Annotated in this window: 102 protein-coding genes and 2 pseudogenes (1 of these 104 only partly in view); 69 read left to right on the top strand and 35 right to left on the bottom strand. The window is 40.8% G+C overall.

Annotated features, from left to right (window positions below; genetic code table 11):
• Nucleotides 1–5 precede the first annotated feature (5 nt).
• The 3 genes from folB to BW976_RS10345 all read left to right on the top strand — a co-directional run bounded on the left by folB (nt 6) and on the right by BW976_RS10345 (nt 3,233).
• A complete protein-coding gene (folB, locus tag BW976_RS10355) occupies nt 6–365 on the top strand; it encodes a dihydroneopterin aldolase (RefSeq protein WP_076373135.1) in 360 nt (119 codons plus the stop codon).
• On the top strand, nt 362–1,759 hold the full coding sequence (locus BW976_RS10350) for an FAD-binding oxidoreductase (protein ID WP_076373133.1): 1,398 nt from the start codon (nt 362–364) through the stop codon (nt 1,757–1,759). Before folB ends, BW976_RS10350 begins: the two co-directional genes overlap by 4 nt.
• 487 nt (nt 1,760–2,246) lie before the next feature.
• Nucleotides 2,247–3,233 (top strand): PA5033 family protein, encoded by a 987-nt coding sequence (locus BW976_RS10345; protein WP_139332271.1) that lies wholly within the window; start codon nt 2,247–2,249, stop codon nt 3,231–3,233.
• A 43-nt stretch (nt 3,234–3,276) separates the two neighbouring features.
• Here the strand turns inward: BW976_RS10345 and BW976_RS10340 are convergent, their stop codons facing one another.
• Entirely contained in the window at nt 3,277–3,723 is a 447-nt protein-coding gene (locus BW976_RS10340) for an acyl-CoA thioesterase (protein ID WP_076373129.1), read from the bottom strand.
• A 136-nt stretch (nt 3,724–3,859) separates the two neighbouring features.
• Between BW976_RS10340 and BW976_RS10335 the strand changes: the two genes are divergently transcribed.
• The 8 genes from BW976_RS10335 (at nt 3,860) to BW976_RS10300 (ending at nt 11,555) form a co-directional block, all read left to right on the top strand.
• The gene (locus BW976_RS10335; protein WP_076373127.1) at nt 3,860–4,300 is read left to right on the top strand and encodes an Hsp20/alpha crystallin family protein; all 441 of its coding nucleotides are present in this window, start codon (nt 3,860–3,862) and stop codon (nt 4,298–4,300) included.
• Between the two features lie 176 nt (nt 4,301–4,476).
• Nucleotides 4,477–5,733, top strand: a complete 1,257-nt coding sequence (locus BW976_RS10330; protein WP_076373125.1) for a putative DNA modification/repair radical SAM protein — start codon at nt 4,477–4,479, stop codon at nt 5,731–5,733.
• Between the two features lie 2 nt (nt 5,734–5,735).
• Entirely contained in the window at nt 5,736–6,494 is a 759-nt protein-coding gene (locus BW976_RS10325) for a TIGR03915 family putative DNA repair protein (protein ID WP_076373123.1), read from the top strand.
• 760 nt (nt 6,495–7,254) lie between these two features.
• Nucleotides 7,255–8,607, top strand: a complete 1,353-nt coding sequence (locus BW976_RS10320; RefSeq protein WP_076373121.1) for a PhoH family protein — start codon at nt 7,255–7,257, stop codon at nt 8,605–8,607.
• Nucleotides 8,608–8,704: 97 nt separating this feature from the next.
• Nucleotides 8,705–9,364 (top strand): MBL fold metallo-hydrolase, encoded by a 660-nt coding sequence (locus BW976_RS10315; protein ID WP_076373119.1) that lies wholly within the window; start codon nt 8,705–8,707, stop codon nt 9,362–9,364.
• Between the two features lie 266 nt (nt 9,365–9,630).
• On the top strand, nt 9,631–10,263 hold the full coding sequence (locus BW976_RS10310) for an HAD family hydrolase (protein ID WP_076373117.1): 633 nt from the start codon (nt 9,631–9,633) through the stop codon (nt 10,261–10,263).
• Between the two features lie 49 nt (nt 10,264–10,312).
• Nucleotides 10,313–11,092, top strand: coding sequence for a DUF6438 domain-containing protein (locus BW976_RS10305; RefSeq protein WP_076373115.1), 780 nt, complete (start codon nt 10,313–10,315; stop codon nt 11,090–11,092).
• Between the two features lie 76 nt (nt 11,093–11,168).
• Nucleotides 11,169–11,555, top strand: a complete 387-nt coding sequence (locus BW976_RS10300; RefSeq protein WP_076373113.1) for a hypothetical protein — start codon at nt 11,169–11,171, stop codon at nt 11,553–11,555.
• 42 nt (nt 11,556–11,597) lie between these two features.
• Here BW976_RS10300 and BW976_RS10295 read toward each other — a convergent pair whose 3' ends face one another.
• Entirely contained in the window at nt 11,598–12,071 is a 474-nt protein-coding gene (locus BW976_RS10295) for a ferritin-like domain-containing protein (protein ID WP_076373111.1), read from the bottom strand.
• A gap of 268 nt (nt 12,072–12,339) precedes the next feature.
• Here BW976_RS10295 and kaiC point away from each other — a divergent pair, with 268 nt between their 5' ends.
• The 7 genes and pseudogenes from kaiC to BW976_RS10270 all read left to right on the top strand — a co-directional run bounded on the left by kaiC (nt 12,340) and on the right by BW976_RS10270 (nt 17,271).
• Nucleotides 12,340–14,106 (top strand): circadian clock protein KaiC, encoded by a 1,767-nt coding sequence (kaiC, locus tag BW976_RS10290; protein ID WP_076373110.1) that lies wholly within the window; start codon nt 12,340–12,342, stop codon nt 14,104–14,106.
• Nucleotides 14,081–14,368 (top strand): circadian clock KaiB family protein, encoded by a 288-nt coding sequence (locus tag BW976_RS10285; RefSeq protein WP_076373108.1) that lies wholly within the window; start codon nt 14,081–14,083, stop codon nt 14,366–14,368. Before kaiC ends, BW976_RS10285 begins: the two co-directional genes overlap by 26 nt.
• A gap of 10 nt (nt 14,369–14,378) precedes the next feature.
• Complete coding sequence (locus BW976_RS10280) at nt 14,379–14,714, top strand: circadian clock KaiB family protein (RefSeq protein ID WP_076373106.1); 336 nt, start codon at nt 14,379–14,381, stop codon at nt 14,712–14,714.
• Nucleotides 14,714–15,688, top strand: a pseudogene (locus BW976_RS30030) (PAS domain-containing protein); the annotation flags it as partial. The gene BW976_RS10280 and the pseudogene BW976_RS30030, both read left to right, overlap by 1 nt.
• A gap of 81 nt (nt 15,689–15,769) precedes the next feature.
• Nucleotides 15,770–15,853, top strand: a pseudogene (locus BW976_RS30025) (hypothetical protein); the annotation flags it as partial.
• Nucleotides 15,854–15,928: 75 nt separating this feature from the next.
• Complete coding sequence (locus BW976_RS30020) at nt 15,929–16,378, top strand: sensor histidine kinase (RefSeq protein ID WP_394333015.1); 450 nt, start codon at nt 15,929–15,931, stop codon at nt 16,376–16,378.
• Nucleotides 16,379–16,494: 116 nt separating this feature from the next.
• Nucleotides 16,495–17,271 carry an enoyl-CoA hydratase/isomerase family protein gene (locus BW976_RS10270; RefSeq protein WP_076373101.1) on the top strand — a complete coding sequence of 259 codons (777 nt, stop codon included), beginning with the start codon at nt 16,495–16,497 and terminating at the stop codon, nt 17,269–17,271.
• A 79-nt stretch (nt 17,272–17,350) separates the two neighbouring features.
• Here the strand turns inward: BW976_RS10270 and BW976_RS29705 are convergent, their stop codons facing one another.
• Nucleotides 17,351–17,629, bottom strand: a complete 279-nt coding sequence (locus BW976_RS29705; protein WP_076373099.1) for a hypothetical protein — start codon at nt 17,627–17,629, stop codon at nt 17,351–17,353.
• 92 nt (nt 17,630–17,721) lie between these two features.
• On the opposite strand from BW976_RS29705, the gene BW976_RS10260 reads away from it, so the two are divergent.
• Nucleotides 17,722–19,404 (top strand): MutS-related protein, encoded by a 1,683-nt coding sequence (locus tag BW976_RS10260; protein ID WP_076373097.1) that lies wholly within the window; start codon nt 17,722–17,724, stop codon nt 19,402–19,404.
• A 13-nt stretch (nt 19,405–19,417) separates the two neighbouring features.
• Here BW976_RS10260 and BW976_RS10255 read toward each other — a convergent pair whose 3' ends face one another.
• The gene (locus BW976_RS10255) at nt 19,418–19,711 is read right to left on the bottom strand and encodes a chaperone modulator CbpM (protein WP_076373095.1); all 294 of its coding nucleotides are present in this window, start codon (nt 19,709–19,711) and stop codon (nt 19,418–19,420) included.
• Between the two features lie 15 nt (nt 19,712–19,726).
• Nucleotides 19,727–20,611 (bottom strand): DnaJ C-terminal domain-containing protein, encoded by an 885-nt coding sequence (locus tag BW976_RS10250; protein ID WP_076373093.1) that lies wholly within the window; start codon nt 20,609–20,611, stop codon nt 19,727–19,729.
• Between the two features lie 222 nt (nt 20,612–20,833).
• On the opposite strand from BW976_RS10250, the gene BW976_RS10245 reads away from it, so the two are divergent.
• From BW976_RS10245 to BW976_RS10235, 3 genes are all read left to right on the top strand, one after another.
• Nucleotides 20,834–21,166, top strand: a complete 333-nt coding sequence (locus tag BW976_RS10245) for a cupin domain-containing protein (protein ID WP_076373091.1) — start codon at nt 20,834–20,836, stop codon at nt 21,164–21,166.
• A 32-nt stretch (nt 21,167–21,198) separates the two neighbouring features.
• Nucleotides 21,199–21,852: a CPBP family intramembrane glutamic endopeptidase gene (locus tag BW976_RS10240; protein WP_139332270.1), complete on the top strand. Its 654-nt coding sequence runs from the start codon at nt 21,199–21,201 to the stop codon at nt 21,850–21,852.
• Between the two features lie 62 nt (nt 21,853–21,914).
• Nucleotides 21,915–22,427, top strand: a complete 513-nt coding sequence (locus tag BW976_RS10235) for a GNAT family N-acetyltransferase (RefSeq protein WP_076373087.1) — start codon at nt 21,915–21,917, stop codon at nt 22,425–22,427.
• Here BW976_RS10235 and BW976_RS10230 read toward each other — a convergent pair.
• A complete protein-coding gene (locus BW976_RS10230; RefSeq protein ID WP_076373085.1) occupies nt 22,424–23,053 on the bottom strand; it encodes a chloramphenicol acetyltransferase in 630 nt (209 codons plus the stop codon). The two genes, BW976_RS10235 and BW976_RS10230, sit on opposite strands and share 4 nt — an antisense overlap.
• Nucleotides 23,050–23,739 carry an HAD family hydrolase gene (locus BW976_RS10225; RefSeq protein ID WP_076373083.1) on the bottom strand — a complete coding sequence of 230 codons (690 nt, stop codon included), beginning with the start codon at nt 23,737–23,739 and terminating at the stop codon, nt 23,050–23,052. The genes BW976_RS10230 and BW976_RS10225 overlap by 4 nt, the downstream gene beginning before the upstream one ends.
• 155 nt (nt 23,740–23,894) lie before the next feature.
• On the opposite strand from BW976_RS10225, the gene BW976_RS10220 reads away from it, so the two are divergent.
• Complete coding sequence (locus BW976_RS10220) at nt 23,895–24,254, top strand: DUF1493 family protein (protein WP_076373081.1); 360 nt, start codon at nt 23,895–23,897, stop codon at nt 24,252–24,254.
• Between the two features lie 96 nt (nt 24,255–24,350).
• On the opposite strand, the gene BW976_RS10215 is transcribed toward BW976_RS10220, so the two are convergent.
• Both BW976_RS10215 and BW976_RS10210 read right to left on the bottom strand, forming a co-directional pair.
• A complete protein-coding gene (locus BW976_RS10215; RefSeq protein ID WP_076373079.1) occupies nt 24,351–24,572 on the bottom strand; it encodes a PspC domain-containing protein in 222 nt (73 codons plus the stop codon).
• A gap of 1 nt (nt 24,573) precedes the next feature.
• Nucleotides 24,574–25,860, bottom strand: coding sequence for a DUF2851 family protein (locus BW976_RS10210; RefSeq protein WP_076373077.1), 1,287 nt, complete (start codon nt 25,858–25,860; stop codon nt 24,574–24,576).
• 137 nt (nt 25,861–25,997) lie between these two features.
• Here BW976_RS10210 and BW976_RS10205 point away from each other — a divergent pair, with 137 nt between their 5' ends.
• Nucleotides 25,998–27,329 (top strand): MFS transporter, encoded by a 1,332-nt coding sequence (locus tag BW976_RS10205; RefSeq protein ID WP_076373075.1) that lies wholly within the window; start codon nt 25,998–26,000, stop codon nt 27,327–27,329.
• 158 nt (nt 27,330–27,487) lie between these two features.
• Complete coding sequence (locus BW976_RS10200; protein ID WP_394333014.1) at nt 27,488–28,564, top strand: M20 family metallo-hydrolase; 1,077 nt, start codon at nt 27,488–27,490, stop codon at nt 28,562–28,564.
• A 101-nt stretch (nt 28,565–28,665) separates the two neighbouring features.
• On the opposite strand, the gene BW976_RS10195 is transcribed toward BW976_RS10200, so the two are convergent.
• Nucleotides 28,666–29,382: a ZIP family metal transporter gene (locus BW976_RS10195; protein ID WP_076373073.1), complete on the bottom strand. Its 717-nt coding sequence runs from the start codon at nt 29,380–29,382 to the stop codon at nt 28,666–28,668.
• On the bottom strand, nt 29,382–29,945 hold the full coding sequence (locus BW976_RS10190; protein WP_076373071.1) for a phosphatase PAP2 family protein: 564 nt from the start codon (nt 29,943–29,945) through the stop codon (nt 29,382–29,384). Before BW976_RS10190 ends, BW976_RS10195 begins: the two co-directional genes overlap by 1 nt.
• Before the next feature lie 306 nt (nt 29,946–30,251).
• Here BW976_RS10190 and glmM point away from each other — a divergent pair, with 306 nt between their 5' ends.
• The 4 genes from glmM (at nt 30,252) to BW976_RS10170 (ending at nt 34,052) form a co-directional block, all read left to right on the top strand.
• Entirely contained in the window at nt 30,252–31,634 is a 1,383-nt protein-coding gene (gene glmM, locus BW976_RS10185; RefSeq protein WP_076373069.1) for a phosphoglucosamine mutase, read from the top strand.
• Between the two features lie 99 nt (nt 31,635–31,733).
• Entirely contained in the window at nt 31,734–32,870 is a 1,137-nt protein-coding gene (locus tag BW976_RS10180; protein WP_076373067.1) for a cysteine desulfurase family protein, read from the top strand.
• Between the two features lie 429 nt (nt 32,871–33,299).
• Nucleotides 33,300–33,788, top strand: coding sequence for a hypothetical protein (locus BW976_RS10175; protein WP_076373065.1), 489 nt, complete (start codon nt 33,300–33,302; stop codon nt 33,786–33,788).
• Between the two features lie 39 nt (nt 33,789–33,827).
• Nucleotides 33,828–34,052, top strand: a complete 225-nt coding sequence (locus BW976_RS10170) for a hypothetical protein (protein WP_076373063.1) — start codon at nt 33,828–33,830, stop codon at nt 34,050–34,052.
• Nucleotides 34,053–34,129: 77 nt separating this feature from the next.
• On the opposite strand, the gene accD is transcribed toward BW976_RS10170, so the two are convergent.
• Complete coding sequence (accD, locus tag BW976_RS10165; protein ID WP_076373061.1) at nt 34,130–34,975, bottom strand: acetyl-CoA carboxylase, carboxyltransferase subunit beta; 846 nt, start codon at nt 34,973–34,975, stop codon at nt 34,130–34,132.
• A gap of 218 nt (nt 34,976–35,193) precedes the next feature.
• Between accD and fbaA the strand changes: the two genes are divergently transcribed.
• From fbaA to BW976_RS10145, 4 genes are all read left to right on the top strand, one after another.
• The gene (gene fbaA / locus BW976_RS10160) at nt 35,194–36,273 is read left to right on the top strand and encodes a class II fructose-bisphosphate aldolase (RefSeq protein ID WP_076373059.1); all 1,080 of its coding nucleotides are present in this window, start codon (nt 35,194–35,196) and stop codon (nt 36,271–36,273) included.
• Nucleotides 36,274–36,368: 95 nt separating this feature from the next.
• Entirely contained in the window at nt 36,369–36,881 is a 513-nt protein-coding gene (locus BW976_RS10155) for a low affinity iron permease family protein (protein WP_076373057.1), read from the top strand.
• A complete protein-coding gene (locus tag BW976_RS10150; RefSeq protein ID WP_076373055.1) occupies nt 36,841–37,272 on the top strand; it encodes a GNAT family N-acetyltransferase in 432 nt (143 codons plus the stop codon). The genes BW976_RS10155 and BW976_RS10150 overlap by 41 nt, the downstream gene beginning before the upstream one ends.
• Before the next feature lie 74 nt (nt 37,273–37,346).
• Entirely contained in the window at nt 37,347–37,946 is a 600-nt protein-coding gene (locus tag BW976_RS10145) for a hypothetical protein (protein WP_076373053.1), read from the top strand.
• Nucleotides 37,947–38,057: 111 nt separating this feature from the next.
• On the opposite strand, the gene BW976_RS10140 is transcribed toward BW976_RS10145, so the two are convergent.
• The 5 genes from BW976_RS10140 to BW976_RS10120 all read right to left on the bottom strand — a co-directional run bounded on the left by BW976_RS10140 (nt 38,058) and on the right by BW976_RS10120 (nt 42,205).
• Nucleotides 38,058–38,834: a DNA-formamidopyrimidine glycosylase family protein gene (locus BW976_RS10140; protein WP_076373051.1), complete on the bottom strand. Its 777-nt coding sequence runs from the start codon at nt 38,832–38,834 to the stop codon at nt 38,058–38,060.
• 53 nt (nt 38,835–38,887) lie between these two features.
• Nucleotides 38,888–39,772, bottom strand: a complete 885-nt coding sequence (locus BW976_RS10135; protein ID WP_076373049.1) for a helix-turn-helix domain-containing protein — start codon at nt 39,770–39,772, stop codon at nt 38,888–38,890.
• On the bottom strand, nt 39,769–40,395 hold the full coding sequence (locus BW976_RS10130) for a pyridoxamine 5'-phosphate oxidase family protein (protein ID WP_076373047.1): 627 nt from the start codon (nt 40,393–40,395) through the stop codon (nt 39,769–39,771). The genes BW976_RS10135 and BW976_RS10130 overlap by 4 nt, the downstream gene beginning before the upstream one ends.
• Before the next feature lie 83 nt (nt 40,396–40,478).
• Nucleotides 40,479–41,033 carry a carboxymuconolactone decarboxylase family protein gene (locus BW976_RS10125; protein WP_076373045.1) on the bottom strand — a complete coding sequence of 185 codons (555 nt, stop codon included), beginning with the start codon at nt 41,031–41,033 and terminating at the stop codon, nt 40,479–40,481.
• Nucleotides 41,034–41,146: 113 nt separating this feature from the next.
• Nucleotides 41,147–42,205, bottom strand: a complete 1,059-nt coding sequence (locus BW976_RS10120) for a winged helix DNA-binding domain-containing protein (RefSeq protein WP_084192150.1) — start codon at nt 42,203–42,205, stop codon at nt 41,147–41,149.
• A 400-nt stretch (nt 42,206–42,605) separates the two neighbouring features.
• Between BW976_RS10120 and BW976_RS10115 the strand changes: the two genes are divergently transcribed.
• The 26 genes from BW976_RS10115 (at nt 42,606) to BW976_RS09995 (ending at nt 79,544) form a co-directional block, all read left to right on the top strand.
• On the top strand, nt 42,606–43,859 hold the full coding sequence (locus BW976_RS10115) for an ElyC/SanA/YdcF family protein (RefSeq protein ID WP_076373041.1): 1,254 nt from the start codon (nt 42,606–42,608) through the stop codon (nt 43,857–43,859).
• Between the two features lie 50 nt (nt 43,860–43,909).
• Nucleotides 43,910–44,788, top strand: coding sequence for a hypothetical protein (locus tag BW976_RS10110; RefSeq protein ID WP_076373365.1), 879 nt, complete (start codon nt 43,910–43,912; stop codon nt 44,786–44,788).
• Nucleotides 44,789–45,163: 375 nt separating this feature from the next.
• The gene (locus tag BW976_RS10105) at nt 45,164–48,553 is read left to right on the top strand and encodes a SusC/RagA family TonB-linked outer membrane protein (RefSeq protein ID WP_076373039.1); all 3,390 of its coding nucleotides are present in this window, start codon (nt 45,164–45,166) and stop codon (nt 48,551–48,553) included.
• A 20-nt stretch (nt 48,554–48,573) separates the two neighbouring features.
• Nucleotides 48,574–50,106 (top strand): RagB/SusD family nutrient uptake outer membrane protein, encoded by a 1,533-nt coding sequence (locus BW976_RS10100; protein ID WP_076373037.1) that lies wholly within the window; start codon nt 48,574–48,576, stop codon nt 50,104–50,106.
• Nucleotides 50,107–50,475: 369 nt separating this feature from the next.
• On the top strand, nt 50,476–51,072 hold the full coding sequence (locus BW976_RS10095; protein ID WP_076373035.1) for a Pvc16 family protein: 597 nt from the start codon (nt 50,476–50,478) through the stop codon (nt 51,070–51,072).
• Entirely contained in the window at nt 51,069–52,241 is a 1,173-nt protein-coding gene (locus BW976_RS10090; RefSeq protein WP_076373033.1) for a hypothetical protein, read from the top strand. The genes BW976_RS10095 and BW976_RS10090 overlap by 4 nt, the downstream gene beginning before the upstream one ends.
• A gap of 12 nt (nt 52,242–52,253) precedes the next feature.
• Nucleotides 52,254–54,266, top strand: a complete 2,013-nt coding sequence (locus BW976_RS29780) for a phage tail sheath C-terminal domain-containing protein (protein WP_076373031.1) — start codon at nt 52,254–52,256, stop codon at nt 54,264–54,266.
• A 51-nt stretch (nt 54,267–54,317) separates the two neighbouring features.
• Nucleotides 54,318–54,749 carry a phage tail protein gene (locus BW976_RS10080; RefSeq protein ID WP_076373029.1) on the top strand — a complete coding sequence of 144 codons (432 nt, stop codon included), beginning with the start codon at nt 54,318–54,320 and terminating at the stop codon, nt 54,747–54,749.
• A gap of 2 nt (nt 54,750–54,751) precedes the next feature.
• Nucleotides 54,752–55,276: a phage tail protein gene (locus BW976_RS10075; protein ID WP_076373027.1), complete on the top strand. Its 525-nt coding sequence runs from the start codon at nt 54,752–54,754 to the stop codon at nt 55,274–55,276.
• Between the two features lie 36 nt (nt 55,277–55,312).
• The gene (locus BW976_RS29325; RefSeq protein WP_175614089.1) at nt 55,313–55,480 is read left to right on the top strand and encodes a DUF5908 family protein; all 168 of its coding nucleotides are present in this window, start codon (nt 55,313–55,315) and stop codon (nt 55,478–55,480) included.
• Nucleotides 55,480–56,199, top strand: coding sequence for a CIS tube protein (locus BW976_RS10070; RefSeq protein ID WP_076373025.1), 720 nt, complete (start codon nt 55,480–55,482; stop codon nt 56,197–56,199). The genes BW976_RS29325 and BW976_RS10070 overlap by 1 nt, the downstream gene beginning before the upstream one ends.
• Before the next feature lie 3 nt (nt 56,200–56,202).
• The gene (gene vgrG / locus BW976_RS10065) at nt 56,203–57,999 is read left to right on the top strand and encodes a type VI secretion system tip protein VgrG (RefSeq protein ID WP_076373023.1); all 1,797 of its coding nucleotides are present in this window, start codon (nt 56,203–56,205) and stop codon (nt 57,997–57,999) included.
• Nucleotides 58,000–58,111: 112 nt separating this feature from the next.
• Nucleotides 58,112–58,402 carry a PAAR domain-containing protein gene (locus BW976_RS10060; protein WP_076373021.1) on the top strand — a complete coding sequence of 97 codons (291 nt, stop codon included), beginning with the start codon at nt 58,112–58,114 and terminating at the stop codon, nt 58,400–58,402.
• 1 nt (nt 58,403) lies between these two features.
• Nucleotides 58,404–58,811 (top strand): GPW/gp25 family protein, encoded by a 408-nt coding sequence (locus tag BW976_RS10055; RefSeq protein ID WP_076373019.1) that lies wholly within the window; start codon nt 58,404–58,406, stop codon nt 58,809–58,811.
• On the top strand, nt 58,811–62,677 hold the full coding sequence (locus BW976_RS10050) for a hypothetical protein (RefSeq protein ID WP_076373017.1): 3,867 nt from the start codon (nt 58,811–58,813) through the stop codon (nt 62,675–62,677). Before BW976_RS10055 ends, BW976_RS10050 begins: the two co-directional genes overlap by 1 nt.
• Complete coding sequence (locus BW976_RS10045; protein WP_076373015.1) at nt 62,670–65,729, top strand: hypothetical protein; 3,060 nt, start codon at nt 62,670–62,672, stop codon at nt 65,727–65,729. Before BW976_RS10050 ends, BW976_RS10045 begins: the two co-directional genes overlap by 8 nt.
• A gap of 3 nt (nt 65,730–65,732) precedes the next feature.
• Nucleotides 65,733–69,134, top strand: a complete 3,402-nt coding sequence (locus BW976_RS10040; protein ID WP_076373013.1) for a hypothetical protein — start codon at nt 65,733–65,735, stop codon at nt 69,132–69,134.
• A 24-nt stretch (nt 69,135–69,158) separates the two neighbouring features.
• Nucleotides 69,159–71,003 carry a contractile injection system tape measure protein gene (locus BW976_RS10035; RefSeq protein ID WP_076373011.1) on the top strand — a complete coding sequence of 615 codons (1,845 nt, stop codon included), beginning with the start codon at nt 69,159–69,161 and terminating at the stop codon, nt 71,001–71,003.
• A 9-nt stretch (nt 71,004–71,012) separates the two neighbouring features.
• Nucleotides 71,013–72,455: an eCIS core domain-containing protein gene (locus BW976_RS10030; protein ID WP_076373009.1), complete on the top strand. Its 1,443-nt coding sequence runs from the start codon at nt 71,013–71,015 to the stop codon at nt 72,453–72,455.
• A 10-nt stretch (nt 72,456–72,465) separates the two neighbouring features.
• Nucleotides 72,466–73,521, top strand: a complete 1,056-nt coding sequence (locus BW976_RS10025) for an eCIS core domain-containing protein (protein ID WP_217696234.1) — start codon at nt 72,466–72,468, stop codon at nt 73,519–73,521.
• Nucleotides 73,522–73,615: 94 nt separating this feature from the next.
• Entirely contained in the window at nt 73,616–74,566 is a 951-nt protein-coding gene (locus tag BW976_RS10020; protein ID WP_139332269.1) for a hypothetical protein, read from the top strand.
• Between the two features lie 4 nt (nt 74,567–74,570).
• The gene (locus BW976_RS10015) at nt 74,571–75,887 is read left to right on the top strand and encodes an ATP-binding protein (RefSeq protein WP_076373364.1); all 1,317 of its coding nucleotides are present in this window, start codon (nt 74,571–74,573) and stop codon (nt 75,885–75,887) included.
• A 27-nt stretch (nt 75,888–75,914) separates the two neighbouring features.
• Nucleotides 75,915–76,727, top strand: coding sequence for an SH3 domain-containing protein (locus tag BW976_RS10010; protein WP_076373003.1), 813 nt, complete (start codon nt 75,915–75,917; stop codon nt 76,725–76,727).
• Between the two features lie 29 nt (nt 76,728–76,756).
• On the top strand, nt 76,757–77,923 hold the full coding sequence (locus tag BW976_RS10005; RefSeq protein WP_076373002.1) for a hypothetical protein: 1,167 nt from the start codon (nt 76,757–76,759) through the stop codon (nt 77,921–77,923).
• Between the two features lie 156 nt (nt 77,924–78,079).
• The gene (locus BW976_RS10000) at nt 78,080–79,042 is read left to right on the top strand and encodes a heme-binding domain-containing protein (RefSeq protein WP_076373000.1); all 963 of its coding nucleotides are present in this window, start codon (nt 78,080–78,082) and stop codon (nt 79,040–79,042) included.
• A gap of 19 nt (nt 79,043–79,061) precedes the next feature.
• Nucleotides 79,062–79,544: a hypothetical protein gene (locus tag BW976_RS09995; protein WP_076372998.1), complete on the top strand. Its 483-nt coding sequence runs from the start codon at nt 79,062–79,064 to the stop codon at nt 79,542–79,544.
• 41 nt (nt 79,545–79,585) lie between these two features.
• Here the strand turns inward: BW976_RS09995 and BW976_RS09990 are convergent, their stop codons facing one another.
• Complete coding sequence (locus BW976_RS09990) at nt 79,586–80,563, bottom strand: GlxA family transcriptional regulator (RefSeq protein ID WP_076372996.1); 978 nt, start codon at nt 80,561–80,563, stop codon at nt 79,586–79,588.
• Between the two features lie 254 nt (nt 80,564–80,817).
• Nucleotides 80,818–82,218: a pyridoxal phosphate-dependent decarboxylase family protein gene (locus tag BW976_RS09985; protein ID WP_076372994.1), complete on the bottom strand. Its 1,401-nt coding sequence runs from the start codon at nt 82,216–82,218 to the stop codon at nt 80,818–80,820.
• Nucleotides 82,219–82,815: 597 nt separating this feature from the next.
• Here BW976_RS09985 and BW976_RS09980 point away from each other — a divergent pair.
• The 3 genes from BW976_RS09980 (at nt 82,816) to BW976_RS09970 (ending at nt 86,305) form a co-directional block, all read left to right on the top strand.
• Complete coding sequence (locus tag BW976_RS09980) at nt 82,816–83,349, top strand: OmpA family protein (protein ID WP_076373363.1); 534 nt, start codon at nt 82,816–82,818, stop codon at nt 83,347–83,349.
• Nucleotides 83,350–83,540: 191 nt separating this feature from the next.
• Complete coding sequence (locus tag BW976_RS09975; RefSeq protein ID WP_076372992.1) at nt 83,541–85,253, top strand: ATP-binding cassette domain-containing protein; 1,713 nt, start codon at nt 83,541–83,543, stop codon at nt 85,251–85,253.
• Nucleotides 85,250–86,305: a glycosyltransferase family 1 protein gene (locus tag BW976_RS09970; protein WP_076372990.1), complete on the top strand. Its 1,056-nt coding sequence runs from the start codon at nt 85,250–85,252 to the stop codon at nt 86,303–86,305. The genes BW976_RS09975 and BW976_RS09970 overlap by 4 nt, the downstream gene beginning before the upstream one ends.
• A 616-nt stretch (nt 86,306–86,921) precedes the next feature.
• On the opposite strand, the gene BW976_RS09965 is transcribed toward BW976_RS09970, so the two are convergent.
• The 3 genes from BW976_RS09965 to BW976_RS09955 all read right to left on the bottom strand — a co-directional run bounded on the left by BW976_RS09965 (nt 86,922) and on the right by BW976_RS09955 (nt 90,268).
• Entirely contained in the window at nt 86,922–88,070 is a 1,149-nt protein-coding gene (locus BW976_RS09965; protein ID WP_076372988.1) for a glycosyltransferase family 4 protein, read from the bottom strand.
• A gap of 276 nt (nt 88,071–88,346) precedes the next feature.
• Nucleotides 88,347–89,519, bottom strand: a complete 1,173-nt coding sequence (locus tag BW976_RS09960) for an amidohydrolase family protein (RefSeq protein WP_084192149.1) — start codon at nt 89,517–89,519, stop codon at nt 88,347–88,349.
• Nucleotides 89,519–90,268, bottom strand: coding sequence for a class I SAM-dependent methyltransferase (locus BW976_RS09955; RefSeq protein WP_076372984.1), 750 nt, complete (start codon nt 90,266–90,268; stop codon nt 89,519–89,521). The genes BW976_RS09960 and BW976_RS09955 overlap by 1 nt, the downstream gene beginning before the upstream one ends.
• 212 nt (nt 90,269–90,480) lie before the next feature.
• On the opposite strand from BW976_RS09955, the gene BW976_RS09950 reads away from it, so the two are divergent.
• From BW976_RS09950 to BW976_RS09930, 5 genes are all read left to right on the top strand, one after another.
• Complete coding sequence (locus BW976_RS09950; RefSeq protein ID WP_076372982.1) at nt 90,481–91,989, top strand: B12-binding domain-containing radical SAM protein; 1,509 nt, start codon at nt 90,481–90,483, stop codon at nt 91,987–91,989.
• A 31-nt stretch (nt 91,990–92,020) separates the two neighbouring features.
• Nucleotides 92,021–93,070, top strand: coding sequence for a radical SAM protein (locus BW976_RS09945; RefSeq protein WP_084192148.1), 1,050 nt, complete (start codon nt 92,021–92,023; stop codon nt 93,068–93,070).
• Nucleotides 93,071–93,073: 3 nt separating this feature from the next.
• On the top strand, nt 93,074–94,543 hold the full coding sequence (locus BW976_RS09940) for a B12-binding domain-containing radical SAM protein (protein ID WP_076372980.1): 1,470 nt from the start codon (nt 93,074–93,076) through the stop codon (nt 94,541–94,543).
• A 17-nt stretch (nt 94,544–94,560) separates the two neighbouring features.
• Nucleotides 94,561–95,361, top strand: a complete 801-nt coding sequence (locus BW976_RS09935; RefSeq protein ID WP_175614088.1) for a class I SAM-dependent methyltransferase — start codon at nt 94,561–94,563, stop codon at nt 95,359–95,361.
• Nucleotides 95,362–95,477: 116 nt separating this feature from the next.
• Nucleotides 95,478–96,041, top strand: coding sequence for an REP-associated tyrosine transposase (locus tag BW976_RS09930; RefSeq protein WP_076372977.1), 564 nt, complete (start codon nt 95,478–95,480; stop codon nt 96,039–96,041).
• 56 nt (nt 96,042–96,097) lie between these two features.
• On the opposite strand, the gene BW976_RS09925 is transcribed toward BW976_RS09930, so the two are convergent.
• The 8 genes from BW976_RS09925 to BW976_RS09890 form a co-directional block, all read right to left on the bottom strand.
• Nucleotides 96,098–97,018 carry a hypothetical protein gene (locus tag BW976_RS09925; RefSeq protein WP_076372975.1) on the bottom strand — a complete coding sequence of 307 codons (921 nt, stop codon included), beginning with the start codon at nt 97,016–97,018 and terminating at the stop codon, nt 96,098–96,100.
• Between the two features lie 24 nt (nt 97,019–97,042).
• A complete protein-coding gene (locus tag BW976_RS09920) occupies nt 97,043–98,362 on the bottom strand; it encodes an O-antigen ligase family protein (protein WP_076372973.1) in 1,320 nt (439 codons plus the stop codon).
• Nucleotides 98,337–99,467 (bottom strand): DUF1972 domain-containing protein, encoded by a 1,131-nt coding sequence (locus BW976_RS09915; protein ID WP_076372971.1) that lies wholly within the window; start codon nt 99,465–99,467, stop codon nt 98,337–98,339. Before BW976_RS09915 ends, BW976_RS09920 begins: the two co-directional genes overlap by 26 nt.
• Nucleotides 99,468–99,469: 2 nt before the next feature.
• On the bottom strand, nt 99,470–100,543 hold the full coding sequence (locus tag BW976_RS09910; RefSeq protein ID WP_084192146.1) for a glycosyltransferase family 4 protein: 1,074 nt from the start codon (nt 100,541–100,543) through the stop codon (nt 99,470–99,472).
• Entirely contained in the window at nt 100,540–101,508 is a 969-nt protein-coding gene (locus tag BW976_RS09905) for a glycosyltransferase family 2 protein (protein ID WP_076372969.1), read from the bottom strand. The genes BW976_RS09910 and BW976_RS09905 overlap by 4 nt, the downstream gene beginning before the upstream one ends.
• Nucleotides 101,505–103,172, bottom strand: coding sequence for a hypothetical protein (locus BW976_RS09900; protein WP_076372967.1), 1,668 nt, complete (start codon nt 103,170–103,172; stop codon nt 101,505–101,507). Before BW976_RS09900 ends, BW976_RS09905 begins: the two co-directional genes overlap by 4 nt.
• A gap of 378 nt (nt 103,173–103,550) precedes the next feature.
• The gene (locus tag BW976_RS09895; RefSeq protein WP_076372965.1) at nt 103,551–104,966 is read right to left on the bottom strand and encodes an oligosaccharide flippase family protein; all 1,416 of its coding nucleotides are present in this window, start codon (nt 104,964–104,966) and stop codon (nt 103,551–103,553) included.
• A gap of 15 nt (nt 104,967–104,981) precedes the next feature.
• Entirely contained in the window at nt 104,982–105,806 is an 825-nt protein-coding gene (locus BW976_RS09890; protein ID WP_076372963.1) for a glycosyltransferase family 2 protein, read from the bottom strand.
• A 239-nt stretch (nt 105,807–106,045) separates the two neighbouring features.
• Here BW976_RS09890 and BW976_RS09885 point away from each other — a divergent pair, with 239 nt between their 5' ends.
• Both BW976_RS09885 and BW976_RS09880 read left to right on the top strand, forming a co-directional pair.
• Nucleotides 106,046–106,615: a TetR/AcrR family transcriptional regulator gene (locus tag BW976_RS09885; protein WP_076372961.1), complete on the top strand. Its 570-nt coding sequence runs from the start codon at nt 106,046–106,048 to the stop codon at nt 106,613–106,615.
• A gap of 1 nt (nt 106,616) precedes the next feature.
• Nucleotides 106,617–107,285, top strand: coding sequence for an NAD-dependent epimerase/dehydratase family protein (locus BW976_RS09880; RefSeq protein ID WP_076372959.1), 669 nt, complete (start codon nt 106,617–106,619; stop codon nt 107,283–107,285).
• A 64-nt stretch (nt 107,286–107,349) separates the two neighbouring features.
• Here BW976_RS09880 and BW976_RS09875 read toward each other — a convergent pair whose 3' ends face one another.
• The 5 genes from BW976_RS09875 to BW976_RS09850 form a co-directional block, all read right to left on the bottom strand.
• A complete protein-coding gene (locus tag BW976_RS09875) occupies nt 107,350–108,675 on the bottom strand; it encodes a hypothetical protein (protein WP_076372957.1) in 1,326 nt (441 codons plus the stop codon).
• On the bottom strand, nt 108,672–109,304 hold the full coding sequence (locus BW976_RS09870; RefSeq protein WP_076372955.1) for an RNA polymerase sigma factor: 633 nt from the start codon (nt 109,302–109,304) through the stop codon (nt 108,672–108,674). Before BW976_RS09870 ends, BW976_RS09875 begins: the two co-directional genes overlap by 4 nt.
• Before the next feature lie 232 nt (nt 109,305–109,536).
• Nucleotides 109,537–110,574 (bottom strand): PorP/SprF family type IX secretion system membrane protein, encoded by a 1,038-nt coding sequence (locus tag BW976_RS09865; protein ID WP_076372953.1) that lies wholly within the window; start codon nt 110,572–110,574, stop codon nt 109,537–109,539.
• A 3-nt stretch (nt 110,575–110,577) separates the two neighbouring features.
• A complete protein-coding gene (locus tag BW976_RS09860) occupies nt 110,578–114,675 on the bottom strand; it encodes a PKD domain-containing protein (protein WP_175614087.1) in 4,098 nt (1,365 codons plus the stop codon).
• A 284-nt stretch (nt 114,676–114,959) separates the two neighbouring features.
• Nucleotides 114,960–115,343: the end of a nucleoside recognition domain-containing protein gene (locus tag BW976_RS09850; RefSeq protein ID WP_076372947.1), read on the bottom strand. The gene runs 855 nt beyond the window's last position; 384 of the gene's 1,239 nt are visible here — the last part of the coding sequence; its start codon lies beyond the right edge, outside the window — the gene reads right to left on this strand; it ends in the stop codon at nt 114,960–114,962.

Here is a 115,343-nt window from a genome sequence, read left to right as displayed (position 1 = left end):
GGAGCATGATAAACATAGCCTTGCAGGGTGCAGATTTTTTTGCCTATCACGGGTTTTATCCGGAGGAACAAAAAATAGGATGCCGTTTTCTGGTAGATATTGCCGTAGGTTTTGAACCGGTAACCGACCTGAAAGACGGTTTGCATAATACGGTTGATTATGAAAAAGTATATACCATAGCTTGCGAGGAGATGAAAATCCCCAGCAAACTGATAGAAACTGTAGGACAAGCCATTACTAATCGTATCCAAAACAAATATCCGTTTGTAAAAACCATCCAGGTTACGATCAAAAAATTAAATCCCCCGTTGACGGGACGTGTAGCCCAGTCGAGCGTTACTATTAATTACCCACCAACAACATGAATTATAATATCATAACACCACCTGTAATTGAAGCTATTACGACTATAGTTGGTGCCGACGCGGTTATTGTGCAGCATGATGATCTTGAAAAATACAGCCACGATGAAACCGAGGACCTGGTTTACTACCCCGAGGTAGTCGCCAAGCCACAGACCCCGGAAGAAGTTGCCGCCTTATTGAAGCTATGTAGTAAGCACCGCATACCGGTTACACCGCGAGGAGCTGGTACAGGCTTAAGCGGTGGCGCACTGCCCGTTAAAGGTGGTTTACTGATTGCCATGGAACGCTTTGATAAAGTGTTGGAAATTGATGAGCAAAACCTACAGGCTACGGTAGAACCCGGCGTAATTACCGAGGAATTCATGAACCAGGTGGCCGCCAAAGGTTTGTTTTACCCGGTTGATCCAGCCAGTAAGGGGAGCTGCTTTATTGGCGGCAATGTGTCGCATGGTTCGGGTGGGCCACGCGTGGTAAAGTATGGTACTATACGTGAGTATGTATTGAACTTACAGGTGGTTTTGGCTTCGGGCGAGATCATCTGGACGGGTGCCAATACCCTTAAATATGCTTCAGGTTATAATTTAACCCAGCTGATGATAGGCTCAGAGGGCACTTTGGGCATCGTTACCAAAATTGTGGTTAAGCTTATACCCTTGCCAACCGTTGATGCCCTGATGCTGGCTTCATTTCCAAGTAATGAAATTGCCTGTGCGGCTGTGTCTGCTATATTCAGGGCAGGTATTGTACCATCAGCATTGGAGTTTATGGAACGCAGGGGAGTGGAGTGGGTAATGGAGTATGATGATATTGCTTTTGATCTAAAAGATGGTGTTGAAGCTTTTTTGTTGATAGAAGTTGACGGCAACAACCAGGATGTGATATTTGCCGATTGCGAAAAGATCAACGCGGTTTTAGAAAACTACAATTGCAGCGATGTGCTGTTTGCAGATTCATCGGCACAAAAAGAAGAACTTTGGCGTTTGCGGCGTACCATGGCGGTATCGATAAAATCAAATTCTGTTTACAAGGAGGAAGATACAGTAGTACCCCGTGCTGCATTGCCACAATTAATAAAAGGCATCAAAGAAGTAGGCTCTAAATATGGTTTTGAATCTGTTTGTTACGGCCATGCCGGTGATGGTAACCTACATGTAAACATTGTTAAAGCCAAAATGAGCGATAGCGACTGGACAAATAAACTCAAGTTCGGCATCCGAGAAATATTTGAACTAACCGTATCATTAGGCGGTACGCTATCCGGCGAACATGGTATAGGCTTGGTTCAAAAAGAGTTTATGCCGATAAAATACTCTGATGTTCATTTTGCCTTATGGAAAGGCATAAAAAAAGTATTTGACCCGAACGGGATACTAAACCCCGGAAAGATATTTTAACAAATGTGCGAATTAACTCCCTGAGGACTTCGCCGTTTCAGATGCGCAGACGGTATCAACATTTTGCGCATCTGATTTTTTGCTCTGCTTTTATTTTCAGTGTCTTCCCACCTATACAAGAGCATATTATACTACATCATTGGCTCTCATACTTATTATTGATAATTAAAATGTATTTTTTTAATTATTTCACAATAATCTCATTATTAAATAATTAAATATCGTATTTTAAAATAAAAAAATCTGATGTAGTAATGTTGAGTCTCCGATTTTGCAATTGCTTTATTATCTGCTCAACTTAGCAATGCACAAACTAATCCTTACTCAATCTTAACACTTTATACCATATATTATTTCATAATCAATGTAAATATTACATGGCAGTATAGGAAACCACTAAGGTTACTTGAGTGAAGAGGACTTACAAAAGCAAACATCCGTTTATTATCATATTAATAATAATATCACTAAAACCAAATCATTATCTATGAAAAATTCATTTACCGCAAAAAGAAGTCTTATTGCTATTGCAAAAGTCACCTTCACCGTTTTCTGTCTGCTAAGTATTTATTCGTGCAAAACAAAAAATGATGAGATTCCCTCGCCAAATTCTTCACCCCAATCATTAACCACCGCCAAAACAAAAGTTAGTTCGAACTCCGGTGTACTTATGGGCACTATTGATGTTGATGGCGATGGCGTTCCCGATAACATTTATAATAACGGATCCTTCATAACTGTAGTGCGTGCCTCTGGTTTAAGTCATCAATACCCTGTAGGCGGTGGCGCATGGGCATTATTATTTGGCAACGCCAGCAGTATAGTAGACCTGGACGGCGTTGCCGGCGCTGAGATTCCGGTAAATATTGGCGGAAGCTTGCTTATCATTAATGACAGACTGGGTACTACCTCCACGTACCCCATCGGCAACGGAAGCTGGGCGGCCGCGCCTGGCAGTATTGCCGATCTGGATGGAGTAGCTGGTGCAGAAATACCTATTGTTAACGGTAGTCAGCTTATCATTATAACAGCAAGGACAGGCACAAAATCATCTTATCCTATCAGTTCCGGAAATTGGGCGGTGGTGCAGGGTGGTACTACCGACCTGGATGGAGTACCAGGTGCCGAAATAACCATAGTAAGTGGGTCGCAACTCATAATATTTACGGCTAAAACAGGGCAAATGAATTCGTACCCTATGGGTTCCGGAAGCTGGGCCATACTTTCCAATGGCTTTCAGGATTTTGATGGAATTCCAGGTAATGATATAGCTATCACTCAGCCGGAAAGCTCAAGAAATAACCTGATCATTGTTCATCCAAAATCACGCACCACCACTACTTATTCAACATTGGGGTACTGGTATTTGGTAAGCTATGCCAATAGTGGTACGAATGGTGTTTATATCAATCTATTCTCGACAACTTATAATAAAAACTATACAGTAGTTGATGCTACGAAAACTATACGCTAACATTTAAAAAACAGTCACCGCATAGCTCTGTGGTGGCTGTTTTTTAATTCGTATTCAATATCAGTCTTGGTTCATCATACTCAATCATACTGCGGCGCTCATTGGCGGGGATAGATACTGATTTATTGGCACTGTAATCATAGCTAATGCAAATAGTTTTGCCGGTTGTTACAATTTCTTCACCATGTTCAGTTATCCTAACCAATACATGCATCACATCAAAACTACTGTTGCCGATACGTACGGTACGCACATAGCAGGCTATCTGGTCATTAATGGTAATAGGTTTCAGGTAGTTGATCTCTGACCGGCCCAGGATAATACCCGCATGATTCCAATCCCAGTTAATGATCTCTTTCCAGTAATTGCTTCTGGCTATTTCAAAATAGGTTAAGTACACGGCATTGTTCACATGCCCGAAGGCATCTATATCTGAAAAACGGATGGGGATGGCCGTTTTATACTTGTAATCTGTAATTTTTTCGCTCATTTAGGTCATTTTGTCTGTATTAAATCAATTTATAATGACAAATTGTCGCTTATGTATTGATTTTATAGCTTGGTACAACACTTGATTAATAGCTTACGAAGTTAACAAAAACAAAAACTTAAAGGAGACATTAAAAATGACACTTGTAAAATTCAACAACGGATTAAAAAATAACGCGGTAAACCCATTCTTTAATGATGTATTGGACTCTTTATTGAACGACTCATACATTGGTAATAAATTAGTAGCCCGTGTGCCTGCGGTAAACATTGCCGAAACTGAAAACGAATTTCAGATTGAATTGGCTGCACCTGGTTTAAAGAAAGAAGATTTTAAGATCAACCTGGATAAAAATGTATTAACCATTTCGGCCGAAAAGAAAAGCGAGAGCGTAGAAGAAGGTAAAAAATTCAGCAAACGCGAATACAGCTATAACTCTTTCAACAGATCATTCACTTTACCAGAAAGCGCTGATCATTCAAAAATTGAAGCAGATTATACCGATGGTGTATTGAAGCTGATTGTAACCAAAAAAGAAGAAGCTAAATTTCAATCAAGAGAAATAGCCATTAAATAATTAAAGATTGTTTTCATAAAGTAGTTAGTTTGGTTTTTTAGAAAGGTCGCTCCGTAAGGGGCGGCCTTTTTTGTTATTGAACTATAGAGAACTCATTCCATACTACAACCTAAAGTGCTGAAATATATTCTTATTAAATATCAACATGCTAAAATTATTAGTATTTTTGATTTCATATGGATGCAGAACGAATAACAGAGAAGTTGAATATACTAGCAGACGCCGCTAAATATGATGTATCATGCGCATCAAGCGGCAGTAAACGCAAAAACGAAAATAAGGGACTTGGGAATGCCAGTAATGGCATCTGCCACAGCTATACAGAAGACGGCCGCTGCGTATCGTTACTGAAAATTCTGCTTACCAATCATTGTATTTTTGATTGCGCCTACTGTGTGTCGCGTAAGAATAATGATATTAAACGGGCGGCTTTTACAGTGCAGGAAGTTGTTGATCTGACCATTAATTTTTACCGGCGAAATTATATTGAGGGCTTGTTTTTAAGTTCGGGAATTTTTAAAGATGCAGATTATACCATGGAACGCTTGGTTAGGGTAGCCAAAAAATTGCGTACCGAGCATAATTTTAACGGCTATATACACCTTAAATCAATTCCTGGCGCCAGTGATGAATTGATGCGGGAGGCTGGCCTTTACGCCGACAGACTAAGTGTGAACCTGGAAATGCCAACAGAGGCCGGTTTAAAATTATTAGCTCCTGATAAAAACCGTCAGGATATGATCAACCCCATGAGCTTTTTGAAAAAGGAGATCATTCAGCGAACCGAAGAAAAGAAGCTATTTAAAAACGCCCCTATGTTTGCGCCGGCAGGCCAAAGCACACAAGTAATTATTGGCGCTACACCCGAGAGTGACCAACAGGTATTGCAATCAGCTAATTATTTTTATAAAAACTTCAATTTAAAACGGGTGTATTACTCCGGTTATGTGCCGGTGCTGATAGATAAACGCTTACCGGCATTAAACACAGCAGTGCCCATGGTGCGTGAAAACCGCCTCTACCAGGCCGATTGGCTCATGCGATTTTATGGCTTTCACGTAAATGAAATTGTAAACCAGCAACAACCATTACTTGATCTGGATATTGACCCTAAGCTGGGCTGGGCTATCCGTAATATGCAGGCTTTTCCTGTTGATATAAATAAGGCCGATCTGCAAATGATATTGCGAGTGCCGGGGATAGGCTTGTTATCGGCACAAAAAATTGTAAGCGCCCGCAAGTTTGCCAAATTGAGTTGGGAACAACTTAAAAAAATAGGAGTAGCCATTAACCGGGCCCGGTATTTTATTATATGTAAAAGCAATGAATTTGAGCGGAGAGACCTGACAGGCAATAACATCAAGCAGTTTATCCTGGCCGAATCAAAAAGTAAGTACATTAAAAATACCCAAACCCAACTCAACCTGTTTTGATCATGTACTCTTTAATTTACGATGGAACATTTGAAGGTTTACTGACTGCAGTATTTGAAATATACGATCGTAAGCTGCTCCACGTAAAATTAATAAAAGGAGAATGGCGTTCCAGCGCGTTGTTTGAAGAGGTATTACAGATTATTACCGATGAAAACCGCGCCAACAGGGTACTGAAGGGATTATGTAAAAAGTTATCAGCCGCAGGGCTGCAAAGATTATATATTGCCCATATGGCCGAAATGGCAAATGAAGAAAGCGCGATTGTAGGTTTTATCCGCTACGTTTTTGATACAGATCAGAATGTTGAAGAGGATTATGGAAACAAATATGTGATGCGCATCTCCGAGATCATCAAAATGGTACGTCGCGAAAAACACCGGATGGAGGCATTCGTGCGTTTCCAAAAACTAAAGGATGAAACATTTTACTCGGCTGTAGAACCTGATTTTAATGTATTACCATTATTGATCAGGCATTTTAAAAATAGGTATACCGATCAAAAATGGATCATTTATGATATTAAGCGCGGGTATGGATTGTATTATGATCTGCATGATATACAATACATTTCGCTTGATTTTTCTGAAGTGAACAACCCCACGAATGTAATAACAGCATTTAGCGATGATGAAAGTATTTATCAGCACCTATGGAAAAACTATTTTACTAGCGTAAATATCGTTTCCAGGAAAAATACCAGGTTACATTTAAGGCATATTCCCAAGCGTTATTGGAAGCATTTAACAGAGAAAATTTAGAGTATTTTCAATTTTACGATTTTTGCAGAGGAGAAAAACCCTTGATTTCCATATTGTTTGTGAATAAACCTATTGTTTGTAACCGTTGTTACTTTTCAACAATAAACAAATAATTAACTGATAAACAACACTTAGTAAATGTTTATAAACTAATTATAAATGTTAATAACGTGTTAATAAAAAATAAACAAAATCCTTGCAAAATCATCCATATGTCCCGATATTGAAATCATCAAGAACGACGTACATTGACAGCCTTTCAGGATTACAGAAGTTGAATCGGGTTAGCCTTCGGGAGAACTAAAGAACAATAGAAGTGCTTGAGTCACATGAAAAAATGAAAAAACGAAAGTCTTTGAAAAAAGATTGTGATTAAAAGAGGTATTGGGAAAATGCAGGAACTTCACGGAGAACCGCAACAGAACCAATGACATTGGAGGAGTCGACAGTTCGAAAGAACGACGGACAAGGTCATGCCGGTAATGATACACAAAACTTGGTGCTACTGGGAAGCTATGGCAGAACAGTGGTCGGGAAACGGGAGCTCAATTCGAAAGAAAAGACTCCCGTTTTCATGTTTATAAGATTTTGTAGTCTTCTCTGCCTGTTTACTTTCGCAACAGCAACTCACAATAACTAATATCAGGCATACCACATTCGCCAGCGTCTCAAACGGCGAAATTCTCAAAGAAGTTAATTCCCAAATCCAAGATGATCTTTGTGCTTGAAACTAACGGCATATTCCTTAAATTAGGCGGATATGAATAAAGATGGTAAGAACGGGACTATTGTAAGTAATAAAATATTTGTTTTAGATACCTCAGTGATCCTTTACGATCACAATGCATTTCAGAATTTCCAGGAACATGATGTGGCCATACCTATACAGGTACTCGAAGAACTGGATAACAAAAAAAATGGTAATGATACCCGCAATTTTGAAGCTCGCAGCTTTATCAGGCTCATGGATGATCTGTCGCGCAATAGCCTGGTAAATGAATGGATCCCACTCAATGGCAAAAGCAAAGGCAGTTTTAAGGTGGCTATGGATGTTAAAACGACCGCTATTGATGCCGAAGAGATTTTTGGTTCCGATAAAACAGACCACCGCATACTAAACGCGGCATTAGGTTTACAGGAAGAAAATCCAGGTAAAAAAGTGGTACTGGTATCAAAGGATATCTGCTTGCGACTAAAAGCAAAAGCCCTTAACCTTCATGCGGAAGACTACGAAACAGGCAAGATTAAAAACCTGGCTGAATTGTATACCGGGCAAACTGATGTAAACAAGGTCACCGAAAAATTGATCAACCAGCTCAATAAACAAGAAAACCTGCCTGCCGAAAGTTTGCATATAGCATCATATACCAATAACCACTTCTATATATTAAAGGGTAAAAACAGTGATGTCCCGGGTTTTTACAATACACAAACCCGTCAGCTTGAAAAGGTTATCGAACAACCGGTATTTAACATATTACCCAAAAATATAGAGCAGGCTTTTGCTATTCATGCTTTATTACATCCCGATATTAAACTGGTAACCATACAGGGCAATGCGGGTACAGGCAAAACCCTGCTGGCCCTGGCCAGCGCACTGGAGCAGCGTAAATATTATCGTCAAATTTTTGTTACGCGGCCAATTGTGCCTTTAAGTAATAAGGATATTGGTTTTTTACCTGGTGATATCAAATCAAAGATTGACCCGTATATGGCACCAATATGGGATAACCTGAAATTTATCAAAGACCAGTTTATGGACGATGAAAAAATGCAGGCCAAAATTGATGAACTGGTAACCAACGATAAAATATCGATAGCCCCACTTGCTTTTATCCGCGGTCGTACGCTGAGCAAAATATTTTTTATTGTAGATGAAGCACAAAATCTTACACCGCATGAGGTAAAAACCATTATATCACGTGCTGGCGAAAACAGTAAATTTGTTTTTACAGGAGATATTTATCAGATAGATACACCATATCTGGATGCCGAAAGCAATGGTTTATCCTACCTGATAGATAAAGCTAAGGGGCATCCCTTATACGCGCATATCACGCTGCAAAAAGGGGAGCGGAGCGAACTGGCCAATTTGGCCAACGAATTGTTGTAATTTTAGTATCAAGTAGCCAGTATCAAGATTTTTGAATGCATTACAAGGCAAATGTAGGTGTCGTGATACTAGCTACTTGATACCAAACTACCGTTATATGAAAATATCAAAATATCTCCATTCATGTCTTGTATTTGAGCTCGATGGCTATAAAATTTTATTTGATCCCGGCGATTTTTCTTTTATTGAAGGCCTGGTAACGCCGCAAATGTTTGCCGACGTCAATGTTATTGTGATCACCCATATCCATCCCGATCACTTTGTAATAGATATTTTACAGAAAATTGTAAATATTAGTGGTGCGCATGTGGTAACCAACAGCCAGGTTGGCGAACAATTAGAGAAAGCAGGAATAAAATATTCTATCTTGGAAGAAGGCACTGAACATTTTGGCCCATTTAAACTGAAGGCCTTCCCGGTAAAGCATGCCTTGATCATGGACAACCCTTTACCTCAAATGACGGGCTTCCTCATCAACGACAAAGTATTGCACCCGGCTGATTCAATGGTAGATAAATTATTGAAATTCAAAGATATAGAATTACTCATTATGGTAACCATGGCGCCATTTGCAAGCGAGGTGATGATAACCGCCTTTGCCGATGCGTTAAAACCGCGACAGATATTGCCCGTTCATGATGGATATGCCAAAACGTTTTTCATTCAGAAACGCTACGCAGCTTATGTGAAGCATTTTGATAAATTGGGAATTAAATTCCATCAGGTTTATCAGATTGGAGACAGTATAACTATCTAATAATCAAACACAAAAATATTATTTAAAACAAAAAACCGAAGCCGTATCCAGACTTCGGTTCTATATTTTTATCAAATAAAATGTTGTAAAATAAAAAAAGCCCCTACCTTTTACGGTAGAGGCCCTATGGAACCAACCTCCTGCTAAGCTGGCCCACATTAACCTTATCACACTGCTAAGGTGAAGATTAATAATGAAGAAAACATGAACTTCTGTTTTATGCTTGGTGTAAATTTTACATCTTAGCAAAAAACAATATTGCTTATATGCAGAAACCCGACAGCCTGATATTTGACATGGACGGAACCCTTTGGGATGCCGTTGACACCTACGCTAACTCCTGGAACCTCGTATTTGAAAAAATGAGTATTCAACGTGTTATCGGTCGCGATGACCTGATGCAGCTGATGGGTATGGAAGGCAAAAAACTAACCAAGGTACTCATGCCCAATTTTGATGAGGATAGGGCACAGGGCATTTATATGGATGTAAATGAAACCCGCAGGCAAATACTCCCCACCAGCGGCGGTATCATGTACGATGGGGTAACAGAGGGGATTAAGCAATTAGCAACCAAATACAAAATCTTTATACTCAGCAATTGCGCTGTAGGCATTATCCCTTTATTTATCAGCTGGGCCAAAATTGAGGATGATATTACCGATTCCATAGCTTACGGGCAAAACAATATGCCCAAGCATCATAACATGCAATTGCTGATTGATAAGCACCATTTAAAACACCCGGTTTATATAGGTGATACCAATGGTGACGCTGAACAGACACGTATGGCTGGGATACCATTTATATTTGTAACTTATGGTTTTGGCAAAACAGACGATTATGCCCTGAAGTTTGATGATTTTAAATCATTAACAAAATATTATATGAGTTTGTGAGTTTTTAAAGCGTTAGCCAAATTTCATCTACCCCTAAAATATAACCCCAATGGTAAAACGAGGACTCTCTCTGTTGATATTTCTACTGGTCACTCATGTATCATTTGCTCAAAAAGTACAACTGGACGCCGAACGATGGATAACAAAGGATCTGGGCCACCTCTATTTCGCCGATAAAAAAGTATACTATAATTTTGTAGGCAACGCTGGTGTTAAAGATCATTATGCCATTGTGAATGATACGTTGATCCTGTCAGATATCTTCAGGAGCAGTGCCGATAATTTTAAAAAACAGCGCCGGGACGACTTTAAATTTCTGATAAGACATGCCGACTATAATCGCATGTATTTAAAAGCAGTTGAACCTAACGCCATTAAATTAGCTGGTACTATTACTTACGAGTTCTTCAACTTCAAAAACAGCTACGATAAAAATATCAAATTCTCTAAGCTCTATTTTTTATCCTCTACCTGCTTTGGCGATTGCCCGCAATTGGGTATCGAGATATGGCCCAATGGTGATTATCATTTGAAAGCCGGCGAACATGCCGCCCCCTATAAAGGCGATTACACCGGAAAATTGAGCCAAAGTCAACTGGATACATTAAACTATTGGCTAAAACATAGCGAACTAAAGAAAATGAACGACTGGCAGCAAGGCAACCAAGTAGTAGACGCGCCGAACTATTACTTTGCCATTGATTTTGTTGATAGTAAAAAGAAACTGAGCATCAACACCAATGAGCCTCCGCTAAATATTATCGACCTGATCAACTTCATGCTTTCATCTTATAAAAATGTAAAGCTTACTCCTGCTGGTAGTAACTGATGTCAACCACGGCATAAGTTTCACTTAGATATTGTTTACTTATGAAGTTTTTGTAGTTTAGATAAAAATATATCTTATGAAAGGCCGTACCAAAGCAATTATTTTAATCGTAATATTAGTATTAATCGCCGGATTTACTTATCAGCGTTATTTCTTTGTTTTTGGGGAAGGGGCAAAGGCTGGCACCATGAACTACTTTGTAAAAAAGGGATACATGTTTAAAACTTATGAAGGGCGTTTAATACAAAGCGGTATTAAAACACCACCGCAAGGTGGTGGGAATATCTCCTCCAACGAATTCATGTTTTCGGTCACCGATGAGAAAGTTGCACAAAAACTGAACAGCAGCACGGGTTCGTTCCTTGAACTACATTACAAGGAGTACTTGCACTCGTTACCGTGGCGCGGGGTAAGCGTATTTGTTGTAGATAGTGTTATTTCAGTAAAACCGGTTAGTCAATAATCTACCAGATTTAATCTGCTTAACTATGCCAGCGCATAAATATTATGCATTGACTTCAGCATCTCGCAAAGCTTTAATGGTGTCATGAGCAACTATTAAGCTTTCCAGGTGCTTTTTGAGGATAAATACAACTTGTTGATCTTCCCAAATCAGCTCTTTATCATCCAATGCAGCACGGTATGCTTTCTTAGCAACATCCTCGGCGCGTTCACAATCAGCTAATATGCCATGCCTGTCTTTGCTCCCAAAAGCCGCTTTAACATCTATCCAGGTATTATTAAGCTTTCCAGACAAACTGGTACCATCAGTAGGATCGCCACCCAAAACATGAATGTATTCTTTCAAATCAGAAACATTGGCTTTACTTTGATCAATATATTCTTTAAAAAGTAAATTTAAACCTATTTCATTAGTGCTTTCATTAGCCTTTTCATAACCCGCTATACGGTCGTTATTTATTTTGATCAGATCGTTAAGTGACGATATCTGATGTTGAACATGTTGTAAAACTCCCATGATTATTATTTTTATAACTAATAAACATAACAAATGAGTTAATGTTTTTAATTGTAATCAACATCATATTCAATCGATACTCAAATTGGGAGTATTATTTTCTATCACTTCACAAAACCAACAATTTCAATTTCTGTTAATGATGCTATTATAAATTATCGGGTTTAAAACAATTTAGGCCCAAAAGTATTTATTAACCATTTAGCATGAAAATAACCCAACCCTTGGGCTTACATAATCCAGGATTGACAAAAAACAATTGTTTACAATGACTAAATCTCATAAAAAACAACAACCGACCAACATAAAATCGTTGCCTAAAACACCAACAGGCATCACCGGTCTTGACGAAATAACTAGCGGGGGAATACCTCAAGGCCGCCCTACACTCATTTGCGGAGAAGCAGGTTGTGGTAAAACGCTTATGTCGCTTGAATTTATAGTTCGTGGGGCAATGATATTCAATGAGCCCGGCGTTTTTATGGCTTTCGAAGAAAAGACTGACGAATTAGCTATGAATGTAGCTTCACTCGGCTTTAACTTGTACGAATTACAAGAGCAAAAAAAAGTAAAACTCGACCACGTGCACATTGACCGGAGTGAAATAGAAGAGACCGGTGAGTACGACCTGGAAGGATTGTTTATCAGGTTAGGGCATGCCATTGACAGCATTGGTGCTAAACGGGTAGTGCTCGACACCCTCGAAAATCTTTTTTCAGGTTTAAGCAATGAAATTGTTTTGCGGGCCGAGCTGCGCAGGCTTTTCACTTTTCTGAAAAACAAGGGTGTTACCGCCATTATAACCGGCGAAAAAGGAGACGGTGGTTCGTTAACACGGCAAGGATTAGAAGAATACGTATCGGATTGTGTTATCCTGCTCGATCACCGGGTTATTAACCAGATATCAACCCGTAGGCTCCGTGTTGTAAAATACCGGGGTTCACAGCATGGCACCAACGAGTATCCCTTTTTAATTGATGAGGATGGTATTTCCGTGTTACCGGTAACTTCTTTAGGGCTCGAGAAAGCAGTTTCTTCCAAAAGAATATCATCAGGTATCCCTGCATTAGATTACATGCTGGGTGGGCAGGGTTTTTTTGAGGGAAGCAGTATTTTAGTTTCCGGAACCGCCGGAACCGGTAAAACCAGTATCAGCGCTTATTTTGCTGCTGAAACCTGCAAACAGAAAAAGAGATGCCTCTATTTTGCTTTTGAAGAATCACCCAATCAGATCATCCGCAACATGAGATCAATCAATATCGATCTGCAGCCATATGTGAATAGCGGATTATTGCGGTTTCACGCTTCACGGCCCACCCTATATGGCTTGGAGATGCACCTGGTAGCTATATATAAATTGATACAGCAATTTAAACCCGATACCATAATACTTGACCCGATAACTAATTTGATCACTGTAGGTTCGGTAAGCGAAGTAAAATCGATGCTGGTACGGTTGATAGACTTCTTACAGAACGAGCAAATCACAGTGATGTTCACGGCATTATCGCTCAATACTGTAGTCAACGAACAAACTGACGAAGGCGTATCATCATTGGTTGATACCTGGATGCTGGTTCGTGATATTGAGCACAATGGCGAGCGTAACCGGGGTTTATATATCATGAAATCGCGTGGTATGAAACACTCTAACCAGGTACGTGAGTTTATCATCACTGATAAAGGGCTTGACCTGGTTGACGTTTACCTGGGGCCGGAAGGTGTATTAACAGGATCAGCCAGAGAAGCGCAACAGCTTAAAGAAAGGACGGGTGTAGCACTTCGCGATTTTGCCGTATCCCGGAAAGACAAAGAAATTACGCGCAAACGCACCATGCTGGAATCCAAGATATCCAACTTACAGGCTGAGTTTGAATCGGTAGAAGAAGAGCTGAACAGGATATACTACGAAGATGAATTGAAACAACAAATAATGGACAAAAACCGGGATGAGATAACGAAAATGAGAAGAGGGGTAAAAGAAGACATCCCGGTAAAGAAAAAAAGTAATGGAAGACGAAGTAATAAATTATGAATTAAGGTTATATATTGCGGGTAAAACGGCAAAATCTGTCAGCGCGTTATCTAACCTTAAAAAATACTGTGAAGAACATTTAAAGGGGCAATACTCTATCGAAGTGATTGACCTTTTAGTAAAACCTCAATTGGCCGAAGGCGACCAGATATTTGCTATCCCTACGTTGGTACGGAAAGTTCCGGAACCCATCCGTAAAATAATCGGAGATCTGTCAAATGAAGAAAAAGTATTGGTGGGCTTAGATATACGCCCCCGTTAAACTATAAAAAATGGCCGAAAAGGATCAATCATCTTTATCTGAGGATAACTATTTAAATGAGCAGGAACAGCAGATGTATCATTTACGCCTGTTTGTAACAGGGGCATCGCCAAATTCATCGCGGGCTATAACCAACCTCAAATATATTTGCGAAACCCATTTAAAAGGCAATTATGACCTGGAGATAGTAGATGTTTACCAACAGCCACTCATTGTTGAGCGGGAGCAGATTATAGCCTTACCCATGCTCATCAAAAAAGCACCGGGTATGGAGCGCCGTCTCATCGGTGATATGTCCAATACAAGTAAAGTATTAAAAGGTCTTGGTTTACAAACAGAAAATTAATGGAGCTGACTAAATATACATATGAAGAGTTACTGCTGCAAAACGAAGAGCTTCGGATACAGCTGGAGGAGGCCAATGACACCATTGACGCCATTCGTACCGGCCAGGTTGACGCGCTTATTGTAAAAGACGCTGAAGGTCATCAACTATACACATTAAAAACAGCCGATCAAACGTATCGCGTTTTTATTGAAAAGATGAATGAAGGCGCGGTTACTTTAAATCGTGCAGGAACTATTCTGTATAGTAATTCACGGTTTGCCACCATGATGAATCTACCGCTTGAAAAGGTGATAGGGCTAAACTTTGCCTTTTTCATTCCGGAAATATCAGCAGAGAAATTCAATGATCTGATACACAAAGGCTGGAAAGAGGATTGCAAGGGTGAAATATTGCTGGCTGATAAACAAAAAAAACTAACCCCCTGTCTGCTTTCCTGCACTACACTTGACCTCGATGAAGGTACCGCATTAAGTCTAATCTTAACTGATCTTACCATTCAAAAAGAGACAGAATGGGAACTGAAAGTAAAAAATGAGCAATTACTCGCTGCCCAAAACGCCGCAGAAAAACTCAATAACGAACTGGAAGACACGGTTAGAGCTCGTACCAATGACCTGCTGATAAGCCGGGAGCACTTTAAACTACTGGCCAATAATATACCGCAAATGACCTGGACAAACCTGCCTGCTGGCGAGGTTGATTTTTATAACCAGCAATGGTACAATTATACAGGGAGCCGTTATGCTGACAGTGTAGGTTGGGGATGGCAGCATGTAGTACACCCGGATGACCTGCCAAATACCTTAGACAAATATATAGAGGCTTTAAAAACGGGCAATATATTTGAGGTGGAGAACCGCTACAAACGATGGGACAATACCTACCGCTGGCACCTGAACCGGGCAGTTCCGTTAAGGGACGATAAAGGCGCGATTATTTTTTGGGTGGGTACCGCTACTGATATTGAAGACCAGAAAAGGGAAATGGATCGTAAGGATGAATTTATTGGCATTGCCAGTCATGAACTTCGAACGCCTTTAACCAGTTTAAAAGGGTATTTACAACTCATCACTTCATATAAGAGAGAAGAGGTACCAGCTGTGGTAAAGCAGTATATTGAAAAAGCAAGCGTAGCTATCAATAAATTACAACGACTAATCAATGATCTGCTTGATGTAAGTAAAATACAAGCGGGGAGACTTGAATATGCTATGGGCGAGGTTAATTTATCTGACCTCATGGTACAAGTTACCGAAAACTCAAAGCATATTTACCCCTCACATGAATTTGATAGTCAATTGCAACCGGGTATCCGTATTATGGGTAATGCCGAACGATTAGAGCAGGTTTTAATGAATTTTATAAATAATTCTGTAAAATATTCCCTGGCCGACAAGAAAATCATTCTGAAAACCACCATAAATGCGGATGTGGTACGCGTATCGGTAAGCGATTATGGCATCGGTTTATCCGAAGAACAAATAGAGCGGATATTTGAACGTTTTTATAGGGTTGAGGATAAAAAATTTATGACAAGCGGTCTGGGGATGGGGTTATACATCAGTGCCGAGATCATTAATAATCATCAGGGCAAAATAGGGGTAGAAAGCGAATTAGGTAGAGGGGCCACCTTTTACTTTGAACTACCTTTGATTATTTGACAAACCATTTTTGAAACTATTTTAAACGAAAATTGCAGGTAAGCCAAATACTTCTGATATTGGGTTGATTGCTGGTGACTAAATCACGGCATTTTCTTACAATAAACCTCTAAATTATGCCATCTACTGATAATGGTAACGTATTTTTTACAAAGAGTGCAAACGGTATTGCAACCATTAGTTTTTATCATCCCGCACAAAATTCCCTGCCAACCGGTCTTTTAAATGATCTTAGCGAATGTATTATACAGGCAGGTAATGATTCGGAAGTACGGGTGATCATCTTAAAGAGTGGCGGCGATCGTACTTTTTGTGCAGGTGCCAGTTTTGATGAACTGGTACAAATAAAAGACAAAGAAGCCGGAGCTCTGTTTTTTTCGGGCTTTGCCAAAGTTATCAACGCCTGCCGTAAATCACCTAAAATAATTGTAGCCCGTGTTCAGGGCAAGGCAGTTGGAGGCGGAGTCGGCCTTGCTGCTGCTGCCGATTATTGCCTGGCTTCCAGCTTTGCTTCTATAAAACTAAGTGAATTGGCTATCGGTATAGGGCCATTTGTGATATCGCCTGCAGTAACCCGCAAGGTTGGCTTAACTGCATTTTCTCAGTTAACCATCAGGGCATCAGATTTTCAAACTGCCAAATGGGCTCAAGACCATGGTTTGTATAATGAAGTATACGAAGACATCACCTCACTCGATTCAGCTGTAGATGAGCTTACCAAAAAATTAGCTTCTTATAATCCAGAAGCACTCACCGGACTAAAACAGATCCTATGGGAAGGTACGGAAGACTGGGGCGAATTATTAACCCAACGTGCAGCCATTAGCGGCGAACTGGTACTTTCTGACTTTACCCAGCAAGCATTACAACGCTTTTTGAGCGGCAACAGATAAGATTTATTTCACCTCGGTACCTCCCGTTAAAAAAGAAACGCCCGGTATTTGCCGGGCGTTTCTTTTTTAACGGGAGTACTTACCAGCACCTGTAATGGCGATGTGCTCTGTAATAAACAGGGCGGGCATAATAACGGCCTGGATAATAATATGGACGATTATAATAAGCCCTGCGTGCATAACCATAATATACGGGGCGGTCATAATAACCGTATGCCGGATAATTAGACGCAACTACCACGCGTGAATGTGGGTAACCATAACCAAATGAAGCACCTACGGATATACTTTGAGCTTTTACAAGTTGAACTGAAAATAGCAATGCAAAAACTATAACTGAAAATTTGATGAGTTTCATAATTTAAAACTTAAGTTAACACTGTAGTTATTTTATATTTATAGACTATAAATACTACTTGAGGTTTAGTATATTTTTTTTATTTTTAAGGCATGTATTACTTTTTATTTACGTTGCTATTTTTGGCCATCGTTCTGGGGTTTTCACTGATAAGCTCTTACTACGGTAAATTACGTGCCGAAGAAAAAAAGCTTGATAAAATAAAAAGTAAATGGGGTAAGCCCGTAAATACCAGGCGCAATTTCGATTTGATTAAAACCTACCTAAGCGCCGATAAAAGCTGGGACAGGTTATCTGATGTTACCGCAGAAGATATCGACCTCAAGAGTATTTTTAACTATATCGACAGAACAAGCTCAAAGCCAGGCAAACAATATTTATATAAAAAGCTGCATTTCCCCGAAACAAACCTCGAAAAACTATTAGAGCTTGATACTAAGGTTGAGGCCATTAATCAAGATAAACCCAACCGGGAATTGATTGAACTGCAATTATCAAAACTCAACAATACATATGCTTATTATATTGCCGATCTGTTTTTAAAAACTCATGAGTCGCTGTTTGTGCCTATCATGAATTTCTATATCAGGTTTGTACCATTGGTGATCATTGCCCTTATTGTGTCGATGGTTGTTTACCCTAATCCCATCAGTGTTTTATTGTTATTGTTCTTTGTGGGTTATAATGTGGTTTTGCATTATGCCAACAAGAAAAAAATAAGTGCCTATACCAACTCGTTGCCCCAATTGCTTATCATGCACAACGTAGCGGTATGGCTGGTAAAAAATTCTGGATTAGAGGATAATGAATCTGTGAAGAACAGTTTAAAAAATCTGTTAGGGCTAAAACGATCTTTAAGCATTATTAACTTAGAAAGTAAGCTGATCAATGGGGCTGGTGATTTGAGCTACGCCGTTTTTCAACTCATTAAAACATTATTTTTATTAGAGCCCCGCATTTACGCCAGCTCTATAAAACATATCGAAAAGTATCGGGAAGATATTGAATTGGTTTATCAATATGTGGCCGAAATTGACATGCTGGTAGCTATCCAATCGGTAAGAGAGGGGTTACCATATTACAGTAAGCCCCAGTTTATTGATACCGATGCACAAATGAACATTACTGATCTTTACCATCCGTTGATTGATAAATGCGTTACCAATTCATTGTACACCCGTGCCGACAAAGGTGCCTTGATAACGGGTTCAAACATGTCGGGTAAAACAACTTTTATTAAGGCTATAGCCGTTAACACCTTGTTGGCTCAAACCTTGTTTACCAGCTGTACAAACGAATATAAAGCGCCTTTTCTAAAGATACAGACCAGTATTAAAACCAGCGATAGTATAGAGGAACAAAAAAGTTATTTCCAGGCTCAGGCACAGTCCATACTCACTATCATGAGCCGGAGCAACGAGGTTGAACAGGTAAAAAGTCTGGTTATTATTGACGAAATTTTTAGGGGCACCAATACCATTGAGCGTATCGCTGCCGCAAAATCTGTATTATCGTATATCACCGCCAATCAGAATTTTGTTTTTGTTTCAACGCATGATCTTGAACTGGCCGAGTTACTCGATGAGGACTTTGCTATTTATTCTTTCGAGGATTCAAAATCGGGTGGCAGTCTGGTGTTTGACTACAAACTGAAAGAGGGCTTGCTTAAAAGCCGCAATGGTATTGCCATATTAGAATCCATGGGGTATCCGGATTCTGTAATTGAGGACGCTAACATTGTAAGCGAACGAATGATGTTGAAGTACATGGAATAAATCGATCTATCGTTTATTCATCCTCATACAACCTCAGTTTATTCTTAAGGTTTTGCATATCATTCTGCATTTTTTCTATGCGGTGCAATAAATGACTAATCGCTTCTATACCAGCTACGTTAATATCCAGCTGATAAAGATTGATCAGTTTTTCCACCTTCTTCAATTCCTCTCCAGGTATATAAGTGATTTCATTGATTAGGGTAACTTTAACTAAATCAGCCTCATATAATGATTCTACAAAGGCATACTCCACGTTATGATACAAACAAAAATCATTGATTGATATTAAATCTGCTGTTTTCATCTTCTTTAATTTATATCATGATTTGGATAGTTCTTCAAATAATTGCTTCTGCTGCTCAGTAAGATTAATAGGGATCTGGATATCATAAGTAAGGTACAGATCGCCAAACTCATTCTCCTTTTTATAAACGGGTAAACCTTTGCCTTTTAGTTTTACTTTGGTGCCATTCTGCGTTTCAGGTTTCACCTTTACTTTAACTTTGCCGGTTAAAGTCTCTGCAGTAATTTCGCCGCCAAGCACAGCAGTATAAAGTTCGAGTTTTACAGTAGCATATAAATTGCGTCCGTCACGCTTAAAGCGGGGATCGTCTGGTATCGAAAATTTGATATACAGATCACCGGCAGGGCCGTTATTTACGCCTGCACCACCATGACCGGTTATTTTAATAGTTTGCCCGTTCTCGATACCGGCAGGTATGGTAATGCGTATATTCTTTCCATTAACTGTTAAAGTGCGTTTGTGGGTTTCTGCAATATCCAGCAGCGTTAATTGTAACTCGGCATTAAGATCCTTCCCACGATATTTGGTTTGTCTGCTACCACCACCACCAAACATTGATTTGAAGAAGTCAGAAAAGTCACCGCCGCCGAAGCTTTCATCACCAGTAAAATTACCAAAACCACCACCGCCATAACCACCTTGCTGTTGCCTTGTCTGCTGTTCATAGGTTTCGCCATGCTGCCAGTTTTCGCCATATTTATCGTACTTTTTACGTTTTTCAGAGTCGCTCAGTACCTCATTGGCCTCGTTAAGTTCCTGGAATTTTTTGTGGGCCTCTGCGTTATCCGGGTTAAGATCGGGGTGATATTTACGGGCCAGCTTGCGGTAAGCATTTTTAATATCCTTATCGGTAGCAGTTTTAGTAAGACCCAGAGTTTTATAGTAATCAATAAAAGCCATATCAAGCGTAGAATGTAGTGTAATTTAATTAACCCTTAAATATACGGCTTAGTTTGAGATAGCGCATTTTTTACCTGCTATTCTGACTATAAGCTGATCAAAAGAGGGTACTAGCTCTGACCAACTACTTCGATATCGTAAGTAAATTAAAATGGGGACATTCGCTTAAGTGTAATTTTTATACTTTTACGTCTGAGCTTTTATAAAGGCCCAAACACTATCATGGATAACAAAGTATTTAATCAGTTTGCAGATATCGAGACCAGGGAAATGACACCGGGTTATTTCTCCAGGATCATTCATACCGCCGGCAATACCATCAATTTTTTAGAGGTAAAAGCCGGTGCTGTTTCGCCCATGCATCAGCATATCAATCACCAATGTGCTTTTGTTATTGAGGGTCAATTTGAGCTAACGGTTGATGGTGTATCGCAAATACTGGATACAGGAACTTACGCCATTATTCCTCCAAACGTAATACATGGTGGCAGGGCTATTACCGATTGTAAACTGGTAGATATATTTGATCCCGTACGCGAAGATTTTAAATTTTAGTAACTTTTGTTAACCGGCGTAGTCAAAAAGGGGTGACAGTTAACAAAGGCAAAAGAATCATATCCGATATCCTGCTGATCATCGTTTTGATCATCTTTCCTCATATGGGTTTATTACCCATGTACGCTTTTGCTATTTTGTTATTACTCCTTATAGGGGGATATCTTAAACTATATCAGGAAGGATTTAGCGATATCGGTTTCCGTTTCAGGGATATTAGCTTTAGATCCTTTTGGCTCGGCGGATCAATCGGTTTAGGTTTTGCCATGCTGATGTATTGGCTGGTAGGCCCTCTGTTAGCCTGGTTGGGTTTTACCCCGGCAAACGTATCCGATTTTTATTACATCAGGCATAACTTTGCGCAGTTACTGATATTACTTGCCATAGCCAGTTTTTTGGTGATCCCGTTTGAGGAGATCGTTTATCGCGGGTTTATTTTCACCCGTCTAAAAGCAATGGCGGCGGGCAGTAAATATAGCTTCGCTATCAGCGGTTTAATCACCAGCATTATATTTACACTATACCATTATCAGGAGGGTATTGGCGCAATGATCAGCATATTCCTAGGGGCCATTTTTGTTATATGGCTTTATAAACAGTTTAAAGGCAATCTTTGGTACCTGATATTCTTTCATATTGTTTATGATATTTTCATGCTCACCGCCATTTATTTAGGATACATGTAGCGATGCTTCTTTTTAATACCACTAAATATTAATTTTGCCCTCCCAATAAATAAAAAGCAGATATGTCCATTACTAAAGCCACACTTGCAGATGTTCCCGAATTAAACGTATTGGTTAACAGTGCTTATCGCGGTGAAGAATCAAAAAAGGGTTGGACGACAGAAGCTGATATGTTAGACGGTCTCAGGATTGATGAGGCTATGTTAAAGACATATTTTGACAATGAAGCTATTACTATATTAAAACATACTGATGATAAGGGTCAGATCACTGGCTGTGTTTACCTGGAAGTTAAAGAATCAAAGCTCTATGTGGGTATGTTCAGCGTATCACCTGTGTTGCAGGGAAAAGGGGTAGGACGAGCCCTGCTGGAAGCGGCTGAGGTGTTGGCTAAACAGTTCAACTGCCATACCATGACGATGACGGTGATCCGAACCCGGGCAGAACTCATTAGTTGGTATGAGCGCCGGGGCTATGCATTTACCGGGGAGATTCAACCATTCCATGCTCATGGTCGCTTTGGCAGTCCCAAACAATTGATAGAACTCATTGTAATGGAAAAAACAGTAGTTTAATTACTGCTGCTCATCAATTGCTGAAAAAGATCATAATATTGCCCCACATGCATGCCATCAACCAGGGCATGATTTACATGAAGAGATACCGGCATGCTTTTTTTTCTATTATCCTCCGTCATTTTCCCGAATGATATTTTAGGACAGCTATCCGGGAGCGAAAAACTGCGGGCATGCGACAGGCTGGTAAAATCAATCCAGGGCATGGCGGAGTAATGTACAATATCATCATCGAGTTTTGGCGCGAAAAGGGTAGTGGTAGTTTGCACGCGCTCAATCTCTTTTTTGGCGCCTTCTATAAATGTATCTAACGAAGAGTGAAAATCGATATAGCCAAAACCAAAAGTACCATTGGCACGACCGATAGTTGGCCCGGCATTTATACGATCATAAACAAAAACCTCGTCGCCATAAATGCGGTATTTGAATGGTTCCAACTCATTAATGGCAGTCAATGATTTGTGCAGATAGTATAGAAAAAATGACACTCCATTATCCTTGGCAAAAGTATATGCCCGGGTGCAGTCAACATTGACAACAACACCGTAAAACGGCTCTTCGAAGCCTCTGAAAAAGTTAAAATGTTCTTTGCGCGCCCAGGTATCAATATTTAATTTATGCTTCATGCTAATATATACGGCAGAATTTCCAGAAGTGTATCAGCCTGTTTAAAATTTTCGTGAGTTAAATTAGTTTCAACATGTTCATGGGCCCAGGTAGTATGGAAAGGCACATGAATAGCGTGACCGCCGATATTGAGTACGGGCATTATATCAGATTTTAAGGAATTACCTACCATCATAAACTCAGCAGGTTTGATATCCAGGTGTTTGATCAGTTTAGTATAATCGTCATCCTGCTTATCAGACATGATCTCGATATGGTGAAAATAATGTGATAAGCCCGATTTTTTGAGCTTGCGTTCCTGGTCAAGCAGATCACCTTTGGTGGCCACTACAAGCCGGTAATGTTTTTTTAGGGTTGCCAGCACATCTTCTACACCATCCAGCATTTCAATGGGTTCGTTGAGCATTTCCTTGCCGTATTGCATAATTAGCTCAATTGCATCAAGGCCTATCTTTTTGTCGGATATTTTTAACGCGGCTTCTATCATACTCAGGATATATCCCTTTATGCCATAACCGTATAAGCCTAAATTCGCTATCTCGATCTTAAAAAGTTCGCTTGATATAGTATGCTGGGGTAAAAAATCCTCCAGTAAACTGCAAAATTTTTCTTCGGTTTTTAAAAAATAGGGCTCGTTTACCCAAAGGGTATCATCGGCATCAAAAGCTATAACCTTCAGTTTCATGTGCTTTTATTAATAGACTGCAATAATAATCATACGGCGTTTATTTTTTGCGGATTTGTGGTAACCTTTTTTTGAAAATAATGTCTCCATTGATGCAACCTAATTTTTAAAACGACGTCCTATACAACAAATGGTCAAAACTATATTCGATTAAAATGGAAGAAGTACTGCCACCCTTAAAAGAATTTATTGTTGATTATTGCAATCGCTATAAGCTGAATCATGTTGATCCGGGCAGCCTGAACCTGGATACAAGCATTGATCTGGACTTGGATATTTTTGATATCGAGATAGATCTTTTCCTGGCCGATTTTGCTGATCAATTTAAGGTTGACCAATCCAAATTCACCTGGTACAAATACGGCTATCCCAAAGGCTCAACCAGGGTACGCATGATCAAGGTCATGTTTGGCTATAACAGCACCTGGGCAAAACAACTGGCTCTATATTGCTACAAACCTAAGTTTAAGATCAGCAACTTGCAGGATGCTGTGAAAACAGGAAGACTGTTGTGAGATTTTGGATTTTAAGAATGATATATCCATTGAAATTAGATTTCAATCCTGATAATCTTTTAATCAGGTAGATCAAGGTTCAGATAAAATCAGCGGTTATAAATCTGTAACCCCGGTGTGACGACGTTTTACAAAATTGCGGATATCCAGTACGATACCGGCAAAGAAATAAAATATCAGCGGGAAGCCCACCGCCAGAAAAGAAGAGTAAATAAAAAACAAACGGATCTTTGAGATGGAAACGTTAAACTTTTCGCCAAGATAGGTGCATACACCAAAGGAGTATCGTTCAAAAAAAGTAAGGATTCTCTGTATCATGTCAGGCAAGTTTTAATATTTTGTTACCAACGCCACATTGCAGGCATTTCTTATAATTACAATAATTATTTTTCAACTCCAGCAGTGCCTGCGACTCAAAAGCATTGTTAATTTTCAGCCCTAAGGTAATAAAATCTTCGGTAATATTGTTCTTTTCGGCCGGTAAATTTTCCAATAATCTCAAGCTCCTGTTAATATAATACTGCTTCTGGTGCTGTTTTCCATAGCTAAACAAAAACAAGGCCAAAGTGTTTATCAATAATATATCTATCGAAGCCGCCCCTAAAGTTTTCGACACCGGTTTTGATTTTACATCAAAACGATAATGACCTTCCCAGTAATCATTCACCTTAATATCGGTAAACAAGGCACGTAACGCGTTGATGTCTTTTATCTCCAGAATTTTAGAGAATAGGTGATTGGATTGCACAATCAACGCCGCGAACTGCGCCAGCCTGATAGTGGGAAAATTTTGCGGCCGCAGACGCATGAACTTCCACAGATGGTTTTCGATTGGTTGCAGGCTGTACTTCTTCCGGAGAAAATCGTACTCTTTTTTTAACTTTAGTGGGTACTCGTCTTGAAGTTCTGTTTCCAGGAAACCGGCTTGCCCAAATATGAGGGCTTCTATTTGCATAGGATTATTTTTATGCTTAGCCAGGGTAAGCTGCGGTAACGATCTGGCCAGTAATTCAAAGGGCAGGGCATTGGTTTTAAACCCAAAGTTGGCAGCCAGGAACTGATAAAAAGTCTCTTCCCAATCGTTATGATTTAAATTCAGTGAATCCGTCACCGCTGTGGAACGTTTCTCCAGTCTTTCTACCAATACGCGGGTAAGCCAGTTACTCATGATAAGCCCATCAATGCCGGCAATGCTTTTTTCACAAGGAATGATCCTTTGTTCGCCGAATACCATTTGATGATAACGGTTGTAAAGCTCGTCGGGTATACGATCTTTTAGTTGCAGGGTAGGTACTTGTCGACCGTTGGATAAAATAAGCGGCACATCATTACGGTAAACCACATGCAGTATCACATTATCATAAGCGCTATCGGCGTTATGACCATGCTTTTGCCAGTCGGACGAGGATAGATGTACCTCCACATTCCCAGCCCAAACCGTTTCGCCTATGCGCACACGGGCATTATGAAAATCAGGTCCAGAATCAGTATTGGCCATGCCGGCCGAAAGGATCTCCAGTTCCTCACCATCATCTGTTTTCAGATCGGTGCGGGCAAATAGCCTGAATTTCCATACATAGTGCAAAAAGTCTTCGGTAAAAAGCATCAAACAAGGTAATTATTTTGACTGTTGATTGGATATGATTTTTTAGATTTTGTTACGAGATTAAACGATTACCACGATTTCGGATATGATCAACCAAATTCTCTTACATTTATAATCAGATACGCTTACCGCAACCTATGAAAGAAGAAACCAAGGACACTCCATCCATCAATGAATCCAAATCCATACCCAAAACAACCACCGGGCGCATTAAATCAATCATTGGCGGCTCGTTAGGTAACCTGGTGGAATGGTACGACTGGTACGTGTACACCGCGTTCTCCCTCTATTTTTCTGATGCGTTTTTTCCTTCGGATAACCAGACTGTACAGCTTTTGAATACGGCGGGCATTTTGGCCATCGGCTTTCTGATGCGCCCCGTAGGTGGCTGGCTCATGGGCACTTTCGCCGATAGGTATGGCCGTAAAAAAGCATTAACCGCGTCGGTATTATTGATGAGCGTAGGTTCGCTCATTATCACGATAACGCCAGGTTTCCGCACAATTGGCGTGGCTGCACCGTTAATGCTGGTACTTGCTCGCATTATACAAGGCATAAGCGTAGGCGGCGAATACGGTACCAGCGCTACCTACCTGAGTGAAATGGCGGGCAAAAAACACCGGGGCTTTTATTCCAGTTTTCAATATGTAACGTTGATCATGGGCCAACTGATGGCATTAGCTGTGCTGATTTTACTGCAACGCGTTTTTTTAAGTGAACAGCAATTGCACGACTGGGGCTGGCGAATTCCGTTTGGTATCGGCGCATTTCTGGCGGTGATCACCATGTACTTAAGACGCAGCCTGCAGGAATCGGCCTCTTTTACCAATGAAAACAGTAAATCCAAATCGGCGCAGGGCACTTTAAAGGCTTTGGCTAAACATCCTAAAGCGGTGTTTACGGTAATTGGGTTAACAGCGGGCGGCACGCTCGCTTTTTATACGTTTACCACTTATATGCAAAAATTCCTGGTGAATACTTCGGGTTTCAGCAAAAGCAGCGCTTCCCTGATATCAACCCTTACCATTGCCATATTTATGCTGCTACAGCCCGCGTTTGGCCTGCTCTCTGACAAAATAGGCCGTAAGCCGCTCCTTATTGGTTTTGGGGTATTAGGCACGCTTACCACTGTACCCATCCTGACGCTTTTAAGCGAAACCAAGGATGTTTGGGTAGCTTTCGCGCTGATATTATGCGCGCTGATCATTGTAAGTGGTTACACATCAATCAATGCGGTTGTTAAAGCCGAGCTTTTCCCGGCCAACATACGTGCCCTTGGGGTAGGTTTTCCCTATGCTATAGCCGTGTCTATATTTGGTGGTTCGGCAGAGTACATAGCGTTACTTTTCAAAAACGAGCATCACCAGCAATGGTTTTACTGGTACGTTACCGTCTGCATCGCGTTGTCACTGATTTTATACATTACCATGAACGATACACGCAAACATTCCAAAATAGAAGATGAATAATTTAGTATCAAGTAGTTAGTATCAAGTATCAAGACTGCTGCATTTGTTTTTACGGAGATTTCAAAAATCTTGATACTTGATACTAACTACTTGCTACCAAAACCTGATGCAGGTTTGAAGAAAAAAGTATTAATTTTGCCCGCTTACCATCATAGGATATGCCTACATATATGGCCAATAACAATAATCTATTTCAACAGGCAGTATCTTTACTGCAGCAATTGATATCCATACAATCGTTTAGTAAAGAGGAAGATCGCACAGCCGATCTGATCAATGAGTTTTTACAGCACCGCGGTGTGCAAACGCATCGTAAAATGAATAACATATGGGCTTGGAATAAGCATTTTGATGCCGCCAAGCCTACTATTTTGCTCAACTCACATCACGATACCGTAAAACCTAATTCGGGATATACCCGCGACCCATACGACGCTAAAATTGAAGATGGCAAGCTCTTTGGCCTGGGCAGTAATGATGCCGGTGGTTGCCTGGTATCGCTGATAGCAGTGTTTCTTTATTTTCATGATAAAGAAAATTTAAAATACAACTTTTGCCTGGCTACTACTGCCGAAGAGGAGATCTCTGGTGTAAATGGGCTAGAATTGATCATACCCGAATTAGGCAAACTGGATTTCGGCATAGTAGGCGAGCCTACTTTGATGCAGCTGGCTATAGCCGAGCGTGGCTTAATGGTGCTGGATTGCGTGGCCCATGGTCGCGCGGGGCATGCCGCCCGTGAAGAGGGCGACAATGCCATTTATAAGGCGTTAACGGATATCGAGTGGTTCCGCAGTTTCACATTCCCAAAAGAATCAGAAGTATTTGGGCCGATAAAAATGACGGTTACTATCATCAACGCGGGCTCGCAGCATAACGTGGTACCCGCCAGCTGTACATTTACGGTTGATGTAAGGGTGACCGATGCTTACCGCAATGAGGAAGTATTGGAGATCATCCGCCAGCATGTTATCTGTGATGTTAATCCGCGCTCTATCCGCTTAAAACCATCATCTATACCCAGAGAACATCCCATTGTGCAGGCCGGTATCGCTTTAGGCCGTACCACTTATGGTTCACCAACTACATCAGATCAGTCGCTGCTGGATATCCCATCCATTAAAGTAGGCCCTGGTGATTCGGCCCGTTCACATACTGCCGATGAGTTTGTTTTTGTAGACGAGATCAGGGAAGGTATTGATCTATACATTAAAATGTTGGAAAGTATTAATTAATGATGTGCAAATGTGCGGATTTCAGATGTGCAAATGAGTTTGTTTTCACAGATTTACATAGAGTTTTCATTTGCATATCTGCACATCTAAAATCCGCACATCTACAGCTCTCCCACAAAACCCGCCAAGGCTATAGCAACACCCAACAACACCGCGATCATTTTGCGCAGATTAAAGCGATGGTCGCTGCTCGATTCAAACAGGATGGTGGTGGAGATATGTAAAAATATACCAATAACCACCCCCATAATACGGTTAAAATAATGTTGTAAGTTACCTATATTTCCATTGCTGAGCGCGGTACTGAAGAAATAACCCGCGGGCGCCATCACGGCGAACAAGGCCACGAATAAGATTGTATTCTGTTTACTCTGCTTATTGGTTAACAAAACCGTAGCCAATGCAAAAGCGGCTGGTATGTGGTGCAGTGCAATACCATAAACCAACTGATTTTGGTTGCCTTGTGCCAGCGGCATCCCCTCCAAAAACGCATGCAGACAAAGACTAATCATTATTCCCACCGGGAAAATAGCCAGGTCATGCTTGGGTTTGTGCATATGACCATGTTCAATACCATCAGAGAACTGCTCCAGGATGATCTGGAACAAAAAGCCCGCCAGTATAAAAACACCAACCCAGTTATCATTACCATGATAGGCATCCGGTATTAAATGCAGCACGGTAATACCAAACAGGTAAGCGCCGCTGAATGATAATACCAGCTTAAGAGTTTTATGATTATCACCCTTAAAGAAAAACACAGAGGTGCCGCCAAAGAAGGCACAAAAGAATAGCAAACAAATTTTCCAGACAGACATTAAAAAGCAGGTTGTAATTTTTTAAACAGTAAGGCGAATAAACCACCCACCAATGCACCATAAATGGCGCCGCAGGTAACATCCACCGGGAAATGCACCCCTACATATACCTGGGCAAAACTGATAACACCGGCCCAGAGTATGGCCCAAAGCCATATCCAGCGCCATTTTCTGAAAAATACAAGGCTCAGAAAAATAGCCATGGCAAAATGATCGGTAGCATGGGTAGAGGGGAAGCTATAACCTGTTCCACAGGGTACACGACTGATGTCTGTTTGCGAAACAATAGGGTCGCGGCAGGGGCGCAATCTTTTTACATTATATTTGATGATACTGGCGCTGGTAAAATCGGCAAAGCCCGCGGTGATAGCCAGCAATACGATGATGATAGCACCCGTTTTTTTATAACGGTATATACAAAAACCTATGATGAACAGATACAACGGAATCCAGAATTTAGGATTGCGCAGCAAAGGCATGATCCAGTCAAAAAACGGGTTCGACAGATCGTGGTTAATAAAATAGAATAAATGCCGGTCGAGTTGTAATAGATGTTCAGGCATTGCCGTTTGTATGTTATGGATAAAAGCCGCATTGATATGAAGCCGCAATTAGGCAGCAAAGTTATCAATTACTTTAAAACAACATTGATGCGGTACGGCTAATACCGCTAAATAAACGGATAATTTACAATCAAAGTACATAATGTAGCTTTGTTGCATTTACAATTGCATTTTAAAAGCAGGCTATCACAAACGTTTGCGTGAAAAAAGTGACTTATAAATCACGATCTACCTACAAATTGTACTCGTTTATACGCCGCTTATCATTTAAATATTTTTACTTTTGCCATTCAAAACCAAATAATTTTGACACTCATAAAATCTATTTCAGGGATCCGCGGCACCATAGGAGGTGCTGTTGGCGACGGTTTAACACCATTGGATATTGTTAAATTCACTTCGGCTTATGGTGCATGGGCTGTAAAAAAGTCAGGTATCAAAAAAATCATTGTCGGTCGCGATGCGCGTTTATCGGGTACCATGGTCAATAACCTGGTTATCGGTACCTTACAAGGTTTAGGTATCGACGTGATTGACCTGGGCCTGTCCACAACACCTACTGTAGAAGTTGCCGTTACCGGCGAGCAGGCAGCGGGAGGCATTATTCTTACTGCAAGCCATAACCCTAAACAATGGAACGCGCTTAAATTATTAAATGCTAAAGGCGAGTTTATAAGCGATGCCGATGGTAAAGAAGTACTGGAAATAGCCGAGAACAGCGATTTTGATTATGCTGATGTGAACGACCTGGGTAAAGTTACTCAAGACGATAGCTGGATGCAAAAACACATCGACCTGATATTGGCCTTACCGCTGGTTGATGTAGCAGCTATTAAAAAGGCCGATTTTAGTGTAGTGATCGACTGTGTAAACTCAACAGGTGGCATTTATGTACCAGCTTTACTTAAAGCCCTGGGTGTGAATACTGTTCATGAACTATACTGCGAGCCAGATGGTAACTTCCCGCATAATCCGGAACCATTACCAGAAAACCTGGTAGCTTTATCAAAAGAAGTAACTGCCAAAAGAGCCCATTTAGGCATAGCCGTTGACCCGGATGTTGACCGCCTTTGTTTTGTTTGCGAAGATGGTAACATGTTTGGCGAAGAATATACGCTGGTGGCCGTGGCTGATTATGTGCTGCAAAACAATAAAGGCAATACGGTATCAAACCTGTCATCAACCCGTGCCTTGCGCGATGTGACCGAAAAAGAAGGCGGTGAATACCACGCGGCTGCAGTAGGCGAGGTGAATGTGGTTAATAAAATGAAAGAAGTAAACGCCGTTATAGGTGGCGAAGGTAATGGTGGGGTAATATATCCCGAATTACATTACGGTCGCGACGCTTTAGTGGGTATCGCGTTGTTTTTAACCCATTTGGCTAAGTACGGCAAATCTATTTCTCAACTGCGTATGTCATATCCCGGTTATTTTATTTCCAAAAACAAAATAACCCTGACACCTGAAATGGATATAGATGCCCTTTTAACTAAAGTAGAGCAGAAATACAGCAAACAGCCGCACAGCACCATTGACGGCCTGAAGATAGAATTTGACAAAGAATGGGTACATTTGCGCCGGTCAAACACCGAACCCATCATCAGGATATACTCTGAAGGTAATTCGGAAACGGTAGCAAACGGCCTGGCAAACAAAATAATTGCCGACATAAAAGAAATATTAAAGTGAGTGGTGAACTGGGAGTGGTGAGTAGTAGGTTCGGATACTGCCTGAATCCATTCCAAAATCACTAATTCACTAATTCAATAAATCAATAATTGTAGAGAGATGCGTGTTTACTTTGATAACGCGGCCACCACACCGCTTGATCCGGAAGTTTTAAAAGAAATGTACAAAGTGATGGAGAACCATTATGGCAATCCTTCGTCTATCCATGCTCACGGTCGCGAAGCACGCACACTGATTGAACGGGCACGTAAAACCATAGCCGGTTTATTGCACACTTCACCTGCCGAGATATTTTTTACCTCAAGCGGTACCGAAGCCGATAATACAGCTATTCGCTGCGGTATTGTTGACCATAACATTACCCACGCCATTACCAGTCCTATTGAGCACCACGCGGTGTTACATACATTGGAAGCGATGGAAAAATCGGGTGTTATCAAACTAAGCTTTGTTAATGTAGACAGCAAGGGCAATGTTGATTATGATCACCTGGAAACTTTATTGAAAAACAATGAGCGCAGTTTTGTATCGATCATGCATGCCAATAACGAAATTGGCACCCTGTCTGATATGATCCGCATCGGCGACCTTTGCGAAGCATATAACGCCATTTATCATTGTGATACGGTACAAACCATGGGTCATTATCAACACGACTTGAGCAAGCTGAAGGCACACTTCCTGGTTTGCGCAGGCCACAAGCTGCATGGGCCAAAAGGTGTGGGCTTTTTGCACGTGAATCACCGCATTAAAATAAAACCATTTATTTATGGCGGCGCCCAGGAACGTAACATGCGTGGCGGCACCGAAAATATTTATGGTATAGTGGGCATGGCCAAAGCGCTTGAACTGGCTTATGCCGAAATGGAGCAGCACCGTAAACATATACAGGACCTGAAAACTTATATGATGGGTAAACTAACAGACCAGATACCGGGTGTTAGCTTTAATGGCGAAACCGATCCGGAGAAAAGTTTGTATACAGTATTAAACGTAGCATTCCCGGAAATGGAAATGGGGGATATGCTATTGTTTAACCTGGATATTGCCGGTATTTCGGCATCAGGTGGCAGCGCCTGCAGTTCCGGTACCGATATTGGCTCGCATGTGCTTACAGCTATTGGAGCTAGCTCATCAAAACCATCCGTAAGGTTCTCGTTCTCCAAATACAGCACTAAAGAAGAAGTTGATTACGTTGTTGCTAAAGTTCGTGAACTTTGCCCCGTGAACGCGTAATTTCCCAATTTCATTACTAAGATTTCCTATAATTTTAGTATATTTATGTAACTCGCAGCCCGATTGCCTTTTCAAGGTAACCGGGCTGTTCAGTTAAGGACAAAACCAGGCCCAAAACCGACCGCTTGGCACGTAGTTGTTTGACAATAAATAAATTAATACTTTTTAAAGCTTTAAAAATCACTTAAAACCGTGTTGAAATTTGTTAAAAAGTGTTAAAATCGATGGTTTTGAATGATTTTTGACCCGTTTTTGGCCTGTTTTCGTATCGAAAAGTGTTAAAATTAAAGGTTTAAAAAGTTTTAGAGAGGCTAGAAAATTCCCTATTTAAAATTTCTTTTATAGAAACAAATTATCCTATTTTGATAATATAAAAAACAATATCACTTCCCGATTGGTTTATCAATTAACCACTAAATTGAAAAACCTATGATAACTAATAAAGAAGAAGCCTGGGATGCCCGGGATAATAATCGTAACAATTCCGACCATACCAGCAACTCTTTCTCACGCCAAAACGAAGATGTCTTTAATAGCAACGAATTGGATGACGATGAGCTGAAAGAGGATGAGGATGCTTATACTAATGATCTGAAACCCACGTTTAATCAAAAAGACCTAAATAATGAGGATGAGGAATATGATCGCCCCGATGAAGTTCCGGAAGAAGACAATGATAATGAGCTACCTGAAGAAGGTCAAATAAAAAAAGAAGGCTCAGGCTATTATAGCCAACCGGAAGTTGATCAGCCCATGCGTGGCGCTGATACTTCATACAGCGAAAAAAACGACGTAACACCACCAAACAAAAAGGAGTTCCCATCCGAAGGTCCCGCTAAAACCGACTTCGAAAGCCGTCCACAAGGCCGTACCACCGGCCGTATGATAGGCCACGAGCCGGGTACTGAGGGTATCTAATCAATACTTTGATTATTTATAGCATAGGAGGATAAGACGATGAACAGCTATTTAAGACCTGGCACGAATCCGGGCAATAACAAAGGAGTAGGATCAACCTACCTGAATACTTATTCAGGCACCGTTCAAAATGAAAGATACATTGAAAAATATGGCCCTCACAGAGGTGATTTCAAGGTATTTCATATTGATGGCAGTTTCGCCGACCTTCCCGACCAACATGTGGAAGGTGGGGGTGCAAATGCTGGCGCGACAACCAAATAACCTATTGATTTCATTATAAACAGAAAAGGCTATCCAAAATGGATAGCCTTTTCTTAGGATTTAATTAAACGATATTTTTAATTAGCCATCATTTTAATAAATGAAGCCAGCTTTTCTTTCATTTCCCGGCGATCGACGATAAAGTCAAGAAAACCATGTTCCTGAACAAATTCCGCGGTTTGGAAACCCTTTGGCAAATCCTTTTTGATGGTTTCTTTAATAACCCTTGGGCCTGCAAAACCTATCAGCGCGCCTGGTTCAGCAATATTAATATCGCCCAGCATAGCATATGATGCAGTTACACCACCTGTAGTAGGATCCGTCAGTAAAGAGATGTAAGGAATTTTAGCCTGCGACAATAAAGCCAATTTAGCTGATGTTTTAGCCATCTGCATTAGCGAGAAGGCTGCTTCCATCATCCTTGCACCACCCGATTTAGATATCATCAGGAATGGAACTTTGTTAGCGATACAATAATCGATAGAACGAGCTATTTTTTCACCAACTACTGATCCCATAGAACCACCGATGAAATTAAAATCCATACAGGCAATAACCAGGTCTTGTCCGTCAATTTTACCTACTCCGGCGCGTATAGCATCCTTTAAGCCGGTTTTGAATTGAGTTTCGGTCAATCGGTCGGTATATTTTTTAGTATCCTCAAAATGCAGAGGATCGCCCGATGTGAGGTCAGGAAATAGCTCTGTAAATTCATTATTATCAAATAATACTGCAAAATATTCTTTTGAACCTATACGCAGGTGATAGCCACAATAGTGGCAAACATATTGATTTTCAACCTGCTCAGAATAATGTAGGGGTTTCTTACAATTAGGGCATTTATTCCAGATCCCATCGGGGGCTTCTTTCTTTTCCTCTGTAGTCGTAATTATCCCTTTCAACTCTCGTTTAAACCATGCCATATCTATGTCGAGCTCTTTCAATTGACTACAAAGAAACGAAAAATATTATAACAAGTAGTAAGTAATCCATGTTCAGTTTTATTTGTTAAAATATTTTTATCCAGCAAAGTGTATAAATTACAGTAAGTGAGTAGCTAAACGGTTAAATCGTAACAAATAATCAGATACTTATACTAAAACCAAGAAATTTTATAACTTCGAGGCCCAAATAAAAGCTCATGAATTTAAAAAATTATAAAGGTGTTCTGCACGGCGATCAGGTGCAGGAACTATTTGAAGTTGCTAAAAAGCATCAGTTTGCTTTACCTGCCGTAAACGTTATCGGTACCAATACCATTAACGCGGTTATGGAAACAGCAAAACAGGTAAACTCTCCTGTAATTATTCAACTATCAAATGGCGGCGCACAATTTTATGCTGGTAAGTCATTAGATAATTCAAAACTTCAGGCCTGCATATTAGGTGCGGTATCGGCTGCAAAGCATGTGCACTTATTGGCCGAGCATTATGGTGTGGCCGTGATTTTACATACCGACCACGCTGCCATGAAGTTTTTACCATGGATTGATGGTTTGCTTGATCATGGTGAAAAATTCTTTGCCGAAACAGGTAAACCTCTATTCTCGTCACACATGCTCGATCTTTCTGAAGAGCCTATTGAAGAAAATATTGAAATCTCGGCAAAATACCTGGCCCGTATGGCTAAATTGGGTATGACACTGGAAATTGAATTGGGTGTAACTGGAGGTGAAGAAGACGGCGTTGACAACTCTGATGTTGACAGCTCACGTTTATATACTCAACCAGAAGATGTTGCTTATTCATATGAGCATTTATCAAAAGTAAGTCCACGCTTTACGGTAGCTGCTGCTTTTGGTAATGTACACGGTGTTTACAAGCCAGGTAATGTAAAATTACAACCGGTTATTTTACATAACTCTCAGGAGTATGTGAAAAAGACATTTGGTTTAGCTGCCGAAAAACCAATCAATTTTGTATTCCACGGTGGTTCTGGTTCAAGTCAGGAAGAAATCCGCGAAGCTATTTCATACGGTGCTATCAAAATGAACATTGATACCGATATGCAATGGGCTTACTGGGAAGGCATCAAAGATTACTACAAATCAAAAGAGGCCTACCTGCAACACCAAATAGGTAACCCGGAGGGTGAAGATTCTCCAAACAAAAAATACTACGATCCACGCGTATGGTTACGTAAAGGTGAAGAAACCTTTGTAAAAAGGTTAGCCATTGCTTTTGAAGACCTTAATTGTGTTGATGTAAATAGCAAATTATAATATTCATCATAAACTAACAAAGCGCTATTACATTTGTTGTAATGGCGCTTTGTTGTTATAAGCGTTTCCCAACCTAATAAATTAAATTATAATGTATGGCAAAGACCGCTAAAAAAAAGAAGAATTTATTTGAGCGTTTTGCTAACTGGGCAACCATTGCCACAGGCAGCTCCGGGGCCTTTTTAACGGCTATTGCTGTTATTGTTGTATGGGGCATTACCGGACCTATATTTCATTATTCTGATACCTGGCAACTCATTATCAATACAGGGACTACTATCGTTACTTTCCTGATGGTTTTCCTGATCCAGAAATCACAAAACAAGGATTCAAAAGCCATACATTTAAAACTGAATGAATTACTGGCTTCGCACCAAGGTGCCAGTAACCGGATGGTGGATATTGAGGATATGAATGAAAAAGAACTTGACCAACTGCATAAATTTTACGTACAATTGTCAGAACTGGCCGAACGGGAGGATGATCTCACCTGCACGCACTCCATTGATGCCGCCGAAGAGAACCACAACGCTAAACTAACTATACTTAAAACCCAACCACATTATAATGCCCACAAACTCAAACTTAGAAGTAAGAAAAGTAACTGAGCAAACCGAGCTTGATAAAGTTTTTGCCGTAAGGCGCGAAGTGTTTGTAGTTGAACAAAACTGCCCGCCTGAATTAGAATGGGAGTTTGAAGATGAATCAACCCATTTTTTGGCAACTATTAATGGAGAACCAGCTGGAGCCTGTCGCTGGCGAAAAACAGATAAGGGCTATAAACTGGAACGCTTTGCCGTACTAAAAAAATTCCGCGGTCATGGCATAGGGCAGGCCCTGGTAAAAACTGTTTTGGATGATCTGCCTGCTGATGCGGAATATGTTTACATGCATGCTCAAACGCAGGCTGTATCCCTTTACGAACGGTTTAGTTTTGAAAAAACAGGTCCGGAGTTTGAAGAAGCCGGTATCTGGCATTATAAAATGATCAGAAAATAAAAGGCAATCAGCGTGCAACCAATTTGGAGCAGACTTCGTCTTCCTTTTATTAAACATCATTTATAAACTTTCTTATGATCAATTACTACTGCCTGCCTCTATCAAAAACTTTTAGATTACTGTTTACCTGTCTTATTTGTTTTACCGCGTTCAGTGGCCTGGCGCAGGATAAGACAAAAACGATAGGCCATAAATCCCGATCAGGAACAACCAATAATAGTTTTGGCGTAGTACAGGGCGCACAGGTAGGGATCCGAATGAATGCTGGTCATAGACCAGTTGAGTTATTAAAATTGAGTTTTCATGTCGACAATCTGGGCAAGGATACTATTCCGTTTAAGGTGAATGTATACGCTATGGGTGATAAATTGCCGCAAGGTGATAATCTGGTTAAACAAGAAATAAAGGGATCAATAATAAGAGAAAAAGATCCCAGTGGCCCTTTAATGAACAACCAGTTGATCAGTGTTGACCTTTCACCTTATAAAGTTGACGTTAAGGGCGATATCCTTATTTCTGTTGAATTTTTAAATACCATTCCCAATAAGTCTCTTGGTTTTTCATGCGGACTGCTCAATGGTGGCACTTATTATAAAAAGAACTCAGATACCGAATGGAAAAAAATACCCGTTGTCGGGGCTGATTTTAATGTACTGGTGAAAAAATTGAAATAAGATTATTAAATAACTTTGTCATTCTGAGCGTAGCGAAGAATCTATTATGCGTTATACATGTACATGAAGATATTCTTCGCCACACTCAGAATGACAAACCAGGTATACTAATTAAGTATACAATTCCTGTTCTTCCGTATAATAAGTTTTACGCGTACCTTCTTTCACTTTGATTTCCTCGCCTTTAGGGCTATGTGTCTTTTTTGAATTATGGATATACATAAAATCCCTGATCTCGCCGTTGATGATATCGGGGTTTGATTTAAGAATAGCTTTTTCAGCTTCTGTAAGTACGATGTGGATGGATTTAACCAGATCTTTTATCTTATCGCCAGGTAGTTTGTTACTTATGGAGAACGGGGATATACCCGCATGCCACAAGATTTCATCGGCATAAGCATTGCCAATACCCCGAATGATCTTTTGATCAAGCAAAACCGTTTTAATATTGGTTTTTGTTTTTTGCAAACGCTGGGTTAAATAATCAACACCAGCATCTTGAGATAAAGCATCGGGCGACTCTTTCTCCTCCGGATTTAAAGTAGGATTGGCTATCCCCTGGAAATCTGTTAATACCAAACCATTACCATCTGTAAAATGCAACTCAATAATGGGATATTTATGCTCGTTTTTACCTTCAAATAAAAATAGTTTACCATGCAACATCAGATGCAGACCGAGAACATCGCCTTTTGAAAATTTAAGATAAAGCTCTTTGCCTTCCCGATACACTTTATCCAGCTTTTGGCCCTCCAGCGTATCTTGCAGTTCCTGATGGCTTACGTTAAGTTTTTTAGCGTTAATAACAGCCGCTTGCTTAACTGTTTTTCCAGCTAATTTTTTGTCCAGGTTGTAACTAAAGGCTTGCAGATCGGGTAATTCAGGCATGATGATTACAGGTATTTAATATGAATACCAAATATAACAGGATAAGTTTTAATTTAAGCGCTTGCCCGACCATAACCAACAGTATCCCGGTATAATTGCGGCGACACATCGGCATTTGTTTTAAAAAACCTGCTGAAATAATACTCATCCTCATAACCTAATGCGTAAGCTATTTCCTTAATAGGTTTATTGGTTAAGTACAGTTCACGTTTGGCCTCAATAATAATGCGTTCGGCAATCAGGTTGCTGATAGTTTTATTAAAATGTGTTTTAGTAATGCGGGCCAACGATTTAGCCGATATATTTAACAGGTCGGCATAATCACTGGCGCTATGTTTGGTTTTAAAATGAGCTTCGATTGCATCCTTAAGATCCTGCAATATATAAGGTTCCTTGGCGTCTTTATCAAGCTCATACAAAATATCCTGCTGCTCTGTTTTTAAGCGGGAGGTGGTTATCAGGAAAATTTTAAGGTAAGAGATGAGTATTTCATACTGTGCGAGCGCTTTATTCAGCATCTCGGCTTTCATTTGTTCCAACAGTAAATTTAAGAGTGATTCATTTATCGTGTCAACCATTACATATGGTGGCCTGTATATATTATCAAATAAAATACCGCTGCATGATACTTCTTTATGATGTTTCAGGATACAAAAAAAATCGGGGTGAAACTGAATGGCTACACCCTTGATAGGCTGCTGCGCCAATAACATGAAAGGCTGATAGAGCGAAAAGGCAAGCATCCGTCCGGCTTCAAAGCTGTATTCAGAAAAATCTGATTTTAATATGCCAGATCCTTCTTTGATCCAAATAAGTGAGAAATAATTATGACGCTGCAAATGATCAAAGTGACTATTGTCATCAAACCAAAATAATTTGAAGGCGAGGTTCCCTTTTGGTTCATCAATCAGTGTAAATGTATTTTGCGTATTGCTCATTTGTTATTGGTAGTACTAGCTAATTGTGCTTTCAAATCGGCGTTTTCTTTTCTTAACTTATTGATATACTCGTGCTGAGCCATAAATTCGTCCTGAATCTCTTCCAGGGTATATCTTGGCGTTATATGTTGAGGGCAGTTCCAATCGTACGCTTTCACTTTAAACAATATTATTCTTTCGGCTTTAAATTTATAATCCTCAAGATTAAGCTTGTCATACAGCTCTGAATTACCTTCAATTGGGGGTATGGTGGCTTCGGCAAATATTTTTAACCGTGTCCTGGCAGCCTGATCAAGAAGGAATAACGCCGCTTTGTTATTAGTTACTAAATTGCCTGTTGAAATATATTGCTTGTTACCGCCAAAATCAATAAAGCCAAGTGTTTCCGAATCAACCACTTTCAAAAAACCTTTTGGCCCACCACGAAACTGAATGTAAGGATAACCACTTTCACTTATGGTCGACATATAAAAATTATCCTGACGGGCGATAAATTCTTCTTCGCTTTCTGTTAATCCATCAGTGTAACGATGTTCTTCCATCCGACCATAACTGGCACGGCTACCATAACGCTCCTGAAAATCTTTTACAGCATCGGTAAAAGCCATTTTTGGATAATTCATAACATTAGTTTTAGTAAAGTTAAACAATGCAGCAAAAGCCAAAGCATTTGCTGTTGACTTTTACTGTTAGCTGAATATGATCATTAAGCTTCAATTTCCTGTAGTGGTTTTGCAACCGGGAAATCAATTTCAGTATCGGCGGTATTATTAAAATAGTTAGTTAATATATTTAAGGCAACATGGCCAACTACTTCACCAATTTCACCATCTGACAATCCAGCTGCTTTTACAACTTCAACATCATTATCATTTACCAGGCCGTTTTTAGCGATTAATACATTAGCAAATTTTAGAACCGCGTCGGTTTTTGCATCGGTTGAATTTGCATGACGGGCATTGACAATGCTGTTGGTATCAATATGAACCAATTTTTCGCTGATATAAGAATGTGCCGATAAACAATAATCACAAGCGTTCGTCTCTGCTATTGAAAGCGCTAAAAACTCGCTGTTTTTTGCACCTAATAAGCCATGGGATAAGGTATTGTTCAAATCAAGGTAACCTTGCAGTAACGCTGGTGAGCTACCCATTGTACGCATCATGTTAGGTACTACGCCTAATTTACTTTGTATTGCACTAAATAATTCTTTTGTTTTACCTGTTGCTTCGTCAGGATTTATTGCTTTTAAACGTGCCATTGTTTTGTCTTTTTAGTTTGTCGTTATTGACAATACAAAGTTGCATACAAGCGCTTCGCTGTAACATGGATGAATTTCGTTAGTACATGGACAATTTTCCCAGCCATATGCTCTCACTTAAGAAAAAGAAATTTTCTGTATTGGGAAACTGCTGCTTCCACAGCTTTTTCCTGTGTTTTATTTAATGGGCCGAACAGATTTAAATGGACATCAACTGATTTAGTTTTGATTGTTCGTTTCCAGGTACCTACTACCTGATTATCGACCACTATTGCCGGATCAAAAATCACATGTCGCGCCTGTTTAAGATATTGGGGATTAATTAAAGCATCACGATCTTTATAGGCGATAGCAAACTCATCAAATGCCGGCAATAAATAGGCTTTTGTTTTTTGAGATAGCGTATCTGCCATGCTATTTGGCATCCAATAAGTACGCCCCTCAATTACGTGACTAATCAGTTGTGATTTGACTTGTTCAAGTCCTATGCCAGCATCAGTCACGGTTAAACCCGACCAGTTTGCAAAATCATGTAAAGTAGCAGGCCCACGACTATTAAAATAGCCAAGAGCCAGTTTGGCAAGCGCTTCTTCCTGGGTTAAAACCGGCGTTATGGGTGCCCGGTCATCAAGCAAGGCATACGTAAATTGTTTGCCAACTCTTCCGCCACTACATATTACCTGGTCTAACTCTGCTTTCATTAATAATAAGGTAAATCTAAGTTCATCACTAGCTATCCCTGCCTGCTCAAATACATTCACCAATTCCAAACGGGTAAGTTGTTTATTTCCGGCTAAAGCTTTTACCAATACTGCATTACTTTTAGCAAAAACATGGTCGGTGAGTTCAAATTTTTTGTTCATGGCTGCATTAATAGCATTAATGCGTGGCGCTGTGAGCGCAAGTATCCATCGTATATCCTGTGGCGAAATAAAATGCCATGTAGGTCGTAACAAATGGGTACGTAATATTTTACCATTCGTTATAGCTTGTTCTATAGCATCCTCGCTGACGTTATGCGTCCGCAAAGCTATCGCCCATTTGGCTCCTGCATAATCCTGGGCCTGCATAGCCACCATGTGCTTAACAACGTCTTCAGGTGCACTAAATTGAGGGTTATAAATTTGTTGGTTATAAATTCGTTGTGTAGCCATGTGGTTATTCTTCATCATGATTCCTGATAGATTCTAAAATTAAAACTAATGATTGGGAATGACAGCTGTTTGTCAGTAGCAAAAGATATCATTATTTATTTGAGATATTTTAACTTTACAGGCAGGGCTATTTTGTTAAAAAGTGGGTTTACATGGTTTACACAATTCATGGTTAACATTGATTTATACTACTTAAAATCAAGTAGTTAAATACAAAAACATCATATAATGTGTTAACCATCTTAGAGCAGAGCGAAGAATACCCAACAGGTTGATTATCAAAGCGATGTTTCATCGAACTTTATTTTATCATTTTCCTGAGGGCGCCATTTGTAACAAAGTCATAGCCAAAAGCCATCAAACACTATGTTTACTTTTACTTAATTATGGATTAATATAAAGGGGGTTATTTCACACCATGAAAAGAGAGCTTTACTCTATACTGCTTTTATTGATATTAAGCTTTACCGCTTTTTACACTTACGGCCAAACAGCAGACCAAAACTACAAACTGGTAGGCAGCAATTTTATACAGACCAAGAATTATTATCTGCTCACTTTATTTCAAAATAATGCCGCGGTAAAACAACTATTAAGCAACGATCCTGAACTGGTTAAATTAACTCAAACCCGGCTGGACAATATTAAATCGTCACTAACCACTTGTAAAGATCCATTGTGCTTTACACAAACCCTGAAGTTTAGTGATGATGAGATCAAAACCGTTAGTGACCGACTGACCAATTTGTATAAAACAGGTAATGTTCTGGACAATCTGGTAAAACAACATGTAATACCTTCTGGTACTTACCAGCAATTCAATAGCTTGTCGCCGGTTCAAATACTTGTTAATGCATGGGAACAAGATGCTAAAGCGGTTAACTATGCCATTGAAGTATATGCCGAAGGCCGTAAACCCAATTACCCGGCTATTGATTCTATCAGCTTTAATGTAAAAAACCGATCGTACCTTAACCTGGTTTATGATGCCTCGGCAACCATATGGGATGAAAGCAAAAATGAAAAGCTTTTTTTTGTACCATCCATGAATTACGCATTACATTGTCTGGAAATAAACGAAAGAGATGACGCGGCCAATGATGAACCGATGATCTCGGGAATTAATAAGAATGCTTATAACCGTGTAAAAACGATCAATTGGGCCAAATATAAATACACCCTGATTCTGATACCAGGAGCAGGTCCGGATGTTGAGGGGGTAGCTTTAAGTGCCGAAGGAATGTTGCGATGCCGGGTTGCAGCATTACGCTATTTTGAAGGATTGGCGCCTTTTATCATGACATCGGGCGGCAAGGTTCATCCGTATAAAACAAAATACTGTGAGGCGGATGAAATGAAAAAATATATGATAGAAAAATTGCATGTACCTGAAAACGTCATACTGGTTGATCCGCATGCACGGCATACCACTACCAATATGCGTAATTGTGCACGTATTATATTCCGTTATGGAATGCCATTCAGCAAGCCATATATTACTTCAACGGATAAATCACAAAGCTATTTTATATCAAACATGGCCGCCCGCTGTGAAAAGGAGCTGGGCTATGTGCCTTATAAGCTGGGTAAACGCTTATCAGATACCGAACAGGAATTTTATCCAACTATTGAATCTTTACGAATTGATAATGATGAACCGCTTGATCCATAGCAGGTCACTTTATCAGAGATACTATTTTTCGAACACATAAAAAGATGATCATGAAGAAATTATTTTTTACTTCAATAACTATACTATGCCTGGGATTTTTTGCATTCTTAAATAAAACGGTTGACATGACCATCGCCCGTACTATAACTATCGATTCATTGGGGGCCTGCCAGGGCATTTCTTATCAAAATGGACGGATATTTTTATATGGCGATCGTGAGGTAGGCATCATACGGGAATTTAAACTGGTAGGGGATAGTCTTACCTATATCAACAAAGAATACAAATTGACCCAAGATGGACAGGATGTGATCAACCATCCTACGGGTATAGCCTATAATGGAACCGGGCCCACTTTTATGGGAAATTCTATCCGTTTAAATAAAGAGGGCACCAAATGGAGGGCCGTAATTTATTGCATTAACTGGAAAGGGTTATTGAAAACCGGTACACTTGATGGTAATCTGATGAATACAATTGATGATGATGCCTGTATCCAGGGCACAAGACCTGAATATGTAAAATACAATAATAAGTGGTATGTAGCCACTGCGGATTATGGCAATAATGGCAACGAAATTAGGTTATACGATCCGGAAGTGCTAAGAGCAGCTTCTAAAACGAGCGAAAAGGGCGTATTATATAAAAAATTCACTTGTACCGCCTGGGTTCAAAACTTACATTGGATTGCCTCAAAAAACACGTTAGTCCTTATTCAAAATCAAAAGGAGGGTAGGATGTGGCGTTTTACTTATATAGATCTTAAAAAATCAATTGAAACAGGTACGCAACAAGTAATCAGAGAAATAAATATTGATGGAAAACAAGATGAGTTGGAAGGTTTTTCATTCTTAGGAGATGCTGGTAAAGGCATCGCAGTATCCTCTTCCCGAAAAAACAATGTAACCTTTACAAATACATCCTGGTAGATTTTCATATCTGCCTATTCAGTCTTCTCAATGTATTGGTACATTGTTCATAAACTTTGTATAGTTAATATAAACTTAACCTACAGGCATCATTGACTTAAGGTTATAGCACTAGATTTGGCTTTTTATTATCATATTTTCAATTATATTATTATTCTATTATGAAATAATAAATATTTTAGTTTAGTAAATCGATTTATTAATAATACTTAAAAAATCGCCTATGTAAAAACTGTTCTATTAAAAAAAATGAAATCGACGAAGACGAACCGGAGAATACCTCATATCCCACCGGTCTGTAATTAATTGTCAAATAACTGGAAAAGCGGTTGCAATGCTTTCATGAGTTACCATTAACAATCAATATTTAAATATATGTATAAAAAGATTACACGCAATCTTTTAAAAGGAAATCTTATAAAGATAAACGCTGTTTTAATTATAGTGTTTGCATTTTTACAACCCGTACATGCAAACTACAGCCAAGGAAGAATAATCAGTAACAGGTTTACTGAGACACCTGTAAAAATATCGGGTACCGTAGTTGATGAAAAAGGCTTACCCTTACCTGGTGTAAGCGTTTATGAAAAAAAATCACATAAAGGAACGGCTACAGATATCAACGGTAAGTTTTCTGTTACTGCAGAACCAGGAACAACATTGGTTTTTGCATTTGTAGGCTATACGAATCAGGAGATAGTTGTAGGCGAACATACTGAAATAACTGTTAAACTATTACCATCAACAAACATCCTGAACGAGGTTGTGGCTATCGGATATCAAACTGTACGTAAAAGCGATTTTACAGGTGCTATTGCCAGCGTTAAATCAGAAGAATTGAACTTAACCGCTCCAACAGTAGGTCAGGCGCTTGTGGGTAAGGTTGCCGGTGTACAAGTATCGCAGGTAACAGGAGCTCCTTATCAAAGCACCAAAATTAGTGTGCGCGGTGTTGGATCTATCAATGCCAGCTCTGATCCGCTGTATGTGATTGACGGTTACGCAGCCGGTAACGATCTATTTATCAATCCGGATGATATTGAATCCATAGATATATTAAAGGATGCTGCATCAGCAGCCATTTATGGTTCAAGAGCAGCTGGTGGTGTGGTACTGATCACTACTAAACATGGTTCAAAAGCAAATAGCAAGGGCAAATTTGAATATGATTACCAGGCTGGAATTAATCAACTGGCCAAAAAAGTTGACCTGCTAAACTCTGACCAATTTGCGCAATTAGTTATCGATGGTCGTAATAATTCATACCATGATCTTTGGATTACCACCGGTCATACCTGGAACGATGCCATGTACTCAGATAATAATGCAACGCGTATTGCCAATGTGGGTAATGCCGGTTCGGTGAGTGTTCCCCCTTACTTATACAACTTTCAAACGCAATCACTTATTCACCAAACGGTTAATACCGACTGGCAGAACGAATTGTATCGTAACGCTTTAACACAAAACCACAACCTATCATTTACCGGTAACTCCAATGGTACCAGCTATTATTTTAGTACGGGTTACCAGGATCAACCTGGTATTATGCTGGGTACCGGGCAGAAAAAGATAAACCTGCGTGCCAATGTGGATGGTCAAATAGGTAAAAGGCTTAAGGTTGGGGCCAACATATCCTTTACACAAACTACAAATCAGGAAACCCAGGATGGCCGATGGGATCATAGCCCGGCCTTTGGTGCATTAATCTATATGCCGTTTTTCCCGGCTTACAATCCAGATGGAAGTATAGCAACAAACGTAGCTGCAGCACAATCAACAGCCTATGCTTATCAATCTATCGAAAATCCAATTGCAACAGCTACGCTGATCAAAATAAACCGGGTTGGTGATCGTGCAACTTACAATGCGCATGCTAATTATACCATTTTGGATGGATTGACATTCAACGCTAACGTGGGCATGCAAACTTATGCCGAAAATTACAACTATTATTTGCCAACCAATATAAGTAATGGTGCAAACCCACCGGGTTCATCTCAATCCATTCAGGCAGCAAAAGCTGTAAGGCAAACCATTGATTATCGTGACCAATTAGGTGAGTTCACCTTAAATTATACTAAGCAATTAGGTAAAAATCACTTTGACGGATTGGTAGGTTATACAGCACAAAAAACTGTAAATAATGTACTTACAGTACAAGGTACAGGTTTCCAGAATGATAATGTACCTAATATAACAGGTGCTGCCCCAAGCCAGATAACCTTGATAACCAGTGGCGCTCCTGAGGGCGTACAACCAACTCAGGATCAAACTTATACGCTTTTGTCTTATCTTGCAAGGGTAAACTATAATTACGACAGTAAATATTTTCTATCCGCTTCATTCCGTACAGATGGTTCTTCACGTTTTGGTTCCAATAACCGTTACGCTTCTTTCCCTTCGGTGTCTGCCGGTTGGAATCTGTCTGACGAATCATTTTACCATGGTTGGCTGGGAGATCAGTCAACTGTTAAACTACGTGCAAGCTGGGGCTTGAGCGGTAATAATAACATTGGTAACTATAATACACAACGTGTATATAACACTCCTTCAAGCGTAGTATTTGGTACAGGAGCATTATCTCCAGCACTTACTGCGGGTCCTATTGCTGATGGTAGCTTAGGTTGGGAAAGCACTTCACAATATAACTTTGGTGCCGATCTTGGTTTACTTAAAGGTCGCCTGTTTTTGATCGCCAACTATTATATAAGTCACTCTTATAACCTGTTATTTAACCAGCCGATATCTGCAATTTCTGGTAGTTCAACTATCCTAACTAATTTAGATGGCGCAAAAGTAAGCAACAAAGGATTTGATTTTCAGATAGACGGCAAAGTAATAGCTCATAAAGATTTCACTTTAAATCTAAGTGGTAATATTTCTATCAACCGTAATAAAGTATTGGGCTTAAGCAGTAACAATACAATCATCAGCGCTGGAGCCGAACGTTCTTATCTGACCAGCATTACAGAATCCGGACAACCGATAGGTATGTTTTACGGTTATAAAGTGGGTGGTATAGTTACCCAGGCAGATCTTGCTAATATAGCCGCTGATAAAGCTAACTATAACCCAACTACACAATCTTATCCGGCAGGTTATAAAATTAAGGGGCCGCCTATTTCTACATTTTCAACCACCCCGTTACAGGCAGGTGATCTTTATTTTAAAGACGTTAACGGTGATGGCGTTGTTAATAGCAAAGATGCCGGTATTATCGGTAGCCCATATCCTAAGTTTACTTATGGTTTTGCAATTAATGTAACATATAAAGGGTTCTTCTTCAGTTCGGCATTTGCCGGCTCATATGGCAACCAGGTGCTTGACGGACAGGATTATTACCTGTACAACATGGAAGGTTCAGGTAACCAATATGAAGACGTAGCCAACCGCTACCGTAATGCTGCAGATCCTGGCGATGGTTCTGTTTACCGTGCGTCACGCGGTAGTACACAAAGTAACAGCACCAGGCTATCAACTTTTTATTTACAGAGCGGCTCGTTCCTGAGAAATACTAATACAACCATTGGCTATACCATTAAATCAGATTACATAACCCGTAATTTGGGTTTAAGCGGGCTTAAAGTATATGGTGCGGTAAATAACGGCTTTACCATTACCAAATACAAAGGCTATAACCCCGAGGTTAACTACAATTATACTTATAGCGGCTCACAAGGTGCAAACCTTTCACCTGGTATTGATTATGGTGTTTATCCTTTGGTGCGTTCATATAATCTGGGTGTTAAAGCCACTTTTTAATTACAATAATTCTTAAGCAAATGAAGAATATAAATTTTAAGTTATTATGCCTGGTGGCTCTATTGTCCCTTGGCTCATGCAAAAAAGATTTTTTGCAGCAAACTAACCCTGATGCCAATACAATTGCAAACTCTTTCAAAACAGAAAACGATGTACTGTTAGCTGTGAATGGCTGTTATGCATTACTAAGAAGTGGCAATACAGTAGGTGAGGGTAGTGACCTTTGGACAGATCAGCGTTCTGATGATACCGGCACCAACGACAATCAATCAAATGCCGGCGAACCTTTTGCTTTCAACAACTTTTCATTAACGCCTACTAATAGTTATTTGTATACACACTGGTTAGCTATGTATACTGTTATATCAAACTGTAATATATTATTATCCAATATAGATAAAGTAACCTTTGCAAAACCCGCCACCAAGCAACAGTACAAAGCAGAGGCCGAATTCATCCGCGCCTATATCTATTTTAGCCTAGTAAGAAAATGGGGCGATGTACCACTGGTTACCAAGCAATTAATTACTAAAGAAGATGTTGCAGCAAATACATTCCGTACACCTCAGGCTGCAGTATACACTCAAATAGTAGCCGACTTAAAAGATGCATTAAGCAGTCCGTTGCCAACCACTCAGGCTACGGGTACCATTGGTCGCATATCATTAGCAGCAGTAAATACCTTATTAGGGCAAGTATATTTAACTATGGCCACCACGCAGGATCCAGCCAACAAAACTGCTAACTTAAATAACGCCTTAACTAATCTTACTGCAGCATATAACGCTAAAACCTTTGCTAACTTAAAGGACATCCCATATACCGATGTATTTGATGTAACCAAAAAATCTACTTGTCCAGAATTGATCTGGCAAATTGTAAATATACAAGGCGATCCTATTTATAGTTCAAGTATAGCAGCTAATAACCAGGCTAAGGGTGAAACTATCAACTCTCAAAAATCATCAACTGGCGTGGGTAATAATGTAACACACGACTTGGTGAACGACTATGAAACCGGCGATGCACGCGGAACCTTCTCCATTAAATTTGCAAACGATGCAACAGTTAAAGACTGGTTCGTAACCAAGTTCAGGGACGTAAGTTCAGGTGCAGGTAAAAACGGTTATGGCGGAAATGACTGGATCCTGATGCGTTATGCCGATGTGATTCTGATGCTGGCCGAGGTAAATATGTATCTTGGTAATACTACAGTGGCTATCCAATATTTGGATATGGTAAGAGACAGAGCCGGAATGCCAACCTATGAGGTTTCTTCGCTGGATCAAAACTACAGTTCCAAATATCCTACACTTAAACTGGCTATATTACACGAGCGTCGTGTTGAGCTGGCTTTTGAGCACCATCGTTTATTCGATCTTTTACGGAGCTTTACTACCGATGAATTGGTAGTATACTTCCACAGCAAAAAGCAAGCTGATTTTGGTTCTGCTCTACTTTCAAATTTTACAACCAAAGACAGGTATTATCCTATACCATTTAATGAAACCAAATTAGACCCGGTTAAAATGTATCAAAACCCAGGGTATTAATTATACTCTTTACCTGATAACAAAAAAGGGGGCCTACAGCCACGAATGGTCGGAAGATTAAATCTTCCGACTTTTTTGTTATCAATCATTTTTTATAATGCCAAGTGAACTAGTTTTTTCATGCCTTCACAACGGATGTAAATATTAGCTAACTACCTCAATAACAGAATAAATAGTTGTCATAGCGACACAATAAAGTCGCGTAAAACTACGCAGTCATTTAAGGTATTTTTCGTAAAAGTACGCGCGTTAATTAATAATTAAGCACCTAGCTTTATATCATAATAATTCTCCCTGAAATTATTAACCTGCTGTTTTATACATCCTTTTTATAAAACAGAACTTTTAACCGACAAACCTTATAACGCCATGATAGATCAGGTTTTAACATTCTTGAACACGCAATTGGATAGCTACCTTAGGTTAAAATTGGATCCCGCCAATAGTAACTCTTTCATTCAGGTAGCCAATATTGCCTGGAATGATAGTGATACCTCTGGATCTAACGGAACAAACAGCCCTTCGAATGCGTTCATCACACTGGTAAATATTGAAGAGGACAGGATTAGTAAATCACCCGAAAATTATATTCGGCAGGGAAGTGAAACCACCTACAAGAATCCTAAAATATACCTTAACCTTTATGTACTGTTCGCAGTTAACCTGTCATCTTATACAGAGTCATTAAAGCGGCTTTCTTACATCATCCAGTTTTTCCAATACCAAAATGTATTTACACCTCTCGGCTCACCCGATTTACCTGCCGGAGTCGAAAAACTGATCATGGATCTCAATACATTATCGTTCCAAGATATGAACAATTTATGGGGTATACTGGGTTCAAAATACCTGCCATCTGTAATGTATAAAATGCGGATGATCAGTATAAGTGAAGAATTTGCACAGGGCAATGCTCCACTGTTACACGAAATTATTGTTAACGACAAAACGCTGCAAACGTTATGATAGATATCAATTTTGGAAACCTGTTCACGGTTGAACTATTGCATAGTTACTATAAGGATCAACTATGTCCCGACTTTAATATTTCGGCTTCGAACCAAACCGTAAAAACTTTAAGTGGCCATCAAATAATAACCAGGCAGTATTATAACCAACTAATTGCCGGAGCAAACTGTGATGGCAAAGTAAACCCACCAAAACCATTTATAGCGATTGAAGAAGGTACCCAGTTTACCTTCTTTATGCAACTTAATAATCCTGTATTTTTTAACTATACCAATTTATCATCAACGGCGCCCGGCAAAATTTACTATTTCACCAATAGAAATAATAATATAAATAGTGGAAAAACTTTTCTATCCAGCAAAATATCGGCTTATAATGCCGCCAATACCTATGCCCCAGGTGATTTAGCATTAAATGGTACTGGCACTACATACCGGGCTATTAGCAGCAGTAAACCCGGCAATAGTTTTGATCTTACAAATACCGATCATTGGATGGCCGTTGATAGCAATCAGTATCTTTCGGAAAATGATGCTTTACAATGGATGCCTTCCATATCATTATATCAATTAGGGTCTCCACAACCATCGGTCAACCTATCTGTATTAGGTTATGATAGCATTACAACTGCTTATACCCAATCTGTACTTTCAAAAACGATAGCTTTTGCAAACCCGGCTTCCTCATTTACGCTTGACCTGAGTTTTTTACAGCCAGGAAAATACTCATTGACAATTAACGGAGCCCAACAATGGATCTACATTAATGACGAACTTACTGATGGTAAAACCTTTGCCGTAATTGACATTTTTAATGATACAGCACCAGCTTCATCTGCCATACTTGATGATAGTGGCGCCCTTCTCAATCCAGCCCCTCATTATAACATTTGCTTTTTAAGTCGGGCAACTATTTGGAAATATATTCTGGCAAGTAACCAACCCGGAAATATTAATGACACCGCAAATTTATATCACTTTGCTAATCCCGCAAGTGTAATAACCTCACTTACACCAATTCCCCTAAGCAATAAGGCATTGAATTTAAAATTAACATTAAATAATCATGATTATTCTCCAATTGCTTGTGCAGATCCTCAGAGGCTCGTCACAATTACAAAGGGCACCGATACTTATCCATGTTCAGAGATTTTTTTAAACTTTTAAAAACCGATAAATATGTCACAAATAAACGAAAGCACAATTAAAACTCCAGGGGTTTATGTGAATGAAATTCCATCCTTTCCGCCATCTATCGCTCAGGTGGCCACTGCGGTTCCGATATTTATCGGATACTCGCAAGTTGCAACAAGAAATGGAAAGAGTGTGGTTAATCAGGCCATACGTATCTCTTCGCTTGTTCAATATGTACAGTATTTTGGGGCCGACTTTCCTAATCTAACCGCTAATGTTGCGCTTAATGCAGATAATAGCGTAGATACGGTAAGTATATCGCCACGATACCAGTTGTATAACGCGGTAAGAATGTTTTACAGTAATGGCGGAATTAACTGCTATATTATTTCTGTAGGCACTTACAAAAATGACGGCTCCGTTCTTATAACTGACTTTATTGACGCCGGCAAGATCAGAGCTTTTGAAGTTTTGCGTAAAGAGGATGAGCCAACGCTGATAGTTATTCCTGACGCTATTTTGTTTGGTGTCAATGATTTTAATAATCTGGCTACAACATCGTTAAAAGCATGTGCCGATCTGCAGGACAGGTTTACGATACTGGATATACTTAATGGCGATCAGGAAAGATCTTATGACAATGCAGATGTCATCACCGTTTTCAGAAACGGTATAGGTTCGGCCAACCTGAATTATGGCGCCGCTTATTACCCGTGGTTACGTTCAAGTTTGTCATACTCTTTTTCTTATCGAAATATCCAGGTACAAAAACCAGCCGGTACCAATGTGCCTACAAAAGATATTGTAACTAATAATGTTTTTGTAACACAAATTGACAGAGCAGTAACTGACCTGAATACGCATATCAACACTTTTGTTAATACTCCTGGTTTTGGAGCTCCGTTCAATGTGGCACCTTACACCGGGGCAATAACTGATGCTTACGGATTGATACCTTCAACCAGCGATAAGCCTGAAATGACCTTACGATTATCTTATATCAAGGATATGATATTAGGTTTTGTAGCTTTAAACAGCACATTGACTGATTCTGACCCAAGTCACATCTACGGTGGCCGCACAACAAAAGATATTCACAGCAGCTACATCAGAGCAGGGGCCGACGCAACTGATATTTCACCAATGGATCAACTGATTCGTGAACTTCTCCTTTTGGATGAAAGTTTTCCGGGTGGGGCGGTAGGAGCAGCAATCGCAGCGAATTTCACACCGGCATTCCCAAATGCAGCAGGTGTAGTGGCAGATCCAACCATATACGGCACACCAGCACCTGCCGACGCTGCCACTGCAGTAAAATACATTAGATCAAGGGTTAATAATTTGTATTCAGGTGTTGTGAATTCTGTGATGGCATTCATCAATGAAGTGAACCTTCGTTTGCAAAATCTCGAAATTCAATTGAATGATTCAAGTTCCATATACAGCAACATTACAGTAGCTATTGCAAATCAAGGCATTGTAGTACCTCCAAGTGGCGCCCTGGCTGGTATTTACGCATCGGTTGATGGTACAAGAGGCGTTTGGAAAGCACCTGCCAATGTAAGTGTTAATACTATAGTAGAACCATTGGTAAACATCGACGATAATACTCAGGAAGACCTGAATATTGATACAGACTCTGGTAAATCAGTTAATGCCGTACGTGCTTTTACCGGTAAAGGTATCCTGGTTTGGGGGGCACGAACACTGGATGGTAACAGCAACGATTTCAGATACATATCTGTGCGCCGCTTTTACATCATGGTTGAAGAATCTGTTAAAAAAGCAGCTATGCAATTTGTATTTGAACCCAATGATGGTAATACCTGGGTACGGGTACGTGCCATGATCGAAAACTACCTTACTAATCTATGGCGTCAGGGGGCTTTGGCAGGACCGAAACCCGAGCAAGCTTTTTATGTAAAAGTAGGTCTGGGGCAAACTATGACGTTTGATGATATCCTGAATGGAAAAATGATCATTGAAATAGGTATGGCTCCGGTACGCCCTGCTGAATTTATCATCCTGCGTTTCTCTCAGATCCAGCAACAAGCTTAATCGTAACGTTTATTAAAAATTAATTATCAATCAATCTAAAACTTAAATATTATGGCTAATTACCCACTTCCGAAATTCCATTTTAGTGTTGACTGGGGCGGCACACGCATCGGCTTCACTGACGTAAGCGGACTTGATATAACAAACGATATAATTGAATACCGCGACGGCGCAAGCCCGGAGTATCATAAAATAAAGATGCCGGGACAACGCAAATTCAGCAATATAACACTTAAACGTGGCGTGTTTAAATCAGACAATGAGTTTTATAACTGGCATAACTCTATCAATATGAATACTGTTGAGCGCCGCGATATCACCATTAGTTTGCTTGATGAAACATTGGCACCTGTAGTGGTATGGAAAGTAAAAAATGCCTGGCCAACCAAAGTTACATCCACCGACTTAAAAGCCGATGGTAATGAGGTTGCTATTGAAACACTTGAACTGGCACACGAAGGCCTAACAATGCAAAACGAATAGCCATGTTTGATTATCCTTTTACCGGCTTCCATTTCCTGGTAGTATTTGAAATATTTCCACAGGTGCCCAATGACTTCCGTTTTCAGGAGGTAACAGGTTTAACTGTCGACGTGGGTCTGGATACTTATAAGGAAGGTGGCGAGAACCGCTTTGTTCACCGGTTACCCGGGCGTAACACGTATTCAGACCTTGTTTTAAAACGGGGGATGACACTGGTATCAGGTGTAACGGCGTGGTGTCTTGATTCTATCGAGAATTTCAATTATCAGCCTACCAATATGCTGATATCGCTTTTAAACGAAGATCATTTACCGGTATCGTCATGGTACATTACTAATGCCATACCAATCAAATACAGTCTTTCTTCATTTAATGCAGAAACAAACTCGATAGTTATTGAATCGATGACACTTCGTTATGAATATTATAAGACACTCAATCTATCAGCAGCGGTTGGCGCTGCAGTAGGGGCCGTGGCCGATCTATTTGGAGGAGCCAGTGCAAGTGCAAGTATTTCTGTAGGATGATCAATATGTTTTAACAAACCATTTAATAGTAAACCAATGCCAGTTGAAATACGTGAATTGCAAATTACCACAATAATAACCGAAGGTGGGAATACAGGTGCTAGTACACCGTCGTCATCACCTGCTGCTACTGGTGGGGAAGATATTATTGCCAAATGTGTTGAACAGGTATTGGAAATTTTAAAAGAAAAAACAGACCGCTAATGAGCCTGGGTGAATTAAAAAAGATGAAGCTGGTTGCCTATACGGATATCAGTTTTAACACGAAAGCCGACGGATTGGATTACGATGTATTGATCAATCCAGAATCATATGCATTGACTTATGGAACCGAGGTAAATCAAAAAAGTGCCCAGGGCTCCAGTGAAAGTATTACTTCTTTTAGTAAAAGATCAGCACAATCGCTCACCTTCAAGTTCTTGTTTGATGGTACGGGCGTGATAAAAAGGGGAGGTGGCGGATTGTTATCAGGCTTAGCTGTACAGGGATTGCCGGCAGATAAACCGGATGTGGTTCAGGACTTTGAAAAGTTTAAAAGCGTGGTTTATGACTACGACGGTACCACACACCAGCCACGCTATGTTCAACTGCAATGGGGACCACTGCTTTACAATTGTCAGATGACCCGCATGACCTTAACTTTTAAACTGTTCAATCCAGATGGAACACCATTAAGAGCAGAAGCTGATTGTACTTTTCAGGGAGTAATTGACGAAACCAAACTGGCAGCCATTGAAAATCGACAGTCTCCGGATCTGACACATATTCGAACGGTGATTAAGGGTGATACACTTCCTTTAATGTGCTATAAAGAGTATGGAGACAGTAAGTTTTACTACCAGGTAGCACAATACAACGGACTAACCGATTTTAAAAAATTAACAGCCGGAACCAAGATCATTTTTCCACCAATTGCAAAATAAGCCATGTCACTAAGCCAAACATTACCAGGAACACAAAATACCGATCTGGTTACCTTCACTATCAAGGTAAACGGGACAGTATTAGGCGCATCCTATCAGGTGGCTTCCATGAATTTTAGCAAAGAGATCAACCGTATCCCGGTAGCTAAACTGTTGATATACGATGGAGATGCATCAGCACAGGATTTTGCACTAAGTAACCAACCTACGTTAGTTCCGGGCGCAGAAATTGAAATAGCCGTTGGTTATCATGCAGACGAAGCAACTCTTTTTAACGGCATTATTTTAAAACATAGCTTAAAAATAAGAGGGAACGGCTCGCCCATGTTGATCCTGGATTGTCGTGATAAAGCTATAAAAATGACTGTAGCTCGTAAGAATAAATATTTTTATGATACTAAAGACAGTGACGCTATTACGGGGATCATAGGTAATTACGGATTAAGTACTGACATAGAAGATACCAGCACTACACTAAAAGCCATTGTTCAGTATGACAGTACCGACTGGGATTTTATGGTATCACGCATGGAAGCTAACGGAAAGCTTTGTATAGTTGATAACGGTAAAATAACCGCAAAGAAACCTGACTTCAGCTCCACAACCGTACTTGACGCTTTATTTGGGGCTACTATGCTGGAGTTTGATGCCGACCTGGATGCGCGTAATCAATATCAAAGCCTTACCGCCAAAACATGGGATTATACTACCCAGGAAATAGCCACCGCAAGTGCTGCCGAACCTGGTTTTGAAGAGAATGGTAATATTTCAAGCAGCGATCTGGGGGCGGTGTTAAGTGTATCAGAGTATGATTTGTACTCTGGTGAAGATCTTACAAGTGATGAATTACAGAGTTTGGCTGATGGACGTCTTCAAAAAGCGCGCATGTCGCGCTGCCGTGGGCGGGTTCGGTTTCGTGGATATGGTGGTCAGTTAAATCCTGGCGATTTAATCAATATAGGTGGCGTGGGTGATCGCTTTAATGGGAAAGTATTTGTATCGGGTGTGCGTCATGAAATAGTAAATGGAAGTTGGACTACTGATGTACAATTTGGTTTATCAAATGAGCTATTTACCCGCCAACCGGATGTAAATTCTGCACCGGCCGTAGATATGCTACCCGCCATACAAGGCTTACAGATAGGGATTGTGACCGATCTGGAAAATGATCCGGATACGCAAGACCGGATCCGTGTAAGGTTACCCATCATTGATCCGGCTGAAGATGGTATATGGACACGTATAGCCTGTTTGGATGCTGGTAATAACCGGGGGACTTTTTTCCGTCCGGAAATTGGCGATGAGGTAGTTGTTGGTTTTTTAAATAACGACCCCAGGCACCCGGTAGTATTAGGTATGCTGAACAGTAGTACTAAACCTGCTCCATTAAAAGCGGCTAATAAAAACGATGAAAAAGGATATACCTCCCGCAGTGGCATGAAAATGATCTTTAACGATGATGAAAAGTCGTTAAAAATTGAAACACCGGCTGGTAAAAAGGTAACCATCAGTGAGAAGGAAGGCTATATACAGTTGGAGGATGAGAATAACAACAAGGTAACTATGGATTCATCGGCCATAAGCCTTCAAAGTGGAGCTGATATTAAGCTTAAAGCAACCGGTGATCTTACCATCGAAGCTGTAAACATTTCGCTTAGTCCGTCTTCGAGTTTTTCGGTAAGCGCTGGTGGTTCATCTATAAAAGCTGACAGCGGTAGTGCTGCCATATCGGCTCCATCTGTAAAGGTGGAAGGTTCTGGTACTGCCACCATAAAAGGCGGTATAGTTATGATTAATTAGTTAGGGGTGAACCCCCTCTAAATCTCCCCCGATAGGGGAGACTTTAAAAAGATATTTAAAGCCCTCTCCTTTGGAGAGGGTTGGATGAAGTCAATAAACCAATAAACAAGTTATGCCACTCGCAGCAAGAATTTCAGATATGCACGTTTGCCCTATGTTTACAGGGCCAGTGCCTCATGTGGGGGGGCCGATACTGCCACCTGGAAGCCCTACCGTATTAATAGGCGGGTTACCGGCGGCATGTGTAGGTGATATGTGCACCTGTGCAGGTCCGCCAGATGTAATAGCAAATGGCTCTGCGACAGTATTGATAGGGGGTAAACCAGCGGCTCGTATGGGCGACCCAACGGCGCATGGTGGTTCAATTATAATAGGATGTCCAACAGTAATTATAGGAGGTTAACATGGCAGATTCATTTTTAGGAACAGGGTGGAGTTTTCCGCCAACATTTGATTCCACCGCAAACTCGGTGATCATGACCAGCGATGAGGCTGATATACAATTCAGTCTGCAAATATTACTGGCAACACGCAAGGGCGAACGGGTAATGGTACCTGATTATGGATGCAATTTGGATGAGATGTTATTTGAGCCCATGACCACCACCTTTAAAACCTATATCCGCGAAATGATCAAAACAGCCATACTTTATTATGAGCCCCGGATTGATCTGAGTTCGATACAGGTAGATGACAGCCGCGAAACAGAAGGGGTTATTCTGATTATACTGAACTACACCGTTCGCACCACAAATTCAAGGTTCAATTTTGTATATCCTTACTATAAAAAAGAAGGAACAGAAATACACTAATGGCAAATAATTGTTTCGATACCAAACTCTTATCCTATAACGGCACCAGCCAGGCGCAGCGTGCGTTGGATGCCCTTTTGGCTAAATGTGCGCTTGTTGATGAGCGTACAGATGCAGACCTCATTTTGCTTACAAAAAAGTATAGTGCCTGGTTAAACTATTACGATAATACCAATACCATCAATGGCGATTGGCAACAGCTCATGGGCAAAGATATTGCCGTGGTAATTGCAGCAATTGCCGACTGGAGAATAAATGATTATGCATCATTTATCAAATACTTAAATGACACCATAGTTAATGCCCCTAATGATACCGATGCGAAGAATAACTTTAAGATTCTTTTTGATTTTATTTTCTCCATAACCGCCGCGCTTGATGATGCTTATAAACAATTAGCTGATGACCTGAGTTATAAAACCTTTTTATCAGTTTCCATTGTTTCAAAAATAGCAGCGCCGTTAAGCATCCTGTATCAATATTATGAAACATTTGTAGCTGGCTCCCTTATTGATCCTGCTTCAACATACACAGATGCTTCAACCCCGGTTGATGATATTGTTTTTTCACAAAATTTCACTTTTGATCCGTTGGCGGGCGTTTTTGTTATTTCTTCCCAGAAACAATTGGATAATATTTTTACAGTTAATCCTCCCGTTAACGCATTCCCGATAACACTAACAGGCACCTTACACAAAGATATTGACCATATCCTTACACATAACTTATTTACAGGAGCCCTGCAGTCATTTATTTCGGGAGTTGTAAACATAGTAAGCCGTACACCGGCTTATCTATCCGAAGCATTAGACAATTATCCAACCCACGCACCTCATTATGCACTTTACCTGGTTTTCATAAAGTTATTTGGCTTTGCCCAGCAACATTTGAACCAGTATACCAAAAAGCACCTTGACTTTTATTATAAACAGGTTTTACAACTGAGTAATAATGTGGCCGAAGCCGATTTTGTGCACCTGGTTTTTGAGCTGCAAAAAAATATAGATCAGCACTTATTACCTAAAGGCACTTCATTTAAGGCTGGCAAAGATGCCAATAATAAGGATTTATTCTACTCGCTCACAGATGATCTTGTGATTCAAACAGCTAGTGTACAGGCACTAAAATCTATTTATTTAAACAAAGATAATACTCCCGCAACGCTGTATGCTTCATCTATAGCTAATTCAGAAGACGGACAGGGAGGTAAATTACTAAGCGCAGATAATTCATGGTTTCCGTTTGGCAACCCTAAGAACATTCAACAGGCATCCATAGGCTTTTCGGTAGCAGCAAACGTATTATATTTAAATGAAGGTAACCGAATTATAACATTAACCTTTACTTGCGACAGTTTAGCTGGTATCAGTTATACCGATCTCTCCGGAATATTCAGCATACAGCTAACGGGAAAAAAGAGCTGGTATACAGCCCCCGCGTACACAGCTTCCGTTATTAATAATACCACCTTTTCATTAACCGTAGTTTTGGAGGGTGATGCGCCTTCTATAGTTCCATATTCGCCAAAAATACATGGTGGAAATTTCGATGTTATGCTTCCAATGGTGCAGGTGTTGCTTAACAGCTATGCCTCCTATCAAAAAATAAAAATACCCCGGATAAATGCGGTAACAGTATCTGTAACCGTTGATGCCATTAAGAATTTAATACTTCAAAACGATGATGGCAAAATAAACCCGGCAAAACCATTTAAACCATTTGGTGATTTCCCAGAAAATGGCGCCTCATTTATCATTGGCAGTAAGGAGATATTTCAAAAACAATTGACTAAATTAACCATAGATTTCGAGTGGCAAGAGGTTCCATTATCCAAAACAACAGTAAACATATCTTCTTTAGCTAAAGGCGGTTGGACGGCCATTGCAAATGCAACGAGTTTATATGCATCAAGCATTGTTATTACCGACTTGGAACGAAGAATACTCAATCCTCAAATATTTAATGACCTCAATTTACGTAATAATTTAACCGCCGATATTACTTCGGTAATAAATAAAGGTTTAGAATTTGAAACTAATAATGCTCTATTCATGAATATGAGCAATTTGGCTCAAAAGGATCAACCCTTTAATGTTAAAGACATAATAAACAACGGTTTATCCTTTGATCCAAACAAGGTTGTTAAAAACGAAATACCTAACATAATAATAGCTGACCCAACATATATTTACGTTGCAGCAGGGCCGAAAGAGGTTGATATTACCGGCTTAGAACGCGTGGTACAATCGCCTGAAGATTTTACACTTAACGAGGACTATAGTATAACCTCCGTTGATGGTTATATAAAACTGGAGCTCAATGGTAATGATTATAGCCTAAATACGTTTCAAAAAAACATACCACAACCATCGGTTAAGGTTGTTTATGATACTACAGACCCCAATAAAATTGTTGGTTATACCGTTGATACCGCCGCCGCACCAATACCAAACCATCCGGTTTTAAAATCAATAAACGTAAAATATACGGCTGAGGATAGTGTTGTTTTCAGTAATACGGATTTTATTGATCGTAGCAATTTCTTTTATCATCTGGAACCATTCGGTTTCCGTGAGATGCACCCCGCGATTACTGCTGATGCAATTACATTATTGCCGGTTTTTAATATTGAGGATGGAATACCCACAGATGATGGTGGCGAATTATGGATAGGTCTGACTAATGCCCAAGCCGACGAAACATTCTCAGTCCTGTTTCAAGTCTCGGATGGCAGTGCCAATCCACTAAAAAACATGACCCAGGTTAATTGGTATTATTTAAGCAACAACAACTGGCTGTCATTTAACAAACAGTCAGTTACCGATCAAACCAACAATTTAACCAGCTCGGGTTTAGTGATATTTAGTATTCCTGCGGATGCTACGCTCGCTAATAGCCGCGCAGATGATGGATTGATCTGGATAAAAGCAGGTGTGCAACACGATACAGACGCTGTATGTAATTTAATCGCTGTTGATGCAAATGCCGCGAAGGCGCAGTTTGTGCAGGATATTGCCAATAACATCGTATTTACCCAGATACTGTCGCCTAACATAATTAGTAAACCAGCCATTGCAGACGCTGCATTAAAGAAAACACAACAACCATATACTTCATTTGGCGGTCGTGTGCAGGAAACTGATGATCAGTTTTATCAAAGGGTTAGTGAACGCCTGCGCCATAAAAACAGAGCTATTACCACCTGGGATTATGAACGTTTGATACTACAGTATTTTCCACAGGTTTTCAAGGTAAAATGTATTGATCATACCGGTTTTCTGCCTGATGAGAACACCAATCAGCAAAAATATAGCGAGATGCTGGCAGGGCACGTAACGATAATAACCATTCCGGATCTTACACACCTCAATAATGCTAATCCACTCAGGCCATATACCAGCATAGGCTTGCTGACTGAAATAGAGAAATACATTGTAACGTTGACTTCGCCATTTGTAAAACTACACCTCAGTAACCCCTTGTTTGAAGAAGTACAGTTTGAATTTAGTGTTACGTTCCGCGAAAATATCGATCCCGTCTATTTCTCAAACCAGTTAAACGATGAAATTGAGCAATTTTTAACTCCATGGGCTTTTGGCAACCCACAGGCAATTCAATTCGGTAATAGTATTGAAAAATCGGTAGTACTTAACTTTATTGAAGAAAGACCTTATGTAGACTTTATTACCTGTTTAAAGATGAACCATATTATACTTCGCCAGGGTCAGGTAGTCATACAGGCTCAATATGATATAGATGAGGCGGTAGCAAGTACAGCCAGATCCATTTTGGTATCCTACTATAATGAAGAAACTAAAGTAAAACACTTAATTAATTCACCAGCTAACTGTGATTGTAATGGATAAGCAAAAAGTAATCAGCAAAAATCCGGGTTTAACCAACGATCAAAATTATGCTTTTCTCAGAGGGGCCGGCTTGTATTATATTGAAAAGCTTAGCGGTAAAATCTGGACAGACTATAACGAGCATGATCCGGGTATTACTATTTTGGAAGCCCTCTGTTATGCTATAACCGAGTTAGGCTACAGAACTGGGATGCCCATGGAAGATCTGCTTACCGGAGCAGATGGTCAAATAGCATCTTCACAAACTTTATATACCGCCAAAAATATACTGACTCAATCGCCGCTCACGGTTAATGATTATCGCAAGTTATTGATCGATATAGTAGGTGTGCATAATGCCTGGTTTTTGTATGACGACTACTATATCAATAACGACCACAACGTTCCAGCCGGGGAAATAGCGCTTTATGCAGATTGTAAAAAGGACGCCTTATCATACGATCAAACACCACACCCGGTCTATCTGTCAGGTTTATACAGAGTATTACTTGATCTGGATTCAGATCAGCAATTCGGCGATATGAATAATGGTGAGTTGCAGGTTTTAAATCCGGCTAGCGGCAAATTCAAAGGTGGAGATGTTAGTCTTACCCTCATTTTTCCTGTATGGGATGATCCGGGTGTAGCTTCATTATTAAGCATTGATCCTGCATCTGTTTCTGGTGCTATTGCCAGTTTTACAACTGGAAGTAATATTACTATTCAAATTGATTTCAATTACACTTCTGGGGGTTCAAATTCTTCGGCTGTAATAGCAGGCATAGTCGATGTAGACCTGCAACCGTCGGGCCAATTGGTACAATTGAGCGATATTCAGGCTTTCTTTAGTGCCGATTTTACCGTGCAGGTACTTAACCTGTATCTGCTGAAAATTCAACAGGCAAAAAGGATTGTTCAATCGGCTATCCGTACCTTAAATGAAAACAGGAATCTATGCGAGGATTTTGTAAGTGTTAATACTATCAAAGATGAAGAAGTAGCCATTTGCTGCGACATTGAAGTTTCGCCATCTGCAGATATGGAACAGATACAGGCGCAGGTATTTTATGTTATTGAAGAATATCTTAACCCATCGGTGAACTTTTACCTGTTGAGCGAATTACAGGATAAAGGCTATACAACAGATGCCATATTTGAAGGCCCCACACTGCAACATGGATTTATTGATACAACCGAACTGGAGCAGACTCAATTACGTCAGGAAGTATATGCCTCGGATATCATCAGTATGATCATGGATATCGATGGCGTGCTGGCTGCCCGAAACTTTATGATGACCAAATATGGAGCTGATGATAAACCTGTTACTGGTTTAACTGGAAAAAACTGGTGTATGCCCATTACAACAGGTTGTAAACCTGTATTTTCAGAAACAAAATCAAAACTCCTTTTCTATAAAAATCAATTCCCTTATTTACCATCTCTAATCGAGGTGCGCGACACCCTCAAATGGCTGCGTGCTGTAAAAGCCCGTAATAAACTTTCTGGTCATACCGACGACCTTGCTATTCCCTCCGGTAGCTACTACCCATTGAGCAATTACACTTCTGTTGAATACCTTTTACCTCAAACCTATGGTGTAGGTTCGGCAGGGCTTTCAGCAAATGAAAGTGATCAAAGAAAGGGGCAAGCCAAACAGTTACAGGCTTACCTATTATTATTTGATCAATTATTAGCTGATTTCCTTTCACAGCTGAACGGTGCAAAAGAATTGTTTTCAACTGACAATATCGTGCAAACTTATTATGCACAGTTCCTGGGGGATATTAAGAATATTCAACCGATATATAAACAAGATGGGGCAGCCCATACTATTAAACAACTGGTGATGCAAAACCAGGATTCAACCGTTGTTCCGGCAAACAACTGGCAAAACTTATATGAATCAAATGAAGTTTTCACAGACCGCCGCAACCGTTTCCTCGATCACCTGATGAGCCGTTTTGGCGAATCATTCAATGATTATGTTTTGCTGAATTATTCGCTTGATTATGCAACCCAACAGGAATCCAATTTAACACCTGCTGATATGATCGATAGCAAGATCTCCTTTTTGAAGGATTATCCGGTTATAGGCTATCAAAGGGGGAGGGCATTTAATTACTTTCCGCAAAACTACTTTCCGCCTCAACCCGACTTTTCTATTGATACCAGTAAATTATGGGATACAGATAATGTGTCAGGATTGGAAAAAAAGTTATGCCACCTGGGCGGTATCAATAATTTTTATCGCCGGTTCTTGTACTGTATTGGCAACGTCACTATTGTGACTACGAGTGATACACCAGCTAAATATCAGTTTTCATTCAGCAACCAAAACGGGGGAGTGTTAACATCAGTAGCCATTTACAATACACAGGATAAACTGAATAACGCTTTACCCGCATTTATGGATCTTGTTTTAACTGATGAACACTATGCCATTAAACAAACCAGCAGCAACTGGAATATTTACGTTGTCGATAATGAGAATAATAACCTTGCTATAAGTAATGATTTTACATCCCTTGCAGATGCAAATGTAGCTATGGCGCAATTTGTAACAGAGTTTAATAAGGAATGTGATGCCGACGGGCTTCATTTGATTGAGCATTTACTTTTAAGACCACGGAATAACCAATTCAACTTTGCACCGGTATGCCTGGATCAGAACTGTGATTTTTGCGGCGAACAAGACCCTTATTCATTCAAAATGTCTGTAGTGCTACCTTACTGGCCCCTGCACTTCCGGAATTTAGCCTTCCGAAATTATTTTGAAGATATTATACGGCAAGAAACACCCGCGCACACTATGGTGAAAATCTGCTGGATAAATGACCAGTCGATTTATGATTTTGAAAATGCTTATAAAGCATGGATAACGGCTTTAGCAAACTATTCATCTGATAACACCAAAATAGATGATCTGCAGCAAGCCAATGATACCCTGATACAACTGCTGTTTAATTTACATAGCGAATACCCGGTAGCCACTTTGCATGATTGTGCTGAAAGTAAGGACACCAACCCGGTAATGCTGGGCAAAACCACTTTAGGATCTTTAAAAAATTGATATATGGCAAATCCAATAGAATACATCGTGTTTGAACCAGATCAGGTACTTACTAACGATCACCTCAATGAAACTTTTAACTACCTCGATCAGCAAAATCGCTGGACACGTAACAAACTGATAGGTATTGGTATTGTTTGCGGACTGGATATAGTGCTCAATCCAGGTATCATTCAAATTAACAAAGGTTGCGGAGTCACATCGCAAGGGTATTTGATTACGCAGGATACCAATCAGTATACCTATTATATGCCGTATACAGCTGTTGATGTTCCCGTTGATCTGCCCTTTGTTTATAATAATGGCGATCTTCCATTTTACAAACCTTTTTGCACCAATAAAAATATTTGGTTATTACTTACTGATGATCAGTTCAATGCGCTGGAAACAGCACAAAAGGTAAATGCGCAAACACTTTCATCTGCAGCGGCCAACTTTTTAAGCGACTACGTAGTTGCCTTGTTTTTAGAAATACGGGAAACCGACCTGAAGAATTGCGACACACAAGATTGCAATAACAAAGGTGAAAAAATGGTTTTACAGGTAAGGCCCTTACTTGTTGCAAAAAATGACCTGTATAATAATAATGCTAATACAATCAGCGGTGTTGATAGGATACGCACCGTAACTAAAATATCCTCAGGGCTAAATATTCCGTTTAAACCCTTTCAATTGAGTTTAGGCTCTCCAATACAGCTTAAAAGGTTTAATGTACCCTACACTGATCTGGAAACTGCCGATGATATATTGAATGCCTTTGTTAATTTGGTTGATGATGCTACATTAAGTCAGCTAACAGATGCTTATAATTCCTGCTATCAGCAGTACGGGCCGATTTTAAACATTACATCGAACCCCTTTTCTGATATGCTGGCGGTGTTGAAAAATTACCTTGATCTACTCTTAAAACAAAACCCATTATCAATTGAATATTTTTATGATTTTATAGATGATCTGATCAAAGCATATAACGAGTTTTCTGCTAAAGTATCTCATATCATCACCACTGGGTGCCCAGATGAGAATCTATTTCCCTTACATCTTATTTTAGGTGATGCATCTTTGGCAACTAATGATTATGTAAAAGACAGTTATCGTAACTACTTTATTTATTCACCGCTATTCTCAAAAATGGGTATTGAATCAGCCGAAGTACTCCTGCTGTTTAGCCGGATGGTACTGCTGATTAAAGATTTTACCATTCCAGACACAACCCAGTCAGACAAATTTACTATAAAGATCACCCCGAGCCAGTATACGCATTTCCCGCTTTCAGAACGGGCTATCCCATACTATTACACAGTAAATGAAAGCGGCGCCGAATTATATAAATCATGGAACTATGCCAAAACCAATAGTGGGAATGCCACGCTAAATCTGGGTTACAATTCGGGTTTATATAACAATAGCACCGCAGTAACACAACCACTTTTGTATGATATAGAAAAGTATAACTTTTTTAGGGTTGAAGGTCATATAGGTCAAAATTATCAAGATGTTTTATCCAATATCTTAATTCAGCGCTTAACCTATAATTTGCCATTTGATGTAATAGCAATTGCAGATGAGCAGTTTGATTTTTCGAATATGACATTGCCCGATGCTGAAACTCAGGACTTAGAACTTGATTACAAATTAATATTAGCTGAAGCTCAAAATAAGATATTAGATCCATTTGCTTTTGTTGCGGGTTTGCCCTATGTTCTTAAAATCGTTACGGGAACTAATATACCTGGCAGGTTTTCTGTAGAAACAGATAACCCAATTAAAAGATTTTCGGAGTTTAAAACAACCGTTATCCGTGGTACTGAACCGGTAAGCTCATCGAATACCAATTACAACAATTATAGTAAAGGTGATTTTATGCGCATCTATTGTCCACCACAACCTAACACAATAGGTAGCGCTTACCTCGATGCATTAAGCAGCACCGGGGTATTCACTAATCCGATAATCAGTCATCAACCGGGTAGTATAGACGAGCTTTATTTCTATTTTTTTAATTTTATTGATGCTATCGAAGAGTTGATGGTGTATTTACGCAATACCGACTCTATTCTGAACATCGACGTAAGAGGTCAAAATGTTATATTTAATAACTATTACGACTCCATTAATAACGTTATCGCTACCTTAAAAGGCCCCGTGGCAAAAACGCAAGTCCCTAGGGATGCCTCCATGATATCATTAATTGAGAATTATGAATTGGATGTTTTAATTGTAGCGTTTGAAACACTGATTAATATTGATCTTGATGATCGGTTATGGGAATTAACCCACGAAGCTGACAATAGATACTCCCGCTACGCCGATAAACATAAATTTTCAAATTATTATAAAAATAACCCAGGGCTTGAACATAAAGCCGGTGTACCCAAAGGCGGTACATTAGTATTAGTTTATAAAAACTATATCCCCAATTTTAACGCCATCGGCTTAAAAAGCACCAATACCTCAATCTTTAAAGCCAGTGATACAGCGTCGCGGGTTGCAGGCATGGCAGCTGCGCCAACAGAAGGACAAAAGGCCGTTTTATCCTCTAATCTTGACGAAAACACGTTAAATATGGTCAGGAAAATGGTGACCGAAAGTAAAGGGGTATCTGATACTGAAAAAATGAGGTTAATAGATATTTTGGCAGGGAGAGATACCCCGGTACCAGAACCAAACTATAACATCAACAATAAAATTATTATTGCTGATTTCTATGTTCCTTACATTGGTTCGCCAATAGAACGCAGTTCGGCCGAAATGACACCACCGCCACCTCCGGCACCGGTTATTACAATGGGTAATACTTTCTGTGATAATGATACCAATCCTGCGCCTATTACAGTATCCATCCCTGGGGGAACTTTTAATACCGTGCCAGGTCTTGATCCCGTCAAACAAACCTTTATCCCGGCCTTGGCAAAAGCCGGAACATATAGGATAATTTATACCGTAAATAATATAAGTTCCGATCCATTTGTGGTAACTGTACTTCCCGTTCCTGATAGCAGGTTCACGTTTATCAATGATTGGTCTGGCAATAGGGTTAAGGGTGCAGAGGTAACTACGAAAGCTGCTGTTACTAAAGGTATTGTAAGTGCAACATTTACTCCTAACGTCAGGGATAACAGGTTTACCTATGATTGGAAGGTTTCTGCAAATGCCGTCAAAGGCGCTGTGGCTACCGACGGAGTTGTTAGAATATCATACGATACATCAGTGGTGAATGTGCGCGCTTCAACAGTTGAAGTTTCATTAACCATATCAAACGGGAATTGCAATTCATATACAAGCTCAATGGAGTTGGATGTTAGCTCAATAGGCTTCAGCCCCGTACCTTCAGACGGGCCGCCGGCTTCGCTTAAAAAACCCGGGGCTATAGAGAAACTTTTTACCAGGAAAAAGAAAAGTTAAACTAATCAATAAAGTAACATCACAATGGCAACTCATATTGTTCATAAGCAGCAAGTCAATTTAAATCTTCCCAAACGGGAAGAGGCACACGCCTATCAAAATCGTGTGAGTGACTTACTGCGTAATGAACTATCAGCCAGCATGGAAGCTGTTTTTGATGAAATGTTTCCAACTACCGATATAATACGTATCGACTCATTGCATCTTTTTTTAGATAAAATTGAAACGCACAATTTTGAGCAGGAATTTAAAACGCACTTTATTGAAGAGCTCAGAAAAAGTCTATCGTCTAAAAAAAGTAAGCTAAAGGATGAATATAACGAAGAAGTATTAAGCCCTGAGCAATCATTTATAAAAGCTTTCATTTACTTTTTGGAGAATGGTTATTTACCATGGTATAGCACTGTCGAAAATATGGCTAATTGGAGCAACGAAATCTTAAATGCTTTTTCAGAAAATAAAAATCAATATTTCTTTAACTGGCTCCGTGATAATTATGCAGATAAACCGATCATATTGCAAAGACTTGTTTTGCAATTTGATAATGCCTTTTTGGAGAAAGTATTATCAATCGTTGCTCCTTTACCAGATGAATCCTGGGGAGATATTTATAACGACCTGGAAACTTTGACCAGTAATTTCATAAAGAAAAGGTCACCAGTTCGTGATAAAGTATGGCAGCACATTTTCCAGTTAGTTTTAAACGATTCTTTTTTAGAAAATCACCTTATCTCATCAAATAAAAAAGACAGTGAGTGGTTATTTTATACCTTGAGTTTACTGGCGGGACATTTTAATCTATCAGACCGGGATATAGCCGCATTATCGAAAAACCAAGTAAATAAGCAACTTAAGACAAACATCGTAAAAAAGGCGTTTAAAAAACTCCTTTCGCATTTAGCCACACAAACTGATTTTGGAGAGGATATAGACGAATCTAAGCCTGGAAGTCAAAATGAAGAAGCCTGGCTAAATAATGTTCTTGGTAACAGCGAAGAAATAAGCACAAACAAAGAGAAACACGCAGAAAAAAAACGGCCTGAAAATACAGATCCTATAAGCAGTCAAAAAAACAAGATTAAAACTAAAAATAAAGATGCTTTGGTGAATGGGAATATGTTATTAGAAAATAACGATCCAAAAAAGCCACATGTTAATACAAGTGAAAACAGTGCCGGAAAGCAGGAAACTACCCAAACAGAGCATACCCCCAACACTACTAAAGATGGGGTATTTTTAAATCCTCAAGAAAACGCCGAAGAACGGAGAAGAGGGTCGGACATGGCCGGATCTGATAAAAAGGAAAATACAAATAAAGCGAAGCAATCACCATTTCAAAATAAAACGCTTAAAGGTATTACAGAAACAGAGACTTTATATGTAAAAGGTAGCGGGATTGTAATACTTCATTATTTTTTATCACCATATTTTGCTGATCTGGAATTATTAGCTAATGGAAAATTTAAAAATGACACAGCTCATCAGCGGGCGGTATTATTACTTTATTATCTGACAACAGGGAAAAGTAAAGCAGCTGAATTTAATTTAACACTTTCTAAAATTTTATGCGGCTATCCTATTACGGAAACCCTGTCGGCTGCTATTATCTTAACAAGAAAAGAAAAAACAGAATCAAAAAGGCTACTGGAAGCCATTATAGATTATTGGACGCCGTTAAAAAACACATCGATTAAGGGCTTGCAGAATGCTTTTTTTGAACGGGACGGAAAACTAACAAAAAAAGAAAATGGCTGGCTGCTAACTGTTGAACAAAAAACTATTGATGTATTGTTAGGGAAGCTACCCTGGGGATATTCAACTATAAAGCTGCCATGGATGCAAGAAATACTAAATGTTGACTGGTATTAAAATAAAGTTATGTTAGCAACTAAGCAATTACAACCCGAAAATGCTGTAAAGGCACAAAATAATGCGCCTTTTTTTCTCGGTCATCTGGTACAGCCTAAATTAGAGGTGAACGAGCCTGGTGATCAATATGAGCAGGAAGCAGACGCTATGGCCGATAAGGTTATGCGTATGCCCGCAGGGGAATCCACATTTTTTAAACCAGCTCAGGCAATTGTGCAACGTAAATGCCAGCATTGCGAAGAGGAAGAAAAATTACATCGCAAAGAAAGCTCAGATACTGAGGTACAGGGTGGCCAGGAACTGGACAACTATGTAGGGGGCTTAGGATCTTCAGGTCAAACCCTGCCCGAAAGCAGCCGCCAATTTTTTGAGCCTCGTTTCGGCCGGAATTTTTCAAACGTACGCATTCACACAGACACTGTAGCCGCAAAATCGGCTCAATCTATTAACGCATTAGCTTATACAACGGGTAATAATATTGTATTCAATAGCGGGCAGTTTTCACCCGAAAGTGACGACGGCCGGCAATTAATTGCCCACGAGCTCACACATGTAATTCAGCAAGGCGATAGTAATATTGTTAGAAGAACCCCAAATTGTTCGGCCGCGAGGAGCTGTTGTGCGACTGATCAATGTAATAATCCGGATACTACAGTAACTGGAACCCCGACCGCCAGCACCTGGTGGGCCATGGATGTCAATATCGACATTGAAGAAAGTGACTGGGAAGCTGCTGTTCGTACTCAAAATTTCGGTCATACTTTTATAAGGTTTTATGAAAGCAATGGCACACAATATACTTACGGATTTTATCCAGGCCCAACAATACCAACTGAAAACGCTCCGAGTGTGCCTGGGTGTGTAAATCACCCCGACACCTCTCACGACGCTTGTACCGATCGAACGGAAACTATGTTTTTGACAGCCGCTCAATATGCTGCCGGGCTCTCTTTTGCGCAAAATATGTGTCGTACAGGTCATTATTATGGTTATATAAGAGGAACAGGAAGTTATACCTGTACCACTTTTGCATCCGAAGTAGTTACTGCTGCGGGACATCATTTACCAAGCTCTACAAGCGCACCAACTTCTGTTTTTTATACCTACATACCTGCGATAGACAATCCGAACACCTTGAATGAAAATATGGGAAATGCCAATGAAGGTGTTGGGTCTACTGAAACAGAAATATTATCGCGGGTTGAAATTTTTGGTTCAGCAATGTTAGCGCGTATCTCATGGGAAGAGAAGGTAAGATGGATGAGGGTACTGCTTAATGAAACCTGGATTACCGATCGTGATGTTGCTGCCATGGTCAGAATTTGTTGTGTTGGTACCTCAAGTAGTGATTTATCAAGTATACAAACAAAAGTCACCCCACTGTTAAGTGTGATGAATAGCTCATCGCAACGGACAACCGTAAGTAATGCTTTATCTGGTACATGCCCTTAAAAACAATGAAATGAATCAATATTTAAATAAACCAGCTGATAACCAGGGTAAAAAAACAACCTGTTCAAATCAGATTTTTTTTCAGGCTAAGCTCACCGTAAATCAACCCGGCGACATTTATGAGCAGGAGGCTGATACTATGGCCGATCATGTGATGCGTATGACTATGCCTGATCATAACGGTAATGCTTTTTTTAAACCGGCTACAGATGCTATTCAGCGTAAATGTCAGCATTGCGAAGACGAGGAGAAACTACATCGTAAGGAAAGCTCCGGTGGTGAAGTACAAGGTGGTTATCAACTGGATAATTACGTAGGATCATTAGGTTCATCGGGGCAGGCCATGCCAGAAAGCAGTCGCCAGTTTTTTGAACCTCGTTTCGGGCGCGATTTTTCAACTGTGCGTATCCATACAGGCTCGGAAGCAGAAAGATCGGCTCAATCTATCAATGCACTGGCTTATACTGCGGGCAATAATATCGTTTTCAACGCGGGGCAATATTTACCTGAGAGTAATAGCGGTAAACGGCTAATGGCCCATGAGCTTACCCATGTGGTACAGCAAGGTAAAGGCGCCGAAGTTAAGACCTTTCCCTGGGTACCCGTTGCAGCAGGTGCAGCTGTTCTTGGAGCAGCCTATCTTTACTGGAAATATAATTGTATGAAGCCCTGTGAACCTGCTATGTATACTGCTACTTTTGGTAACTCGGCAAGAACTGGGGGCTTCAGGTTATGGTACTATAATCAAACCCATACCGACGTTCCGAGCAATGTTTGGGACGCCTATGGGCATTGTTTTGCAGGATGTTGCGCCAAGAAAAGGTGTGGCGGTACCGCTGCATATTTAGCCGGACGGAGTAGGGAATATTACAGGGAATATATCGACAGCCAGCCCCACGATAGCTATACCCAGGATGTAAACAACCAGGAATTGGGCAGGGATTTAGCTAACGATGAAAATGTTGACTGCACCACCGCATGTCAAAATGAAGCATTACCGGGAGGACGGCTGGATGTCTCTGCACCAAGGGCAACATTTTGGAACCCAACAAGAGGCGACTTTTAAAGTATAACAAATTATATATATGTTAATTGGGGATGAATGAGATAGGCAACAAGCAGTTTTTAGGAATCAATAAACCCTTAATAACAAATTGGCGATGTTTGAAAGAAAACGATATATCAATATGTTGAGTGAGGATAAATCTGGCAGGATACCTACACCAGGTACTTCTTTCTTTGGCACAAGGCGAAGCCATGGCTTTGAGCTTGACGGTCGGAAGCAGATTAACGCTTTTGTTGGCCCGGTTGAAGCAGAAACCACCCAGGTCACTCATGCTGAAATATTGCCTCAAGATGGAGTTGTTCAACAGGAGGGAGAGAATAAGGATGAAGTGAACCCCACGGAGATCAAAGCTAGTACGGGCCCCAATTGTGATCCGCAAGGTATTACTATCGATCAGTTTTTGAATCAATCAGGTAACACTGATGATTCATTTGGAAAAACCACTTTGAACCGGGATGATGTTACATTTCCGGAGGCTATTTTAAAAAATGGTGAGTTGCAAAAAACCGTTGCCGGTATGCCGGTTAGTTCGTTTTACTTATTGCCGCAAACATTTAAGGATAAAGGAAGTGTTATTATACAGGATGGGGGTAGCAGCGAAGAAAACCATTTTTGCCCAAAGGGTACTTATGATAAGCATTGGCAGATAACACAAAGCGGCTCAAATAAGATCAAGGAGGGGGAACAGGAGCATTGCAGCGACCTTACCCTTGCATTCAACCTAAGTTTGGCTAAATTCAGGGATGCTGTGAATAGCGCAGCCGGAAAAAAATTCTCATCTCAGTCACAGGCTAATAAATATCTGGAAAAACAAATCGGCGTTCACCCCGATCAATGGAATAATTACTTCTGGTGTCTGGCTTCAAAAACCAGGATCAGGGATACACAAAAATGGCACTACCCCAAATCCTTACGAACAAGGGTTGATGAGCATTGCCAAAAAGCCATAACCGTTTTAGGCACCAGTAATTTACCGGATATTGGGCTACACCCCTCTACCGAGATCATAAAAGATTGTGATGCAAAGGCATCAGATAAAAAATAAAAAAATGCAAGCCTTACCTATAGCCAATTCCTTTAAAACCTTGTACCAGGTAATCAATTCCAGGCTACAATCTCATTTTAATAATGCAGCCATTGATTTCCCGTCAGTTAAATTGGATCAGGATGGTTCTTCACTCCATCAATTTATAATTGATCATCAACTGCCACTTGAGGAATACATTATATTGCTAACTGCCTTAGTGCCACATTTAGATACCTCTTTTTTTGAGAACATTATACTGGAATTTTTACCATCAGGAGGTGATTTCCTTGAATTTGGCGGAGTAAAGGGCAGCAATCACCGTGGCTTATTGCCCACCGGCGAAACGGTGCAATTTATTTTAGGTGGCAACGATCTGGAAAAACGTATCACCGTACAACATCTCCTTAGCAACGGCATCCTGGTTAAACATAAATTATTGTCTGTTGAATCTGTTAAAGAAGGTGAACCATTAATGAGTGGCCGGCTCATACTCGACCATGAGTGGGTAAATCGCTTTCTTACAGGCATCGAAACCACACCAAAGTTCGGTCCCGATTTTCCGGCAAAAAACATTACCACAGCGATGTCATGGGACGATCTGGTATTGAACAATTATACCCAGAATCAGCTTAATGAAATCCTGATATGGGTAAAACATAACGAAACACTGATGCAGGATGAGGTGCTGAAACGAAAAATAAAACCAGGTTACAGGGCGCTGTTCCACGGCCCTTCCGGAACAGGTAAAACACTAACAGCATCTTTATTAGGCAAACACTTTAACAAAGATGTATATCGTATTGACTTGTCGCAGGTTGTAAGTAAATACATTGGTGAAACAGAAAAAAATCTGGAAAAAGTATTTCAAAAAGCCGAAAACAAAAACTGGATCTTGTTTTTTGATGAAGCGGACGCATTATTTGGTAAACGTACCAACGTACAAAACTCCCACGACAGATATGCCAACCAGGAAGTGAGCTACTTATTGCAGCGCATTGAAGATTTTCCAGGCTTACTGATATTGGCATCTAATTTAAAAAGTAATATGGACGATGCTTTCTTAAGGCGTTTCCATACCATCATACATTTTTCGGCGCCAAATGCCCAGGAAAGGCTAAAACTATGGGAAAAAGCATTCCCGGCCTCATGTAAACCAGAACCATCCATCCAATTACGGGATATTGCTGATAAATATGAACTAAACGGAGCGGCAATACTCAATATTATACATTATGCCGCACTGCAATCTATTTCCAGAGATGATCAATATATTCGTAATGCCGATTTGATAGAGGCAATAAGAAAAGAATATCGCAAAGAAGAACGTACCATGAGTTAATTAAAATAAATAACTGGAGGAAAAAACATGGCTTTAGCACAATTTCATATTTACACACCACAGGACTTTCAGCAATATCTGGTCAATACCGTTTTTTCCAGAAGTATCAAAATGATACAGAACCACCATACCTGGGAACCCAATTATAGCTCATTAAGCGCCAATCAGGGAGAAATGTATTGGCTCGAGTCGATGAGAGATTATCATATCCATAATAATGGATGGAGTGACATTGCACAAAATCTAACTACTTTTCCTTCCGGCAATATTGGCTTATGCAGGCCAATAAATATTACGCCCGCAGGCATTTTTGGAGCAAATTCTGGTGCTATTTGTATTGAAAACTTAGGTAACTTTGATGCAGGACATGACCAAATGACACTACCACATAAGGATAACATTGTATTTTTAAATGCTGTGCTTTGTATAAAGTTTAATCTGAAACCGGTGAAAGAACAAGTGGTTTACCACCATTGGTTTGATCGCACAGGTAAAAGATTTCCGGAAAGTGTGGTTAATAACAACCAGGTAGGCAACCAGCAGAAAACCTGTCCGGGTACCGCTTTTTTTGGTACCAATACCATTACATCGGCGGAAGCTAATTTCTTCCCCCTGATTGATAATAAAATAAAGCAGCTCAATGAAACCCCTGCACCTCCAATCACATCCCGGATTGTAAATGCGAGTGTACTGAACGTACGTTCGGGACCGGGCACATCATTTCCGGTTCTGCGAACTCTAACACAAGGTACAGAGGTATCTGTTTATACCACAACCAATCAATGGAGCAAAATAAGTAACACGGCAGACGAGTGGGTATTCAGCAGCTACTTATCCTAAACATTTTTAACCATAAACATAAAAAGATCATGTTGTCACTTTTTAAAGCAAAAACCTGGAGCGGTGCCGGCTGGTTACTGACTCTTTGCGTATTACTTGTTTTTATAGCGATGATTTATACAGCGCTTCATCTTTGCTATAAAGGCACAGATCATAAAAAACTGGATAATATGCAGCTGTTAAATATTGATAACGTGATTGCTGTATATCCAGATCCTGATTCGGCACAATTAGCTTCAAAAGATCCCGCGGTTAAGAAAGTGGTATTAGCAAAACGCGAAGAACGAGATCATGCCCTGTTTAACTTTTTAAGAAATGAATACGATGGGCGCATCGATGAATATCGCCTGAAACGCATGGATGGCTTATTGATTAACCTGAACAATAAAGACACCAAAGCATATCTTACCGATACGGAGATCATCGTTAATGATTTTTTCTGGTTTGTTGGAACAGGAACTTATGCCGAGGTTTTGTTTTGGGCTCTTATAGGCGTTTTAGTGAGTTTGATTTATTATGTAAGTATTGCTAACGGTCAGTCATTAAAAGTGGCTGGGGACGCGGATACGGGGCCATTTGACCCTGCTGAAATATCCGGACAAGTATCAAAAATGTTTTATGCTCCCGTGTGTGCCCTTATTTTAGTACTTGGGTATAATTTACTGGCTGGCAGTAATACCAAAATGACAGATATCAGTGTAGGTAAGGGGCTCTTATTATTCTCCTTTATTTCAGGATTCTTTTCAGGTCGTGTTATGAAATTTATTGACAGGTTAAAAGATCTGGTATTACCCTTAGGCTCAACCGACAGCACTACAACTGATGATAGCGCTACAACCAATGATATTGATAAAACAGATGAAAAAACAGCAAACATAACCATAAGCCTGCAATTAGCCCAGGCCATGCTATCGACGCCGGAAGCTGCTGATATTATTGACGAAGGATTTAATACAGCAGTTGTTACTCTAAAACCGCTAACCGGAGATATCATTACCCTGGGAAAACCTGCCGATGATCAAAGTTCGGAATTTACGGCTACACAGGTACCCTGGGGTAAATATACCTTGCATGCAGCCATGGCTTTTAAAAATAATGATACTATTATTAACCTCGAGGCCGATAAGGATATTGAAATAAGTGATGCCGATAAAACCTTCCAATTGGATTTGGATAAAGCAGCAGAGGCCGGTTAAAAACAACTATCCATACCTTTTTGAGATCGGGTAAGTGAGCCTCAGTCTAATTCAGCTATTCTAATGTCTGGTTCACCCTTACGTTTGTCTACTTCAGGCTTGATTATGTGTATAAATGCTTATTATTAAGCAACTTTACGGTATAATCATTGAACTATGAATGCCCAGCCTTCCAAATTATTCAAAAGAAAACCCATCATCATAGCAGCCATTTTATTGATCGGCTTTTTATCCATTCAATTCATCCGCCCACAAATTACAAATCCACCGGTAAAAGCGGAGATAGAAGCCCCAGCAGAGGTAAAAAGTATACTCACACGCGCTTGTTATGATTGCCACTCGAACCAAACTAACCTTCGCTGGTATGATCAGATATCACCTGTTTACTGGAAAGTAGCCAGCCACGTGAATACGGGCCGTAAGCACTTAAATTTTTCTAACTGGCAAAACCTGGCGCCAGCCGATCAAAAAGCCATACTTTGGGAAGCCGTAAACCAGATAGCCGCTGGTGCTATGCCTATAAAAGATTATGAACTGGTTCATCCATCGGCTGCTGTTTCTAAAAGCGATCTGGAAGTATTGAAAAAGTACGTTTCTTCCATGTCGCCCAAACAAATTTCGGGAGATACAGCCAAAATAAACGCAGCCGATAAACAATATGTCCATTGGCAAAAAGCTACCGCAGACCAAGCTAAATTACCAAAAGCGTTAAACGGCATTACTTATATCCCTGACTATAAAAACTGGGAAAGCATCAGCAGTACCGAACGCTTTGATAATGGTACCATGCGGATAATATTTGGTAATCCGACGGCTATTAAGGCCATCCGAGAGCATCATATTAACCCTTGGCCCAACGGAACAACATTTGCCAAAGTAGCCTGGGACCAAATAACCGATAAAGGTGGCAATGTACATACCGGTGCGTTTAAACAGGTAGAATATATGATCAAAGACGATAAAAAGTACGCGGCTACCGCAGGGTGGGGCTGGGCCCGCTTTAAAACTGATAAGCTTGTACCCTATGGTAAAACAGCCATGTTCACTACAGAATGTGTTAGCTGTCATAAACCATTAAGTAATACAGATTTTGTTTTTACCTCACCGATTGAACATTAATTAAATCAGGACTCCCATCATGAAAATTACCTATATATTATTCGCAGCGTCCGTTTTTGTATTATCGGCCTGTAATAACCGCAAACCAAGCGAAGAGCTTTTGAATAAGAAAGCTGCTATACCCGCTTCATTCAACTTTAGCAAAGCCGGTTTAAAAGTGATCACTTCATCCATCAACAAAAAAGAGCAAACCATGTCTACACTTTATGGGAATGACCTAGCCTTAAAAACTGCCATTTCAGGTACAACAAGCTATCCTCCGGGAGAAAACCTCACACTGGTTACCTGGAGTCAGCAAGATGATGACCGTTGGTTTGGCGCTAAGATTCCGGGTGATCTGTTATCTGTTGAGGTAGTTAAAATAATCAGTTCAAATACCGGGAGTATAACTACTATTTATCAACGATTTACGGGCAAAAAATTAATAAAAGATATCGACACAGCACATCAACAGGAACGTATTAATTATATCTTTTCTCAGAAGCCTTCAGTAATGCCCTGATGCTTTCTAGAATAGCTTCAAGGTATATTAAAGACCTGTAATTACGTGGCGTATTCCCGTTGATATTTATTTCGGTAATCAATAGGCGAGAGGCCCGTAATGCGCTTAAATGTGGTACGGAAAGCCTTGGTATCGGTATAGCCTACGTTATACATCACTTCATTCACGTTTTCGCGTGAAGTTTCCAGGCTTACTTTAGCTGCCTCGATTTTCACACGCTGTATATATTCGGCTACAGTGTTGGCTGTTGCTTTTTTAAACCGACGTTCCAGGTTTCTGCGGCCCAGGGCAAACATAGAGGCCAGTTGTTCCACGGTGATTTTTTCCTGGTAGTTCTTCTCAATAAACTCCTGAGCCTTTTTAATCGGATCGTCCGCATGATCTTTTTGTCCCTGGAAAATAATGAATGAGGATTGGCTATTTCGCTCCATTTCAATGGCAAACACCTTAGCACTTAAAATAGCGATATCCCGGCCAGCATACTTTTCAATCAGGTATAAGATCAGGTTCAGATAAGAGAAAGCCCCGCCGCTGGAATAAATACCCTGCTCATCCGTAATAATCTTTTCTGTAACCAGGTTAACATCCGGGAACATCTTCCTGAATTCATTAGCAAACATCCAGTGCGTAGCGCATTTTTTGCCAGCCAATAAACCGGTTGAAGCCAGCAAAAAAGCTCCCATGCATAAACTGGCGATCTCCGCGCCATTATTATATTGCTGGATTAACCAGGGTAAAAACTCTTTATTATTTTCAACTTCTTCGCTGATATTGCCATCAATAGCCGGAATAATGATCAGATCGGTCTTTTGTACCTCCCCAATCAACTTATTGGCATTAACGGTAAATAAGCCGCCGCTAACAGGGGTTTCCATGGTGAGTCCAACCAATTCAACCTTAAAAATAGGGTCTTTTCCGGCCGCCATAAAAAATTGGTTCACTTGTGTAAGCAACTGACGCGACCCTTCCAGGCTTCCGAGTATGGCCCGTTTAGGAACCAGTATCGATATATGTTTCATACAGTAAACAGGTTTATAATGCAATTTTTACTTCCCCAATTGACGTATATTCAACTCATGGATTATTGCAATATAACGTTAATTTTTTTCAGATGTAATAAGCAAAAATCACCTATCTGCTTATAAACATCAGCGAACAAATAGGCACTAATCCATTAACTAAAGCTCATAATAACCTAATTACCTGCTACTTTTAAAAGTAAAATAAACAAATAATTTAACTTAAACATTTTTAATTAGGTGATATTCCCCGATCAGGAAGCCTTGATCAATTCATCAATAGCTATTAAAATATCCTCATCTGTGGTTCGCCAGTTTACAAAGGCGGCCCGTAAACAGGGTATCCCTTTGTAGGATGTTGGTGAGATGAACAACTTACCAGATGATTTCAATTTCTCCAATACAAGCGCCAATTTGCCACTCCTTTTTTTTTCATCCGCAATGCTAAAACAAACTACATTTAACCTTACTGGTGCGGTTAGTTTAAATATCGTTTTCTCCTCCAGCAGTTGCGCAAACTGATTAGCCAGGACAATATTATTTTCCACTATCCATCCAAATCCGTTACGCCCATAGGCTTGCAGTGCGAACCATGCTGGCAACGCTCTTAAACGCCTGGAGTTTTCGGGGCCGAAATTCAGGAAACTAAAATCAGTAGCCGGATCGCCCAGGTAGGGGGCATTACTGTTCTGAAATGTTTGCAGCTGCAATGCCGAGTGTTTTTCATTGACAAGATATATAGCACTGTCATAGGGTACGTTAAGCCATTTATGACAGTCGACGGTTATGCTATCAGCAAATTGCCAGCCGTTTAGTAAATGACTGTACTTTTCGGAACAGGCAGCGAAAGCACCAAAGGCCGCATCGATATGCCAGTAAAAAGTATGCCGTTTTTGTAAATCGGATATAGCTTGCATGTCGTCAAAATCAACGGTGTTAACAGTTCCCGCACTGCTGATCACAATTACCGGGAAATCTTTATTCTCCAACAATTTAACTTCCAGATCGGCCGTATCCATAGCTTCCCGGTTACCGTCGGCAGTCTTTATAGCAATAATGTTGCTGCTGCCCAAACCCAGCATAGCCAATGATTTAATAGCTGATGAATGCGGGGTGGCCGTTAATATCCTAATCTCTGTTTTAATGCCCTCGCGCGCAATATCAACACCTTTTTGTTTACCAGCCCATTGACGGGCGATAGCCAGGCTGGTAAAGTTTGACATGGTAGCGCCTGTTACAAAGCCACCTTTAAAGTAGGATGGCAAACCAAACAATTGAATAAGCCAGTTAATGGTTTGCAGTTCAATATTAGCAGATACATCACCCGCGCCTTTGAGGCCTTGTGGGTTCTGATCAAATACAGCGCTTAGCCAGTCGCCCGCAATAGCGGCAGGAGTGGTGCCACCTGTTACAAATCCCCAGTACCGCGGACCAGATGATGCCAATATCTTGTCCTGATGCTGCTCATAAAAAGCTTTTATGGTATCCTCCAACCCAATGCCATTCTCGGGTAGATTGATGGGGATTGTTCCCTGAACGTTATTGATGCTTACGGGTTTATCATTTATATCATTAAGATAGGCGGCTGCTTTATCTTTAGTTAGGGATAATAGATAATCCAGGTTATCCAGATCGTTTTGTAATGTGTTGTGCATTGGTTTATAAATTCGATATCGCAAATAAATACATATTAAAATGTGATACCTACCGGGTATCAAAATTTGACACAGGCTGTACAAAAACTTTTTAAACCTTAAATTTTAACACTTTTCTGGTCAAAAACGAGGTAAAAACGGCTCAAAATCGATCTAAAAACCTTCATTTTAACACTTTTTAACAAATTTCAACACGGTTTTGATGCATTTTGAAAACTTTAAAAAGTATTAATTTACTGATATTGAACACATTAAATACCAAACAATTGGTTTCGGGGCTGTATTTCCTCTTAACCAAACAGCCCGGTTTTCCTTTTGATCAGAAAAACCGGGCCGGTATATATACAAATATACGCAATATAGGGCAGAATACTTAAGCGCTGCCAAGATCATTACAACAGTCCCGATAATCTATTTCACATCACCTAATTGAACTTTCTGAATACTTATGCCGCAAAATTCCCGTTCAATCAAAGCTCGGCTGTAATAGAGTTTACTGCAGTGCCCTGATATTCGCTTTATTTAGCCATGGATTATACTCAATTGAGGTTGAAATCACGAATATTTTTTATGTTTACAAAAAAACAAAACTTAGCTATGAAAGCTTTAAAAACACCCTTTTTTACTTTAATTTTTGCGTTAGCCGCTATCACCGTAATTTCGTGTAAATCAAAAAAACTGGTTCAAAAACCCGTACCGGTTGAAAACGAACAAACTTACGCGCCAAAGCCGCAACCGGCTCCGGCTCCAAAACCTGCACCAAAAGAAACTCCACCACCGCCACCGGCCAAACCAAACTATAACTTTAACAATATCCAGTTTGAGTTTAACTCTGCTGTGCTAAGAACATCATCTTACCAAACGCTTGATCTGGCTGCAGCCGAGATGAAGAAAGATCAAACCGTAAAATTTGTATTGAACGGCAACGCTTCATCAGAAGGTACGCCTGAACACAATATGGAACTATCTGTTGAAAGAGCCAATTCGGTAAAATTATACCTGGTAAACAGCGGTATCAACGGCGACAACCTCACTGTAAAAGGTTATGGCGAAAGCAAACCAATTGCAGATAACAGCACAGAAGACGGCAGGGTTTTAAACCGCCGCGTAGAGATCAAGCTTAACAACTAAGCTTTTTCAAACCCATACCAAAAGCCCGGTAATTTAAATTACCGGGCTTTTATGCTTTACAGGGGCAACCATTAAGCTTTTTGGCCCGTAATGAATAGAGTCATGAGGCTAGAGTCAAGAATCAAGACAGAAAAAAACAGCCATGTCGCTTTCTTGATTCTTGACTCTCGATTCTTGACTCTTATACCGGCATGGAGCATATTATAAAAGGCATTTTAACGCTGCTGAATAGGCAGGAGAAAAAGCAATTGGGCAAACTCATCCTGCTCGATCTGTTGATCAGCGCGCTTGATATCGCTTTCCTGGGGATGCTGGTACTGGTGATCGGTATTTACACTTCAACCAAAGCTATCAATACGAGTCTTGCTTTTTTACATTCAAACTGGCTCAATAAAAGCTCTCTGCTGCTTATCAGCATATTCCTGGTTCTTTTTAGCGTTAAAAACTGGATAGGCTATCTCATCATGCGCTTTCAGCACCATTTTTTTTATGGGGTAGCTTCGCGTTTATCCAAAAAGAACATTATCAATTACCTGAAAAGTGATTATCTGAATTTTGTAAATGTCGATTCATCTATCCATATCCGGCAGATTAGTCAGCAACCTATTGAGTTTAGTCATTACATACTCACCAACGTTCAGCAGGTTATTTCGCAGATTATCCTTATTCTGTTTTCGATTTGCGCTATACTGATCTATCAGCCCGTATTGTTTTTATTGTTGCTGTTACTGTTGTTGCCTCCGGTAATTTTACTGGCTTACTTTATCCGGAAACGGTCGAAACAGATCAGGGTAAATACAAAACAAGCCAGCGAAAAAACCATCCAGCACTTGCAGGAATCATTAGCAGGCTTTGTGGAGAGCAATGTTTATAACAAAAGCAATTTCTTTACCAATCGGTATCATAACTATCAGCAACAGCTCAATGATAACCTGGCCGGGCAGCAAACCTTACAGGCTTTACCATCGCGACTGGTAGAAATATTCGCGGTATTTGGTTTCTTTATACTGGTACTCATCAATAAATATTGGACAGATACACCCGTGATTGATCTTCTGACGATTGGCGTTTTTATGGCGGCCGCCTACAAGATAATCCCCGGTATCATCAAAATACTCAACAGTACAGGGCAAATAAAGACTTACGAATTTACGCTGAATGATCTGCTGAAAGCAGAAACCTCTCCTAAATCCTCTCCAAAGGAGAGGACTTCACATAATGACCTTTTTAGCTCCCTCTCCCTTGCAGAGGGTCGGGGTGAGGCTATCACTTCCATGAAATTCAATGATATCAGTTTCCGGTACAAAGACCATCAGATCCTAAAAAATAGCTATTTTAATATCGACAAGGGCGATCTGGCGGGTATATCGGCCGTGTCTGGCAGGGGCAAAACAACACTCATTAACCTGCTGTTGGGATTTTTGGCGCCGGATGCAGGTAATATCCTGATTAATGACCAGGTAACAGATATTACCACCCGGAAGCGGTATTGGAACAGAATAGCTTATGTAAAGCAGCAGGGCTATTTTATTCATGATACTATCCTCAAAAACATTACGCTGAGTGATGAAGAAAGTGATCACGAAAAACTGGCCGAAGCCATTGCCATATGCGGATTGAATCCATTATTGAACGGCAATGCCGAAGGATTGCACCAGGTGATTAGGGAAAATGGCAAAAACCTAAGCGGCGGACAGCGGCAGCGCATATTACTAGCCCGGGCGCTTTACCATGATTTTGATGTACTGATACTGGATGAACCCTTTGGCGAGATGGACCAACGGGCAGAAGAGGCAATTTTGATACAACTGCAACGGTTGGCCGCTTTGGGCAAAATCATCCTTTTTATCACCCATAATACCGCAAGCCTTGGCTATTGCAACAAACTGATAACGCTGGAATGACCAAACAAAAAACCATAGTGATATTAAGTCCCGGTTTCCCGGCTGATGAAAACGATACTACCTGTATACCGTCTATGCAGATCTTTGTCAAGGGATTAAAGCAAAATAAACCTGATCTGCACATTGTAGTAGTTAGTTTTCAATATCCCTTCAAAGCCGCACGATATAACTGGCACGAGGTTGAGGTGATAGCGCTGGCGGGAAAGGGCAAAGGTCAATTATATCGATTAATGACCTGGCGACGTGTATGGCAAACGCTAAAACAACTACATAGCCGGTATGAATTAATTGGTCTATTAAGCTTTTGGATGGGTGAGGCTGCTTATATGGGGAAACGCTTTGCTAAAAAATATAACCTGCCGCAATATACCTGGCTGCTTGGCCAGGATGCTAAAGCGGGTAACCATTATGTAAAACAGGTAAAACCACAGGCCGGTGAATTAATTGCCATATCTGATTTTCTAGCAAGGGAGTTCAGCATCAATTACCATATCAAGCCTCAACATACTATTCCTACAGGTATTGACACTTCGCTTTTTGGTTCGATGCCCAACATAAGGGAGATTGACATTATTGGGGTAGGCTCGCTTATACCACTCAAGCAGTACAACTTATTTATCCAGGTAGTTAAAAGTTTGACAATTCAGTTTCCGCAAATAAAGGCGGTAATCTGCGGTAAGGGACCAGAAATGGAAGTTCTTCAAAAACAGATTAGCAAGCTAAAACTGGAAGATCATATCGAACTCAAAGGGGAGCTATCGCATCCGGAAGTCCTGGCATTGATGCAGCGCTCCAAAATACTGTTGCATACCTCTGCATACGAGGGCTACAGCACGGTTTTAAGTGAAGGTTTATATGCGGGCTGCCATGTGGTAAGTTTAGTTAAGGGCATGGATTCGCGCCCGCCACAGCACCATGTGCCCGGTAACGTTGAAAATATACCGGCGCTAATTAAAGAACTGCTGCACGACCCTAATTTGCTTCATGAGCCCGTACTGGCCTATCCTGTAGAAACCATTGCCAACAGGGTTGCCGCGTTATTTGGGTGTTAACAAGAATCATTTATTTAACTAAACCGAATGTCATTTCGACGAACATGGGGTGACCGAGGATGGGGTGAGGAGAAATCTTTTTCGCTAAGTATACCTATTATGCAGGTCGTAAAAGATTTCTCCTCGTACCTCGTTCGAAATGACATAATTACTCTACTCGGTGTGTCTCTCAGGAGACCCTAAGAAGACAAAAAAAGTGGGTTTACATGGTTTACACTTTTCATGATTAATATTTATATAAATAATTAATAATCAAATTTTTATATAAAATTACAGAACAATAAGTGAGTTTATATGTAAACCCACTTTTATAGCTACTTCAAGTGTCCTTCGCTTGAACTACCCCATTATTGGCGCAAGTCTTGTGTTATAGCATTGTAGGTTGATGACTTGTGAAATCATCTTGCTCATTAGCACAAGTCATCAACGCAACGGCAACCACACAAGACTTGCGCTAAAAAACGCTGGACCACCCTCTCCGAGACGGAAAGTGAACGAAGCTTTTATTCAACGCGTCATTGCTGTAAGGTACGAAGCAATTTCTATGCTATACAGAGCGACTCTGCCCATCGGGGATTGCTTCGTACCTCGCAATGACGTGTTTTTTTCAGGCAGTTCACGCGTCCTTCGCTTGAATGGGCGCAATGTTAGTAGATTTGGCCATTACTTGCCAGCAGATATTCACCAGATCATCAGCGATATTTTTAAAAGTGAGGTTTTGATGAAAATAAATTAAGGTATCGTCAGAAAGCTTTTTTTTATCCGCGTTATTCACCGTGTAAAGCAATCGGGCCAAAGCATTCGCATCGCCGGAGGGATATAAAAAGCCGCATTGACCACTGCCGGTTATTTTTTGATAGGGGGGAATATCGGTGACCAGCGGAATGCAGCCACAGGCCATAGCTTCCAACAGGGCATAACCGCTGCCTTCTTTATGACTGCCCGAGATGTAGAAATCAGCCGCGCTGTACCAATAAGGTAACTCGTGGTTAGCAACACGGCCCACCAGTACCACCGCGTTTGCCAGCAACTTATTAGAGGCAAACAATGCCATTACCTCATTGATCATATCATCACTTTGATAGATCATGTACAATTTTGCCGATGGTTTTATTTTCAGGTACTGCATAAAGCCCAGCAAAACAGTGATGGGATCTTTATTGGCATTTAATCTGCCTACCCATAAAAGATTGGTTTCGCCAGTCATTTGGGTGCGTGCCTTACTTATTTGCTTGTCCTGCTGTTTAAAATGGGTAGATGCTTCCAGTAGTTCAAATATGGGCGCATCCTGCCGGATGATGTTTTTTCTTTTCCAGATCCCGGCATTACCGGCCGCCGTGAAAATAAAGGCATCAGCAAAGCTACAAGCCAATTTTTGCAGCCAGCCTTTAACCCCGTTGAAAGGTAGTCCACCATGGTGCTGGATCATAATTTTGAAACCTTTACCACAGAATAGCCGCAGGAAAATAACCTGTAGTGGGAAAATAAATCCCTGCACCAATACAATATCAGGCTTCAGCTTTTTGATGTACTGGTGCGTTTTTAAAGTTACAGACCAAAAGCGATTGCTACCTTTAAAAAAATGATAAGGTACACCATCCATAACAACATGCTCTTCAAACGCGGTATGCTTTACAAAGCTAAAATCGATTTTACTGATGAGATAAGGCGCAAAAGCCAGGGCAGGGGAATGATTCTCCGTCACCTGGCTGGCATGAGTATAGTTGATATGCGCATAATAAGTAAGATCAACCAGCTTTATCATCTTTTAGAATATTTGAAACTTTTGAAAGATTCCATGTTCCCCTCTTGAGAGAGTAATAGCCCATCATTAGACATTTGCCTAAAAAGGGTGTCATGCTGAGCACCGTCGAAGCATGGTGGGCAGGCCTCTACGCACGCCCTTCGACGATGCTCAGGGTGACAGCCCCGCCTTTTGTGATATTATTGATGTACTATGTCTACTCATGGGCTATTACTCTCTCAAGAGGGGAATCGCACCTCCCAGGCTTTATATTTTTATTACTGTTTCACTCACCTTTTAAAATATTTGATGATCCATAAATTCAAGCGGAAAATTAAATTCGGGTAGATACGAATGAATTTGTCCCATCAATTCACCCAGGTTACCTTCCACATATTTATAAGTTTTTTCTATCCTGATCAGGCTAAAACCACGACCTTTTAATCCCGGCGCCAGTTGCGGTAACAACTCCTGATCAAACAGGCGGATATTACCCTGGTGCATCACTAGGAGCAAATCAGCAGGGGTAAGGCCGTAAAAAGAACGCATTCTGGTTACCTCGTCTTTTCTGCGGGCTATCACCAGGTCGGCATTCATTCCTATGCTGATACTACCAGTGTTCATCTGCCATACTTTTGCCGCGTTGCTATTCAGGGATTGATATAATTCCTCATCGGTAAGCAAGCCCGTTTTACGGGCCATGGCCATATGATCCCATATGTTCCAGTTACCGGTAAGGGTAGAGTCGGTACCGAATAAAATAGTGGTATTTTGTTTTAGCTGGTGAACAGGAGCCGTCTTATTGAGCAAATAATAGTTGGATTCGGGGCACCAGACGATTCCTTTAAAATTGGAGGCCTGCGTGCCGTTCATGGCAACCGCATGTATACCAATTAAGGGCCGGCGCCATTTATTCCAGCGGATGAGGCTGTCAATTTCTGTTGATGCTACATCATCGGTACCCTCACCAATATGTATAGCTACAGGCAAATGCCGTTTCGATGGGTTATTTAATTTGAGCCACCATAGTTTTTCAAAGCCAACGGAGTGCAGATCATGCGTTTCTTCAAAAACAGTGATCAACGTATCATCAAGAGCCAGTGGCTCGCCATGATTAACAACAGTTGTAACCCCGCAAAGCAGGTTTTTGTATATGCCCCAGCGGATGCGCAGCGGAGCGGGCACTCGCAATACATGGTTTATCTCGGATTTATATTGCTGATGAATATAGGCGCCCCATTCCGTATAATTTTTATAAATACGGTTACCCAACTGAGGGAAAAGGTTAAAATCAAGATGATCATGCGAGTTGATCAGTCCGGGAAAGATCATGGCGTTATCAAAACGTAGCTGCAAATCAGCGGAGCCCTCTGTAATTGGCTCGGGTGTCACCTCATCAATTTTACCTTTATTGATCCTGACGTTTATACTTTGCCCGTCATCGGCCATTCGCAGCCCATGGAGTATCATTATCCCTTTTTTAAATGAATGCCATAGATCACCGGAAAACCTTTATATTTTTCATACACATGCAGGGCATTTTGTTTGGTATAAAAAGGCTTCATGCTTTCATCTATTTTGATCTCTTCCTGTAGAAGCAGCTGAAAATTATTCCGGAACAAAGCGTCTTTAATGGTGTAAATGGGATGTACATAGTTGCGCACGGCCATCACGGAGTTGTTGTGCTTAAATGTCCGTTTACCGCCAGATGCCAGTATATGCGGATGAAAATCGGTAATGATCAGTTCGCCACCGCTTTTTAACAAACGGCCCCAGGCCTGCATAGCCTCATCTATATCTTCAATATGAGCCACGGTAAGGGTAGATATGATCACATCATAGCTTTCGTCGGGAATTGCGGAAAACAAATTATTGGTAATCATGTGGGTATGGGCCCGCGGGTATTTTTCATTGAGTTTTTTAAGCATCCCACCGGATACATCAAACCCGGTTAACGTGCCGGGCGCTTTACTAAATAGCAAGGACCAATGTCGGCCGGTTCCGCAGCCAATATCGGCTACCTGTTTGTTTTTGATATCAACATTATTGATGAGCTGCGAAAACAGCTGACCATCCAAATGCAGCATCAGGTTATCTGGTTGGCTGTCATAGCTCCCGGCCCATATGTCATACGCCTCCGTCGCGCTTTTTTCTGTTACTGCGGCTAATGATCTTTTCTTTTGTAAGTAGTTTTTTATGGTTGCCAGCATGGTATTCATCTTTATAACAATACGGTGTAAACCGGCCCGGGGTTGCTTGTGCTTTTTTTATTGCTCTCCCAGGCAACCACCACATAAAACCCAGCGTATTGTATAATGAACGGTTTATAATTTTTATGATTTAGGGTTGTGTAGCGATGGGGGTAAAAGCCCATCGCTTATCGTAAAAAGAATCCGTTTTTTAAGTATTCATGCGTCAAGAATAAATATGTATGGCAAAAATTAATAAGGTAATACTGTTTAACCCCCGAAGTGCTATAGCTAAATACCGTATACCCAATTCTATTTTAAATATCGCCGCCTCCATAGAAGGAAAGTATGAATGGGCCATTATTGATGGTAACTGTGAAGCCGACCCGATGGAGAAAATAGAAAGCTATTTACGAACCGGCGAATACGGCTACCTCGGTTTCACCGTGATGCCTGGCCCACAGTTAAAGCAAGCCATTGAAATAGCCAAAGCTATCAAAATAAAATATCCGTATACTACGATGATCTGGGGAGGATATTTCCCTTCCAACCAGCCCAAAGTGGTTTTGGATTCCAAGTATGTTGATTTTATCATCAACGGTCCCGGCGATAATGCTTTTCCCTTGCTGATAGATGCCTTGGAAAACAGTAAACCCTACGAGTTTATCAAAAACCTGATCTACAAAGCCGATGGTAAAATAACCAAAACTATCAAAGAGGATCTTTTGGATCAGGATTCGCTGCCGCCATTACCTTATGATAAGTTAAATAACTTTTATCCTTTGGGTAAATTCCTGGGTAAAACCTACCTGGGCGAACATACTATGGCTTATCATTCCAGCATAGGTTGTCCTTTTACCTGCTCTTTTTGCGCGGTGGTTCCCATTTATGAAGCCCGCTGGAAAGCCAAATCGGCACAAACGGTTTATAAGGATGTTAAATACATTAAAGATAAATGGGGCGCAGATGCCATTGAATTTCACGACAATAATTTTTTTGTATCTGAAAAACGCGCGGTAGATTTCTCCAAACTCATTAAGCCCGAAAATATGACCTGGTGGGGCATGGCGCGCATCGATACCATGGATAAGTTTAAGGATTCATCGCTGGAGATCATCCGTGAATCGGGCTGCAAATGTATTTTCTTCGGCGCCGAAAGCGGCAATGATGAGATCCTGGGGCAGATGGATAAGGGTGGCACACAAACCGGCGCGCAGATCATACGCTTTGCGGAACGCATGAAGAAATTTGACATCATTCCCGAATATTCTTTTGTATTAGGCATGCCAGCGGCAACGCCAGAGCAAGTGCAGAAGCAGATAGATTTCGAGATCAATTTTATTAAGCAGGTAAAGGCCGTTAATCCTAAAACCGAGATTGTTATTTACACCTATACACCGGTGCCCACAGAGGGATCAGAACTATTTAAACAGGTTCAGGAGCAGGGTTTTGCATACCCTCAAATACTAGAAGACTGGATAAGCCCGGCCTGGGAAAGCTTTGACCTGCGCAAGAATCCACTAACACCCTGGATTAAACCAGAAATGATAGATAAGATCAGGAATTTTGAAACCGTACTGAATGGGGTTTATCCTACCGTTACCGATATCAGGATGAATGAGCTCAAGCGGAAATCAATTAAGCTCTTGTCGAGCCTGCGTTATAAAACAAACCTATACAAGTACCCATACGAAATAAAACTACTGCAAAGGTTCTGGAAATACCGCCAGCCGGAGATCCAGGGTTTTTAATTGTTTTTAAGATTTAAAGGAAACCTTAGTTATGTCAGGCCAGTCGTTATATGATACTTTTAAGCGCTACCGCACGCTGCAAACACACAGGATATCAGCATTACCAATTGTAATATTAATGCCTCACAGCGCCTGTAATTGCCGTTGTGTGATGTGTGATATCTGGAAGGATAATAAGAATCTGAAGCAATTAACAGAGGCAGACATCAGCGGTTTATTGACATCCCTAAAACAACTGGGCACCAAACAGGTACTCATGTCTGGCGGTGAAGCATTATTGAACACCAATTTCTTTGTGCTGTGCCGCATCCTTAAAAATGCAGGTATCAAAGTAACACTGCTGACCACCGGCTTATCTATAAAAAGTAATGCGGAACAGCTATTGACCTGGGTTGACGACCTCATTGTTTCCTTAGATGGGGATGAGCCCCTGCACGATGCCATCCGGAACATCCCGAATGCCTTTCGTAAGCTTAAGGAAGGGGTGGAGCATATTAAAAAACTAAACCCGGCTTATCGCATTACCGGTCGTACAGTGATACATAGGCTCAATTACCATAACTGGCCGGCTATTATTGCCGAATCAAAAAAAATGGGGCTCGACCAGGTGAGTTTTTTACCAGCCGATGTAAGCAGTCATGCATTTAACCGCCAGCAGGCCTGGGAAGAGCCACGTCAGGATGAAATACTGATAGCAGAGCGCGAACTGCCCGAATTAAACGAGGTGACCAATTGCCTGATAACCGAATACGCCGCCGAATTTGATAATCGCTTTATTGCTGAAAGCAGGGAGAAGATCAGGGACATTTATCACTATTACGCCGCTTTTTATGGCCTAAACGCCTTTCCTTTTAAAAAATGTAATGCCCCCTGGGTATCAACAGTAGTAGAAGCCGATGGCGCTGTACGGCCATGCTTTTTTATGGAAAGCATGGGCAATATCAGGGATACCCCGCTTAAACAGATCATCAATAGCAACGAGGCTATCGCTTTCCGCAAGGCATTGGATACCTCCGGGCATCCTACCTGTGTAAAATGCGTTTGCTCGCTTAACCTGTCGCCATTAACCAGTGTAGCTTAATCTATGGAACAGTTAAATCACATACTTTTTACGCATTCCTATTTTTTGCGTTTTGATCCCAAGCAATGGGCGCAGGGACAGCCATATCCACCATTAGGCACTTTGTATGCCGCCTCGCTGATGCGTCAGCATGATTATAGCGTGTCGCTTTTTGATACCATGTTCAGACATACCCCGCTGGAGATTACGGATCTGCTGGATAAAACCCGTCCCGGCTTTTTTGTGATCTATGACGATGGTTTTAATTACCTCACCAAAATGTGCCTCACCAATATGCGCGAGGCAGCTTTTGCCATGTGCAAACTGGCCAAGGAGCGTGGCTGTACGGTAATTGTTTCCAGCTCAGATTCCACCGACCGTTTTAAAGAATACCTGGCCGAGGGTGCTGATTTTGTAATCATTGGCGAAGCTGAACATACCTTATTAGAACTAATTAGCACCATAAAAAGGGGAGAAGATTTTTCACACATACAGGGCCTTGCTTATCTCCAGGACAACATACCGGTTAAAACACTGGGTCGCCCGGTACTTAAAGACCTGGATAGCTTGCCTTTACCTGCCTGGGATTTGGTTGACGTTGCGCCATACCGCGAATGTTGGCTACAGCATAAAGGTTATTTTTCGCTCAATGTAGGTACCACTCGTGGTTGCCCTTTCAAATGTAATTGGTGCGCTAAACCTATTTACGGCAACCGCTATAATTCGCGCAGTCCTGAAAATGTGATCACGGAACTGAAACTGATGAAGGAGATGTTCAACATGGATCATATCTGGTTTTGTGATGATATTTTTGGCTTGAAACCTGGCTGGGTGATTGAATTTGCCAGATTGGCAAAGCAGGAGGGGCTGAAATTCAGGTACAAGCTGCAATCACGGGCCGATCTGTTACTGGATGATGAAACAGTAGTGGCTTTAGCAGCATCGGGTTGCGATAATGTTTGGATAGGCGCCGAGAGCGGTTCGCAGAAAATATTGGATGCCATGGATAAGGGTACTACCATACAACAGATATATACGGCTACTCAAATGATGAAAAAGCATGGCATAAAACCATCCTTTTTTATACAGTTTGGCTACCCGGGCGAAACTAAGGAGGATATCAGGCAAACCATCCACATGATCAACAGCCTTTTACCACATGAAATTGGTATCTCGGTTTCGTATCCGCTACCCGGCACCTTGTTTTACGAAAAAGTTAAGGCCGATCTGCAACAAAAAACGAACTGGACCGACTCTGACGAGATGGCGCTGATGTTCAGCAATACTTTTAAACCAGTTTACTATAAACAGTTGCACAAATATGTGCATCAGAACTATCATGCGCACCTGGCTAAACATAACCTGGTGCAGCTGTTGAGCAATCCTTTTAAACCGAGTGTAAAACGCCTCAGGAAAGCCGCGTCGGTTTTATACCATGCACCGGCTATGATGATAGAGCGGTTTAAACTAAATCAACTGGAAAAAGCATCATGATAAGCGGAATCAGTATAATGAATGATAATGAAACCGATGCGTCGACAGCTTTTAGTCGCCAATCGGTCATCTTTGATGAGATCTACTCCACCAATACCATTGTTAACTATAAACGGACGAGGGTACGGCAGCACGTTTTACAATACCTGGCGCCCAATAGCAGTATCCTGGAACTCAACAGTGGTACGGGCGAAGATGCCTTGTTTTTCGCTAAAAATGGTCACCGTGTACACGCTACCGATATATCAACCGGAATGCAGCAGGTGTTGCGTCAAAAAACAGAGGCATATCGGGATCAAATCAGTTCGGAAATCTGTTCTTTTACCCAATTGGAGCAACTACAAAACCAGGGACCTTTTGATCATATATTTTCCAACTTTGGCGGCCTCAACTGCACCGGCGAACTGGACAAAGTTCTTTTGTCTTTTAATCAACTATTAAAACCCGGCGGCAAGGTAACCCTGGTAATTATTCCCGGCTTTTGCCTGTGGGAAACCCTGTTGATTTTTAAAGGTAAATTTAAAACGGCCTTCCGCAGATTTTTTAGTAGTAAGGGGCGTACCGCGCATATTGAGGGTACTTATTTCAAATGCTTTTACTACAATACATCATTCATTATCAATATTTTAAGTAAATTATATAAAGTACTGAGCGTAGAAGGCCTTTGCACCATTGTACCACCATCGTACATAGAAGGTTTTGCTGAAAAACATCCCAAGGCTTACCAATTCCTGAAAAACAAAGAGGATAAATTAAAAAGTCATTGGCCATGGAAATACATGGGCGATTATTTTATCATTTCGCTGGAAAAGAAGTAGGAGTATAACACAAACATAAATCCACTTGCGCTCGTTTGCAAAGAGTGCTTAATATGGTTAAGCGATTGCATCGCTTCTAAAAAATATTCCATATTTTAGTTGAAACCTTATCTTGTATGTCAGATCAATACCGTGTCAGAAACCCTGAAGAAGTTTATTTCGTAACTTTCACCATTGTTGATTGGGTTGACGTCTTCACCAGACCCTCCTATAAGCAACTTATAATTGAATCCCTAATTTACTGTCAACAACAAAAAGGACTCGAGGTTTATAGTTATTGTTTGATGACAAATCATTTGCACCTGCTTGTTTCCGCCAAACACCCTGCCACTTTACCGGACATTATTCGTGATTTTAAAAAATATACCAGTAAGGAAATAGTTAAACTAATCCAAAACGAGCCTGAGAGCAGAAGAGATTGGATACTTTACAGGTTTCAATACCATACAAAATATAGTAGCAGGGTTCAAGATTACAAAGTATGGCAAGATGGTTATCACGGAATAGCCTGCGACAACGCCAGCATACTTTCACAGAAGCTGGATTATATTCATAATAATCCTGTAAGGGCCGGTATTGTTATTGTATCTGAGCATTACCAGTATAGCTCAGCCGCAAATTATTCAGGTGAAGAGGGAATGATGAATGTGGTATTGTTGGATTTTGGTTTCGCGTTTTAAACGCTAACCCATATTAAGCACTCGTTGCAAACGTGCGCAAGTGTTTTTAGCCGTTTCTAATTCGCTACGCTATGCTGATTTTCAACCAACAGCTGTGCTATTCGTGTTTCGTAGCGGCTGATGAGGTTGATCTGAAAATTCTTGGGGTCGGGTTTGGCATAGTGCTTACCGGTTGCCATGGCCAGCAGCATGCCATGATCATTTAATCTTTTTTCCCGGGTCTTTTGATCCCAGCGGCTGGCAGTTATCCTCATTAATTTATTGTCCAGTAATTCACCCAGACGATTGTTCAGGAGCCATTCTATGAGGTTTTTTAATAGAAACCTGCTTAAAGGTTTGGCGGTTGATACCCGCATAATATGATTAGGCAGATAATCGCGCGTCCAGGCATTAGCGGTAAAAAAATCGGCAAAGGTAGTATCGCCCTGTATCGGGATCAGGGTAACAACTTCTGTGGCCGTGTAAATATTTTTTTCGGCAATTTCCAATTGCTGCTCATCTATATAATAATTCATACAGAAGTAATGCTCCCGGTTAACTAGAAAGGTGAGTTTTTTTAAAAAATGCATCAAGGTACGGGCCACCCACATGCGGTTGGGCGCGGTAACAATAAACAGGTCGATGTCTGATTCGGCATCGGCATAATTTTTTGATAACGAGCCCGAAATAGCTATGCCACGCACATAAGGAAAACGGATGAGGATATTACCCACCTTGCGGGCCGTTTTTATCATCTCAGCAGCTTTCCGGTTCCCATCATTTCTTCTTTTTACCAGGTAGGGATCGTTCTTTAAAGTATAGAACCTGTCGAACCGGTAAATTAACCTGCAACCTACCAGGCAGCTCATAGCCATATCAAAAGTTACAGGGTCGCATTTAACGGGCAGAAACAAACTTATCTCTTCCCGCGTGAGCGGATAGTTGAACACATCAAAGTAAGCCAGTGTTGCTAATATGTTTTTTTTGATCTCTGCCACGGTGCGGTATATTTATGTATACTATTATGACGTAACAGCCAATGCGTTGGTTGCCAGCGGAACTAAATATTCATCAGGTTTTTGTTGCTCTTTGATACTGGTTTCATGATCAGGAACTGAGAACAGAAAAAAAGAAAAGAAAAAGCTATAAAACATCACTCCTTTATCTACATCCAGTATATTTTCACTAAGCGATACAACAGCTATGATGAGCATAAAACTGATGAACATAACATCTTTTCTTTTGAAGGCTATTTTAAATCCATAAATCAGCGTTAGTAAATAAATAGTCAATCCCCATATACCTGATTTTAGCATAAAACTGATATACTGGTTATGGGAATTCAAGCCTTTTAGAAAGGAACTGTACATTTTTGCATTATAAAAATCATCCTTCAGCAAGCTAACCTCCGAGCCTGATCCATACCCTAATAATGGTTTCTCTTTTATCCGGGCGGCAGCAACCCGCCAGCGTTCAAAACGCGAATCTGAATTACGGGGGATGGTTTTATCCGATGAAATATCTTCTTTCAGCAGGGTTACATAGCGATCCCTGAAGGTTGATATACTCAAAATACCCGCGGTGCCTGTTACAGTGATTAATAATCCGGTGAGTATATAACCCCGGCGTTGCCTTCCATTTAATAAATACAGGGGAAGTACCACATTTACAGCCACGAACAGAATAATCAGTATAGATTTGGAACTCAGCTGAATCATCCCGCTTACCAGAATAAGGCAACTGATGATGCACACCACTTTTATTAACCGGGATGCCCCGCCTTTAATTAAAATGGATAGAAAGTAAACAAACGCTATAACTAGCTGAAATGAAAAAAAAGTGGCGTGAATGTTTATCGGGCCCGCAAAATTATGATTGGTAAAACCTTCGCTAAAAATGGCCCGCAAGGGCATATGATAAAACCTGATGGTTACCAAAACTACCATGAACAGGTAAAAAACAGTCAAGGCACAAACCAGCGAAAACCCCATCAACAGGTTTTCCCGGTATTTTTTCAGATCTAATCCGTTCAATGAAAACACAACCGGAAACAACAAAAGCGGGATCCTCAGCGTCCATTCCGTAAAGGCAGCCTTTGGGTTGATGGTATAAATGGTAGCAAGGATGGTAATAAACAAAACAGAGGGTAGTACCAGCAGTTTAAATGAACGCAGGGATCTTAACCGTGTTTTATCTAAATGGATGAGCGTATGCAAGGTAAAACTGATCATGATGATATGGCTGTAAAACATATCAAAAGGTAAACTTGCCATGAGCAACAGTACATGGTAATAACTGATCTTATTGGCAGTGATATCATTGATGAGCAATAATTGCTTCATGGTTGGCGTGTTTATAACTTTCAACAATAAATTCCTCATACTGGTCAATCACCCTTTCCCAGTTAAACTGATCCTGTATCTTATGCAGGTTATTCATCACCATACTTTTTTCCGGATCTTTCCGCTGCACGGTTTCTACCAGTTCCTGTACTTCACCGGCATTGGAGAAATAAAAGGCGTCGGTATTCAGCACCGATTTATTGAATGGATTATTGTGCGCGGCGATGAGCGCTTCGCTGGCCATAGCTTCCAGCAGGGATGGATTGGTCCCCCCAACGCTATGCCCATGAAAATACAGGTAAGAGTTATTTTGCAGCGAACGTACTTTGGGGTTATCAAAAATAGACCCTTTAAATTCTATGCGCTCGTCGTTATTAAACTTGTTGGTGATGTACTTGCCAAAGCGGTTGCCGGTATCGCCCAAAACTTTAAACTTTCTACGCGAGTTGCTTTTATTAAACCCATCCAAAATGGTTTCGATATTATTTTCGGGTTCCATGCGTGCCATCAGCAAGAAATAATCTTCTTTTAAAGCCTCGTTAAAGTCATACTGCTCACGTTCCACGTCCGAGTAAACATCGGCTCCGTAGGGAATGTATTCGCTGTTGATGTTGTATTTATCGGCCAGGTATGATTTGATCACCCGGGAGTCTGCCACATAGTAATCACTGTATTTAACGGCCAGTTTTTCGGCGTATTTTAAAAACTGTTGTACAGGTTTGGAATATTTCGAGCGTTTCCACTCCATGCCATCCATGTTGGTGATAATGGTGCTGTTTTTGGGATACAACTTACCCCAAACCGAGCTGCTCGTATAACCCATGATGAGCACTACATCAAATTTATTTTTGCGGGCATCCAGCAGGCAGTTCATATCGTAAATGAATTGCCCGGCGGTACCTACCAGGTATTCGGGGTCGTAGCAATGTTTGATCTCCACACCCTTCCAGCTGTTATGGGTATACGGGTGGTTGTGCGAATTATAAACGGTTACTGAGTGCCCACGTTTTACTAAACCGGCCGAAACATATTCAGATATATGCTCAAATCCGCCGTAATAATTGGGAATGCCCCTGGTTCCTAAAATGGCTATGCGTAGTTTCATGGCTATAATACTGATTGATATGCTTTTAATGTTTGTGAAGCCGCCTGTTTCCAGGTGTATTGTTTTAATATGCGATGCCTTAAAGTTTCGTTATAAGGAGTGATGCTCGCCTTTTCAACAGCGGCCAGGATACTTTCTGGTGATGATGGGTCGCAGTAAAAAGCATCATCGGCAAAATATTCACGAACATCACCTTTGTCACTGGTTACTATATTGCAACCCATAAGTGCGGCCTCTATCGAGCTCAGGCCGGTTGTTTCAAACCAGCTGGGCAGGATATGCACTTTTGCCCGGCGATAATACTTTACCAGCTCATGTTGCGGTATATGATCAATAAAGCCTACGTTTTCCGCGGCAATTTCGCGGCATTCCTGGTAATAGTCCAGTTGGTTAGGGGCATGCGTACCAATGAGCAGTAAACGGTAGGAAGTATTGTTTAGCGCGCGTATCAGGTTCAATTGATTTTTGATACCTTCAATCCGCGCAGCGCAGATCACCAGTTTTTCATCCTTTTTGATGGCCGGATCATACTGAAACAGATTCTGATCGGCACCATTAGGCACCACCAGGTGTTTCACCTTCCGCTCGTACGATTGGATCACCCGGTTATATTCCGACTCCGAATTGGGCAGGATCATAGCGGCCCGGCTCAATATATTCTTGATGCTTTTACGCTGACCAAGCCAGGTGTATGACAAGCTTGCCAAACTATCGCGACCCAACAGGTAACGGGCTATGGATTTAAGGTATTCTATCGTATCTGTCGATAGGTAACGCAGCAGCCTACCAGCGCCTTTACGATGGTATTTATCGTACTCACCATAATTGCACAAAATGGTTGATACCACATAGGGCTTACCGGCCTTTTGGCTATGATACAGAATATCTGCCGGACGGGTAAGGTTAAAAAAATGCAGCAAGTCGTAATGACTGTAAAGAATACTTTCATTAGCCAGCCTGATATCGGCAGTAATACCCATTTCTGTAAGATGACGAGCCGTTTGTACCGCCTGAATGGTATCGCCGCCGGGAACAGTGTATATGGTTGACCGGGTTATAAATGCTACTTTGATCATTGTGCCAGCCTCCCTGAATTTAATTTATGCAACCACATGATGAGTTTTTCGGGCAAAAAGCTAACGGTGTATAACAGGTAATTATCCAGGCGGAAAGGGGATATGCTGATAGCCTTGGCTACATGAACGCGGGCCTTTTGCGGATGGAAATTATTGACCAATAATTTTTTGGCGCACAAGGCATAATAGGCACCATGTTTAACCCGGCGCAGTTGCTGCTTTTGGCCCATGGCGGTTAACTGAGTGCCTTCATCTGCGGTAACAACCCTGCTTTTGAGCGTGCTGTATTTTATTTTGAGGAATTTTCGTGGTCGCCATTTTTCATCAATGGTGATGGATTCCGGGTTTAGTCTGTGCTTGATAAGCGCCTGCGGAAAGTTGCAGGCCTTTTGGTCTTTCAGGATACTTACCCATAAAAAATGATCCTCATAGGTATAAGCATATTCATTATAACCGCCGGCCTTTACAATCACCTCTTTTTTATAACATACGGTAGGGTGCATGAAGGGACAAACCGAGGGTGCCAATTGCTGAATATCTTCATTACTGAACGCTGGTGGGGTAGAGGTAAAAAGATAAGTCCCCTCCATATCCATATAGTCGGCACCAGAGCCTATAATACTGTAATCGGGATTGTTTATCATAAAATCATATTGTAATTGTAAGCGCTCCGGATGACAAACATCATCGGCATCAAAGCGAGCTATGTAAGTGGCACGGGCATATTTTAAACCGGTATTCAAGGCAAGCGATACGCCTTTGTTGTCCTGGTATATCATCACTATCCGGGGGTCGGTAAAGGAGTTGATCACATCAGCAGTATCATCAGTTGAGCCATCATTAACAATGAGTAGTTCAAAATCGGTAAATGATTGTTCCAGAACCGACTTAATAGCATCGGCTATATATTTACCTGTATTATAGGCAGGCATTAAAACCGTTATTTTGGGTGTATCAAAATTCATTGGAGAATTGGTTTAACGGTTTGATTTTCTTTAATATTGAGCAGTAAAAGCAGTTCAAAAAATACTAGTACCGATAATTGCTCAAACCAGTAATCGGTCAGCAAAACGGCCAGCATTAAAAACAATATGGGTAAGCCGTAAGTAAGCTTTTGATAATGTTTGGCAAAAAAGCCCAGGTAAAAGATGATAAACAAGACCAGACCCAGCACGCCGTACTCTGCCAATAATTGGTCATAAACGGAGTACGTGCTATTGCTGATGGAATGGAAGCTCGTTTGTTTACTGTAAAAATAGAGGTACAGATCCAGGTGATTTACCAAAAAATCGTGATTAATATAATCGTAAGCAGAAGGGTACCCCCCGGCAAAACCAGATCCTACAGCGCGGTAAGCCAATTTGGATGAGAAGTTACCCATACCGGTTCCGGTAAGAATCTTACCTAAGTGGGCGCGAAAAAAAGAAAGGGTTTGCAAAAAACCTACAGCTTTTCCGGGCATAGAGTAAGTATACTCTCCGCTTCCTGACATCGGCAAGGCTGTTTTGTGCGATTTTATAAAACCGATCAGTTGAAACAGTTCAACCGGTGTTTCTTTTTTGTATTGGTAATAATCATCGTTAAGATTGGGCTGCGTAATGGCTATACGTCCGCCATTGGCCAGGTAAACGTTTTTTATATATTTGGGGCGCTTGCTCTCCCGTATCGAATCCAGTATCCGGCCTACGCTGTCCAGATATAAAGTGGCTATCTTTTGTTTACGCTCCTCTGGGGTAAGTGTATTATCGGGCCGATCGGTAATGCGCCAGTTTGCCATCAGGTTTACAGGCACAGCAGCGATATGTACCGGTTTATCCTTTTTAAATAAATGAATCAGGGTTTGGGTGGCATACTCATTATTCTGGGGTGATATTTTCGCCATAAAAACAACCAGAAAAACAAGACAGACAACCACAAGGCTTTTTTGATAGCGATCAGTTTTAAAAACAAACAGCAGCAGTAATATGGGTAACAAAACCACATTGATAAAATTGCTTGCGGTAAGCAACAGGATAGCCATACAAACCAGCAGCATAACGGCGTTTTTGCGGGTAAGAAAGTAAATGACCCCAAAAGCATTCAGCGTGGAGTTAGTGATGGAAGTATCAAATGCTATCCCTCTGATATAATCGCCGGTATTGATAAAATATTTCTGGTATTCTCCCTGGAAGGTATAGGGGTTGATAGTATGCGTTTTTAGGATGATAACAGCAAGCGTCAATACAGATACCAGGGCATTGATAACAAAGAAGATTGTTATGGTTTGGTGTACTATTTCGGCAGGATTATTATCAACCGCCAGTTTAATCTGGTGCATAGCCAATATGCACAAAAGCCAGAAACCAATACCTGTAAGCAGCAGGATATTATAATGACTACTGAGATAGCCTTGATAAATAACCCAATCGACTAAAACAATGACGATGATCAGCGGATAAAAAAGCGGCAGCCGGGAGTCTTTAAACCGGAATCCGAATTTAAAATTGAATTGCCATAAGCTAAACAGAATAATAACTGGAATTTTTATGGCCAGCTTTACATTTAAAAACAAAAGCAAAAAGATGAGGAGTTTCCAATCCACCTTATCCTTTACTTTATCTCTATAAAAAGCCACTGCTCTGGTCAACATTCTCCGGTTTCTTTATAATCATTACGACCCGAAAATGGGATTGGTTGCCTGGGTGGATTTTAAAAAAGAATTGGGTGATTAGTATTAAGTAGTGAGTATCAAGTATCAAGACTTTTTGTAGGAATGCGCCATTTCATACGCGAAAATATGCATGGGCATGAATAATAAAAATGGTAATGCAGGAGGCACCTTCGGAGCCAAAACACTTAATATATTACGAACTATAAACAGGATGCTCCTACGGAGTTTGAATAAACATAGCTCCGTAGGAGCACACTGTTTATAGTAAAATGAAGAAATATTATGGCTCTAAAGGAGCCTCCTATATTCATCTTTGCTTATTTAGATACGTTTACACTTGCTACGGAGCACCCTGACCTATTTACCCAATATTTTACGGAAATTTTTATAGTCTGCAATTTTGATCTGGCGGGTAAGGCTTAAAGCCAGGAAGTAAAAAACTACCGAGGTTAATAAAGCTAACCAGAAGGTTTGGAAAAGAAATTTAGCTAATATGCCACTGATAAGCGCGCAGGCAGTACACTTTAACAAAATCAGCAAGCTGCCATTCAATTCGCTGAGCTTATTTTTTGAGCTGAACAAAATAGCCTGTACAACGCATGATGCCAGGAAAGCAATCGCTGCGCCTTCATTTTTAAAAAAGGGGATCAACACAAGATCGCCTATAACGTTTACAGCAAACGTTACCAGGAAAACCTGCAGGATCATTTTTAGGCGATTTTGTACAAAATATATCGTCCAAAAAAAGTTCATGAGGTATATGAAGGGCAGGCATAACGACAGAATGAAAATGGTATTACTATTTACTACACCATACTTACCCCCGGTAATCTGATCAATCAGCGGGTTCCAGCATATGTTCAGCAGCAAGCCGGTAAACGTGGCTATGATCATCTCGGTCCGGATCAGTAGTTTCAAGTTATCGCCGGTATAGCTTTCATCTTTAAACAATTGGGTAAACCTGGGGATCAATAAGGGCGCTATAGCCAGCAGGGGAAGGGTAGAGATCTCAAATACTTTGTAGGCAAAACTATATTCGGCCAGTTTTATAGCTGATACCATAAAGCCTATAAACAGCCAATCAAAGCGGGCCAGTGCCGAGGTAATCAGTACAACGCCCACCTGCGGTAACGATTGTTTGACCAACAAACCGTATGCGGTTTTATTCCAGCGCGGCTTGATGGAAATGCTGATGTATTTTTTGAACAGGTAAACAGAACACAGCAATTCCAATGTATCACCGGCTATAAATACCCATAGGATATGGTTGATGCTGAGCAAATGTGTTACTGCCAGCACTACCAAAGCACTGCCCCTTACTATGTTTGACACCACCAGCATATAAGCCTGCAGCTTAAACCGCTCCATTCCGCCGGATACTTGTTTTAGTGGGGTGGAAAAGAAGATCATGAGCTTACCTGCACCAATAAATAAAATAAGTTTGTAAAGGAATACCTCGCCTGTAAAAAACAGTTTGCCCAATAGCAGAATACCGTAAAATAAGATCCCGGTAAAAACTACGTGGAATGTATAAATGGATAGCACGCTGCGGGCATCATCGCCATTGGCTACCTTTTTTACTACCGTTTGATCGATACCAAAAGAAAGAATATTGAATGCAGTAAATACTACCGTAAGCGCGAGATTAAGGAGGCCAAAACTATCTTTAGATAGATTTACCGAGAGCACATAAAACATCAATACCCCAAACAATTGGTTAATCACCAATTGCAGCGTATTGGCTGAAAGATTTTGAATCAGCCTTTTTTTCATGGGCGGCGCCCTGCCTTACTCGCTATGGGCATTGGCTTTAAATTCGTAGGCCATAACAGGTGCTTCATAAAAGTTTTTCTTTAGAATGGGATTCTGTTTGGCTTTATGCAGATAATAATATTTTAACCAAGTATTTTTAAAGGCCATCCGGGCAATGTTCCAACCTTCTTTGCCATCTAAAAAACCTAATAAAAATACATAAGCTTTTACAAAATGGAACAAAGGAGCAAGGTATAATTTTACCAGACTGGCTTTTTTACCACTTTGCAGATATTTTAATGCGCTAAGCCGGGCGTAGTGCACAATTTTGGCTTCATGTTCCTGCACGTTTTTAACCGAATAGTGATGCAAATGACCATTCAATTTTTGAACACGCATGTTTTGCGGCATAACCAGCGTTTCATGCACGGGTGGTTCTGACCATTTAACCTGGGTACGGTTAAATAACCTGATATGATGATCGCGCCCCCAATTGCCAAAGTTGATGGGTTTATTACCATAATAGGCCTTAAAAGGTATATCGTAAACAGTATTACAATCATCCAGTTTCAGTTGATTGATAGACGTAAGCAGAGCTGCATCGGGTATTTCGTCGGCATCGAGACTCAGTATCCAGTTATAACGCGCAAGCGCGATACCTTTGTTTTTATTGGCCCCATAACCGTCCCAGCTTTTCTGATAAACCCGGCAACCGTTCTCCATCGAAATATCAACGGTATGATCGGTACTATCATTATCAACAACAATAATATCATCAGTTAGCTGCCTCAACATCGTAATGCTGCGGCCTATCATTTCGGCTTCGTTTTTAGTGATGATCACAACTGAAACAGGTACCATGTGCAGATAATTAAATTTCACCAAGCTTTTGCAACGCCATCAACAGAATGTGGGTACACCTGCAGGCTCTAACATAAGCGTCTATTATTATATCGTTGCTTTTTAGCAAAGGGTTGCCCGGTACATTAAGAATTGTCGTTTTATTTTAATATTTTATGATTTAAGCCCTGATGGACAAGGGAATAATTTGCGGGTTCCGGATTTTATTTAGCTTTGTAGAGTGATTAGTCAATTTATATATGGATAAGTCAGCATCAATTCTTTCTACAGCCTTAAAACTGTTTGTACAATATGGTTTTCATGGTACGCCTACTAGTAAAATAGCCAGCGAGGCCGGTGTATCCAACGGTACGCTTTTTCATTATTTTAAAACCAAGGACGAGCTGGTAGTGGCCCTGTACAGCCAAACAAAAGAGGAGCTGAACACGTACTTGTTTGAAAAGATCAACCAGGGCGAAGTCTTTAAAGACAAGTTCAGGAATATGTTTGTGTACTCATTAAAATGGGCGGTGGCACGCCCGGAAGAATTCTTTTTTCTCCAACAATTCCATTTTTCGCCGCACCTGGCCCTGGTTCCGGCCGAGGATATAGCCAAGCATTCACGGCAACATACACAACTTTTAGAGGGTGCTGTACAGGCAGGAATATTTAAAAATTTACCCACCGAGCTGATCGCCACACTTGCCTGGAGCCAGATCAACGGGATGTATGAGTTCCTGGTGAAATGCGATCTATGCGCAGATAAACAAGAACAGATCATTAACGATGCATTTGACCTGACATGGTTAATGTTAGTCAACCAAGCTTAATATGAAAACAAAAATAAGAGCTATTATAACCGGCGCTACCGGCATGGTAGGTGAGGGGTTGATGCACGAGTGTTTACAGCACCCGGATATTGAAGCGGTTCTGGTGATCAACAGGAAAAGTATGGGTATCACACATCCCAAACTTAAAGAAGTGATCCATGGGAACTTTTTTGATCTTTCGGCTATTGAAAGCGAATTATCAGGGTATAATGCCTGTTATTTTTGTTTAGGTGTATCGTCTGTAGGAATGAAAGCCGAAGAGTACTTCAGATTAACCTACACACTGACCATACATGTAGCCGAAACCCTAAGTAAACTCAACCCTGGTATGACCTTCTGTTATATCTCCGGAGCCGGAACCGACAGCAACGAAAAGGGCAAAGGCTGGGCAGCTGTTAAAGGAAAAACCGAAAATGATTTGATGAAACTCCCCTTTAAGCAGGTATTTGCTTTTCGTCCTGGTTTTATCAAGCCGATCAAGGGTTTGTCAAACACCCATAATTACTATAAATACATCAACTGGCTGTTCCCCATTGGCAGGGCCTTGTATCCCGGAGGCTTTGTTACTTTGCAAGAGCTGTCCCATGCCATGATCAACATTACAGAAAATGGTTATGGTAAGCAGGTTATAGAAGGAAAAGACATTATTTTACTGGCTAAAAACCGGTAAGAATTAAAAAATAAAAAGTCCCGCTATTTTTAAAATAGCGGGACTTTTTATTTTTAATCCTCTTTTATTTAGGTCTGAACGGGTTAATATTCCAGCTTACACCAACCGCCACACCTGTTGACCTGAGGTCAACCCGGCCAACGCCGATACCTGTAACCGGGAGTTTCATATAAGGCTGTATAATGGTACTGAACTTGGAGTTGATCCTGCGTTCGTACGTAGCGTTTAAATTTAATACACCTAACCAATGCTGATTACGGCCATCAACCTGAACATCATATGATGGTTTCGAGCCATCGGCAAACGAAAAGTGATAATTCTCGCGCAGCATAATGTAGGATGATAAACCGCTGCCTATAGCAAACTTGTTTCTCCCTTTGGCATAAAATTGATAGTTCAGGTTCAACGGTATATCCAAAACTTTGCAATTGGCACTTACGTAATCAGGCAGATCATTTGATGATTTACCCTGCCAGGCAATAGAGTTATATTGACTGCCGGTAGCTTGGTAAGGCTTAACCGCATATGATGCACCGGTTGATATACTCAATTTTTTAGACAAATGGATGCCTAACTGCACCCCAAAGTTTGTACCCACCTGATTCCGGTTAAACGAATTAACGGCATTCAGATCCGGCGCAGCCATTATGGCCAGCGTAAAGCGTGGCCCAGTCCTTAATATCGGTTTAAGAGATGGTTTATCTTTTTTAGTCTGTTGCACAGGTGCCGTTTTACTACCAGCAGTATCTGGTTGGCCGGGATTAGTTGTATTGGCAGCCAGATCATTTTGTTTTTGTGTATTTGTAGCAGCTACCTTAGTCGGATCTACTACATTGTTATTATTATCTACCGGAGGAACAACTGTCTTGTTTTTATCTGCACTATCCTTTATGGTTTTATTGCCCGGTATAATCGGATTTACCGGATTTTGATTTACCGGTATATTATTTTGCTGACTACGCTTACCCGGAGTTACACCTAAGGCCGATCCCGCTTCATTCTTGCCACCATTCACATTATTCTTAGCCAGGTTTTCGATGCCCGGGTTAGTATTTTTAACTGAGTCTTTTACAGCAGGCTGATTATTTTGTCCATTATTTTTTTGGACAGGTAGCTGTGTATCTGTTTTTATTTTTGGTTTAACCGCCAGTTCATTCTTTGCTTTATCGTTCCTGTTAAAGAAGAACAAACCTACAGCCAGCAGTAAAATAGCTGCTATTGCTGCCGAGTAATAAATTATCCTCCTGATGACTGCCTTTTTGCTGGGTTTATTGTCCAGCAGGCGCTCCATAGAAGCCCAATCCTCCTCACGAAAAGCAATATGATCCTCAGAGCCGGATAACCCGTCTTTGAATAGCTGATCTAATTTATTTTCGTTTTTCCCTTTCATCGCATTATTAATTCAATCAAGTGTGATAGTCCAACGCTCATCGCACCTATGGCAATAATTTTATGCCGGATATCTTCGGAACCATTGTCCGGCAAACGACCGGAGTTAAGTACCATTGTTTTTAGTTTTTCCCGCGCTTTAAATAAGTTTGATTTTGATGTACCCGTGCTGATACCCAACTGAGTTGCTATTTCTTCGTGCGAGAAACCTTCAATAGCAAACAAGTTAAATACGGTACGGTAAGCATTCGGCAGCTGCTGTATCATGCCCAGCAGGTCATCATAATTTAGTTTCTGATCGGGTAGTTCATTATGACCTATATCTTCGGCAGCATCCAGATCATCATTGAGCGATAGTTTCAGGTTGCTCCTGTAATAATCAACCGAAGTATTCATCATAATGCGGCCAACCCAGGCAATGAACGGACGACCCGTATCATATTTGTGCAAATTAGTGAATACTTTTAAAAAACCCTGATTCATGATCTCCGCAGCTTCATAGCGGTTACCGGCATATCGCAAACATATGCTCATAGCAAAGCCATAAAATGCCTTATAAAGCATTTTCTGATCCTTTCGGCTTTGCTGCAAACAGCCCGCAATAAGTTGTTGTAGTTCCGCTTCTCCCATATAAGGGGGTTCAAATGGGGTTAAATTGTACTATTCTTTATCATTTTTACAGTTATCACGTAGCCCGGTATGAAAAGGTTGCCTGCACCAATAATTTTTTTTAAAAAAATACATCATCAATTAAAACCGCTAAACTTCAGGGGGAAAATTCAGGAGTAAATATACTAAAAGCCAGTATAGTTACCCTAAATTGTGTGCAAAATGAGTTACATGATTAAAATGAACTGCCTGCTTAATAAAAATCATAACAACGCCGTGATCCCTCAAATTTACGGTAGGTATCCGAGCGGGATGGGAGTGTAGTTTCATACCCAATACTTCCTTCTGATGATCCGCTGGTATTGCTGTAATTTAAACCGCCGAAAGGAGCATCATGACTTACACCTAAACGCAGCTTTTCGCCGCCATCGTGGTGGATGAATATGTCAAATATCAGTGAGAGTACCACAGCACTTGGCCCTGCCGATCCGCCGGTACGGTACCACAAGCCCGCGTTGATGCTTCTCCGCTTAAATTGCATCCCCGCATTGATGGATTGCGCACCGGCTTGTTTATACAGGATTACAGAGGGGATGAGAAATGATTTTTCGTCTTCATCCAGGTTGGCATAGGGGTTCAGGTCAAGCCGGTAACTGGCATGCGCGGTGACCCGCATGGGTAATTTAGCCGGGGTACCCGTAAATGATTCATTAGGCCGGTTAATATGCTGTAAGGCCCCTCCGATGTTAAAATCGCCGACCACCAGGTTGATACCCGCACCCGCGTCAAAATAATAGCGGTTATCAAAAAGCGGTGGTTCTGCTGCGGTGGGGCTACCTGGTATATAACCAAATTGGGGGTCGATTTGATCACTGAATATCAGCTTACTATAATTAACCGTACGATTGGTAATACCCGCCTGTAAACCAAACGATAATACAAAATCATCGGAACCTACGCTATAAGAATAAATACCTGCTATATTATTTTTAGTAAGCCCCGCTGCACCTTCGCTGCCACGGGTAAACAATAAGCCCACGCCACCACCAAACCGGGGGATATTATAATCAATTGAGGCGGTGAAATAATTAAAGCCACCCGGCACCGATGTATACTGGTTTCGGTAAATAAGGTTCATACGCAAATCGCCAGGAAACTGGCCGTTCAAAGCCGGGTTAAGGTAAACCGGCGAATTAAAGAACTGCGAGTACATATGATCCTGGGCAAAAGTTACGATACCTGTTAGCAGTGCCGCAAAAAATAAAATGCCTTTTTTTAAGTAGTTGCGCATCTGCTATCGTATTAAATTGATGGTGCCTGTACGTTTGGGTAAGGAGTTATTGTAGCTCATACCTTTCCATTCCGTTCCGTTTATAAATGTTGCCGAAGCCTGCCATATATAAACCCCCTGCTGTACCGGCGCCCCTCTGAATGTACCGTCCCAGCCATCACCATTTACCGGTGTACCTTTCGGATCGGTTAGTTTGTCGGTTTCCCACATCAGCTGCCCGTAATTATTAAATACCTGCAGGTGCCATTTTTTGATGCCGGAACCTTTGGCTATAAATTTTTGGAGCTCTGTTGAGCCACTGGTTGGCATAAACGCATTTGGCAAATAAAGCTGACCGGGAATACCCGTAATGTGAACTTTGTGCAAAATAACGCTATCGCAGTCGCCCCGATAGGTTGTTAATGTTACAGTATAGGTACCCGTATCGGCATAGGTATGTGCAGGGTTTCGATTGCTGGAGGTTTGCCCGTCGCCAAAATACCAAAGCCATCGCTCGGGCCCGTTGGTGGTTTGATCAACAAACGTAAACCGATAATTAGGTATACTGATAGTGGTATCCGGTTTCACCCCAAAAGCGGTAAAGGGTGGGGGATTTACAGTGATATAACTATTTTTAACAGCAGTGGTCGTACATCCGGTTACCGGGTTGGTAACTAGTAATGTAACGGTAAACGGCGTATTACTAAACCTGTACAAATGCGGGGCTGGATTTTGCTCCATCGCGTGCGCACTACCATCGCCAAAATCCCAATCGTACTGGTATGAACTTGCGTTTGAATTGGCATCTGGCGCTTGTGTATTGTTAGTAAAATTAACTAACAGCGTTTTACAACCCGTTGTAACATTGGCAGAGAAAGCGGGCAATGGCAGCGGATTTACAGTGACCACTAATTTATCCGACTCGATAGACGAACAGCCATTAGTCGCTGTTATAGAAACATGGTAAACACCCGCCTGGCTAAAGGTATAAGGAAGCGTGCTGCCTAAACCACCTGCTGTTATGTGGGTAACATTACCGGCTGGGTCATATATATTATAAGTAAACGTATCGCCACCGGTTGAGGCATTTACAAAACTGGTAGCAAAAGGAACGCAGCCTGTACTGTTATTATCGGTCACAAAGGTTTTTGCTACAAAATCGGGGGGCGATACTGAGATGGGCCATTCTATACTTTTTGTGGTGTTACCGCAAATGTCTTCGGCTACCATGTATAATTTGTACAATTTGGCGAGTGTTGAAGTTACAGTGAAAACCGCCGGAGTTTTATCTGTATGCGTTATCGCAGGCTGAACATCCTGCTGTGTGCCTGGGTCGTATAAATGGTACGTATAACTCTTATTATTACCCGGCGATGCATTTTGAACAGTTACAGTAAATGGCGAACAACCACTTAACGGACTTGGAAGAATAAGCGCAACTGGTGCTGCCGGGTGCACCGTGATCTGTATGGGTGTAGCATTTATATTATTGCCACAGGAGTTGAGTAACTGCAAATTTACTGTATAAATTTTATCCTTACCATCAGTGCCCGGTGCAAAAGTATGTAAGGGGCTAACATCGGTTGAGGTATTGCCATCGCCAAAATCCCAGGTAAAACTCCCGCTGAGCGGTACAGAGGTATTGGTAAACTGAACATTTAAAGCTCCGCAGCCTTCGGTTACACTGGCCGTAAAGCCAGCGGTAAGGTGCGCGGGTAGAACATGAACGGTTAAGGTAAACGGATCGCCGTTACAGTTGCCGCCGGTAGCCTGTACAATATAAGTGGCTATAGCAAAATTTGAGGGGTCGTTATTGGTGAGCACATCGTTGATAATTGTGCCGCTTCCGCTTGCATAACCGGTAACCGATGGTGATGTTTTGGTAGGGTCAATTGTCCAGGTATAAGTACCACTGGGAGTAGAGAGTATATGATAATTAAGTGCGGTTCCCGAACATTGGTTATTAATAACAGCTGCGCTGGTAATAACCGTTTGCGGTTGAATAGTAATGGTAACGGTGCTTACCACCTTATCGCAAGGTGGCGTTAATGAAGTGGTACCCGTTAACGAAAAAGTTACTTTGCCTGCTGCTATATCGGCTGCAGATGGGGTATAGGTGGTAACCAATGCATTAGGGTTACTAAAAGTGCCTGTACCACCCATCCATTGTTGCCCGGTTACAGTGCCGCTTGGAATTGTTCCGGTAAGGTTGATATCCGCCCCTGCACAAACCGTAAAAGGACTACCGGCACTGATGGTTGGCGATACCTGAAAAGTAAGATGCTGAGTAGCGGTAGCCGGTGCTCCGCATCCGTTTTTTACCGCCACACTAATGGTATAAGTTGCCGCATCATGAAATAAGATCTGCGGATATTGGGAATTGGCCGTGGTACCTCCTGTAAAATCAAACGCGCCGCCGCTTACTGTCCAGGTATAAGAATCGCGCTTAAGTTCTCCTATACCACCTAAAACGGTGTGGGTAATGCCGGCATCGGTATTAAATTTAAGGCTTTGGTTAATACCGCATACTGATGCATCTGCCGATAATTGGGCTGTTGGTGTAGCATCAACCGTAATACTTTGTTCGGTACCTAAAACCGGACCACAGCTTTTGGTATTAATGATGAGATTAACGCGGTAAACACCGGCCGTTGCAAAAACCATATGCGGTTGCTGACTATTAGCAGTGGTATTATCTGCATAAGTAACCGCCGCCGGGCCTGCGGTTATCCACTGGTATGCATTGGTGTTGTCGCAATTGGCATCAATTACCGATGTATTATCGGGTATTAAAGTTAATGGCCCGCAGCCGGTTTTCACCGGGAAATTAAATATCGGTTTTGGCGGGTTTTGGATACAGATAGTCCTGATAACATCCGCTGTCCCGCAAATACCCGCTGTATTTTGTAAAACCAGTTTTATAGTGTGTACACCTGTTGTAGTAAATGTGTAAACAAAAGGTTGGGTAGCCCCATAATTTTGTACCTGTAATACATCATCAACATACCACGAATATTTTGCATCGGTATTAACACAACTGGCCGAGGTGGTGGTGGTGCTGGCAGACTGCCCCGGATAGGAGGTATTGGCAAACGTTACAGGCACATTTATACAACCTGCATCAACATTTGAAAACTTATTTACGGGTGGCGCAAGCACCTGGGCATACTTGGTTGCCGGGGTGCCGATATCGCCACAGTAAACACTGGTAAGTTGCAGATCGACCCCAAAAACGTTCTTAATATTATTAAAAATACTGCCGCATGATGATGCATTGTAAGTATGAACAATTTTACCTCCTTGTGCTATGATCTCGCAAAGTGTAAAGGTGCTGCTTGCCCCATCGCCCCAGGTTACCTTATAAGTATGCCCCGGGTAATTATTTTGCAAACCGGTTTGCGGTGAGGTGACATCGGCATTAAAGGTGAGCTCGCCGCTGCCGTTTGAAAGGCATACAGAGGTAATACCTGTTGCACCAAGCCCGCTATTGGCTACGTTGTTCATCAGTAAATAGGATTTTGTACCCACAATACCGCCATTCACCGCTTTAACAGTTACCGTATAGTTTGCAGCCTGGGCGTTAAAAGCCGCACTGGGCGAAACAGTAACCGTACCACCCTCGGCTGCTTGTGCCAGGTCATTAAAAAAGGTAGCGATAACTGATGCTCCGGATGTGGACTGATTTAAAAAAGTATACTTTGTGGTGGTATTGGGCGTGCCGTTACACGTTCCGAATACTTCCGGATATTGCGGATTAATAATCTGTGAACTTACCGCTGCAACAACTCCTGCTGAATTATTAATGCTAAATGCTGATGAGGCAGCGCTGGTTATAACAGGCGCCGTGGATACTACTTGTAATTTATACCCAGTTCCAGATGGCGTTCCGGCGGGGATAATGCCATTCACAAACGTGGCATAAAAGCCGCTGATGGTACCTATTAATTGTTGAGCACCAAAATTGCCGTTAGCATCTGACAGATAAAGGTTAAATACATTATTGGTGGCAAAACAGCCAGAAGTATTGCTCAACTTTATAGGTATACTAATGGTTGAACCTGGGCCATAAGGTCCCGCATCCACATTACCAACGTTAATAGTTTGTGCTGCGGCTGATGACACAAGTAGACAGAGAAGTGCTAAAAAAAATATTTTTTTAGTGTACTTTATGTTCATTAAAAATTGGTTTCACAATGATCAAATGCTTCTTAACTCACCCTCCTATAAGGTGAATTTGGGGGTAAAACAGTTATCAACCAATTACAGCAATCATAAAGCAGGTTTCACGATTGCCGAATCCGTACTCTTATACGGAATATTTTTCCTACTGGTTACAAAAAAAGGAGAAGAATATGAGGGAAAATTAACCTGTCAGAAAATTTCGTAAATCGCTAAAGATAAAATTGTTAACCAAAAAACAAGTAGGCCACCAGGATAGCGGCAATGATACCGGCAAAATCGGCTATTAAGCCTGCCGGGATAGCGTAACGCGACCTTTTAATACCCACCGAACCAAAGTATAAGGCCACAATATAAAAGGTAGTATCTGCCGAACCGTTGAATACGCAGCCCAGGCGCCCTGCAAAACTATCCACACCAAAGGTTTGCATGGTATTGATCATCATGGCTTTTGAACCCGATCCGCTCAGGGGTTTCATGTAAGCCACAGGCATGGCATCCACAAAACGGGTATTGAGGTTAAATTGGGTACATACCCAGCGCAAACCATCATTCATATAATCCAGCGCCCCGCAGCTACGGAAAACGCTGATACCTACCAGCATGGCTAC

The organism is Mucilaginibacter lappiensis, assembly GCF_900155965.1.
GTDB lineage: Bacteria > Bacteroidota > Bacteroidia > Sphingobacteriales > Sphingobacteriaceae > Mucilaginibacter > Mucilaginibacter lappiensis.
The sequence above is the reverse complement of the archived record's forward strand: the minus strand, read 5'-3'. Positions and strand labels throughout refer to the sequence as shown.

What these genes read in the sequence shown, in the direction of transcription:
- BW976_RS10095 (WP_076373035.1), top strand. Translation starts at nt 50,476, where the DNA reads ATGATAGATCAGGTTTTAACATTCTTGAACACGCAATTGGATAGCTAC.
- BW976_RS10075 (WP_076373027.1), top strand. Translation starts at nt 54,752, where the DNA reads ATGTTTGATTATCCTTTTACCGGCTTCCATTTCCTGGTAGTATTTGAA.
- BW976_RS10135 (WP_076373049.1), bottom strand. Translation starts at nt 39,772, where the DNA reads ATGAGCAATACGCAAAATACATTTACACTGATTGATGAACCAAAAGGG.
- BW976_RS09905 (WP_076372969.1), bottom strand. Translation starts at nt 101,508, where the DNA reads ATGAATTTTGATACACCCAAAATAACGGTTTTAATGCCTGCCTATAAT.
- BW976_RS09875 (WP_076372957.1), bottom strand. Translation starts at nt 108,675, where the DNA reads ATGAAAGGGAAAAACGAAAATAAATTAGATCAGCTATTCAAAGACGGG.
- BW976_RS10150 (WP_076373055.1), top strand. Translation starts at nt 36,841, where the DNA reads ATGCCCACAAACTCAAACTTAGAAGTAAGAAAAGTAACTGAGCAAACC.
- BW976_RS10205 (WP_076373075.1), top strand. Translation starts at nt 25,998, where the DNA reads ATGAAAGAAGAAACCAAGGACACTCCATCCATCAATGAATCCAAATCC.
- BW976_RS10345 (WP_139332271.1), top strand. Translation starts at nt 2,247, where the DNA reads ATGAAAAATTCATTTACCGCAAAAAGAAGTCTTATTGCTATTGCAAAA.
- BW976_RS10330 (WP_076373125.1), top strand. Translation starts at nt 4,477, where the DNA reads ATGGATGCAGAACGAATAACAGAGAAGTTGAATATACTAGCAGACGCC.
- BW976_RS10220 (WP_076373081.1), top strand. Translation starts at nt 23,895, where the DNA reads ATGGAAGAAGTACTGCCACCCTTAAAAGAATTTATTGTTGATTATTGC.
- BW976_RS09885 (WP_076372961.1), top strand. Translation starts at nt 106,046, where the DNA reads ATGGATAAGTCAGCATCAATTCTTTCTACAGCCTTAAAACTGTTTGTA.
- BW976_RS10105 (WP_076373039.1), top strand. Translation starts at nt 45,164, where the DNA reads ATGTATAAAAAGATTACACGCAATCTTTTAAAAGGAAATCTTATAAAG.
- BW976_RS09915 (WP_076372971.1), bottom strand. Translation starts at nt 99,467, where the DNA reads ATGAAACTACGCATAGCCATTTTAGGAACCAGGGGCATTCCCAATTAT.
- BW976_RS09945 (WP_084192148.1), top strand. Translation starts at nt 92,021, where the DNA reads ATGTCAGGCCAGTCGTTATATGATACTTTTAAGCGCTACCGCACGCTG.
- BW976_RS10140 (WP_076373051.1), bottom strand. Translation starts at nt 38,834, where the DNA reads ATGCCTGAATTACCCGATCTGCAAGCCTTTAGTTACAACCTGGACAAA.
- BW976_RS09895 (WP_076372965.1), bottom strand. Translation starts at nt 104,966, where the DNA reads ATGAAAAAAAGGCTGATTCAAAATCTTTCAGCCAATACGCTGCAATTG.
- BW976_RS09865 (WP_076372953.1), bottom strand. Translation starts at nt 110,574, where the DNA reads ATGCGCAACTACTTAAAAAAAGGCATTTTATTTTTTGCGGCACTGCTA.
- BW976_RS10155 (WP_076373057.1), top strand. Translation starts at nt 36,369, where the DNA reads ATGGCAAAGACCGCTAAAAAAAAGAAGAATTTATTTGAGCGTTTTGCT.
- BW976_RS10090 (WP_076373033.1), top strand. Translation starts at nt 51,069, where the DNA reads ATGATAGATATCAATTTTGGAAACCTGTTCACGGTTGAACTATTGCAT.
- BW976_RS09870 (WP_076372955.1), bottom strand. Translation starts at nt 109,304, where the DNA reads ATGGGAGAAGCGGAACTACAACAACTTATTGCGGGCTGTTTGCAGCAA.
- BW976_RS09985 (WP_076372994.1), bottom strand. Translation starts at nt 82,218, where the DNA reads ATGCACAACACATTACAAAACGATCTGGATAACCTGGATTATCTATTA.
- BW976_RS10255 (WP_076373095.1), bottom strand. Translation starts at nt 19,711, where the DNA reads ATGAAAACAGCAGATTTAATATCAATCAATGATTTTTGTTTGTATCAT.
- BW976_RS09935 (WP_175614088.1), top strand. Translation starts at nt 94,561, where the DNA reads ATGAATGATAATGAAACCGATGCGTCGACAGCTTTTAGTCGCCAATCG.
- BW976_RS10055 (WP_076373019.1), top strand. Translation starts at nt 58,404, where the DNA reads ATGGCAGATTCATTTTTAGGAACAGGGTGGAGTTTTCCGCCAACATTT.
- BW976_RS10260 (WP_076373097.1), top strand. Translation starts at nt 17,722, where the DNA reads ATGTATTACTTTTTATTTACGTTGCTATTTTTGGCCATCGTTCTGGGG.
- BW976_RS09960 (WP_084192149.1), bottom strand. Translation starts at nt 89,519, where the DNA reads ATGATACTCCATGGGCTGCGAATGGCCGATGACGGGCAAAGTATAAAC.
- BW976_RS10230 (WP_076373085.1), bottom strand. Translation starts at nt 23,053, where the DNA reads ATGAAGCATAAATTAAATATTGATACCTGGGCGCGCAAAGAACATTTT.
- BW976_RS10350 (WP_076373133.1), top strand. Translation starts at nt 362, where the DNA reads ATGAATTATAATATCATAACACCACCTGTAATTGAAGCTATTACGACT.
- BW976_RS10320 (WP_076373121.1), top strand. Translation starts at nt 7,255, where the DNA reads ATGAATAAAGATGGTAAGAACGGGACTATTGTAAGTAATAAAATATTT.
- BW976_RS10315 (WP_076373119.1), top strand. Translation starts at nt 8,705, where the DNA reads ATGAAAATATCAAAATATCTCCATTCATGTCTTGTATTTGAGCTCGAT.
- BW976_RS10335 (WP_076373127.1), top strand. Translation starts at nt 3,860, where the DNA reads ATGACACTTGTAAAATTCAACAACGGATTAAAAAATAACGCGGTAAAC.
- BW976_RS10060 (WP_076373021.1), top strand. Translation starts at nt 58,112, where the DNA reads ATGCCACTCGCAGCAAGAATTTCAGATATGCACGTTTGCCCTATGTTT.
- BW976_RS10225 (WP_076373083.1), bottom strand. Translation starts at nt 23,739, where the DNA reads ATGAAACTGAAGGTTATAGCTTTTGATGCCGATGATACCCTTTGGGTA.
- BW976_RS09910 (WP_084192146.1), bottom strand. Translation starts at nt 100,543, where the DNA reads ATGATCAAAGTAGCATTTATAACCCGGTCAACCATATACACTGTTCCC.
- BW976_RS10300 (WP_076373113.1), top strand. Translation starts at nt 11,169, where the DNA reads ATGAAAGGCCGTACCAAAGCAATTATTTTAATCGTAATATTAGTATTA.
- BW976_RS09900 (WP_076372967.1), bottom strand. Translation starts at nt 103,172, where the DNA reads ATGTTGACCAGAGCAGTGGCTTTTTATAGAGATAAAGTAAAGGATAAG.
- BW976_RS09990 (WP_076372996.1), bottom strand. Translation starts at nt 80,563, where the DNA reads ATGAAACATATATCGATACTGGTTCCTAAACGGGCCATACTCGGAAGC.
- BW976_RS10025 (WP_217696234.1), top strand. Translation starts at nt 72,466, where the DNA reads ATGAATCAATATTTAAATAAACCAGCTGATAACCAGGGTAAAAAAACA.
- BW976_RS09965 (WP_076372988.1), bottom strand. Translation starts at nt 88,070, where the DNA reads ATGATAAAGCTGGTTGATCTTACTTATTATGCGCATATCAACTATACT.
- BW976_RS10005 (WP_076373002.1), top strand. Translation starts at nt 76,757, where the DNA reads ATGTTGTCACTTTTTAAAGCAAAAACCTGGAGCGGTGCCGGCTGGTTA.
- BW976_RS10215 (WP_076373079.1), bottom strand. Translation starts at nt 24,572, where the DNA reads ATGATACAGAGAATCCTTACTTTTTTTGAACGATACTCCTTTGGTGTA.
- fbaA (WP_076373059.1), top strand. Translation starts at nt 35,194, where the DNA reads ATGAATTTAAAAAATTATAAAGGTGTTCTGCACGGCGATCAGGTGCAG.
- BW976_RS10130 (WP_076373047.1), bottom strand. Translation starts at nt 40,395, where the DNA reads ATGAATTATCCAAAAATGGCTTTTACCGATGCTGTAAAAGATTTTCAG.
- BW976_RS10310 (WP_076373117.1), top strand. Translation starts at nt 9,631, where the DNA reads ATGCAGAAACCCGACAGCCTGATATTTGACATGGACGGAACCCTTTGG.
- BW976_RS30020 (WP_394333015.1), top strand. Translation starts at nt 15,929, where the DNA reads ATGGGCGAGGTTAATTTATCTGACCTCATGGTACAAGTTACCGAAAAC.
- BW976_RS10080 (WP_076373029.1), top strand. Translation starts at nt 54,318, where the DNA reads ATGGCTAATTACCCACTTCCGAAATTCCATTTTAGTGTTGACTGGGGC.
- BW976_RS10175 (WP_076373065.1), top strand. Translation starts at nt 33,300, where the DNA reads ATGATAACTAATAAAGAAGAAGCCTGGGATGCCCGGGATAATAATCGT.
- BW976_RS10235 (WP_076373087.1), top strand. Translation starts at nt 21,915, where the DNA reads ATGTCCATTACTAAAGCCACACTTGCAGATGTTCCCGAATTAAACGTA.
- BW976_RS10015 (WP_076373364.1), top strand. Translation starts at nt 74,571, where the DNA reads ATGCAAGCCTTACCTATAGCCAATTCCTTTAAAACCTTGTACCAGGTA.
- BW976_RS10245 (WP_076373091.1), top strand. Translation starts at nt 20,834, where the DNA reads ATGGATAACAAAGTATTTAATCAGTTTGCAGATATCGAGACCAGGGAA.
- BW976_RS10100 (WP_076373037.1), top strand. Translation starts at nt 48,574, where the DNA reads ATGAAGAATATAAATTTTAAGTTATTATGCCTGGTGGCTCTATTGTCC.
- BW976_RS10295 (WP_076373111.1), bottom strand. Translation starts at nt 12,071, where the DNA reads ATGGGAGTTTTACAACATGTTCAACATCAGATATCGTCACTTAACGAT.
- BW976_RS10200 (WP_394333014.1), top strand. Translation starts at nt 27,488, where the DNA reads ATGCCTACATATATGGCCAATAACAATAATCTATTTCAACAGGCAGTA.
- BW976_RS10145 (WP_076373053.1), top strand. Translation starts at nt 37,347, where the DNA reads ATGATCAATTACTACTGCCTGCCTCTATCAAAAACTTTTAGATTACTG.
- BW976_RS09970 (WP_076372990.1), top strand. Translation starts at nt 85,250, where the DNA reads ATGACCAAACAAAAAACCATAGTGATATTAAGTCCCGGTTTCCCGGCT.
- BW976_RS09890 (WP_076372963.1), bottom strand. Translation starts at nt 105,806, where the DNA reads ATGGTACCTGTTTCAGTTGTGATCATCACTAAAAACGAAGCCGAAATG.
- BW976_RS09920 (WP_076372973.1), bottom strand. Translation starts at nt 98,362, where the DNA reads ATGAAGCAATTATTGCTCATCAATGATATCACTGCCAATAAGATCAGT.
- accD (WP_076373061.1), bottom strand. Translation starts at nt 34,975, where the DNA reads ATGGCATGGTTTAAACGAGAGTTGAAAGGGATAATTACGACTACAGAG.
- BW976_RS10210 (WP_076373077.1), bottom strand. Translation starts at nt 25,860, where the DNA reads ATGCTTTTTACCGAAGACTTTTTGCACTATGTATGGAAATTCAGGCTA.
- BW976_RS09980 (WP_076373363.1), top strand. Translation starts at nt 82,816, where the DNA reads ATGAAAGCTTTAAAAACACCCTTTTTTACTTTAATTTTTGCGTTAGCC.
- BW976_RS10270 (WP_076373101.1), top strand. Translation starts at nt 16,495, where the DNA reads ATGCCATCTACTGATAATGGTAACGTATTTTTTACAAAGAGTGCAAAC.
- BW976_RS29780 (WP_076373031.1), top strand. Translation starts at nt 52,254, where the DNA reads ATGTCACAAATAAACGAAAGCACAATTAAAACTCCAGGGGTTTATGTG.
- BW976_RS09975 (WP_076372992.1), top strand. Translation starts at nt 83,541, where the DNA reads ATGGAGCATATTATAAAAGGCATTTTAACGCTGCTGAATAGGCAGGAG.
- BW976_RS09940 (WP_076372980.1), top strand. Translation starts at nt 93,074, where the DNA reads ATGGAACAGTTAAATCACATACTTTTTACGCATTCCTATTTTTTGCGT.
- BW976_RS10020 (WP_139332269.1), top strand. Translation starts at nt 73,616, where the DNA reads ATGTTTGAAAGAAAACGATATATCAATATGTTGAGTGAGGATAAATCT.
- vgrG (WP_076373023.1), top strand. Translation starts at nt 56,203, where the DNA reads ATGTCACTAAGCCAAACATTACCAGGAACACAAAATACCGATCTGGTT.
- BW976_RS10250 (WP_076373093.1), bottom strand. Translation starts at nt 20,611, where the DNA reads ATGGCTTTTATTGATTACTATAAAACTCTGGGTCTTACTAAAACTGCT.
- BW976_RS10030 (WP_076373009.1), top strand. Translation starts at nt 71,013, where the DNA reads ATGTTAGCAACTAAGCAATTACAACCCGAAAATGCTGTAAAGGCACAA.
- BW976_RS10120 (WP_084192150.1), bottom strand. Translation starts at nt 42,205, where the DNA reads ATGATGAAGAATAACCACATGGCTACACAACGAATTTATAACCAACAA.
- BW976_RS10170 (WP_076373063.1), top strand. Translation starts at nt 33,828, where the DNA reads ATGAACAGCTATTTAAGACCTGGCACGAATCCGGGCAATAACAAAGGA.
- BW976_RS10050 (WP_076373017.1), top strand. Translation starts at nt 58,811, where the DNA reads ATGGCAAATAATTGTTTCGATACCAAACTCTTATCCTATAACGGCACC.
- BW976_RS10045 (WP_076373015.1), top strand. Translation starts at nt 62,670, where the DNA reads ATGGATAAGCAAAAAGTAATCAGCAAAAATCCGGGTTTAACCAACGAT.
- BW976_RS09995 (WP_076372998.1), top strand. Translation starts at nt 79,062, where the DNA reads ATGAAAATTACCTATATATTATTCGCAGCGTCCGTTTTTGTATTATCG.
- BW976_RS09950 (WP_076372982.1), top strand. Translation starts at nt 90,481, where the DNA reads ATGGCAAAAATTAATAAGGTAATACTGTTTAACCCCCGAAGTGCTATA.
- BW976_RS10125 (WP_076373045.1), bottom strand. Translation starts at nt 41,033, where the DNA reads ATGGCACGTTTAAAAGCAATAAATCCTGACGAAGCAACAGGTAAAACA.
- BW976_RS10115 (WP_076373041.1), top strand. Translation starts at nt 42,606, where the DNA reads ATGAAAAGAGAGCTTTACTCTATACTGCTTTTATTGATATTAAGCTTT.
- BW976_RS10010 (WP_076373003.1), top strand. Translation starts at nt 75,915, where the DNA reads ATGGCTTTAGCACAATTTCATATTTACACACCACAGGACTTTCAGCAA.
- BW976_RS10305 (WP_076373115.1), top strand. Translation starts at nt 10,313, where the DNA reads ATGGTAAAACGAGGACTCTCTCTGTTGATATTTCTACTGGTCACTCAT.
- BW976_RS10000 (WP_076373000.1), top strand. Translation starts at nt 78,080, where the DNA reads ATGAATGCCCAGCCTTCCAAATTATTCAAAAGAAAACCCATCATCATA.
- BW976_RS10110 (WP_076373365.1), top strand. Translation starts at nt 43,910, where the DNA reads ATGAAGAAATTATTTTTTACTTCAATAACTATACTATGCCTGGGATTT.
- BW976_RS09930 (WP_076372977.1), top strand. Translation starts at nt 95,478, where the DNA reads ATGTCAGATCAATACCGTGTCAGAAACCCTGAAGAAGTTTATTTCGTA.
- BW976_RS29705 (WP_076373099.1), bottom strand. Translation starts at nt 17,629, where the DNA reads ATGAAACTCATCAAATTTTCAGTTATAGTTTTTGCATTGCTATTTTCA.
- BW976_RS10285 (WP_076373108.1), top strand. Translation starts at nt 14,081, where the DNA reads ATGGAAGACGAAGTAATAAATTATGAATTAAGGTTATATATTGCGGGT.
- folB (WP_076373135.1), top strand. Translation starts at nt 6, where the DNA reads ATGATAAACATAGCCTTGCAGGGTGCAGATTTTTTTGCCTATCACGGG.
- BW976_RS10180 (WP_076373067.1), top strand. Translation starts at nt 31,734, where the DNA reads ATGCGTGTTTACTTTGATAACGCGGCCACCACACCGCTTGATCCGGAA.
- BW976_RS10070 (WP_076373025.1), top strand. Translation starts at nt 55,480, where the DNA reads ATGAGCCTGGGTGAATTAAAAAAGATGAAGCTGGTTGCCTATACGGAT.
- BW976_RS10340 (WP_076373129.1), bottom strand. Translation starts at nt 3,723, where the DNA reads ATGAGCGAAAAAATTACAGATTACAAGTATAAAACGGCCATCCCCATC.
- BW976_RS10040 (WP_076373013.1), top strand. Translation starts at nt 65,733, where the DNA reads ATGGCAAATCCAATAGAATACATCGTGTTTGAACCAGATCAGGTACTT.
- BW976_RS09880 (WP_076372959.1), top strand. Translation starts at nt 106,617, where the DNA reads ATGAAAACAAAAATAAGAGCTATTATAACCGGCGCTACCGGCATGGTA.
- BW976_RS10280 (WP_076373106.1), top strand. Translation starts at nt 14,379, where the DNA reads ATGGCCGAAAAGGATCAATCATCTTTATCTGAGGATAACTATTTAAAT.
- BW976_RS09955 (WP_076372984.1), bottom strand. Translation starts at nt 90,268, where the DNA reads ATGAATACCATGCTGGCAACCATAAAAAACTACTTACAAAAGAAAAGA.
- BW976_RS10035 (WP_076373011.1), top strand. Translation starts at nt 69,159, where the DNA reads ATGGCAACTCATATTGTTCATAAGCAGCAAGTCAATTTAAATCTTCCC.
- BW976_RS10195 (WP_076373073.1), bottom strand. Translation starts at nt 29,382, where the DNA reads ATGTCTGTCTGGAAAATTTGTTTGCTATTCTTTTGTGCCTTCTTTGGC.
- BW976_RS10325 (WP_076373123.1), top strand. Translation starts at nt 5,736, where the DNA reads ATGTACTCTTTAATTTACGATGGAACATTTGAAGGTTTACTGACTGCA.
- BW976_RS29325 (WP_175614089.1), top strand. Translation starts at nt 55,313, where the DNA reads ATGCCAGTTGAAATACGTGAATTGCAAATTACCACAATAATAACCGAA.
- kaiC (WP_076373110.1), top strand. Translation starts at nt 12,340, where the DNA reads ATGACTAAATCTCATAAAAAACAACAACCGACCAACATAAAATCGTTG.
- BW976_RS10190 (WP_076373071.1), bottom strand. Translation starts at nt 29,945, where the DNA reads ATGCCTGAACATCTATTACAACTCGACCGGCATTTATTCTATTTTATT.